General features: G+C 60.7%; 92 protein-coding genes, 1 tRNA gene and 5 pseudogenes (2 of these 98 running past the window's edge). 50 read left to right on the top strand and 48 right to left on the bottom strand.

Translation table 11 applies throughout. The features are described from left to right. Window positions 1-322: the final stretch of a sulfite exporter TauE/SafE family protein gene (locus tag QY76_RS01380; protein WP_034165938.1), read on the top strand. It extends 563 nt beyond the left edge of the window; the window shows 322 of its 885 coding nt (coding positions 564-885); its start codon lies off the left edge, out of view; it ends in the stop codon at window positions 320-322. Window positions 323-929: 607 nt separating this feature from the next. On the opposite strand, the gene QY76_RS19035 is transcribed toward QY76_RS01380, so the two are convergent. Then, entirely contained in the window at window positions 930-1,070 is a 141-nt protein-coding gene (locus QY76_RS19035; protein WP_167549808.1) for a hypothetical protein, read from the bottom strand. A gap of 120 nt (window positions 1,071-1,190) precedes the next feature. Further along, window positions 1,191-3,851, bottom strand: a complete 2,661-nt coding sequence (torS, locus tag QY76_RS01385) for a TMAO reductase system sensor histidine kinase/response regulator TorS (RefSeq protein WP_045425493.1) — start codon at window positions 3,849-3,851, stop codon at window positions 1,191-1,193. Window positions 3,852-3,930: 79 nt separating this feature from the next. On the opposite strand from torS, the gene torT reads away from it, so the two are divergent. After that, window positions 3,931-4,965 (top strand): TMAO reductase system periplasmic protein TorT, encoded by a 1,035-nt coding sequence (gene torT / locus QY76_RS01390; protein WP_034165641.1) that lies wholly within the window; start codon window positions 3,931-3,933, stop codon window positions 4,963-4,965. Window positions 4,966-4,972: 7 nt separating this feature from the next. Here the strand turns inward: torT and torR are convergent, their stop codons facing one another. Further along, window positions 4,973-5,662, bottom strand: a complete 690-nt coding sequence (gene torR, locus QY76_RS01395) for a two-component system response regulator TorR (protein ID WP_015460770.1) — start codon at window positions 5,660-5,662, stop codon at window positions 4,973-4,975. A gap of 137 nt (window positions 5,663-5,799) precedes the next feature. Between torR and torC the strand changes: the two genes are divergently transcribed. Genes torC through torD form a run of 3 tightly spaced genes read left to right on the top strand, consistent with a single transcriptional unit; the run spans window position 5,800 to window position 10,192 of the window. Then, window positions 5,800-6,957 carry a pentaheme c-type cytochrome TorC gene (gene torC / locus QY76_RS01400; RefSeq protein WP_034165640.1) on the top strand — a complete coding sequence of 386 codons (1,158 nt, stop codon included), beginning with the start codon at window positions 5,800-5,802 and terminating at the stop codon, window positions 6,955-6,957. 14 nt (window positions 6,958-6,971) lie between these two features. Beyond that, the gene (gene torA / locus QY76_RS01405) at window positions 6,972-9,512 is read left to right on the top strand and encodes a trimethylamine-N-oxide reductase TorA (RefSeq protein WP_045425499.1); all 2,541 of its coding nucleotides are present in this window, start codon (window positions 6,972-6,974) and stop codon (window positions 9,510-9,512) included. Further along, window positions 9,509-10,192 carry a molecular chaperone TorD gene (gene torD, locus QY76_RS01410; RefSeq protein ID WP_034165637.1) on the top strand — a complete coding sequence of 228 codons (684 nt, stop codon included), beginning with the start codon at window positions 9,509-9,511 and terminating at the stop codon, window positions 10,190-10,192. Before torA ends, torD begins: the two co-directional genes overlap by 4 nt. Window positions 10,193-10,261: 69 nt before the next feature. Here the strand turns inward: torD and QY76_RS01415 are convergent. Beyond that, window positions 10,262-10,998: pseudogene (locus QY76_RS01415) on the bottom strand (bestrophin family protein). A gap of 401 nt (window positions 10,999-11,399) precedes the next feature. Here QY76_RS01415 and QY76_RS01420 point away from each other — a divergent pair. Next, window positions 11,400-11,969: an HdeD family acid-resistance protein gene (locus QY76_RS01420; protein WP_045425504.1), complete on the top strand. Its 570-nt coding sequence runs from the start codon at window positions 11,400-11,402 to the stop codon at window positions 11,967-11,969. Window positions 11,970-12,030: 61 nt separating this feature from the next. Here QY76_RS01420 and fucO read toward each other — a convergent pair whose 3' ends face one another. Further along, on the bottom strand, window positions 12,031-13,179 hold the full coding sequence (fucO, locus tag QY76_RS01425) for a lactaldehyde reductase (RefSeq protein WP_034165634.1): 1,149 nt from the start codon (window positions 13,177-13,179) through the stop codon (window positions 12,031-12,033). A 12-nt stretch (window positions 13,180-13,191) separates the two neighbouring features. Then, window positions 13,192-13,839 (bottom strand): L-fuculose-phosphate aldolase, encoded by a 648-nt coding sequence (gene fucA / locus QY76_RS01430; RefSeq protein ID WP_034165633.1) that lies wholly within the window; start codon window positions 13,837-13,839, stop codon window positions 13,192-13,194. Between the two features lie 579 nt (window positions 13,840-14,418). On the opposite strand from fucA, the gene QY76_RS18940 reads away from it, so the two are divergent. From QY76_RS18940 to QY76_RS01465, 8 genes and pseudogenes are all read left to right on the top strand, one after another. Continuing rightward, window positions 14,419-14,799, top strand: coding sequence for a hypothetical protein (locus QY76_RS18940; protein ID WP_034165632.1), 381 nt, complete (start codon window positions 14,419-14,421; stop codon window positions 14,797-14,799). Window positions 14,800-14,858: 59 nt separating this feature from the next. Continuing rightward, window positions 14,859-16,163: an L-fucose:H+ symporter permease gene (gene fucP / locus QY76_RS01435; RefSeq protein WP_034165631.1), complete on the top strand. Its 1,305-nt coding sequence runs from the start codon at window positions 14,859-14,861 to the stop codon at window positions 16,161-16,163. Between the two features lie 89 nt (window positions 16,164-16,252). Further along, entirely contained in the window at window positions 16,253-18,034 is a 1,782-nt protein-coding gene (locus QY76_RS01440) for an L-fucose isomerase (protein ID WP_034165630.1), read from the top strand. Window positions 18,035-18,082: 48 nt separating this feature from the next. Then, window positions 18,083-19,546, top strand: coding sequence for an L-fuculokinase (fucK, locus tag QY76_RS01445; protein WP_034165628.1), 1,464 nt, complete (start codon window positions 18,083-18,085; stop codon window positions 19,544-19,546). Further along, a complete protein-coding gene (fucU, locus tag QY76_RS01450; RefSeq protein ID WP_034165627.1) occupies window positions 19,540-19,962 on the top strand; it encodes an L-fucose mutarotase in 423 nt (140 codons plus the stop codon). The genes fucK and fucU overlap by 7 nt, the downstream gene beginning before the upstream one ends. 54 nt (window positions 19,963-20,016) lie before the next feature. Continuing rightward, window positions 20,017-20,732 (top strand): annotated as a pseudogene (gene fucR, locus QY76_RS01455) (L-fucose operon activator). 169 nt (window positions 20,733-20,901) lie between these two features. Next, window positions 20,902-21,579 carry a DUF1190 family protein gene (locus QY76_RS01460; RefSeq protein WP_034165625.1) on the top strand — a complete coding sequence of 226 codons (678 nt, stop codon included), beginning with the start codon at window positions 20,902-20,904 and terminating at the stop codon, window positions 21,577-21,579. Window positions 21,580-21,582: 3 nt separating this feature from the next. Further along, window positions 21,583-22,743 carry a glutathionylspermidine synthase family protein gene (locus QY76_RS01465; protein WP_034165624.1) on the top strand — a complete coding sequence of 387 codons (1,161 nt, stop codon included), beginning with the start codon at window positions 21,583-21,585 and terminating at the stop codon, window positions 22,741-22,743. Window positions 22,744-22,816: 73 nt separating this feature from the next. On the opposite strand, the pseudogene QY76_RS01470 reads toward QY76_RS01465, so the two are convergent. Beyond that, window positions 22,817-24,966, bottom strand: a pseudogene (locus tag QY76_RS01470) (lysine decarboxylase CadA). Between the two features lie 72 nt (window positions 24,967-25,038). Then, the gene (cadB, locus tag QY76_RS01475) at window positions 25,039-26,358 is read right to left on the bottom strand and encodes a cadaverine/lysine antiporter (protein WP_034165622.1); all 1,320 of its coding nucleotides are present in this window, start codon (window positions 26,356-26,358) and stop codon (window positions 25,039-25,041) included. A gap of 376 nt (window positions 26,359-26,734) precedes the next feature. Between cadB and QY76_RS01480 the strand changes: the two genes are divergently transcribed. From QY76_RS01480 to hemW, 11 genes are all read left to right on the top strand, one after another. Further along, window positions 26,735-27,244, top strand: coding sequence for a SprT family zinc-dependent metalloprotease (locus QY76_RS01480; protein WP_144418123.1), 510 nt, complete (start codon window positions 26,735-26,737; stop codon window positions 27,242-27,244). A gap of 116 nt (window positions 27,245-27,360) precedes the next feature. Next, window positions 27,361-28,074: a deoxyribonuclease I gene (gene endA, locus QY76_RS01485; protein ID WP_034165619.1), complete on the top strand. Its 714-nt coding sequence runs from the start codon at window positions 27,361-27,363 to the stop codon at window positions 28,072-28,074. A gap of 103 nt (window positions 28,075-28,177) precedes the next feature. Then, the gene (gene rsmE, locus QY76_RS01490; protein WP_045425514.1) at window positions 28,178-28,909 is read left to right on the top strand and encodes a 16S rRNA (uracil(1498)-N(3))-methyltransferase; all 732 of its coding nucleotides are present in this window, start codon (window positions 28,178-28,180) and stop codon (window positions 28,907-28,909) included. A gap of 32 nt (window positions 28,910-28,941) precedes the next feature. Then, window positions 28,942-29,892 (top strand): glutathione synthase, encoded by a 951-nt coding sequence (gshB, locus tag QY76_RS01495; protein ID WP_045425517.1) that lies wholly within the window; start codon window positions 28,942-28,944, stop codon window positions 29,890-29,892. 229 nt (window positions 29,893-30,121) lie between these two features. Further along, window positions 30,122-30,685, top strand: a complete 564-nt coding sequence (locus tag QY76_RS01500) for a YqgE/AlgH family protein (protein WP_034165615.1) — start codon at window positions 30,122-30,124, stop codon at window positions 30,683-30,685. Then, on the top strand, window positions 30,685-31,107 hold the full coding sequence (gene ruvX, locus QY76_RS01505; protein WP_034165614.1) for a Holliday junction resolvase RuvX: 423 nt from the start codon (window positions 30,685-30,687) through the stop codon (window positions 31,105-31,107). The genes QY76_RS01500 and ruvX overlap by 1 nt, the downstream gene beginning before the upstream one ends. Before the next feature lie 170 nt (window positions 31,108-31,277). Then, the gene (locus QY76_RS01510) at window positions 31,278-31,988 is read left to right on the top strand and encodes a YggS family pyridoxal phosphate-dependent enzyme (RefSeq protein ID WP_034165613.1); all 711 of its coding nucleotides are present in this window, start codon (window positions 31,278-31,280) and stop codon (window positions 31,986-31,988) included. 105 nt (window positions 31,989-32,093) lie between these two features. Then, complete coding sequence (locus tag QY76_RS01515) at window positions 32,094-32,648, top strand: YggT family protein (RefSeq protein WP_005296070.1); 555 nt, start codon at window positions 32,094-32,096, stop codon at window positions 32,646-32,648. Next, window positions 32,645-32,935: a DUF167 family protein YggU gene (gene yggU, locus QY76_RS01520; protein WP_012847151.1), complete on the top strand. Its 291-nt coding sequence runs from the start codon at window positions 32,645-32,647 to the stop codon at window positions 32,933-32,935. Before QY76_RS01515 ends, yggU begins: the two co-directional genes overlap by 4 nt. 81 nt (window positions 32,936-33,016) lie before the next feature. Further along, on the top strand, window positions 33,017-33,610 hold the full coding sequence (locus QY76_RS01525) for an XTP/dITP diphosphatase (protein ID WP_034165612.1): 594 nt from the start codon (window positions 33,017-33,019) through the stop codon (window positions 33,608-33,610). Next, entirely contained in the window at window positions 33,603-34,733 is a 1,131-nt protein-coding gene (gene hemW / locus QY76_RS01530) for a radical SAM family heme chaperone HemW (RefSeq protein ID WP_034165611.1), read from the top strand. Before QY76_RS01525 ends, hemW begins: the two co-directional genes overlap by 8 nt. Window positions 34,734-34,786: 53 nt before the next feature. On the opposite strand, the gene QY76_RS01535 is transcribed toward hemW, so the two are convergent. The 5 genes from QY76_RS01535 to trmB form a co-directional block, all read right to left on the bottom strand. Continuing rightward, entirely contained in the window at window positions 34,787-36,400 is a 1,614-nt protein-coding gene (locus QY76_RS01535; RefSeq protein ID WP_081854078.1) for an ABC transporter substrate-binding protein, read from the bottom strand. A gap of 125 nt (window positions 36,401-36,525) precedes the next feature. Beyond that, window positions 36,526-37,254 (bottom strand): DUF2884 domain-containing protein, encoded by a 729-nt coding sequence (locus QY76_RS01540; RefSeq protein ID WP_081854079.1) that lies wholly within the window; start codon window positions 37,252-37,254, stop codon window positions 36,526-36,528. A 10-nt stretch (window positions 37,255-37,264) separates the two neighbouring features. Beyond that, on the bottom strand, window positions 37,265-38,191 hold the full coding sequence (gene glsB, locus QY76_RS01545) for a glutaminase B (protein ID WP_045425525.1): 927 nt from the start codon (window positions 38,189-38,191) through the stop codon (window positions 37,265-37,267). Window positions 38,192-38,389: 198 nt separating this feature from the next. After that, window positions 38,390-38,716 carry a YggL family protein gene (locus tag QY76_RS01550; RefSeq protein WP_034165606.1) on the bottom strand — a complete coding sequence of 109 codons (327 nt, stop codon included), beginning with the start codon at window positions 38,714-38,716 and terminating at the stop codon, window positions 38,390-38,392. Continuing rightward, complete coding sequence (trmB, locus tag QY76_RS01555; protein WP_045425528.1) at window positions 38,716-39,432, bottom strand: tRNA (guanosine(46)-N7)-methyltransferase TrmB; 717 nt, start codon at window positions 39,430-39,432, stop codon at window positions 38,716-38,718. Before trmB ends, QY76_RS01550 begins: the two co-directional genes overlap by 1 nt. A gap of 278 nt (window positions 39,433-39,710) precedes the next feature. Here trmB and mutY point away from each other — a divergent pair, with 278 nt between their 5' ends. Genes mutY through mltC form a run of 3 tightly spaced genes read left to right on the top strand, consistent with a single transcriptional unit; the run spans window position 39,711 to window position 42,201 of the window. After that, complete coding sequence (mutY, locus tag QY76_RS01560; RefSeq protein WP_034165605.1) at window positions 39,711-40,799, top strand: A/G-specific adenine glycosylase; 1,089 nt, start codon at window positions 39,711-39,713, stop codon at window positions 40,797-40,799. Between the two features lie 2 nt (window positions 40,800-40,801). After that, on the top strand, window positions 40,802-41,074 hold the full coding sequence (locus QY76_RS01565; protein WP_034165603.1) for an oxidative damage protection protein: 273 nt from the start codon (window positions 40,802-40,804) through the stop codon (window positions 41,072-41,074). Between the two features lie 47 nt (window positions 41,075-41,121). Then, window positions 41,122-42,201 carry a membrane-bound lytic murein transglycosylase MltC gene (mltC, locus tag QY76_RS01570; RefSeq protein ID WP_034165601.1) on the top strand — a complete coding sequence of 360 codons (1,080 nt, stop codon included), beginning with the start codon at window positions 41,122-41,124 and terminating at the stop codon, window positions 42,199-42,201. Window positions 42,202-42,216: 15 nt separating this feature from the next. On the opposite strand, the gene nikR is transcribed toward mltC, so the two are convergent. The 4 genes from nikR to speFL all read right to left on the bottom strand — a co-directional run bounded on the left by nikR (window position 42,217) and on the right by speFL (window position 46,777). After that, a complete protein-coding gene (gene nikR, locus QY76_RS01575; RefSeq protein ID WP_174434946.1) occupies window positions 42,217-42,660 on the bottom strand; it encodes a nickel-responsive transcriptional regulator NikR in 444 nt (147 codons plus the stop codon). A 123-nt stretch (window positions 42,661-42,783) separates the two neighbouring features. Then, a complete protein-coding gene (gene potE, locus QY76_RS01580; protein WP_038631392.1) occupies window positions 42,784-44,103 on the bottom strand; it encodes a putrescine-ornithine antiporter in 1,320 nt (439 codons plus the stop codon). Between the two features lie 100 nt (window positions 44,104-44,203). Then, the gene (speF, locus tag QY76_RS01585; RefSeq protein ID WP_049648745.1) at window positions 44,204-46,366 is read right to left on the bottom strand and encodes an ornithine decarboxylase SpeF; all 2,163 of its coding nucleotides are present in this window, start codon (window positions 46,364-46,366) and stop codon (window positions 44,204-44,206) included. Between the two features lie 306 nt (window positions 46,367-46,672). Continuing rightward, window positions 46,673-46,777, bottom strand: a complete 105-nt coding sequence (gene speFL, locus QY76_RS18570) for a leader peptide SpeFL (protein WP_117026381.1) — start codon at window positions 46,775-46,777, stop codon at window positions 46,673-46,675. A gap of 523 nt (window positions 46,778-47,300) precedes the next feature. On the opposite strand from speFL, the gene QY76_RS01590 reads away from it, so the two are divergent. Next, a tRNA-Phe gene (locus QY76_RS01590) sits at window positions 47,301-47,376 on the top strand. Between the two features lie 1,000 nt (window positions 47,377-48,376). Here QY76_RS01590 and QY76_RS01595 read toward each other — a convergent pair. Then, entirely contained in the window at window positions 48,377-49,831 is a 1,455-nt protein-coding gene (locus QY76_RS01595; RefSeq protein WP_034162991.1) for an anion permease, read from the bottom strand. Between the two features lie 1,015 nt (window positions 49,832-50,846). On the opposite strand from QY76_RS01595, the gene QY76_RS01600 reads away from it, so the two are divergent. Genes QY76_RS01600 through narI form a run of 5 tightly spaced genes read left to right on the top strand, consistent with a single transcriptional unit; the run spans window position 50,847 to window position 58,817 of the window. Beyond that, the gene (locus tag QY76_RS01600) at window positions 50,847-52,229 is read left to right on the top strand and encodes a NarK family nitrate/nitrite MFS transporter (protein WP_034162993.1); all 1,383 of its coding nucleotides are present in this window, start codon (window positions 50,847-50,849) and stop codon (window positions 52,227-52,229) included. Between the two features lie 18 nt (window positions 52,230-52,247). Next, window positions 52,248-55,919 carry a nitrate reductase subunit alpha gene (locus QY76_RS01605; RefSeq protein WP_045427760.1) on the top strand — a complete coding sequence of 1,224 codons (3,672 nt, stop codon included), beginning with the start codon at window positions 52,248-52,250 and terminating at the stop codon, window positions 55,917-55,919. Window positions 55,920-55,945: 26 nt separating this feature from the next. Beyond that, window positions 55,946-57,466: a nitrate reductase subunit beta gene (narH, locus tag QY76_RS01610; protein WP_034162995.1), complete on the top strand. Its 1,521-nt coding sequence runs from the start codon at window positions 55,946-55,948 to the stop codon at window positions 57,464-57,466. A 3-nt stretch (window positions 57,467-57,469) separates the two neighbouring features. Then, window positions 57,470-58,126, top strand: a complete 657-nt coding sequence (gene narJ, locus QY76_RS01615) for a nitrate reductase molybdenum cofactor assembly chaperone (RefSeq protein ID WP_034162997.1) — start codon at window positions 57,470-57,472, stop codon at window positions 58,124-58,126. Between the two features lie 10 nt (window positions 58,127-58,136). Further along, window positions 58,137-58,817, top strand: coding sequence for a respiratory nitrate reductase subunit gamma (gene narI, locus QY76_RS01620; protein ID WP_034162999.1), 681 nt, complete (start codon window positions 58,137-58,139; stop codon window positions 58,815-58,817). A 59-nt stretch (window positions 58,818-58,876) separates the two neighbouring features. Here the strand turns inward: narI and sodC are convergent, their stop codons facing one another. Next, window positions 58,877-59,404, bottom strand: coding sequence for a superoxide dismutase family protein (gene sodC / locus QY76_RS01625; protein ID WP_034163000.1), 528 nt, complete (start codon window positions 59,402-59,404; stop codon window positions 58,877-58,879). Window positions 59,405-60,339: 935 nt separating this feature from the next. On the opposite strand from sodC, the gene QY76_RS01630 reads away from it, so the two are divergent. After that, on the top strand, window positions 60,340-60,972 hold the full coding sequence (locus tag QY76_RS01630; protein ID WP_034163002.1) for an outer membrane protein: 633 nt from the start codon (window positions 60,340-60,342) through the stop codon (window positions 60,970-60,972). 46 nt (window positions 60,973-61,018) lie between these two features. Here the strand turns inward: QY76_RS01630 and QY76_RS01635 are convergent, their stop codons facing one another. Beyond that, window positions 61,019-62,308, bottom strand: a complete 1,290-nt coding sequence (locus tag QY76_RS01635) for an alpha/beta fold hydrolase (RefSeq protein WP_045427763.1) — start codon at window positions 62,306-62,308, stop codon at window positions 61,019-61,021. Window positions 62,309-62,366: 58 nt separating this feature from the next. Further along, entirely contained in the window at window positions 62,367-63,278 is a 912-nt protein-coding gene (locus tag QY76_RS01640) for an AraC family transcriptional regulator (RefSeq protein ID WP_034163005.1), read from the bottom strand. A gap of 209 nt (window positions 63,279-63,487) precedes the next feature. Between QY76_RS01640 and yqhD the strand changes: the two genes are divergently transcribed. Continuing rightward, window positions 63,488-64,645, top strand: coding sequence for an alcohol dehydrogenase (gene yqhD / locus QY76_RS01645; RefSeq protein ID WP_045427766.1), 1,158 nt, complete (start codon window positions 63,488-63,490; stop codon window positions 64,643-64,645). Between the two features lie 70 nt (window positions 64,646-64,715). Here the strand turns inward: yqhD and alr are convergent, their stop codons facing one another. The 5 genes from alr to QY76_RS01670 form a co-directional block, all read right to left on the bottom strand. Continuing rightward, window positions 64,716-65,807: an alanine racemase gene (alr, locus tag QY76_RS01650; RefSeq protein WP_045427769.1), complete on the bottom strand. Its 1,092-nt coding sequence runs from the start codon at window positions 65,805-65,807 to the stop codon at window positions 64,716-64,718. 108 nt (window positions 65,808-65,915) lie between these two features. Then, window positions 65,916-67,328: a replicative DNA helicase gene (dnaB, locus tag QY76_RS01655; protein WP_034163009.1), complete on the bottom strand. Its 1,413-nt coding sequence runs from the start codon at window positions 67,326-67,328 to the stop codon at window positions 65,916-65,918. A gap of 166 nt (window positions 67,329-67,494) precedes the next feature. Then, complete coding sequence (gene pspG, locus QY76_RS01660) at window positions 67,495-67,713, bottom strand: envelope stress response protein PspG (protein ID WP_034163010.1); 219 nt, start codon at window positions 67,711-67,713, stop codon at window positions 67,495-67,497. 163 nt (window positions 67,714-67,876) lie between these two features. Further along, entirely contained in the window at window positions 67,877-68,914 is a 1,038-nt protein-coding gene (gene dusA, locus QY76_RS01665; RefSeq protein ID WP_045427772.1) for a tRNA dihydrouridine(20/20a) synthase DusA, read from the bottom strand. Window positions 68,915-69,053: 139 nt separating this feature from the next. After that, window positions 69,054-69,725: a hypothetical protein gene (locus QY76_RS01670; RefSeq protein WP_034163013.1), complete on the bottom strand. Its 672-nt coding sequence runs from the start codon at window positions 69,723-69,725 to the stop codon at window positions 69,054-69,056. Between the two features lie 443 nt (window positions 69,726-70,168). Between QY76_RS01670 and zur the strand changes: the two genes are divergently transcribed. Then, window positions 70,169-70,642 carry a zinc uptake transcriptional repressor Zur gene (zur, locus tag QY76_RS01675; RefSeq protein WP_034163014.1) on the top strand — a complete coding sequence of 158 codons (474 nt, stop codon included), beginning with the start codon at window positions 70,169-70,171 and terminating at the stop codon, window positions 70,640-70,642. Between the two features lie 18 nt (window positions 70,643-70,660). Here zur and dinF read toward each other — a convergent pair whose 3' ends face one another. The 4 genes from dinF to dpiB form a co-directional block, all read right to left on the bottom strand. After that, a complete protein-coding gene (gene dinF, locus QY76_RS01680) occupies window positions 70,661-71,992 on the bottom strand; it encodes an MATE family efflux transporter DinF (RefSeq protein ID WP_045427775.1) in 1,332 nt (443 codons plus the stop codon). A gap of 153 nt (window positions 71,993-72,145) precedes the next feature. Further along, window positions 72,146-72,754: a transcriptional repressor LexA gene (lexA, locus tag QY76_RS01685; protein WP_012847108.1), complete on the bottom strand. Its 609-nt coding sequence runs from the start codon at window positions 72,752-72,754 to the stop codon at window positions 72,146-72,148. Window positions 72,755-72,874: 120 nt separating this feature from the next. Next, on the bottom strand, window positions 72,875-73,561 hold the full coding sequence (dpiA, locus tag QY76_RS01690) for a two-component response regulator DpiA (protein WP_034163017.1): 687 nt from the start codon (window positions 73,559-73,561) through the stop codon (window positions 72,875-72,877). Continuing rightward, window positions 73,554-75,197: a sensor histidine kinase DpiB gene (dpiB, locus tag QY76_RS01695; protein ID WP_045427778.1), complete on the bottom strand. Its 1,644-nt coding sequence runs from the start codon at window positions 75,195-75,197 to the stop codon at window positions 73,554-73,556. The genes dpiA and dpiB overlap by 8 nt, the downstream gene beginning before the upstream one ends. Before the next feature lie 387 nt (window positions 75,198-75,584). Between dpiB and citC the strand changes: the two genes are divergently transcribed. The 7 genes from citC to QY76_RS01730 are packed head-to-tail and all read left to right on the top strand — an operon-like array spanning window position 75,585 to window position 82,312. Continuing rightward, window positions 75,585-76,661 (top strand): [citrate (pro-3S)-lyase] ligase, encoded by a 1,077-nt coding sequence (gene citC, locus QY76_RS01700; protein WP_034163019.1) that lies wholly within the window; start codon window positions 75,585-75,587, stop codon window positions 76,659-76,661. Next, on the top strand, window positions 76,658-76,957 hold the full coding sequence (gene citD, locus QY76_RS01705) for a citrate lyase acyl carrier protein (protein WP_034163020.1): 300 nt from the start codon (window positions 76,658-76,660) through the stop codon (window positions 76,955-76,957). The genes citC and citD overlap by 4 nt, the downstream gene beginning before the upstream one ends. Beyond that, window positions 76,954-77,850: a citrate (pro-3S)-lyase subunit beta gene (citE, locus tag QY76_RS01710; protein WP_045427781.1), complete on the top strand. Its 897-nt coding sequence runs from the start codon at window positions 76,954-76,956 to the stop codon at window positions 77,848-77,850. Before citD ends, citE begins: the two co-directional genes overlap by 4 nt. Window positions 77,851-77,860: 10 nt before the next feature. Next, the gene (citF, locus tag QY76_RS01715) at window positions 77,861-79,381 is read left to right on the top strand and encodes a citrate lyase subunit alpha (protein ID WP_034163022.1); all 1,521 of its coding nucleotides are present in this window, start codon (window positions 77,861-77,863) and stop codon (window positions 79,379-79,381) included. Window positions 79,382-79,387: 6 nt separating this feature from the next. Then, window positions 79,388-79,936, top strand: coding sequence for a citrate lyase holo-[acyl-carrier protein] synthase (gene citX, locus QY76_RS01720; protein WP_225865190.1), 549 nt, complete (start codon window positions 79,388-79,390; stop codon window positions 79,934-79,936). Continuing rightward, on the top strand, window positions 79,914-80,825 hold the full coding sequence (gene citG, locus QY76_RS01725; protein ID WP_052365613.1) for a triphosphoribosyl-dephospho-CoA synthase CitG: 912 nt from the start codon (window positions 79,914-79,916) through the stop codon (window positions 80,823-80,825). Before citX ends, citG begins: the two co-directional genes overlap by 23 nt. Window positions 80,826-80,854: 29 nt before the next feature. After that, a complete protein-coding gene (locus QY76_RS01730) occupies window positions 80,855-82,312 on the top strand; it encodes an anion permease (RefSeq protein ID WP_045427784.1) in 1,458 nt (485 codons plus the stop codon). Between the two features lie 123 nt (window positions 82,313-82,435). Here QY76_RS01730 and QY76_RS01735 read toward each other — a convergent pair whose 3' ends face one another. Next, on the bottom strand, window positions 82,436-82,798 hold the full coding sequence (locus QY76_RS01735; protein ID WP_034163026.1) for a diacylglycerol kinase: 363 nt from the start codon (window positions 82,796-82,798) through the stop codon (window positions 82,436-82,438). Window positions 82,799-82,923: 125 nt separating this feature from the next. Between QY76_RS01735 and plsB the strand changes: the two genes are divergently transcribed. Then, window positions 82,924-85,380 (top strand): glycerol-3-phosphate 1-O-acyltransferase PlsB, encoded by a 2,457-nt coding sequence (plsB, locus tag QY76_RS01740; RefSeq protein WP_034163027.1) that lies wholly within the window; start codon window positions 82,924-82,926, stop codon window positions 85,378-85,380. Window positions 85,381-85,434: 54 nt separating this feature from the next. Here the strand turns inward: plsB and QY76_RS01745 are convergent, their stop codons facing one another. The 6 genes and pseudogenes from QY76_RS01745 to malK form a co-directional block, all read right to left on the bottom strand. Next, a complete protein-coding gene (locus QY76_RS01745; RefSeq protein ID WP_045427787.1) occupies window positions 85,435-87,111 on the bottom strand; it encodes an OFA family MFS transporter in 1,677 nt (558 codons plus the stop codon). 287 nt (window positions 87,112-87,398) lie between these two features. Beyond that, complete coding sequence (gene ubiA, locus QY76_RS01750; protein ID WP_176564284.1) at window positions 87,399-88,298, bottom strand: 4-hydroxybenzoate octaprenyltransferase; 900 nt, start codon at window positions 88,296-88,298, stop codon at window positions 87,399-87,401. Further along, window positions 88,288-88,794, bottom strand: a complete 507-nt coding sequence (ubiC, locus tag QY76_RS01755) for a chorismate lyase (protein WP_045427790.1) — start codon at window positions 88,792-88,794, stop codon at window positions 88,288-88,290. The genes ubiA and ubiC overlap by 11 nt, the downstream gene beginning before the upstream one ends. A gap of 263 nt (window positions 88,795-89,057) precedes the next feature. After that, complete coding sequence (malM, locus tag QY76_RS19130; RefSeq protein WP_309545121.1) at window positions 89,058-89,990, bottom strand: maltose operon protein MalM; 933 nt, start codon at window positions 89,988-89,990, stop codon at window positions 89,058-89,060. A 60-nt stretch (window positions 89,991-90,050) separates the two neighbouring features. Then, window positions 90,051-91,268, bottom strand: a pseudogene (locus QY76_RS19135) (maltoporin); the annotation flags it as partial. A gap of 65 nt (window positions 91,269-91,333) precedes the next feature. Further along, entirely contained in the window at window positions 91,334-92,443 is a 1,110-nt protein-coding gene (gene malK, locus QY76_RS01765) for a maltose/maltodextrin ABC transporter ATP-binding protein MalK (protein WP_012847091.1), read from the bottom strand. A gap of 484 nt (window positions 92,444-92,927) precedes the next feature. Between malK and malE the strand changes: the two genes are divergently transcribed. The 3 genes from malE to malG all read left to right on the top strand — a co-directional run bounded on the left by malE (window position 92,928) and on the right by malG (window position 96,735). Then, window positions 92,928-94,121 (top strand): maltose/maltodextrin ABC transporter substrate-binding protein MalE, encoded by a 1,194-nt coding sequence (gene malE / locus QY76_RS01770; RefSeq protein WP_045427793.1) that lies wholly within the window; start codon window positions 92,928-92,930, stop codon window positions 94,119-94,121. Between the two features lie 137 nt (window positions 94,122-94,258). Continuing rightward, entirely contained in the window at window positions 94,259-95,830 is a 1,572-nt protein-coding gene (gene malF / locus QY76_RS01775) for a maltose ABC transporter permease MalF (protein ID WP_045427797.1), read from the top strand. 14 nt (window positions 95,831-95,844) lie between these two features. After that, window positions 95,845-96,735: a maltose ABC transporter permease MalG gene (malG, locus tag QY76_RS01780; protein WP_045427799.1), complete on the top strand. Its 891-nt coding sequence runs from the start codon at window positions 95,845-95,847 to the stop codon at window positions 96,733-96,735. An 88-nt stretch (window positions 96,736-96,823) separates the two neighbouring features. On the opposite strand, the gene psiE is transcribed toward malG, so the two are convergent. Next, on the bottom strand, window positions 96,824-97,231 hold the full coding sequence (gene psiE, locus QY76_RS01785) for a phosphate-starvation-inducible protein PsiE (protein ID WP_012847085.1): 408 nt from the start codon (window positions 97,229-97,231) through the stop codon (window positions 96,824-96,826). Between the two features lie 234 nt (window positions 97,232-97,465). Here psiE and QY76_RS01790 point away from each other — a divergent pair, with 234 nt between their 5' ends. Then, window positions 97,466-98,713 (top strand): dicarboxylate/amino acid:cation symporter, encoded by a 1,248-nt coding sequence (locus tag QY76_RS01790; protein WP_034163036.1) that lies wholly within the window; start codon window positions 97,466-97,468, stop codon window positions 98,711-98,713. A gap of 60 nt (window positions 98,714-98,773) precedes the next feature. Here the strand turns inward: QY76_RS01790 and pgi are convergent, their stop codons facing one another. Further along, the gene (gene pgi, locus QY76_RS01795) at window positions 98,774-100,423 is read right to left on the bottom strand and encodes a glucose-6-phosphate isomerase (protein ID WP_045427802.1); all 1,650 of its coding nucleotides are present in this window, start codon (window positions 100,421-100,423) and stop codon (window positions 98,774-98,776) included. Window positions 100,424-101,239: 816 nt separating this feature from the next. Here pgi and lysC point away from each other — a divergent pair. Continuing rightward, window positions 101,240-102,589: a lysine-sensitive aspartokinase 3 gene (lysC, locus tag QY76_RS01800; protein ID WP_045427805.1), complete on the top strand. Its 1,350-nt coding sequence runs from the start codon at window positions 101,240-101,242 to the stop codon at window positions 102,587-102,589. Between the two features lie 47 nt (window positions 102,590-102,636). On the opposite strand, the gene metH is transcribed toward lysC, so the two are convergent. The 9 genes and pseudogenes from metH to nudF all read right to left on the bottom strand — a co-directional run. Next, window positions 102,637-106,341, bottom strand: a complete 3,705-nt coding sequence (metH, locus tag QY76_RS01805) for a methionine synthase (protein WP_045427807.1) — start codon at window positions 106,339-106,341, stop codon at window positions 102,637-102,639. A gap of 262 nt (window positions 106,342-106,603) precedes the next feature. After that, complete coding sequence (ftsP, locus tag QY76_RS01810) at window positions 106,604-108,022, bottom strand: cell division protein FtsP (protein WP_045427810.1); 1,419 nt, start codon at window positions 108,020-108,022, stop codon at window positions 106,604-106,606. Window positions 108,023-108,070: 48 nt separating this feature from the next. After that, window positions 108,071-108,814 (bottom strand): 1-acylglycerol-3-phosphate O-acyltransferase, encoded by a 744-nt coding sequence (locus QY76_RS01815; protein WP_034163041.1) that lies wholly within the window; start codon window positions 108,812-108,814, stop codon window positions 108,071-108,073. A gap of 92 nt (window positions 108,815-108,906) precedes the next feature. Further along, the gene (gene parC / locus QY76_RS01820; protein WP_045427814.1) at window positions 108,907-111,183 is read right to left on the bottom strand and encodes a DNA topoisomerase IV subunit A; all 2,277 of its coding nucleotides are present in this window, start codon (window positions 111,181-111,183) and stop codon (window positions 108,907-108,909) included. A gap of 185 nt (window positions 111,184-111,368) precedes the next feature. Continuing rightward, window positions 111,369-113,264 carry a DNA topoisomerase IV subunit B gene (gene parE / locus QY76_RS01825; RefSeq protein ID WP_034163043.1) on the bottom strand — a complete coding sequence of 632 codons (1,896 nt, stop codon included), beginning with the start codon at window positions 113,262-113,264 and terminating at the stop codon, window positions 111,369-111,371. Window positions 113,265-113,370: 106 nt separating this feature from the next. Beyond that, window positions 113,371-113,952, bottom strand: a complete 582-nt coding sequence (yqiA, locus tag QY76_RS01830; RefSeq protein WP_045427817.1) for an esterase YqiA — start codon at window positions 113,950-113,952, stop codon at window positions 113,371-113,373. A gap of 2 nt (window positions 113,953-113,954) precedes the next feature. Further along, window positions 113,955-114,782: a 3',5'-cyclic-AMP phosphodiesterase gene (gene cpdA / locus QY76_RS01835; protein ID WP_034163045.1), complete on the bottom strand. Its 828-nt coding sequence runs from the start codon at window positions 114,780-114,782 to the stop codon at window positions 113,955-113,957. A 156-nt stretch (window positions 114,783-114,938) separates the two neighbouring features. Further along, window positions 114,939-115,052: pseudogene (locus QY76_RS19140) on the bottom strand (DUF1249 domain-containing protein); the annotation flags it as partial. Between the two features lie 111 nt (window positions 115,053-115,163). Next, window positions 115,164-115,343, bottom strand: partial view of an ADP-ribose diphosphatase gene (nudF, locus tag QY76_RS01840; RefSeq protein WP_034163046.1) — the 3' portion only. The gene runs 450 nt beyond the window's last position; 180 of the gene's 630 nt are visible here — the last part of the coding sequence; the start codon falls outside the window, past its right edge; the stop codon is at window positions 115,164-115,166.

Genomic DNA, 115,343 nt, shown 5'->3' on the forward strand with positions numbered 1-115,343 from the left:
CATCGCGATTATTGGCGGCCTGGCCACCAGCGGCATTTTGACAATATCGACCATTAAGTTAGTAATTTTCTGCATTCCAACCATGCTGCTGGGCTCGCTTGTCGGCCAGTATGTCCACAAGCGGATCTCGGTAAAAACGTTCCGCATTATGGTCTTCCTGCTGCTGATCGCATCTGGCGCAATGCTAATTAAAGGCGCGACCGGTATCTCCGCTATCAGTGCGCTGCTGCCGGCGTTTGGTTTATTGGCTGTTCTGCAACTCGCCTTTGGTAAGAAAGTGGCGGCGATTCGCGCCTCCGATGAAGCGCAAAAAGCACAGTAAAAACAAGGCAAAAAAAGCTGCTGAACTTCTGAAGTGCCCCCGAAAGTTGGACATCCAACGATTAGGGGTGGGGTCAGTCCATCAACGGCTCAGAAGTGTCTAGATTATCCGAGGCGATTCAAACTTAGATCTTCGATGAAGTTGTTCATGGTACAAAATAGTGGTACGTTCGAAATCGAAGTGTTAAGGTAACTTACTGTTATTCGGTGATTTCATTGATATAAAAACAAATCCTTGGTTCGATTCCGAGTCCGGCACCACTTCTTCTGAAAACCCTGCCTTATGGCGGGGTTTTTGCTTTTTGAATCAGCAAATTGTTGGCTCCTCTGTCGTTGGCATCCTTATCCTTCCCCAGCGCCGCTTCCCGGTGCTAAAGAATAAGCATCATGATGCAGCCCGGCAAAGACCGAAACGATACCGATTATATCCGTAGCGGTTCTCCAAGAGCGGCGCGCCGCTATCGGCAAAGGCGAGCTTAAACGCGCCAATGGAACAGAACACCTTGAGGATACAAAATCCTGGAGGCTCGTCCGTCGTGAAGAGCACGATCGTCTCCTGTTGTGGGCCAATGCCCCGACCTCGTGGTAGGGACATTGGCCCGCAGACGCTATAGCGCGCTGATAATCAGGTAGATCACGGCGGCTAGCGCCATGCAGCCCCCCAACAGCAGCAGGGCTATCGCCCAGCCAAGATTTACCCGCCGCGTTTTTTTATGCAGCGCCGGGGCCTGCCACTTTAACTGCCACATCCTTTGCTCCTTATCCCGTAGACGCTTCGCCATCGCTCCGTGATGGCACTTCGGCGCCGGGCACCAATCCCGCGATATCTCTTCTAATCATACTGGTAATCACGCCATATTGCCGTCATCCTATTCCGAGACTTTCGCCAGCCATGCCTCCAGCGCCACCAGCCCCTCCCGGATCGGTCCGTCAACCGCCGCCGCCGTCAGCGGGGCTCGCTCCAGCGCCAGGCAGGCATCCGCCGCGCCGCGCATTCCCAGGCTGGCGCAGCTGCTTTTCAGGCGGTGCGCAAGCCCCTGCACCAGGTCGGCGTCTCCCGCGGCGCGGGCCGCTGCCATCTCAGCCAGCAGCGGTAGCGAGTGCTGACGAAACAGCGCCAGCCACTCCGTCAGGCGCGGCTGGCCAAAGGCCGCCAAATCCTCCGCCAGCTGTCCGTCATCCAGCGGCGTTGCGATCTGCTGCGCCACGCGGGACGGCTGCGCCGCGCTCCGCTCACCGTCGGTTAGCGCATGGGCAATCAGGCGGCACAGCTCTGCCCGTGGCACCGGCTTTTGGATCATGCCGCAAAACAGTGGACGGATCCGACGGTGCTGAGCCTCATCCAGCACATGCGCGCTAAAACCGATGCGCTTCAGCTGCGGGTAGGCCTCTGCCATCTGGCGCGCCAGCGTAGGACCGTCGCTGTCCGGCAGGTCAAAATCCACCAGCGCCGCATCGAACGCCGTATCCCGCGCCAGCAGGGCCAGCGCCTCCGCGGCGCTGCCGGCGATACGAACCTGAACGCCAGCGCTCTGCAGCATCTCTGCGCTGATACGCTGGCTAAGCGGATTATCCTCGATCAGCAGCAGGCGACGCCCGGCCAGCAACCATGCCTGCGCAGGCGCCTCCGGCGGCGGCAGCGCCGCCCGTCGCAGCGGTAAGCTCAGGCAGAAGCGGCTCCCCTTGCCCGGGGCGCTGCTCACCGCCAGGCTTCCTGTCATGGCCTGCGCCAGACCGCGGCAGATGGCCAACCCCAGCCCCGTGCCGCCGCGTCGGGCGCTCAGCTGCACAAATGGCTGAAATATAGCCGCCTGCTGCGCCGGATCGATGCCGCAGCCGCTGTCCTGAACCGCTATCCACCAGCGTATCTCATCGCAGCCGCAGCTCACGCGAATCACCCCGCGCTCGGTAAAACGCAGGGCGTTGTTCAGCAGGTTCATGACGATCTGGCGAATCCGGCGCGGATCGCCCTGCAGCCATGTCGGTAACGCATCAGCGTAGTCATGCGCCAGGCGAAGCGGACGCTCGCGCAGCCGCCCCTCCGCCAGCCGCAGCAGGCTATCCAGCAGCTGGCGCGGTGAAAACGGCTCATCGTTTAGCACCACGCTACTGCTGCCGGCTTCGATCGCCGAATAGTCCAGCACATCGTTCAACACCGCCAGCAGCGACTCACCGGAGTCGTTGATCGCCTGGACATAGCCACGGCTCTGGGGAGAGATCGACTGCTCCGCCAGCAGCTGGGCGGTGCCCAGAATACCGTGCAGCGGCGTGCGGATCTCGTGGCTCATCGCCGCCAGAAACGCCGACTTGGCCCGATCGGCGTTTTCCGCCTCCGCGCGGGCCTGACGGTGCTCAACCACCAGCGCCTGCAGCTCGGCGGTGCGCATCTGTACCAGATCGGCCAGATGCTGACGCTGGTGACGCAGGGCGCGTACGCTGGTGCGGAACGCCTCCATAAGACGTCCGATGGTATCCAGCTCGCACACTCCAGCGCGATCGGGAAAGGGGGAGTCGAAGTCGCCGTCCAGCAGGCGCTGCAGCGCGGCCGTCTGATGGGCCAACGGCTGAGAGAGCGAGCGGTAAACCACGCGCCACAGGATCAGACACAGCGCCAGCAGCCCGGCGCCCCCCAGCTGCGTCAGCCAGGTCAGCCCCAGACGACGCGCCTGCTGCAGCTGCTCTAGCGCGGCGGCATTGCGCCGCTCAATATCGCTCACTTGGCGACTTATCTCCGCGCTAAAGCGGGTAAAGAGATCCAGGTTGTTCTGTGACAACGCCTGTAGACGGGCGTAAATATCATTATCCTGGCGATACAGGTCAACCAGCGTACGGTACTGCGCAACCTGCCCCAGCGCCTGGGCTATCTGGGCGCGAATGCGCGGATCCTCAACCCGCTGCTGGCGGCGCTGCAGGATGCGCAGCGCCTGCGCCAGGCGCTCCTCCTGTTCGCTCAGCGCCAAACGGCCGCTGTCGCTCTCCAGCGCCATGATCATCTGCTGGACCCGCAGCGCGCTCAGGCGTAGCTCGCTCATCTGATTCAGGTACTCCAGATCGATATCGATCAGCCGGTCCAGCGCCTGCTCCGCCGCCGCCGCCACCTGCGCGCTAAGCGCCCGCGCGCGCAGACGCAGCTGCAGGCGCTGTCCCACTAGCGCCCCCTGCTCTCCCAGCGAGCGGGTGATCTCCGTCTCCTGCCGGGCGATGGTCTCGATATCGAATCCCTGGCGACGCAGCTCATCCAGCAGACGGCTGATCTTCAGGCTCTGCGCCGTCAGCATCCGCCCCTGGGCCAACCACTCCCGTTCGCTGTCCGCACTGCTCAGACTCTGGGCCGAAAACAGCTCATAGGCACCGGCCTCGCTCAGCTGGCGCGCCATGTTCATGGTCGGCAGCAGGGCCTGCGTATTGGCCTGCTCCACCCGGCCAACGTAGTGCAGGCTAAACCACCCCACCAGCACGCTGCCCAGGGTTAACGCCGCCATCAGCGCAAAAGCCAGCCACAGCCGGCGAGTCAGAGAAGGCGTCCCCATAGCGCTCCCGCGTCGTAAAAACGTTGAGTTAATCCGTGATAAGGCACTAGCATAAAGGCTTACCCATCACGAGGCTATTATGTCCCGACGGCGCACCCTATTTCTCTGTCTGCTTTGGCTGTCCACCGCGACGGCGCACGCCGATGCCCCGCTGCTGCGCTGGCCGTCGGATCGTCACTCCGTTCAGCTGCGCCAACCCCCGCTGCACGCCATTAAGCGCTGGAAGCTGTGCGCCCTCTATCCCAGCCTGAAGGATGCCTACTGGCTCTCGATCAACGATGGGATGATCCAGGCCGCCGGCCGACTGGGCGTGACGCTGAAGGTATTCGAGGCCGGCGGCTATCGTCAGCAAGCGACCCAGCGCGAGCAGATGGCCCTATGCCGCGACTGGGGAGCCGACGCCATACTGATCGGCAGCAGCACGGCCCACCTCCCGGCGCTGGCGACGCTGACCGCGGGGATCCCGCTGATCGAGGTCGTCAACGCCCTGCACGATCCCGCCATCCGCACCCGGGTCGGCGTTCCCTGGTTCCAGATGGGCTATCAGCCGGGACGCTACCTGGCGCAGCGCCTCGGCCAGCGCCCGCTCAAGGTTCTGCTGATGCCCGGCCCGCGCGACGCCGGCGGCAGCCGAGAGATGAGCGATGGCTTTAAGGCGGCGCTGGACGGCAGCCGCCTGCAGATCGTGGAGGTCGCCTACGGCGACAATGACATCGAGGTGCAGCGCAATCTGCTACAGGACATGCTGGAGCGCCACCCGGATATCGATGTGGTGGCCGGTACCGCCATCGCCGCCGAAGTCGCCATGGGCGAAGGGCGTAACCGTGCCACACCGCTGACCATCGTCTCATTCTATCTCTCGCACCAGGTTTACCGCGGCCTGAAGCGCGGCCGCATTCTGGCCGCCGCCAGCGACCAGATGGTGTGGCAGGGCGAGCTGGCCGTCGAACAGGCCCTGCGCACGCTACAGGGAGAGCGCGTGCCGGACAACGTCAGCCCGCCGATCCTGGTGCTCACCCAGCGCAACGTCAGCAGCGCACAGGTTCACCGCTCGCTCTCCCCCCTGGGCTTTCGCCCGGTCTATCTCTATCAGCCCGCGCCAAAGCCAGGGTAAGGCGCAGTCAGGCGACCTCGGCCGCCAGAAAATAGCCCTCGCCGTGCTGGGTCACGAACAGATCGGGGCGCAGCTTGGCGCGCAGGCGGCGGATTAGGACATCCACCGTGCGCACATCGGGGCTGTCGACCCGATGCGATGAAAGCATACGCAGCAGCCGCTCTCGGCTTAAAATTGCGCCGGGATTAGTCACAAAGGCCAGCAGCATCTCATACTCGGCGCGCGTCAGCCGGATCGGCTCGTCGTCCAGCGTCAGCGTATGGCGCGACACGTTCAGACAGTAGCCGGCGAACAGATAGCAGTTATCCGCCGCAGGCTGCGCCTGGCGCGCCAGATCGATGCGCCACAGCAGGTTCTTCACTCGCACCACCAGCTCGCGCAGCTCCAGCGGCTTGGTGACGTAATCGTCCGCCCCCATCTCCAGGCCGACGATACGGTCGATGCGATCGCAGCGGCCGGTGACCAGGATGATCCCCACCGTCGAGCGCTCGCGCAGCGCGCGCGTCAGCATCAGTCCATTCTCGTCAGGCAGATTGATATCCAGCAGGATCACATCGACCGGCTGCAACAGCATCAGCTCGCGCAGCCCGGCGCCGCTGGCGGTCACGGAAACCTGGTATCCCTCTTGGACAAAGTAGTCACGCAAACGCGCCTGCGTCACCGGCTCATCTTCCACAATCACAATGTGGTGCGTCATGGCCACGGCCCACCGTTATCTGTTCATATCTGTTCATATTCTGACGTATCGTGTTCACGCTGACCAGTGACCCTGTTCATATTTAAACAATAAGATCGCGTATAACCTCCATTCCCTCATCATGACAGGATCTTGCGATGAAAAATCTATGGAACAGGCTGAACCGCCCCAGCGCGCGCTGGTCGGTACTAGCGCTGTTGGCGCTGGGCATCGTCATCGGCCTGACGCTGATCGTTCTGCCGCACGTCGGCATCAAGCTGACCAGCAGCACCGAGTTCTGCGTCAGCTGCCACAGCATGCAGCCGGTCTACCAGGAGTATAAGCAGTCGGTGCATTTCAAAAACGCCTCCGGCGTGCGCGCCGAGTGCCATGACTGCCACATTCCCCCCGACGTGCCGGGCATGGTGAAACGTAAACTGGAAGCCAGTAACGATATCTACCAGACCTTCATCGCCCATTCGATCGACACGCCGGAGAAGTTCGAGGCCAAGCGCGCCGAGCTGGCCGAGCGGGAGTGGAAGCGGATGAAAGAGAATAACTCGGCGACCTGCCGCTCCTGCCATAACTATGATGCGATGGATCACGCCAAGCAGCATCCGGAGGCCGCCAAGCAGATGGCCATCGCCGCTAAGGATAATCAGTCCTGTATCGACTGCCATAAGGGCATTGCGCATCAACTGCCGGACATGAGCAGTGGCTTCCGCAAGCAGTTTGCCGAGCTGCGTCAGACGGCCAGCGATGATGGCAACACCCTGTATACCCTGGATATGAAGCCGATCTACGCCGCCAAAGGCGACAAAGAACCGGCCGGATCCCTGCTGCCCGCCTCCGAAGTCACCGTGCAAAAGCGCGACGGCGACTGGCTGCAGGTGCAGATCGAAGGCTGGACGGAAACCAATGGCCGCCAGCGCGTGCTGTCCCTGCTGCCGGGCAAGCGTATCTTCGTCTCCTCAATCCGTGACCAGGTACAGCAGAACGCCAAGACGCTGGAGAAAACCACCGTCGCCGCCACCGGCGTGGAGTGGAGCAAGCTGCAGACCACCGCCTGGGTACAAAAGGGCGACCTGGTCAATAACATCAAGCCGATCTGGGCCTACGCCGATGCGCTGTATAACGGCACCTGCAACCAGTGCCACGGCGCGCCGGAGAAGGCGCACTTTGACGCCAACGGCTGGATTGGCACCCTCAACGGTATGATCGGCTTCACCAGCCTGGACAAGCGGGAAGAGCGCACCCTGCTCAAATATCTGCAAATGAACGCCTCAGACACCGGCGGCGCCGATCAGAAACACTAAGGGAGAGACCATCGATGAACCATAACGAAAGTGTCCACATATCACGCCGCCGTTTTCTGTCGCAGCTCGGCGGTCTGACCGCCCTGGGCATGTTTGGCCCCTCCCTGCTGGTCAGCCGTGGCGCGCAGGCGCAGGCCGCCGCAGGCGGCGTACAGGAAGGGATCCTGACCGGCTCACACTGGGGCGCCATCCGCGCCACGGTGGTGGATGGCCGCTTTGTCGCCGCCAAACCCTTTGAGAAGGACAGCTACCCCTCCAAGATGGTGGCCGGCCTGCCGGATCATGTACACAATACGGCCCGTATCCGCTACCCGATGGTACGCATTGACTGGATGCGCAAGCGCCACCTCAGCGATACGCGCCAGCGCGGTGATAACCGCTTCGTCCGCGTAAGCTGGGACGAGGCGCTGGATCTGTTCTATCAGGAGCTGGAGCGCATCCAGACCACCTATGGCCCCAGCGCCCTGCTGAGCGGCAGCGGCTGGCAGTCGACCGGCATGTTCCACAACGCCGCTGGCATGATGGGACGGGCGCTGGCGCTGCACGGCAACAGCGTGGGTACCGGCGGTGACTACTCAACCGGCGCCGCGCAGGTGATCCTGCCGCGGGTCGTCGGCTCCATGGAGGTCTATGAGCAGCAGACCTCCTGGCCGCTGGTGTTGAAAAACAGCAAGACCGTTATTCTGTGGGGATCCGATCTGCTGAAGAACCAGCAGGCCAACTGGTGGTGCCCGGATCACGATGTCTATCAGTACTATGCCCAGCTGAAAGAAAAAGTCGCCAACGGTGAGATCCGCGTCGTCAGCATCGATACCGTGGTCTCCTCCACCCATGAGTACCTAGGGCGCGACAGGGTTCAGCATATCGCCGTCAATCCCCAGACCGATGTGCCGCTACAGCTGGCGCTGGCCCATACCCTGTACAGCGAGAAGCTGTACGACGTCCACTTCCTGGACAACTACACCGTCGGCTTCGACCAGTTCCTGCCCTATCTGCTGGGAACCCAGGACGGCCAGCCGAAGGATGCCGAGTGGGCCGCCGAGCTGACCGGCATCGACGCCGAAACCATCCGCGCCCTGGCGCGCCAGATGGCCGCCGGACGGACCCAGATCATCGCCGGCTGGTGTGTACAGCGTATGCAGCACGGCGAGCAGTGGTCGTGGATGATCGTAGTGCTGGCCGCCATGCTGGGGCAAATCGGCCTGCCGGGCGGCGGCTTTGGCTTTGGCTGGCACTACAACGGCGCGGGCACCCCGAGCCGCAAAGGGATCATCCTCAGCGGCTTCTCCGGCGCCACCGCCGTCCCACCGCTGCACAACAGCAGCGACTACCGCGGAGCCAGCAGCACCATCCCCATCGCCCGCTTTATCGATGCCATGCTCGAACCGGGCAAAAAAATCGACTGGAACGGCAAACAGGTGACCCTGCCGGCGCTGAAGATGTGCGTCTTCGCCGGTACCAACCCGTTCCACCGTCACCAGCAGATCAACCGCATGATCGCCGGCTGGCAGATGCTGGAGACCGTCGTCGCCATCGACAACCAGTGGACCTCCACCTGCCGCTTCGCCGACATCGTCCTACCGGCCACCACCCAGTTTGAGCGCAACGATCTGGATCAGTACGGCAACCACTCCAACCGCGGCATTCTGGCGATGAAGCAGCTGGTGCCGCCCCAGTTTGAGGCGCGTAACGACTTCGATATCTTCCGCGAGCTGTGCCGACGCTTTAACCGCGAACAGGCCTTCAGCGAAGGGCTGGACGAAATGGGCTGGATCAAGCGGATCTATCAGGAGGGCGCTCAGCAGGGCAAAGGTCGCGGGCTCCACCTGCCGACCTTTGACGCCTTCTGGAACGGCAACGGCTATATCGAGTTTGGCGATCCGCAGCTGTTCGTGCGTCATCAGGCCTTCCGCGACGATCCGGATCTGGAGCCGCTGGGCACCCCGAGCGGCCTGATCGAGATCTACTCCAAGAGCATCGCCGATATGCACTACGGCGACTGCCATGGCCACCCGATGTGGTTCGAAAAGGCCGAACGCTCCCACGGCGGCCCCGGCTCGGTGCGCTTTCCGCTGCATCTGCAGTCGGTGCACCCTGACTTCCGCCTGCACTCGCAGCTGTGCGAATCGCCGACGCTGCGGGCGCACTACAGCGTCGGCGGACGCGAACCGGTCTTTATCAGCCCGCAGGACGCCGACGCGCGCGGGATCCGCAACGGCGATATCGTCCGGGTATTCAACGATCGCGGCCAGGTTCTGGCCGGGGCCGTGGTCTCTGATCGCTATGTGCCCGGGGTGATCCGCATCCACGAAGGCGCATGGTACGACCCGGATCGCGGCGGCGTGGCGGGGGCCCTGTGTAAATACGGCAACCCCAATGTCCTGACTCTGGATATCGGCTCTTCGCGGCTGGCCCAGGCCACCAGCGCCCATACCGCCATCGTCGAGGTGGAGAGGTACCGCGGCCCTCAGGCTCCGGTCACCGCCTTCAATGGCCCGCAGGAGATGGTAGCGCAGTGTCAGTACGTACCGCTGCAGACGGAGGACAAGTCATGAACGCAGTCAGTCCATTGACGACGCAGCACTATACCTGTCTGTACGCCTGGCTAGCCGGGCTGTTCGCCCACGAACTGGACGAGGCGCAGCTGGCCCGCCTGCGTTCGACCGACACGCAGGCCTGGCTCGATCTGCTCTGCCAACAGACGCCCCTGCGCCCGGCGCTGCAGCACCTGCAGGCGGCGCTCGCCGCGCTGGAGGTGCGTCCGGACGCCCGTCTGGAGCTGGCGGCAGACTTTGCCGGTCTATTTTTGCTGTCGCAGAAGCGGGCGGCGCTGCCCTATGCCTCCTGCTATCAAGGAGAGACGCCGCGCTTTCACCAGGCGATCTGCGTGGAGATGCAGTCCCTGCTGCGCCAGGCCGGCATGCAGCTGAACGCCAACTTTCACGAGCCCGAGGATCACCTGTCCATCTTCCTGGAGCTGCTCAGCCTCCTGAGCTTCGCCAGCGCAGAGCAGCCGGAGCACCAGGAGAGCAAACGGATGCAGCTACGCCGCAGCACCCTGAGCCTGCTGCTCGGCTGGCTGCCGGCGTTCAGCGCCAGCTGCGTCCGCTACGATCCGTTTGGCTTCTATGGCGCCCTGAGCCAGCTGCTGCTGGCGCTGGTTCAGCAGGATGCCGACCTCAGCGCCGTCGAACGCGCATCACCGGCCGCCACACCAGGGCTCGTTGCCGGATAACCATAAACACAGAAGAAAATCGATTTCGGGCGGAATTATCCGCCCGTTTTTTTTTTGCGCGGGAGAGGCTCAGTCCAGCCGACAGTGGCTGTCGGGGCAGATACGCGCCAGGTGGGTATGATCGTTGATCATGTCGCGCAGGTTCGACTCTATCGTATGAGCCATCGCGTTAAGGGGCAGATCGTTGGCCTCGATGCCAAACGGATCCTCCAGCTCCTCCGCCAGGGCATCCAGGGCGATGAAGGTATACGAGATAAATACCGATACCAGCGGCGTCATATAGTGCAGATCGGAGACCAGGGCAAAGGGCAGTAGCGCGCAGAACACGTACACCGTGCGGTGAACTATCAGGCTATAGGCGAACGGGATCGGCGTATTGGAGATCCGCTCACAGCCCCCTAGGATCACCGACAGCTGATTCAGATTGGTGTCGATGGTCTGGAAGTCGATATCGCTCAGGTAGCCGCGCCGCCGGTGCTCGCCGCCCGGGTGCGGCATCAGGCTGATGGCCTGACGCATCAGAGAGCGGGTGGTGATCAGCAGCGATCCCCACAGCACCCGAGCCTCAATAAAGCGGGCATAGCTGGCGTTATTGCGAAAGCCGAGGAAGATGGCGATGGCCACCCCCAGCAGGCTGAAAGGGCCCAGCATCAGGTTAACGTTAAAGTCCTCATGCCAGAGGTAGCACATCACTGCCAGGCAAGAGACCATGAAATTAAGGCTGAGACGAAAAAGGATATTCGGCAACACCGAACCGTGCCAGACGAACAGGCGCCGGAACCAGTGCTGGGGGGTCTAACGATCATTCTGAATTACTCGGAAAAACGACACCGCGCACATGACTGGGGGAACTTCCCTACGACGGCCGTCCCTGCGCGGTACGGGGCGGCGGCGCGCCAGTGTACGCCTGTGTCACGCGCAGCGGCAACAGGCAGATCCTTTCGCGGCGAACGGGTGAGGAAAAAAACGCCATACTGCCTATACTCCCGGCAGAAAATACTGTCGCTTCACGGTTACGCGCTGGACGTCACCGTTGCCAGGGTCATTATCCTGCACCTGCACTCTTTTTTTGCAGCCTGACCGATCATGGATTATTAATAGCAAACATACCGTTAACGTATGTGACGGTGTGATGCACCATCTAACGGGACTGCGGGGCACCGGGTCCCCTGTCAGGAACGCCCGTTTGGCGGGTTAGGGAGTCACCATGATTTACTTCGATCACAACCGTCTGCTGCAGCTGGATCCGCGCTTCCTTAAGCAACAGCGCGTCTCGCTGCTGATCCTATCGCTGCTGCTGCTGCTCGGCGGCCTGTTCTGCCTGTTCCGTCCGCTGGCCTCCGGCAACGCTCTGAGCGCCGTGGTCGGCATTCTGCTGCTGCTCAGCGGCGTAGGGCTTATCATCGGCATGATTGCCAATCGGGCCAACAACCTCTGGCCGATGATCGGTGGGATATTAATGGGCGCCGCCTATCTAGTGATGGGCTTTATCTTCATTCGCAGCCCAGAGGTCGGCCTGTTCACCGTCGCGGTCCTGGTCGCGACCCTGTTTGCCCTAGGGGGGATCGCCCGCCTGATGGCCGGCGTTAAGCTCAAGGGCGCCCACGGCGGCTGGCTGCAGGTCATCATCGGCCTGCTGGATCTCCTGATCGCCTGGATGCTGATAAGCGCCGGGCCACAGGGATCCATACTGCTGGTCACCATGATCGTCGGTATCGAAATGCTGTTCAGCTCTTTCAGCCTGTTTCAGGTCGCCCAGCTGCTGAAGCAACGCTAAGCGCCCTCCCTCATAACCAACGGGGCGCCAGAGGGCGCCCCGCTGCGTTAAACGCGCCGGTTCAGTAAGCCTGACGGTAAAGCAGCTCGATATCCCGCAGCGTCGCGCTACGCGGGTTACCGCCGGTGCAGACGTCCGCCAGCGCGGCCTCCGCCAGACGCGCGATATCCTCTTCGCATACCCCGACCTCACGCAGGCTCGGCGGGATCCCTACGTCCCGGTTTAACGCCTCGACCGCGGCGATCGCCGCCGCCGCAGCCTGATCCAGGCTCAGATCGTCGCAAGCGACCCCCAGCGCTCGGGCGATATCGCGAAACTTCTCGCCGCAGGCGCCGGCGTTATAGCGCATTACGTGGGGCAGCAAAATGGCATTGGCCACGCCGTGCGGCGTGTTATAAAACGCGCCCAGCGGATGTGCCATGCCGTGTACCAGCCCCAGCCCCACGTTGGAAAAGCCCATACCGGCGACGTACTGCCCCAGCGCCATCGTCGCGCCCGCCTCGGCATCGCCGTTCACCGATGCGCGCAACGCACCGCCGATCATCTCGATAGCCTTCAGGTGCAGCGCGTCGGTCAGCGCCCAGGCGCCGCGGGTGATATAGCCCTCTATCGCATGGGTCAGCGCATCGACGCCGGTGGCCGCCTTCAGCGCCGGCGGCATACCGTCCATCATATCGGCATCGATAAAGGCCGCCTGGGGAATGTCATGCGGATCGACGCAGACAAACTTACGCCGCTGCTCCTCATCGGTGATCACATAGTTAATGGTCACTTCCGCCGCGGTTCCCGCGGTGGTCGGCACCGCCAGAATCGGCACGCTCGGACGCGTGGTCGGCGACAGTCCTTCCAGGCTGCGTACATCCTCGAACGCCGGATTATTACTGATGATCCCGATCGCCTTGCAGGTATCCTGCGGCGAGCCGCCGCCGATAGCGATCAGGTAGTCGGCCCCGCTGTCGCGAAATACCGCCAGCCCCTGCTGTACCACCCGGATCGTCGGATTGGGCACCACCCCGTCGAACAGGGCGTAGGCCAGTCCGGCGCTATCCAGGTGCTTTGTCACCCGGGCGACGGCGCCGCAGGCGACCAGCGTGGCATCGGTGACGATCAGCGCCTTGCGGTAGCCACGTCGCTGGATCTCCGCAGGCAGTTCAGCGATGGCGCCGCGGCCAAACCAGGCCGTTTCGTTCAGGATCATGCGATGTGCCATGGTCACTCCCCCTCACTCTTCAATACGCAGGCCATAGGTTTTAAATTTCTCCAGCACCACCGCGATCTCCTCATCGGAGAGCACCGGCACCGGATCGACGATCGCCAGGGTGGTGAGATACAGCTGGGCCAGCACCTCGACCTCATGCGCCAGCCACAGCGCCTTCTGCAGGTTTTCCCCACAGGCGATCAGGCCGTGGTGCTGCAGCAGCGTCGCTCTGCGGTATTTCAGCGCCTCGGTAACGTAATCCGACAGGGTACGGGTACCAAACGTCGCGTAGGGGGCGCAGGGGATCGTGTTGCCGCCGGCGGCGGCGATCATGTAGTGGATCGCCGGGATCGGTCGATTCAGGATCGACACGGCAGTGCAGTGAATCGCGTGGTTATGGACCACCGCATTGGCATCGGGGCGAGCCTGATAGGCGGCCAGATGAAAACGCCACTCGCTGGAGGGCAGCTTACCCTCTTCATGCTGCCCCTCGCCATCCACATAGACGATGTGATCGCAGCGCAGCTGCTCATAGGGAATACCGGTCGGGGTAATCAGCATGCCCTCGCGGTAACGCACGCTGACGTTGCCTGCCGTGCCCTGATTCAGCCCAAGACGCGTCATCTCCAGGCAGGTATCAATAATGGCGCGCGCCAGTGTTTCTCTTTCCATGGTTAACCTCTCTCAGGGTGATACCGGACACATCCGCCTGCCTGCGCCTGCGCTGGACGCAGGAGGATCGGCAGAGGCCTATCGCGGTAAGTTCGCTATTTGTCTGTGCACATATTTCGCCTGAATAACGGAAGAGGAAACTACGGCGCATTATTTTGTGACCGTCATCAAGACTATTTGCCGCCTTAATTAAAAACAGGCCAATTCCAGCCACAAAAAAATGTCCGTTTAAGTCAAAGCATGACTAAACGGGCAATTATTCGCGCGTTCTTAACAATTGACCGTTTAAAATAAAAAATGCCTATTCGGTCATTCGATATGTGTATTTAAATTAAATATCGGCGCAAACGGTCATCTATTTAAACGACATACAGTGACTCCCTTCACACTTCCCCGACCGAGGGGTTCAAATGTGATTTGATTCATATTTTCGAACCTTTTTTATTTTGAAAATAGCTCTGTGTTACGGCAACAGGGCATGATGTAGGCGCATTTATCAGCGAATCAATGCCGCATACCCATAAACGGTGCAGGCCAAAGAAACCTTGTGTTTTTCAGGCCACAATAGATGAGGGAAGAATGAGAGCAAGCGCATTATCATCAATATGTTATGCGGATAGTTCCGTCATCAGCGACGGCGAAAATGCGCCGCGGGCGATGCCGGGCATAGCGCTGATAAGCCTGCTCATTATTCTACGTCGTATCGACCAAAGCGCCGCCATCGCGGCGTTGGCACGCCTCAGACTATACGTCAGGGTATCGCGTATTAATTTATTAAATACATTCTCTTTTTTATCGAATGTATTTTGCGCAAAAACCGCTTCATCGCTTATTTATGTCAAAGAGAACGGCATGCTGACATCGAACAGGCGAAAAATAGGTAAGCCCAGCTTAACAAACGTCGCACCTGTTGGCCAAATCATTAGCAGCCATATCGATTATACTGAAGCGGATGATTAATCCTATCTCCGCAAAATAATTAGACCCACCCTACCCGATACAAATGTGGAGTGTTAGTCATGTCCGATATAACGAGCAAGAGTACTAGCGCAGGAAACATTGCATCGGCGGCACAGCGAATCGCCGTCGTTCCTAAAAATATTTTAATCCCCTTTGTCTTATTAACCAGCTGCTTTGCCCTGTGGGGCCTGGCCAATAATATGACGGATGTGCTGATTGCCCAGTTCCGTAAGGTCTTCACCCTGACGGACATGCAGTCAGGCCTGGTACAGACCGCATTCTATGGCGCCTATTTTTGCCTGGCGCTGCCGGCGGCGCTGTTCATCAAACGCTTCAGCTACAAGGCCGGCGTTCTGCTGGGGCTAGGGCTGTTTTGCAGCGGCGCCCTGCTGTTTTACCCGGCCAGCCAGATCATGGCCTATGGCCCCTTCCTGCTGGCCCTGTTTATCCTGGCCGGCGGTCTATCCATTCTGGAGACCAGCGCCAACCCCTACATCATCGCGATGGGCCCCCAGGAGACGGCCACCCGTCGCCTCAATCTGGCGCAGTCCTTTAACCCCATCGGCTCGATCACCGGCGTACTGATCGGCAAATTCTATATTTTGGCGCAGCTGAACCCGGCTACCGATGCCGAACGCACCGTCATGGATCCCGATACGCTGGCCTCTATCCAGTCCGCCGAGCTCTCCGCGGTGATGGGGCCTTACGTTGTCGTCGCCCTGGTGATCATCATGGTCTGGCTGGCCATCGCCTTTACCCGTATGCCGGCCGCCCACGACAGCAGCAGCGCAGAGAGTACGCTTAAGCAAAGCTTTAGCCGCCTGCTCAGCAAGGGTTACTTCGTTCGCGGCGTCGTGGGGCAGTTCTTCTACGTCGGCGCCCAGATCGGCTGCTGGTCCTATACCATCCGCTACGTTATGGCGGAAATGGGCGGCAACGAGGCGGAGGCCTCCACCTACCTGCTGCTCTCCATCGTACTGTTCTCGGCCTTCCGCTTCGTCTGTACAGCCCTGATGAAATTCGTCTCGCCGGCCATCCTGCTGGGCCTACTGGCCAGTCTGGCCTCCGCCAGTCTGCTGCTGGTGATGTTCGTCGGCGGCATCGCCGGGGTCTATGGCCTGGTCGCCGTATCGGCCTGCATGTCACTGATGTTCCCGACCATCTTTGGCCTGTCGGTACACGGGCTGGGTAAAGACACCCAGTTCGGCGGCAGCTGCCTGATCATGGCGATCCTCGGCGGCGCGGTGCTGACCGCCCTGATGGGCCAGATCTCCGACATGGCCGGGATCCGCATGGCTTTCCTTATCCCGCTGCTGGGATTTATCTACCTGATTCACTTTGGCTTTAAAGGCCACCGGGCATAGCGCTCCTGACTCCAACTCTGCCGGCATCCCCGCCCCGCGCCGCGATGCCGACCCTGATTAGCACTCACCGATTACGACGAGGTAACAGTATGAACCAGCAACACAGCCTGCCGAAAGTAGGTATCCGTCCGGCCATCGATGGCCGCCGTATGGGCGTCCGCGAATCGCTGGAGGCACAGACCATGGAGATGGCGCAGGCGACCGCCCGCCTGATCAGCGAACAGCTGCGCCACCCCTGCGGCACCCCCGTCGAATGCGTGATCGCCGATACCTGCATCGCCGGCATGGCCGAAGCCGCCGCCTGCGAAGAAAAATTCAGCCGCAGCAACGTGGGTCTGACCATTACCGTGACCCCCTGCTGGTGCTACGGCAGCGAAACCATCGACATGGATCCGCTGCGTCCGAAGGCGATCTGGGGCTTCAACGGCACCGAACGCCCCGGCGCTGTCTATCTGGCCGCGGCGCTGGCCGCCCACAGCCAGAAAGGGATCCCGGCCTTCTCCATCTATGGCCATGATGTGCAGGACTCCGGTGATGACAGCATCCCGGCCGACGTGCAGCAGAAGCTGCTGCGCTTTACCCGCGCCGGGCTGGCGGTGGCCGGAATCAAAGGGAAAAGCTACCTGTCGCTGGGCGGCGTGTCGATGGGCATCGCCGGCTCCATCGTCGATCACGACTTCTTTGAGTCCTGGCTGGGCATGAAGGTGCAGGCCGTCGATATGACCGAGCTACGCCGCCGCATCGATAATCACATCTATGACCAGGATGAGCTGGCCCTGGCCCTTGAGTGGGCTGACGCGCACTTCCGCTACGGACCGGATCTCAACGCCGAGCAGTATCGCCGCTCGCCGGAGGAGAACCGCCGGGTGCTGCGCGAAAGCCTGCTGATGGCTATCTGTATCCGCGACATGATGCAGGGCAACCCGAAGCTGGCCGAACAGGGCTGGGAGGAGGAGGCGCTGGGCTATAACGCCGTGGCCGCCGGGTTCCAGGGGCAGCGCCACTGGACCGATCAATACCCCAACGGCGACACCGCCGAGGCGCTGCTCAACAGCGCCTTTGACTGGAACGGCGTACGTCGTCCGCTGGTGGTGGCGACCGAAAATGACAGCCTCAACGGCGTCGCCATGCTGTTCGGCCACATGCTCACCGGCACCGCCCAGATTTTTGCCGACGTCCGCACCTACTGGTCGCCGCAGGCGGTCGAGCGCGTCACTGGTCAACCGCTGCAGGGGCTGGCCGAGCACGGCATCATCCACCTGATCAACTCCGGCTCCGCCGCGCTGGACGGCACCTGCCGTCAGCAGGACGCCGCAGGACAGCCGACCATCAAACCGCACTGGCAGATCAGCCCGCGGGAGGCCGACGCCTGTCTGGCCGCCACGGAGTGGTGCCCGGCTATCCACGAATATTTCCGAGGCGGTGGCTTCTCCTCGCGCTTCCTGACCCGCGGCGGCGTCCCCTTCACCATGAGCCGCGTCAACCTGATCAAGGGCGTCGGGCCGGTGCTGCAGATCGCCGAAGGCTGGAGCGTCGAGCTGCCGGAGGAGATGCACGATATCCTCGACAACCGCACCAACGCCACCTGGCCGACCACCTGGTTCGTGCCGCGCCTGACCGGCAATGGCCCGTTCAAGGATGTCTATTCGGTGATGGCCAACTGGGGCGCCAACCACGGAGTGCTGACCATCGGCCACGTCGGCGCCGACCTGATTACCCTGGCCTCCATGCTGCGCATTCCGGTATGTATGCACAACGTCACCGACGACGCCATCTACCGCCCCTCCGCCTGGGCCGCCCACGGGATGGACAGCGAGGGTCAGGACTATCGCGCCTGCCAGAACTACGGCCCGCTGTACAAGCGCGCCTGATGCTGCCGGGCGGCGCCATGCCGCCCGCTTTTTTGCCAAGGAGGCGGTATGACTCATGATGTTGTTTTGGTTCTGGACTGCGGCGCAACCAACGTACGCGCCATCGCCGTCGATGCGCACGGCAACGTCGTCGCCCAGGCCGCGCAGGCCAACGCCAGCCAGGCTGGAGCCGAAGACGCCCGCTGGCATGTCTGGTCGCTGGAGGCCATTCTGCAGCGCTTCGCCGACTGCTGCCGCCAGATTGCACCGCAGCTCGCCCACGCGCGCATACATGCGCTGACGGTCACCACCTTTGGCGTCGACGGCGCCCTGGTGGATCGCCACGGCGAGCTGCTTTACCCGGTCATCAGCTGGAAATGCCCGCGCACCACCGCCGAAATGGAGGGGATCGAACGCTATATCTCCGCCGAAACGCTGCAAACCCTGTCCGGGATCGGGCAGTTCAGCTTTAATACCCTGTACAAGCTGCTGTGGTTCAAACACCACCACCCGGAGCTGCTGGAGAAAGCGCACGCCTGGCTATTCATCTCCTCGCTGCTCAACCAGCGCCTGACCGGCGAGTTCACCACCGACCGCACCATGGCCGGCACCAGTCAGCTGCTGGACGTGCGCAACGAGCTCTTTAGCGACACCATTCTGCGCAGCACCGGCCTGCGCAGCGACCTGTTCCCGCGCATGGTCGCTGCCGGAGAGCCCATCGGCCACCTGCTGCCGACGATGGCGCAGTTCCTCGGCCTGCCGGCGGGGATCCCGGTGATCGCCGCCGGCCACGACACCCAGTTCGCCCTGTTCGGCTCCGGCGCCGGGCTGGAGCAGCCGGTGCTCTCCTCCGGGACCTGGGAGATCCTGATGGTACGCACCCCGCAGGTCAACACCGCCCTGCTGCCGCAGCACCGCGGCTCCACCTGCGAGCTGGACAGCTGCCAAGGGCTGTTTAACCCCGGACTACAGTGGCTGGCCTCCGGCGTCCTAGAGTGGATCCGCCAGCTCTACTGGCATGACGTGCCACGCCAAGACGCCTATACCCGGATGATTGCCGAGGCCGCCGCCGTCGCCCCCGGCTGCGACGGGCTACGCATGAACAGCCAACTACTCCAAGCCGACGGTCAAGCCGGCTGGCAGGGGGTGAGTCTGCATAGCGGGCGCGGCCACTTCTACCGCTCCGCGCTGGAAAGTCTGGGCTGGCAGCTGCGCCACAACCTGCACACCCTACAGACCCTGGGGGGCTTTCAGGCCCAGAGCCTGCTGCTGGTGGGCGGCGGCAGCCGCAACGCCCTATGGAACCAGATTAAGGCCGATATTCTCGGCATTCCGGTGCGCGTGCTGGCCAACGCGGAAACCACCGTACTGGGCGCGGCGCTGTTCGCCTGGAGCGGCGCCGGCTATTACGCCTCGGCCGATCGGGCGCGCGAGGCCGTCACCTTTACCTATCACGACTATATCCCGGGTGAACAGCGGGCGCAGTATCAGGCGCTGCAGCCCACGGCGCCCATCAGGAGCCACACATGCTGAAAAATATCTCCCCGCTGATCTCCCCTCAGCTACTGAAAACCCTGGCCGAGATGGGCCACGGCGATGAGATCATCTTCGCCGACGCCCACTTCCCGGCCCACGCCATGGGGCCGCAGGTGATCCGCGCCGACGGCCTGAGCGTCAGCGATCTGCTGGCGGCGATCATCCCGCTGTTCGAGCTGGACAGCTATGCGCCGCCGCTGGTGATGATGGCGGCGGTCGAGGGCGACGCGCTCGATCCGGCCGTCGAGGCGCGCTACCTCACTGCCCTGTTTGGCGATGCGCCGGCGCAGCCGGTGACCCGCATCGACCGCTTCGCCTTCTACCAGCGCGCGCAGCAGGCCTTTGCGATCGTTATCACAGGAGAGCGTGCCAAGTATGGCAATATCCTGTTAAAAAAAGGCGTGACCCCGTAATCTCTCCCCGTCGCCGCCCGCCATGACGCGGGCGGCCTCTCCCGGGAGCAGAAGATGAAACACGATCGTCATCAGGCCATCGTCCAACTGGTGGCCGAGCACGGAACGCTAAGCACCGAGGCGCTGGCGCAGCGCCTGGACGTCAGCCGTGAAACCATTCGCCGCGATCTGAATACCCTGCAAAAGCAGGGGAAAATCGTGCGTCGTCACGGGCGCGCCACGGGCCTCGGGGGGAAACCCAGGACAGCGGCGACCCGTTCAACGCCCGGCTCAAGAGCCACCTCTCCGGCAAGGCGGAGATCGCTCGTCAGGCGCTGGAGTGGATAGACAGCGGCATGACCCTCGCCCTCGATGCCAGCTCCACCTGCTACTACCTGGCCAAACAGCTCCCCGACGTGGAGATCACCGTGTTCACCAACAGCCTGCGTATCTGTCAGGAACTCGCCAAACGCCAGCGTATTCAGCTGATCAGCTCCGGCGGCCTGCTGCAGCGCAAATACGCCTGCTACGTCAACCCGGCGATCCTCTCCCAGCTCAAGGCGCTGGAGATCGATCTGTTCATCTTCTCCTGTGAGGGGATCGACGGACGCGGCGGGCTGTGGGAGTCCAATGCCTATAACGCCGACTTCAAGGCGCTGCTGATCAAGCGCGCCGCGCAGTCCCTGCTGCTGATCGACAAGAGCAAGTTCAACCGCGCCGGCGAAATCCAAATCGGCACGCTGGACGACGTCGCGCAGGTGATCTCCGATATGCACGACGGCGGCGTCTAACGGCGACGGGGCGAAAGAGAGAGCTGTGGCACATTCCCGCTTCAGCGTATGTAAATCCCGCCGCCGCCGCCCCGGCGCGCTTTAAATGTAACCAGCTTTCCCCTATGCTATCGGCAATCTGGGAAAGACGGGCACGGCTTTTGCTTGACCCGCAACGGGGAACCTCATCATGAAACGGACCAAACACATTAATCGCAGCGCATTTCGCAAGCGCTGGCAGATGGCACCGCTAGCGCTGGCCGTCAGCGCAGTATTCCTGCTGGCCGGCTGTGAAAAGAGCGATGAAACGGTATCGCTGTATCAAAACGCCGACGACTGCAGCAAGGCGAACCCCTCCATGAGCGCGCAGTGCAAGGCCTCTTACGACGACGCGCTGAAAGAGGCGGCGAAAACCGCACCCAAGTACGCCACGCGCGAGGACTGCATCGCTGAGTTCGGCGAGGGCCAGTGTACTCAGACACCGGCGCAGGCGGGCATGGCGCCGACAACGGGCACGACCAACGCCGAAGCCGCCCAGAGCGGCGGCAGCTTCTGGATGCCGCTGATGGCCGGCTACATGATGGGGCGTCTGATGGGTGGCGGCTTTAACCAACAGCCGCTGTTTACCCCGCGCGGCGCCGCCAGCCCGGCCAACGGCCAGTTCGTCGACGCCAGCGGCAAGAGCTACGGCCCGGCCACCGCCGGCGGCCGCACCATGAACGTACCTAAAACAGCGATGGCGCCCAAGCCGGCGACCACCACCACGGTCACCCGCGGCGGCTTTGGCGAAACGGTCGCCAAGCAGAACAGCCTGCAGCGCAGCAGCGCGTCCGGTACGGGCACCGGCTCACGCAGCATGGGCGGCTAAGCCATGAAACGTATTGCCATCAGCGAGCGCCCGGACTGGCGCGCCAAAGCCAGCGAGTTCGGCTTCCAGTTTCATACCATGTACGGCGAGCCCTACTGGTGTGAGGATGCCTACTATCAGTTTTCCATGGCGCAGGTAGAAGCCCTGGAGGAGACCACCGCCGAGCTGCACCAGATGTGTCTGCAGGTGGTCGAGAAGGTCGTCAACAGCGAAGCGCTGCTGAGCCGCTTCCAGATCCCCAAACATACCTGGGACTTTGTGCGCGCCTCCTGGCGCTCCGGCCAGCCGTCGCTCTATTCGCGCCTCGATCTGGCCTACGACGGTCAGGGGCCGGCCAAGCTGCTGGAGAATAACGCCGATACGCCGACCTCGCTGTATGAGTCCGCGTTTTTCCAGTGGATCTGGCTGGAGGATCAGGTGCGCGCCGGCAAGCTGCCCGCGGCGGCGGATCAGTTCAACAGCCTGCAGGAGCAGCTGATCGCCCGCTTCGCCGAGCTGAAGGCTAACCACGGCTTCCAGCTGCTGCACATGGCCTGCTGCCAGGACAGCGACGAAGATCGCGGTACGGTACAGTACCTGCAGGACTGCGCCGCAGAGGCCGGGCTGGCCACGGAGTTCCTGTACATGGACGAGATCGGCCTGGGCGAGAAGGGGCAGTTTACCGATCCCCAGGATCAGGTGATCAGCAACCTGTTCAAGCTCTATCCCTGGGAATTTATGCTGCGCGAGATCTTCTCCACCAAGCTGGAGGACGCCGGAGTACGTTGGCTGGAGCCGGCCTGGAAGAGCATTCTATCCAACAAGGCCCTGCTGCCGATGCTGTGGGAGATGTTCCCCAATCACCCCAACCTGCTGCCGGCCTACTTTGCCGACGGCAGCCAGCCGCCGCTGGATCGCTATGTAGTGAAACCGCTGTTTTCCCGCGAGGGCGCCAACATCCGCATCGTCGAAAACGGTCAAGAGATCGAGCGGGTCGACGGCCCCTACGGCGAAGAGGGCATGATTGTGCAGCAGTACCACCCGCTGCCCAGGTTTGGCGACAGCTACACCCTGATCGGCAGCTGGCTGGTCAACGACAGCCCGGCCGGGATCGGCCTGCGCGAGGATCGCAGCCGCATCACCCAGGATCTGTCGCGCTACTACCCGCACATCATTCTGGACTAGCGCCGCGAACCGCGGCCGATCAAAAAGGCACCGCCCTAACAGGCGGTGCCTTTTTCGCTACGGCGACGTCGGATTATCCCTGCGCGCCGTGATTCTTCAGCACCACCACCTCATATTCTCCCTTACCGTTACACTGCACCCCGTGAATATCGGTTTCAAAGCCCGGATAGTGGGCGCCGATGTCGCACAGCAGCTGCAGAAAGTCCAGCACCGGCTTACTGGCCTCGGTGATCATCTCGCCCGGCATGATCAGCGGCACGCCCGGAGGATAGGGCAGGATCATATTGGCGCTGACCCGGCCGATCATCTGCTGTAGCGGACAGCTTTCAATATTGCCGCGCACCTCCTCCTGGAAGGCGTCGTGCGGCGTCAATACCAGCGTCGGCAGCACGTCGAAGGCGCTGTACATCAGATCCGGCAGACGAGACTCGCTGGTCAGCGTATGGATCCCCTGCGCCAGCTCCTGAATGCGCATGTTCTCATAGAACTCCGGCGCCTCCTGATACAGCGACGGCAGCACATTCTTCACCCGCAGGTTGAGATCGTACACCCGTTTAAAGTCCGTCAGGGCGCGCAGCAGGCTGAGCGCCTTGGTCTTATCGATCCCGATACTGAACAGGAACAGCAGGTTATACGGCCCGGTCTTCTCTACGATGATCCCGTGCTCATCCAGATACTTGGAAACGATCGATGCCGGGATCCCCCAGCTGTCCATGGTGCCGTCGGCCTTCATCCCCGGCGTCAGCAGCGTCACCTTGATCGGGTCCAGGTACATATGATCGTCATCGATGTTCTTAAAGCCGTGCCAGTCGTTGCGCGAATTCAGCGGCCAGCAGGCCACCTCATCGATGTTATCCGGCTGCCAGACATCAAAGAACCATCCCTCCGATTCGGTACGCAGACGCTTGATCTCTTTACGAAAGCGGATCGCACGTTCGATCGAGTTCGCGATCAGTCGCTTACCCGTATTGCCCTTCATCATCGCCGCCGACATCTCGGCCGACGCCACAATGCCATAGTGAGGCGAGGTGGAGGTATGCATCATATAGGCTTCGTTAAAGGTCTCCTCATTGATGATCCCTTTCACATGAATCATGGATGCCTGTGAGAATGCCGCTAAAAGCTTATGGGTCGACTGGGTTTCATAGATCACTTTACCCGGCACCCGCTCACCGCTCATCCCCGCCTTCCCCTGATAGATGGGGTGGAAGTTGGTATAGGGAACCCAGGCGGAGTCGAAGTGGATCGACTTCACGTCCAGGGTCTGCTTGATATAGTCGGTGTTATAGAACAGCCCGTCATAGGTCGAGTTGGTGACGACCGCATGCACCGGCCAGCTGGCGTTCGGGGTATTACGCACCTTCTCCTCAATGGCCTCACGGGTAAACTCCTGGCGCGGGATCCCGCCCAGAATGCCGTAGGCGTTACGGGTCGGGCGCAGATACAGCGGCACCACGCTACTCATCATCATCAGATGGGTCAGCGACTTATGGCAGTTACGATCGATGAGGATCGAGGCGCCCGCCGGCGACGAATACATCCCGACGATCTTGTTGGCCGTCGAGGTCCCGTTGGTGACGATATAGCTGCGATCGGCGTTAAAGGTGCGGGCGATATACTCTTCCGCCTCGCGGTGTGGGCCGCTGTGATCCAGCAGCGATCCCAGCTCGGCGACCGAGATAGAGATGTCGGATCGCAGGGTATTCTCGCCGTAGAAATCATAAAACAGGGTGCCGACCGGGCTTTTCTCAAAGGCGGTCCCCCCATATGCCCCGGGGTACAGAAGGTGTACTTCTCCTCATGAACATACTTAAACAGCGCCTTGGTCAGGGGCGGCATTATCGCATCGATATACTGATCGGTGCTCTGGCGGATCTTCAGGGCGATGTCCTGCGCGCTGCCTAAGGTGTACTCAAAGAAGCGCACGTTCAGACGCAGATCGCTCATGCTCACGTCCAGCGTGGAGTAGGTATTGGCGAAGGCGTAGATCGGCAGCATCTTGTTCAGGGCGCTGATCTCCTCACACAGCGCCAGGTTGTACTTGTCCCAGTCGAAAATCACCCCGCACAGGCGAGCGTTGTTCTCTATCAGCTTGAGCAGGTCGTTGCGATCGTGCGGATAGGCGATGCGAAAGCCCGCCTTCTCCAGCTCCTGTTGCAGCTCGCGCAGCGGCTCTTCCTTAAAATACGCGCTCATGTCATTCATTATGGCAATGATATTCATGCGAACTCTCCAGACCAATTCACTGGCTTCACCGGCGGCGCCAGGCCGCCGGTGGGTTAACCACGGTTGAGGTTAGGTACGCGGGGCACTGCCTTTATCCTGTGCGGAGCCCAGCTTACGTGAGTAGAACATCAGAATGATCAGGCTGACGATAAAGGTACCGGACAGCTCGATCGAGTTGGCCCCCATCAAAGCGATAAAGCAGAACACACAGCCGAGAATGGACGCCAGCAGACTCAGTACGTTCTTGATGTTGGCGCCATCAAAGCGGATCAGGTCAATACAGGAGTAGAAGTAAGGTAGCATGGTCAACAGCACCGCGATGCCGGTCAGCTCGCCGAACAGGTCAGAGGCCTTACCGCCGCTGGCATTCATCACGGTGATCAGCACCATCAGGACGGTCATCTTGATCGCAGCCAGGAACAGCCCTTTCTTCGGCAGGCCATTCTTGTCCAGCTCACCGTAGATTTTCGGGAAGTTGCCGTCATGGGCCGCACGCGCGCCGGCCTGACCGACCAGCATCATCCAGGAACCCAGCGACGTCAGACAAGCGAAGGCGGTGAAGGCGGACACCACAGGCCCGGCCCAGCTACCCACCATGGTCGAGGCGCTGATGGCGAACGGTGCACCGGAGGCGGCCATCTGATGGGCCGGATACATCCCGGCAATAGCCTGAGTCGCCGCAATATAGACGATACCGGCCAGGAAAGTCCCCATCATGGTTGCCAGCGGGACGTTACGCTGCGGATCCTTCACCATCCCGGTACTGACGGACGCTGACTCCACCCCGATAAACGCCCACAGGCAGAGCAGAATACTTTTAATAACGGCGTGATAATCCGTGCCGCCGGAGGTGTTCCAGTTCGCCATATAGGTGGTTGGCTCAAACCAGAACCAGCCGGCGATCCCGGTCCCGATAACCGGGATCAGTACCAACACCAGCCCCAGGGTGGTCAGGCGGCTGACCCAGGCGCCCCCCAGCATGTTAACGAAGGTGAAAATCCACACGATAGCGATACAGGCGATACCCGCCGGTACCGGGCTGTTAAGCACCGGAAAGAAGGTCGATAAATAAGAGACGGCGGTAATACCGATAGCCAGGTTACCGATCCAGTTGGCATGGTAGTACAGCACCCCGGTCTGGAACCCGAAGGCGGCACCGACCTCACCGGCGTAGGCAACCGGGCCCCCCTCCTGGGGGTTTTTGGTGGCCAGTCGGGCATACACATAGGCCAGAGAAACGGCGCCCACCAGCGCGATCAGCCAGCCCCATACGGCAATTGACCCCAGGCTTGCCAGGTTGGCGGGCAGCAGCGCGATACCGCTGCCCATCATGTTGCCGGCAACCACCCCGGTACAGGCGATAAGCCCGATTTTTTTTACAGAAGCCATAGTCTGCGCTCCCCTGTGATGATGACTGGCCATAACGCAGGCCCACTGGAGCGCATGTCAGTAAACGGGCAGGCTCCGCAGATAATTATAGAAAAGAAAGTCATCTTTTCCCGTGATAAACAATATTTTTACAATCATTTTTTACTTTTAAATTCAATGTGTTGCATGGACACATTTCCACGTAAAATAAATGAAAATAAATATACAATATAATCATCAAGATAATTATTTCCCCCCGCAGGCGCTTTCCCGGCGACGCGTCCTGTTTCCCGTCAATACGTGAAGACACGCTGAACGATGTACATTAATTAATCGATTTTTTTGACGGCGCGCCTCCCCCTTGAACATCCTCCCCGTCATCGCTATGCTGGCCGCCATGAACACGCCACGACTCCCCATCGCCCTACAGCAGGCCGTCATGCACACCCTGCGCCATTGCCTTAGCCAGGCCGAACAGCGCCTGAATCACCCCCTCCCGCTGCCCCAGATTGATTACCGCCAGCGCGGCACCGTCGCGGGCACCGCCTGGCCACAGCAGTGGCAAATCCGGCTGAACCCGGTGCTGCTGCTGGAAAACGGGCAGGCGTTTATCGACAGCGTCATCCCCCATGAGCTGGCGCATCTGCTGGTCTACCGCCGCTTTGGCCGCGTCGCGCCCCACGGCAGAGAGTGGCGCTGGATGATGGCGGAGATACTGGGCGTGGAGCCGCAGCGAACCCACCGCTTCAGCGTCGATTCGGTGCGCGGGCGCACCTTCACCTACCGCTGCGCCTGCCAGCAGCACCAGCTGACCCTGCGCCGCCATAACCGCGTTCAGCGCGGCGAGTCCAGCTACCGCTGCCGCCAGTGCGGCGCCGCGCTGAGCTTCACCCCCGACGCGGCGTAGGCGCGCGACGCTTTCCCACACTTTCTAAAAATTAAACGCGCCGGGCGCAAAAGGTTGCCCGCAAACCGCGTATTGTCTACTCTGCTGACTTTCTCATTCCAACACCGTTTTAGAATATGTCGCCCAAATCCTTCATCGCTCTCTCCGCCCTGCTGGGCAGCCTGCTGCTGACGTCAGGCGCCCAGGCAGAAACTATCCATAACTTCTCCCAGGCCAAGGCCGCCGCGGTCAAAATCAACCGCGACGCCCCCGGCACCTTTTACTGCGGCTGCCGCATCGACTGGCGGGGGAAAAAAGGCACTCCCGACCTGGCCAGCTGCGGCTACCAGGTGCGTAAAAACGCCCACCGCGCCGGACGCATCGAGTGGGAGCACGTCATGCCGGCCTGGCAATTTGGCCACCAGCTGCAGTGCTGGCAGGAGGGTGGACGAAAAAACTGCGCCAAGAACCCCGACTATGTGCGTATCGAGACCGATCTGCACAACCTGCAGCCGGCCATCGGCGAGGTCAACGGCGATCGCAATAACTTCGCCTTCAGCCAGTGGCGCGGCGGCGAGGGGCAGTATGGCCAGTGCACCATGAAGGTCGATTTCAAAAACAAGCAGGCCGAACCGCCGGAGCGCGCACGCGGCGCTATCGCTCGTACTTACTTCTACATGCGCGATCGCTACCATATCCGCCTCTCCCCGCAGCAGACCCGCCTGTTTGAGGTCTGGGATCGCCAGTATCCGGTCACCGCCTGGGAGTGCCAGCGCGAAGCGCGCGTCGCCGCGGTGCAGGGAAACCATAACCCCTACGTACAGCAAGCCTGCGCAGCGCGTAAACCGTAGCCCGATCCCGCCTCTGCCACTCGGCGCAGGGCGGGTATATAATCGCACCCTGTATCTATCGGCGTACCGGCGTACGCCTTTCACCCTGCCTGAGGATCCCCCCATGCGAATTCCCCGTATTTACCACCCACAGCCCCTGAGCATTCCCGGCGAAGTCAGCCTGTGCGACGATGCCGCCAACCACGTTGGCCGGGTACTGCGCATGGGGCCCGCTCAGGCCCTGCAGCTGTTCGATGGCAGCAACCGGGTCTTCGACGCCGAGATCATCAGCGCAGACAAAAAAAGCGTGCGCGTACGTCTTACTCACGCGCAGGAGGAGGATCGCGAGTCCCCTCTTCACCTGCATCTAGGCCAGGTGATGTCGCGCGGTGAAAAAATGGAGTTCACTATTCAGAAGTCGATCGAGCTGGGCGTCAGCGTCATTACGCCGCTGATCTCCGAGCGCTGTGGGGTGCGTCTGGACGCCGAGCGGATGGCCAAAAAACAGCAGCAGTGGCAGAAAATCGCCATCGCCGCCTGCGAACAGTGCGGGCGCAACCGCATTCCCCAGATCCGTCCGGCAATGGATCTGGAGGCCTGGTGCGCTGAAGAGGACGCCTGCCTGCGTCTTAACCTGCATCCGCGCGCCAGCGCCAGCATCAATACCCTGCCGCAGCCCCTGACCCGCGTTCGGCTATTGATCGGCCCCGAAGGCGGCCTGTCGGCGGCAGAGATTGCCATGACCGCCGACTACCACTTTACTGATATCCTATTGGGGCCGCGCGTACTGCGCACCGAGACGACGGCGCTCACCGCCATCACCGCACTTCAGGTCCGCTTTGGCGATTTGGGCTGAGGCAGAATCCGCGAAAGAGACAGGAGAATAGTATGATTAAGCTCGGTATTGTAATGGATCCCATCGCATCCATTAACATCAAGAAAGACACCAGTTTTGCCATGCTGCTGGAGGCCCAGCGCCGGGGCTACCAGCTGCACTATATGGAGATGGACTCACTCTATCTGCGGCAGGGAGAGGCGCGCGCGCAAACCCGTCTGCTCAGCGTCAGCGATGACAAGGCCAGCTGGTACCGCTTCGACGGCGAACAGGATATTGCCCTGGCCGATCTCGACGTGATCCTGATGCGTAAGGATCCGCCGTTCGACACCGAGTTTATCTACGCCACCTACATTCTGGAGCGCGCGGAGGCCCGCGGCACACTGATCGTCAACAAGCCGCAAAGCCTGCGCGACTGCAATGAAAAGCTGTTTACCGCCTGGTTCGCCGACCTGACGCCGGATACCCTGGTCAGCCGCAGCGCCGCGCACCTGCGTGACTTTCACGCCCGCCACGGCGACGTGATCCTCAAGCCGCTGGACGGCATGGGCGGCGCCTCCATCTTCCGCATCAAGCAGGATGACCCCAACCTGTCGGTGATCATCGAAACCCTCACCGAGCACGGTAAACGCTTCTGCATGGCGCAAAACTACCTGCCGGCGATCGTCGACGGCGATAAGCGCGTTCTGGTGGTCGACGGCGAACCGGTACCCTACTGCCTGGCGCGCATTCCCAAAAGCGGCGAAACCCGCGGCAACCTGGCGGCCGGCGGCCGCGGCGAGGCACGCCCCCTGAGCGAGAGCGACTGGGCCATCGCACGTAAGGTTGCCCCGGTGCTCAAAGAGAAGGGGCTGATCTTCGTCGGCCTCGATATCATTGGCGACCGCCTGACTGAGATCAACGTCACCAGCCCGACCTGCGCCCGCGAGATCGAAGCGGCCTTCCCGGTCTCCATCACCGGTATGCTGATGGACGCCATTGAGGCGCGTCTGGCCGCCCGCTGATCCCCTCGGCATTCACCGACCGGCGGGGCGCGTATCCGCGTGCCCCGCATCATCGTCCCCCCGCTTTTCCGGCGCACCGCCGTCTATCGCGTTATCAGCGTCGCTACCGCCGGGACGATCCGGCGGCCAAGACATGCGCAAGGTCGAATAGCCGCCGCGCCCCCCGTGACTTGAGCGGGAAAAATTCGCATACTGACACCGACAAAAACAGCGAGTTGAAAATATCACCATGAAACTAGCGCACCATTTTCTGATTGCCATGCCCGCCATGCAGGACAGTCGCTTCAAACGCACCGTCATCTATGTGTGCGAACACAATGAGGATGGCGCCATGGGCATGATCATCAATAAACCCCTGGAGCAGCTCACGCTGTCCAGCCTGCTGGAAAAGCTCGACATTACCCCCTCCCCGCGCGATGTCGCCATCCGCCTGGACAAGCCGGTGCTAGCCGGCGGCCCGCTGGCGGAGGATCGCGGTTTTGTCCTGCACAGCCCGACGGATACCTTTGGCTCCAGCGCCGACATTGGTCCGGGCTGTATGCTGACCACCTCACGCGACGTGCTGGAGACTCTGGGCACCGACCGCCAGCCGCAGGAGATTCTGGTCACCCTGGGCTACTGCAGCTGGAGCAAGGGACAGCTGGAGCAGGAGCTGCTGGACAATGCCTGGCTCACGGTAGAGGCCGACAGTCAGATCCTATTTCGCACCCCGCTGGCCGACCGCTGGATTTGCGCGGCGAAAAAGCTGGGGGTCGATATCCGTAATATGCCTTGTAACGCAGGACACGCCTGATGAATCCCCGTACTATTCTCGCCTTCGACTTCGGCACCCGCAGCATCGGCTGCGCCATCGGACAGGAGCTCACCGGCAGCGCCCGCCCGCTGCAATCCTTCAAGGCCAACGACGGCGTTCCGGACTGGCAGCAGATTGAGAAGGTGCTGCGCGAATGGCAGCCGAATCTGGTGGTGGTCGGCCTGCCGCTGAACATGGACGGCAGCGAGCAGCCGCTGACGCAGATGGCGCGAAAGTTCGCCAATCGCCTGCACGGCCGCTTTGGCGTACAGGTCGCCCTGCAGGATGAGCGCCTGAGCACCGTGGAGGCCCGCGCCCACCTGTTTGCCGGCGGCGGCTACCGCGCACTGGAGAAAGGCCGCGTCGACGCCGCCTCTGCCGCGCTGATCCTGGAGAGCTGGTTCGAGCACCAGGCATACTGATGCGCGCCGGGCACGGATTGACTCTGCCATAATTGCCCCCATGTACACTGCACAGGGCGGCGCCGGCGGCAAAGGTGCAGCGCGACGCCGTTTTGCTTTACACTACACGGCACGGTTCGCGGTCACGACGCTGGCCGCGACGTTTTTCCCACTCCCCGGGACGAGGCACCATGAATACCACCATTAAACACAATCTCGACGCGGTCCGGCAGCGCATTGTCCGCGCGGCCGAACAGTGCGGACGCAACCCGCGGGACATCACCCTGCTGGCCGTCAGCAAGACTAAACCCATTGAGGACATCGACGCCGCCATCGCCGCTGGGCAGCGCGCCTTTGGCGAAAACTATGTTCAGGAGGGCGTCAGTAAAATCCAGCACTACCGCCAGCAGCCGCAGGGCGACGCGTTGGAATGGCACTTTATCGGGCCGCTGCAGTCCAATAAAAGCCGCCCGGTGGCCGAGCATTTTGATTGGATCCACACCGTCGATCGTGTGAAAATCGCTCAGCGTTTAAACGAACAGCGCCCGGCACAGCTTGAGCCGCTTAACGTATTGATTCAAGTGAATATCAGCGATGAGCAGAGCAAGTCCGGCATCGCGCTGGAGCAGATCGACGCGCTGGCCGACGCCATCAGTCAGCTGCCCCGCCTGCGTCTGCGCGGTCTGATGGCCATTCCGGCACCGGAGGACGATCCGGCCCGCCAGCTGGCGGTCTGTACCCGTATGGCGCAGGCGCTGTCTGCCCTGCAGCGGCGCTACCCCCAGCTGGATACCCTGTCGCTGGGGATGACCCATGATATGGAGGCCGCCATTACGGCCGGCAGTACCCTGGTACGCATCGGTACCGCCATTTTCGGCGCCCGCGACTACGGCACGGCCTAAACGCGGCGCGACTACCCACGGCTGCCGCTGGCAGCGCTTTTTACTTACCCCCGGCGCCAGATCGCGGGCGGGTAAGCTTTACTACCGACGGAAAAAGGGCTTTTCATGCTAACACTGACGTTTTTGGTCAAAACGCTGCTCGATCTGTATGTCATGGTGCTGCTGTTGCGCATCTGGATGCAGTGGGCGCGCAGCGATTTCTACAACCCGCTTTCGCAGTTTATCGTGAAGCTAACCCAGCCGGTGGTGGCGCCGCTGCGCCGTATTCTGCCGCCTTTGGGGCCTATCGACTCCGCCTCGCTGCTGCTGGCGTTCATCCTGATGACCGTCAAATACCCGCTGCTACTGCTGATCCAGAGCGGTTCCCTCTCCCTCAGCCCCTATAACCTGCTGTTTGGCCTGATCTCGGTGGTCAAGTCTGCCGGCTACCTGGTGTTCTGGGTGATCATCATCCGTTCGATCATGAGCTGGATTAGCCAGGGGCGCAGCCCGATGGACTACGTGCTCTACCAACTGACCGAGCCGATGATGGCGCCGATCCGGCGCATCATCCCGGCGATGGGCGGACTGGATTTCTCCGCCATGGTGGTGATCCTGGTGCTGTACCTGCTCAACTACCTGGGTATCGATCTATTCGGCCAGCTGTGGTTCCTGCTGTGAGCGCAGTCAGCCGGGAGGGCGACGACTGGATCCTGCGACTGTATATTCAGCCGAAGGCCAGCCGGGACCTCATCATCGGGCTGCACGGCGATGAGCTAAAGGTCGCCATCACCGCGCCGCCGGTCGATGGTCAGGCTAACGCCCACCTGCTAAAATTCATCGCCAAGCAGTTTCGCGTCGCCAAAAGCCGCATCACGCTGGAAAAGGGTGAGCTGGGACGCCATAAACAACTGCGCATCAGCCAGCCGCAGCAGATCCCCGACGCGGTGGCGGCGGCGCTCGAATAAGCGGGACACCGACGCCGCACTCTGACACGACACAGCGGCAGGCCACTACGGCCTGCCGCTGTCCTCAATAGGATCCGAATCATGCAACACGTGGTACTCGCCACCGGTAACGCCGGTAAAGTTCGGGAGCTCGCCTCCCTGCTGACCGATTTTGGCCTGGATATCGTCGCCCAGAGCACGCTGGGCATCGAGGGCGCCGAAGAGACCGGGCTGACCTTTATCGAAAACGCTATCCTCAAAGCCCGCCACGCCGCGCGCCTCAGCGGACTGCCGGCGATCGCCGACGACTCGGGCCTGGCGGTGGATGCCCTGGGCGGGGCACCGGGGATCTACTCCGCACGCTACGCCGGGGAAGACGCCAGCGATCGCGCCAATCTAGAAAAGCTGCTGCACGCGCTGCGCGATGTTCCGGCCGGCCAGCGCCAGGCGCGCTTCCACTGCGTACTGGTCTACCTGCGTCATGCCGACGACCCGACCCCGCTGGTCTGCCACGGCGTCTGGGAGGGCGAGATAGCAGCGGCACCCAGCGGCGACGGCGGCTTTGGCTATGATCCCATCTTCTTCGTCCCGGCGCAGGGCTGCACCGCGGCGCAGCTGAGCCGAGAGCAAAAGCGCGCCATTTCCCACCGTGGCCAGGCCCTACAGCAGCTGCTGGATCGGATGCGCCATGCTTAAGCTGCCGCCGCTGAGCCTGTATATCCACATCCCGTGGTGCGTGCAGAAATGCCCCTACTGCGACTTTAACTCCCATGCGCAGAAGGGCGAAATCCCCCAGCAGGCCTATGTCGATCATCTGCTGGCCGATCTGGATCAGGAGCTGCCGCGGGCCGCCGGGCGGCCGCTGAGCACCCTGTTCATCGGGGGCGGAACGCCCAGCCTACTCAGCGGCGAAGCGCTGCAGCGCCTGCTGGACGGCGTACGCGCCCGCCTGCCGCTGGCCGCCGATGCCGAGATCACCCTGGAGGCCAACCCGGGCACCGTCGAGGCCGAGCGCTTCGACGCCTATCAGCGCGCCGGGGTCAACCGTATCTCCATCGGGGTGCAAAGCTTCAGCGCCGATAAACTGCAGCGCCTGGGACGCATTCACGGGCCGCAGGAGGCCGTCGCCGCCGCCCGGCTGGCCGAGGCGTTAGGGCTGCGCAGCTTTAATCTGGACTTAATGCACGGCCTGCCGCAGCAGAGCCGGGAAGAGGCGTTGGACGATCTGCGTCAGGCCATCGCCCTGAACCCACCGCACCTGTCGTGGTATCAGCTCACCATCGAGCCCAACACCCTGTTCGGATCGCGCCCGCCGCGCCTGCCGGACGACGACGCGCTGTGGGAGATCTTTGAGCAGGGCGACCGCCTGCTGCGCGAGTCAGGCTACCAGCAGTATGAAACCTCCGCCTATGCCCTGCCGGGACGCCAGTGTCAGCACAACCTCAACTACTGGCGCTTCGGTGACTATCTGGGGATCGGCTGCGGCGCACACGGCAAGCTGACCTTCGCCGACGGACGCATCGAGCGACGCGCCAAAACCCGCCACCCGCGCGGCTATATGCAGGGCAACTACCTGGATCAGCAACAGCAGGTGGCCATGGCGGAGAGGCCGTTTGAGTTCTTCATGAACCGTTTCCGCCTACTGGAGCCAGCGCCGCGCGCCGATTTCAGCGCCTATACCGGCGTGGACCAGGCCACGATTCGCCCACAGCTGGAGGCGGCGCTGGCGCAGGGCTACATCAGCGAGACCCCCAGCCACTGGCAGGTCACCCCCCACGGCAAGCTGTTCCTCAACTCGCTGCTGGAGCTGTTCCTCTAAACCCGCGCCCTCCCCGGCGCCCTCGTCACTGTGGCGGGGCGCCGCGCGCGGACTCAATGGGCACGGATATACATATCCCGCGTGTAGATATAGTCCATATTGCCGGGATTAAACCCACCGACATAGGGCTTCACCAGCCGCACGCTGACGTAGTGATAGAGTGGAATCGTAGGTACATCCCCGGCGAGGATGGCCTCCGCCTGCTGGAACAGCCGCTGACGCGCCGTCGGATCCTGATTGGCCGACGCCTGTGCCAGCACGGCATCGAAGCGGGGATTGCTGTACTGCGGGGTGTTGTTGCTGTCGCCGCGGCGAAAGGCGTTCAGCATCGCCGCCGGATCGTCATAGTCGGCAATCCAAGAGGTCCGTACCAGCTCGAAGTCGCCATTGCGCATGGTATCCAGCAGGGATTTCCACTCCTGATTATTCAACTTAGCCTCGACACCCAGGTTCTTCTTCCACATGGAGGCGGCGGCGATGGCGATACGCTGATGTCCCTCGGAGGTGTTATACAGCAGCGTAAAACGCAGTGGGTTTCCGGGCCCAAACCCGGCCTCAGCCAGCAGCGCCTTGGCTCGCGCAAAGCGCGTCTCACGCGGCCAACTGGCGTAATCCGGGCCATGGAGCGTCATGCCGCCGATATGCTCGGCGCTGAGTAGCCAAGCCGGACGCTGTCCCTGGCCGAGCACCTTCTCAGCAATGACATCCTTGTCCAGCCCCAGATTGAGGGCCAGGCGTACCCGCGTGTCATCGAAGGGCGCCTTGCGAGTATTGAAGTGGTAATAGTAAGTGCCGAGCTTGGGGAAGATTTGAATCTCATCGCCCAGCGCCTGGCGCAGGGCGGCGAACTGCGGGCTCGGGATGCTGCTAATGTCGAGCTCCCCGGCGCGGTAGCGGTTAAAACTCGCCGCCTCCGAGGCGATCGGCAGGTAAGTGACCCGATCGATAACCGTGTGGGCGTCATCCCAGTAGCGCGGGTTGCGTACTCCGCTCACCCGCTCGTTCACAATCCAATCGCCGAGGGTGTAGGCGCCGTTGCCCACAAAATTGCCCGGTTGGGTCCATTTGTCACCATAGCGAGCGATCGCCCGTGAGTTGACCGGCACTAGCGCCGGATGCACCATCATCGATAGGAAGGTGGACAGCGGCTGTGCCAGCGTGATACGCAGCGTGCGCTCATCCGGCGCCGCGATACCCAACGCGCTGGGCGGCAGCTTACCCTCCTGGATCGCAGCGGCGCTCTCCACCCCCATGTTGACCAGATAGGTCCCGTAAGGTGAGGCGGTAGCCGGGTCGATCAGTCGCCGCCAGCTCAGCACCAGATCCTGCGCCGTCAGCGCCTCGCCGTTAGACCAGTGCAGATCGGGACGCAGCGAAAAGGTCCATATCCGCCCCTCATCACTCTGCCAGCGCTCGGCCAGCCCCGGGCGCAGTTGCCCCTCGCCGTCGAGCGTTAGTAAACCCTCGAAGAAGTCACGAAGGATATTGAATTCGACATCGCTTTCCGACCGGTGCGGATCGAGAGAGGCCGGCTCGCTGCCGTTATTGCGCGTCAGCGTCTGGATCGGGGCCAGCGATACCCCCGGCGGCACCACGGCGGCGTGCAGCGCGCCGAGCGAAAGAATAAAAACCCCGAACCCAAACAATAAATTATATTTATTTTTCATATAATTACCCTCCTTGGCTGACATGGCAAATATTAAAGCAGCAAAGCCAGGCGTACGGCAGGGCAAAAAATGGCACAAAAAACCCGGCGCGCGGGCCGGGTCATATTCTGAAGTACCGATCACGCTCAGGAGGCGGGCAGCGCCTTCAGCAAGGCCTTACGCTGGCTGTCCAACGCCTGCACTCGCTCACAGGCCTGCTGGCCGAAGGCGCGCAGATCATTATCCTGCTTATCCCATTCCGTGCGGATAGACTGCTGCAGACCACCGAGGTTGCCCAGCACCGCCTGCAGCGGATTATCCGACTTGCCAGCTTGCAGCAGCCCCTTGGCCCCCATCTCGTTGATGCTGTCCTGCAGTACGCCGCCCAGCGTCTGATTCACCAATGTCTGCCCCTCTTTCTCGACCTGGGCGATCGCCTGATGGTGGAAGGCGTAACCGTCGCTGCGTTTCTCCAGCACCCGGTTCATCTGCGCCTTAAGCTGGGTATCCAGCGTACTTAGACGATTGCGTACGTTGCTGTCACGGCCCAGCTGCTCGACGATGATATTGTCCAGCGCGCCGCGCGCGCGATCCAGGCGCGTCTGCACCCCTTGGTCGATCCACGGCACATCGCGCCGCAGATCCCGCTGCAGCGTCTCGGCCTGACGGCGAGCATCGGCGCTCAGCGCCAACGGATGGCCGTCCCGCGTCACCGCGCCGTCGCGGGATATCTGCAGATTACCGCTGGCACCGACGATCTGTACCTGCTGCGCGCTGATAATGATATCGTCCTGCGGTTTAACCTGGCACTGCCAGGCGGCCTGCGCCTGCGCGGCGGTCAGCAGCAACAGCAGGGAGCATCCCCATTTACCCATCATGACCTCGTTAAAATATTGAGCGGCCAATGCGCTGGGCCAACAGCTCCAGCGCCGCGATTCCGGCCAGTGAATTGCCGCAGCTATCCAGCTGCGGGCTCCAGACGGCAATGATCATCTCCTGAGGCACCACGGCCACCACGCCGCCGCCGACGCCGGACTTCCCCGGCATCCCGACGCGATAGGCAAATTCGCCCGCGCCGTCATACAGGCCGCTGGTCACCATCAACGCATTGATCTGGCGCGCCTGACGCTCGCCGATCACCGGCTCATCCAGCACCAACGCCCGCCCCCGATTGGCAAGATAAACAAAAGTGCGCGCCAGTTCCATACAGTTCATTCTTAAAGCACAGTAGTGGAAATAGTTATGCAGGACGGTAATCACGTCGTTATCAAAGTTACCAAACGACTTCATCAGATAGGCGATCGCCGCATTGCGGTCCGAATGCTCAAACTCGGAGCGCGCCACCCGGGTATCATAGCAGATGTCCGTGCTACCGCTCAGCGCCCACACCACCTCCAGCATACGCTGACGCGGCGCGCTCAGGCGCGACTGCAGCATATCGCACACCACCAGCGCGCCGGCGTTGATAAAGGGGTTGCGCGGCTTGCCCTGCTCCAGCTCCAGCTGCACCAGCGAGTTAAATGGCTGTCCCGAGGGCTCCTTGCCGACCCGCTGCCAGATCTCTGCCTCGCTGTAGCGGTGCATCGCCAGCGTCAGGCTCAGCACCTTGGAGATCGACTGGATGGAGAAACGTTCGCCGGCGTCGCCGGCGCTGAACATCTGTCCGTCTACGGTGCAGACCGCGATACCCAGCCTGCCCGGCGCAACCTCGGCCAGCGCCGGAATATAGTTGGCGACCCGCCCCTGCCCGAGCAGCGGACGAACCTGATCCAAGATCTCGTCTAACAGTTGATCGCTTAATTCAGTTTGCATGGCAAGGCCATTGACTCCACGCGGCGCCTTGGGCGCCATCACGCTAGGGTTACGACCAACGCCGTCCGGCGGACGCTCCCTATTTTCCCGATGCGGCGCCTCCCGACGCAGAGCGCCAGACGCAGGAGAGACAATGAGGGAGAACGGAACAGCGAAGGGGAAACTGCGCCGCCGGTGCGGCGGCGCCAAAGGCGGAGGTTACTCCCACCACACATCAAACAGGTCGCTGACCACAACGTCCAGCATACCCTGGCTTTCCAGCCAGCCTTTCACCAGCTGACGCTGTTCATCGGTGCAGCGGCCAATCTGCTGCAGACAGATCAGCCCTTCCCAGCGCAGGTAGCCGCTGCCGTCAAACGCCAAGCCATTCGGCTCGATCACTTCATCGATCAGACGATCGAGCAGCGTATCCACCGTCTCTACCGGCGTACCCTCGGCAAAACGCCAGCTGGCACTGAAGCCCACTTCCTGAAACTCGTCAATATGCAGCTTTTTGCGCAGACGACGACTACGATTTTTCGCCATTACTCTACCCTCTCAAACATCAGGTCCCAGTTGCCATGCCCCAGACGCTGACCGCGCAGCTCAAACTTGGTGACCGGACGCGAGTCAGGGCGCGGGACATAGGTATTATCGTCGGACAGATTTCTGTAGCCCGGCGCATGATTCATTACTTCCAGCATATGCTCGGCGTAGTTTTCCCAGTCAGTCGCCATATGGAAGACGCCGCCGATCTTCAGCTTACCGCGGATCCGCTCGGCAAACGCCGGCTGCACGATACGACGCTTATGGTGACGCGCCTTATGCCAGGGATCGGGGAAAAACAGCTGCACCATATTCAGCGACGCGTCCGGGATCATTCGCTCCAACACCTCTACCGCGTCGTGACACATCACGCGCAGGTTGTTTACTCCGGCCTCATGGGCAGAGGAGAGGCAGGCGCCCACGCCCGGCGAATGCACTTCGATCCCCAGGAAATCACGCTCGGGGTGCTGCTGTGCCATGGCGACCAGCGAGGCCCCCATGCCGAAGCCGATCTCCAGCACCACCGGCGCCTGGCGCCCAAACAGCGCCGGCAGATCCAGCGCCTCGGGCGTAAACTCGACACCCATCAGCGGCCAGTGCTGCTCCAGCGCCAGCTGCTGCCCTTTGGTCAGGCGCCCCTGACGGCGTACAAAGCTGCGAATACGGCGAATCGCCCGGCCGTTTTCATCAAATTCCGCTGTGATCACATCATTCATGTCGCGTTTTCATCTGTCTGGATAATCAAGGTCAGGGCATTATGCAAAGTTACCCCGTTTACACAAGCGCTGATTTTACCAGCAACGCTAACCCAGCGGGGAAAATCCATGCCATCGCCCCCATATTTTGTGCCACGGCGCCCCCGCTGAACGTGGAAACCCGCCCCTCTCCGTGCCGCCGGCGCCTCGCACTGGCAAGATCCGGTTTACAGGCCGGACAGGCTGTGCTGCAATCCTGTCCCGTTTTCGGCGCTACACACTGAGGATATGACGGATTTATGATGCAGGCGCAACAGTTCGCCCACGCCGTGCTGGCCTGGTACGCGCGCTTCGGGCGCAAAACGCTGCCGTGGCAACACCCCAAGACCCCCTATCGGGTATGGCTCTCCGAGGTGATGCTGCAACAGACCCAGGTCGCCACGGTGCTGCCCTATTTCCAGCGTTTTACCCAACGCTTTCCCGATGTGCAGGCGCTGGCGGCGGCGCCCCTGGATGAAGTGCTGCACCTGTGGACCGGACTGGGCTACTACGCCCGGGCGCGCAACCTGCATAAGGCGGCCCAGCTCATCGTCTCGCTGCATCACGGCGAGTTTCCGCACCACTTCGAACAAGTTGCGGCGCTGCCGGGCATTGGCCGCTCGACGGCCGGCGCCATTCTCTCACTGTCGCTGGGGCAGCATCACCCCATCCTGGACGGCAACGTCAAACGGGTTTTGGCCCGCTGCTACGCCGTCCCCGGCTGGCCGGGGCGTAAAGAGGTGGAAACGCGTCTGTGGCAGCTGAGCGACGAGGTGACTCCTGCCGACGGCGTCAGCCAGTTTAACCAGGCGATGATGGATCTCGGCGCGCTGGTGTGCACCCGCAGCCGCCCCAAGTGCGAGCTATGTCCGCTCAACCCAGGCTGCCTCGCCTATGCCGACGGCAGTTGGGCTGACTTCCCAGGCAAAAAACCTAAGCAGACATTGCCCGAGCGCCAGGCCTACCTGCTGCTGCTGCAGAACGGTGAGACGGTATGGCTACAGCAGCGACCCGCCAGCGGCCTGTGGGGCGGTCTGTTCTGCTTTCCACAATATGACAGCGAGGCGGCGCTGCGCGCTCAGCTGCGCCGCCTGGGGCAGGATTCCGCCGCGGCCCAGACCCTGACGGCGTTCCGCCACACGTTTAGCCATTTTCATTTGGATATCATCCCGGTATGGTCAGCCTACACGACGGCGTCGGCCTGCATGGATGAAGGGGACGGACTCTGGTATAACTTAGCGCAGCCGCCCTCCGTAGGGCTGGCGGCGCCAACCGAGCGTCTTTTACAGCAGCTGCGCAAGCAGCCGCCGGCCAGCGCGACGACCGGCGATGCGACAGAGAAGGAGTAAGCATGAGCAGAACCGTGTTTTGTACGTTCCTCAACCGCGAGGCCGAGGGGCTGGACTTTCAAAGCTATCCCGGCGATCTGGGCAAGCGCATCTATGACCACATATCCAAAGAGGCCTGGGGTCAGTGGATGACCAAGCAAACCATGCTGATCAACGAAAAGAAACTGAATATGATGAACCCTGATGACCGTAGCCTGCTGGCCCAGGAGATGGAGAAGTTTCTGTTCGAAGGCCACGATGTCCACATCGAAGGCTATACGCCGCCGAGTCAGTAAAAGCGGGCGCAGCCGCGCCCTGATGTCATTCAGATATGGCTGTTACAATGAAGAAAGTCCTTGCGCTGGCATTAATCGCCCCGTTGTTGATCTCCTGCTCCGGCAAGAAGCCCGATAGCAACGGTGAAGAATATATAAAAGATACCAACGGGTTCGATATTCTCATGGGGCAGTTTGCCCACAATATTGAGAATATCTGGGGGATTAACGAGGTTCTGATCGCCGGGCCCAAGGACTATGTAAAATACAGCGATCGCTATCTGACCCGTAGCCATATCAACTTTGAGACCGGGCAGATCACCATCGAGACCATCGCCACCCTTGACCCGGCGGAAAGCCTGCGTCAGGCCATCGTCACCACGCTGCTGATGGGCGACGATCCCGGCTCGATCGACCTCTACTCCGACGCCAACGACATCAAGCCCAGCCGGGAGCCCTTCCTCTACGGTCAGGTCCTGGACAACACCGGCCAGCCGATCCGCTGGTCTGGCCGCGCCAACAGCTTCGCCAGCTACCTTTTGCAAAACAAGCTGATGAAACGCACCTCCGGGCTGCATGTCATCTACTCCGTCACCATTCAGCTAGTGCCCAACCATCTGGATAAGCGGGCGCACAAATATCTGGGGATGGTACGGCGCGCCTCGGAGCGCTATGGCGTCGACGAGTCGCTGATCCTGGCCATTATGCAGACGGAGTCCAGCTTTAACCCTTACGCCGTCAGCCGCTCCGACGCGCTGGGGCTGATGCAGGTGATGCAGCACACCGCCGGCAAGGATGTGTTCGTCTCCAAAGGCAAGTGGGGCACTCCTAGCCGCAGCTATCTGTTTGACCCGGAGAAAAACATCGATACCGGCACCGCCTATCTGGCTATCCTGCAGAACACCTATCTGGGCGGGATCCAGAACGCCACCTCACGCCGCTACGCGGTGATCACCGCCTACAACGGCGGCGCCGGCAGCGTGCTGCGCGTCTTCTCCAGCGATAAAGGGCAGGCGGTCAACATCATCAACCAGATGTCGCCCGGCGATGTGTATGAGGCGCTGACCCAGCGTCACCCGTCCGCCGAATCGCGACGCTATCTGTACAAGGTCAACAGCACCCAGAAAAACTACCGCCGCATCCGCTAAGGGCGCGGCGGCGCCTCAGTCGTGCGCGTGGGGATGGGGATGCGCATGCGCCTCCCCGTCGTCCCCCGGCACCACCACCAGCTTACCGTGACGCACCCCGCGTTCGGCGATCACCTGCTCGGCAAAGCGCGTCACCTCGCCCCCGGCCCCCTTCAGCAGCGAAACCTCCAGGCAGCGGCCGTGATCCAGGTGCACATGCAGGCTGGCCAGCGAAAGATCGTGATGATCGTGAAAGGTGCGCGTCAGGCGCTTGGAGAGTTCGCGCGATTCATGATCGTAAACATAGAACAGCGCCGCCACGCAGTGGCCGCTCTGGGACGGCGTCTCCGTCATGCTCTGTAGCCCGGCCCGCGCCAGATCGCGGATGGCCTCGGAGCGGTTCTGGTAGTTGCGCGCCTTGATGATGGCATCGATTTCCGCCATCAGATCGTCATCGAGAGAAAGGGTTACGCGTTGCATCATTCGGCTCCTGTCGCGGTTTGATGGCTGCAGTATGACAAAGATCCGCGCGCGAAAAAACCAGCGTGCGCTAGCGCGCGACGCCGGCCGGAAAGAACGAGTTCACGACATGCCCGCCGCGGTTCAGGCCTGCCTGTCACGCATCTCAAAGCGCGGAGAGACAAAACCGTACAGCGTCCAACCGAGGAAGGTGGCGATCGCCCCCCACATCATCGCCTGTTCGCCGGAGGAGTAGAGCGCATAGAAGCTGTACATTGCGCCGACAAAGGCCAGGATATTGGGCAGACGCGCCCTGGCCGGATCGATCCCCGCGACGCGCTGGATGATCAGCACCGCCGCCATGGAGAGGATATAGGGGATCAGGTTGGTGACCACCGCCAGATTAACCAGCACGTTAAACTGTGCATTGAGCGACGGGCTGATGGTCATCAGCGACAGCACGCTCTGGATCGCGACGATGGCCAACATCCCTTTCACCGGCGCGCCGGACTGAGTTACCCTGCGGAAGATCGCCGGGAAATAGCCCTCATCGGCGGAGGACTTAAACACCTGCGCGATGGTGAACTGCCAGCCCAGCAGAGAGCCGCAGCAGGACATCACCATCAGTGCCATGATGATCTTACCCACCGTCGGATCAAACATCTGGGCAAACGCCATGCCGAACGGCGCGGTCGAGTTGGCCAGATCCATATTCGGTACGATACCGGCGATCACGTTGGTGGAGACAATGTAGATCACCGCCGCGCCCAGGGTGCCGCCGAGTACGGCGATCGGGACGTTGCGCTCCGGATTCTCTACCACGTCGGTATTGGCACAGGCGGACTCCAGCCCCAGAAACGCCCACAGGGTCATGGCAATAGAGGAGCCGATGGCCTCAAAGGTCGGTAGGTGATGTGGGTTCCAGGAGTCGACGTACAGCGTGGGGCTGAACCAGAACCACCCGATCACCGAGATACCGACCACCGGGATGATCACCCCCCAGACCGTCACGCTGCTGATGCGCCCGGTAATCCGCGCCCCGCCGAAGTTGGCCGCGGTACACAGCCACAGTACTCCGATGGTCGCCAGGCAGATCCCCAGCGGGCTCAGCGAGGCACCGATAAGCTCCGTGCCGTAGCCGACGGCGGAGATGGCGATGGCCACGTTGGCGATCAGAAGCGAAACGCCGTAGGTATAGTTGGCCATAAAGTTGCCGGACTTGCCGAAAGCATACTCGGCGTAGCCACCCATCCCGCCGGACTTGCGGCTATACATCCCGCACTTGGCGAAGGCGTAGGCCAGCGCCATCGAACCCACGGCGGTCACCAGCCAGGAGACGATGGAGATGGTACCCACCTCCGCTAGCTTGGTCGGCAGCATGATGATGCCGGACCCCATCATGTTCACCGCCGTCAGTATGGTTAACTGCACGACGCCCATCTTATTGCCGCTAGACGTACTCATAGTTTCTCTCTCTCAAAATGCGGGGAGCCGGGCAGGAGCAACCCAGGAGCCGCGGCCCCCCGCCAACCTTGTTTTATTGGTAATGTCGATGTAAAGGCTGTTACTGCTTGATCACATAGCCATAGGCGCGCTTGCGGCCATCCTCATCCTGCTGGATGTAGACCCCCTGCAGCTCCGGCGCGAAGCCCGGCAGCAGGTTGATGCCCTCTTCCAGCGCCAGGAAGTAGCGCTGCACCGAGCCGCCCCAGATCTCGCCCGGCACCACGCACAGCACCCCCGGCGGGTACGGCAGCGCCCCTTCCGCCGCGATGCGGCCTTCGGCCTGCGCCAGGGAGACCAGCTCGACGTTGCCGCGCACGAACGCGATGTTGGCCTGCTGCGGGTTCATCGCCACCCGTGGGAAGTGCGCCTTGCGGAACATCTCCTTCTGCAGCTGCTTCACGTCGTGGCTGACGTACAGGTCGTGCATCTCCTGGCACAGCTGACGCAGGGTGTAGCCGCGGTAGCGCGCCTCGTTGGCGCGGTAGAGGGACGGCAGCACCTCGGCCAGCGGGGCGTCCTGCTCCAGCAGGCGCTCGAAGCGGGCGATCTGGGCCACCAAATGCTGCATCTTGGCCATGTCCTCCGCCGGGGTCAGCAGGAACAGGATCGAGTTCAGGTCGCATTTCTCCGGCACGATGCCGTTTTCGCGCAGGAAGTTGGCCAGAATGGTCGCCGGCACCCCAAAGGCCTGGTATTCGCCGCTCTTGGCGTCGATGCCCGGAGTGGTCAGCATCAGCTTGCACGGGTCGACAAAGTACTGATGCTCGGCATAGCCCTCAAAGGCGTGCCAGCGATCGCCGGGGATGAAGTTAAAGAAGCGCAGATCGTTGGCCATCTCCTCGGTGTCGAAGGCGTCCCACGGGCGGCCGTCCACGGTCTCCGGGATGAAGGGGCGGATGTGCTGGCAGGTCTTCAGCAGCAGCTTACGGGTTTCAATGCCCACCCGGACGCACTCCATCCACATGCGCTTGCCGCTGTCGCCGGCGTGCATGCGGGCGTTGACGTCCAGGGCGGCGAACAGCGGGTAGAACGGGCTGGTGGAGGCGTGCATCATAAAGGCGTTGTTCAGCCGTTTATGGTTGACATAGCGCGCCTGCCCCTTGATATGCCGGTCTTTCTTGTGGATCTGCGAGGTCTGGGAGAAGCCGGCCTGCTGTTTGTGCACCGACTGGGTCACCAGGATCCCCGGATCGTTCTCGTTCAGCTCCAGCAGCAGCGGCGAGCACTCTTTCATCATCGGGATGAACTGCTCATAGCCGACCCAGGCGGAGTCGAACAGGATGTAGTCGCACAGGTGACCTATCTTGTCCACCACCTGGCGGGCATTGTAAATAGTGCCGTCGTAGGTACCGAGCTGGATAACCGCCAGGCGGAACGGCCGCTGTTCCCCGGCGCGCGCCGGGGCGACCTCACGCACCAGGTCACGCAGGTATTTCTCTTCAAAGCAGTGTGCGTCGATGCCCCCGATGAAACCGAACGGGTTGCGTGCGGTTTCCAGGTAGACCGGCGTAGCGCCGGCCTGAATCAATGCGCCGTGGTGGTTAGATTTATGGTTATTACGGTCAAAGAGGACCAGATCACCGGGCGCCAGCAGCGCGTTGAGCACCACTTTATTGGAGGAGGAGGTGCCGTTGAGCACAAAGTAGGTCTTGTCGGCGTTGAACACCTTGGCCGCATGCTGCTGGGCGGCGCAGGGGGCGCCTTCGTGGATCAGCAGGTCGCCCATGGAGACGTCGGCGTTGCACAGATCGGAGCGGAACAGGGCCTCGCCGAAGTAGTCGAAGAACCGGCGGCCGGTGGGATGGCGGCGGAAGAACTGCCCGCCCTGATGCCCCGGGCAGTCAAAGGCAGCGTTGCCCTGCTGGACATAGGCCTGCAGGCTGCCGAAAAACGGCGGCAGCAGCTCGGCCTCATATTTCTGCGCCGCGCTTTCCAGCTGCTTGCCATAAAAGTCCTGATTGCCATCGCCGCAGGCAAATACGCCGGTCAGGCGCGGCAGATATTCGGCCGGCAGACGCTGATCGCACGCCTCGGCGACAAAGACGGGCAGGCCAAAGGCGCTCTGCTCGACCTTCTCCAGCGCGCCGCCCAGCGCATCCTGTACCGACAGCACCACGGCGGCAACGTCGGTCAGATCGCTATCATTAATATCTACCGTCATACGTGAGGTATTAAAATATGCAATGACATTTAGACTTACTGCAATTTTTAAACTATTCATATCACTCACTCTCATGTATTTATTTTGAGCAAAACAATCCCGTGGATTTAAATGTAATTAAATCCATCATCCACAGCATTTTCTCACGGCAAGACTTTCCCGCAACGATTTATATAATTAAATCATTGTTATTAATGGAAATATGCCATGCCAAGCAGCACGAGGCTACCGTGACGACAAACGCTTATCGTGGTGTGTCAATAGAGATCTGTCCGCATGAATACCCTGCGGCTAACGCGCAGAAATACGCAAACGGAAGAAGAGACATGACACTCCGCGACAACGGATGTCATGACATGAAGAGAATTATCTTGCGTTGAACAGATGAAAATCAAAACAGCGACGGTGCGCCATCATCATGATATGGGTCACCCGCCGGATATGTGGCCAAAATCGATTGTTATTTTCCATTTTAATTTCCCCTTTTACCTGGAAACTGGTTCTATTGTAATCAATTACCGGCGGACTGCTGTGATACATATCACTAACAGACAGCCACCATGGCGATACATAGATCTAAAAAGCAATCGACATAGCATATTAATTCACTCAAAAATGGCAATGCACCAGAGAATAGATCTATTTTACAACATAAATATGCGCCATTTTAGCCGCACACGTACCTTGCACATAACGGCCAAATCCTGTCACACCTCACCATACAACAACAAAAGCAGAACAAAAAACAAACACGATCACCATTGACAATCAAACCATTTTTAATGAATAAATATTCATGCTTATTATTTTATACGCAATCCAATTCTGTGATAAAGATCGTAGAAATCGCCGTTATGACATCGATGCACCGTGCGCCGCTGGCAAACGCAGCCGCCACGCACCGCGAGCGCCAGTGCAATAAATAGGCACTCGCACGGCGCGGCGGGAAATAACGTTGACGCCGAGGCCAGAATCAGGTTTAATGCGCCTCGTTGCCCGGATAGCTCAGTCGGTAGAGCAGGGGATTGAAAATCCCCGTGTCCTTGGTTCGATTCCGAGTCCGGGCACCACTTCTTCTGAAAACCCTGCCTTATGGCGGGGTTTTTGCTTTTTGGCCACCCTCATCGCCCATATCCCTGTGGCCGATCGTCTTCGCTCGCTCATATTATTTCCCCAGGCCCCTCGGGTTGCCTTCATCATACGCTGTAGCCTCCTCTTGGGACCGGCGCGGATTGAACGCCTATGTGGCCAGCGGTATAACAGGCGTACTCATTGGCCATTGAGGCAACTGCCCTCGGCAAGACCAGGCGTTCAGCGCGCTATCGAGAAATCCCGGGCTGCCTGTTGCGAATTACATCACGATATTTTATAAAAGCGAATGCCAATATTCGCATAGCCGATTGCGTTATATCTATCTCCGCCACAGCACGCGCCATCCCCAAAACAGAGTATAATTTGATATACATTCATATGTCGCAATGTATTTTCACTAAGCCGCGATAGATATTACAAAATACAATCGTTAATTTTAATCCATAGGCGTTAAATATAAGCCATCGCTTATATAAACAAACCGAGATAGATACCTGGTATGCTTTATAAAAACATGCCGTACTATATCAAGATTGGCAGCGATGTACAGGAGTCGATATTCCATTACTGATAACACCCTATTTAAACATTCCCATTCAACCCGCAAGGCGAATTATATGAAGCGTTCTATCTTTTCTATTCTGGCCGGCATGGCTCTCATATCACTGGCAAGATGCGCCGCATCCCCCCATCGCCTCCCATCAAAACGGCTGTACCATAGCCGGAATAAACATGAAAAATTATGCAGTAACGTGCCATTCTTCACAGAAAGATCCCGTAGACTGGGCCCCCTGGAGCTAATGGTAATACACAAGCCAATGGCGCCAGCGAGTATGGCTAGCTGATTTAAAATCCTCATTATGATGGCTTGTTTTTTGCTTTTATCATTACCAGAAATTAGCCTCAACAGACCAAATAAGCCACCCTCAAGGGCGGCCTATTTATATCTATCCTATCTTTTTAACCAAGGGACATAAATTAACGATAAAGGTAGTTAATCCAAGGTAAACAGATAAATAGATATGCCAACAGATTGACCAGACCGAAGATGGCCCCCAGCCGCCAGAAGTCTTTAGAGGGCAGATAACCGCTGCCAAAATAGATTGGGCTTGGCCCCGTTCCATAGGGTGTGATAATCCCCATGATCCCCAATGACAGAGAGATAGCCAGAGAGAACTCCATCATATTAATCCCATGAATATCCATAGCGGCTGCGATCATCACCGGGATCAGCGCCGTGGCATGAGCCGTCGTGCTAGCAAAGAAGTAGTGCAACAGATAAAAACACAGGAGCAGCGATACGCTGGCAACCACCACTGACATCCCATTGAGATAATGAGAGATAACGAGCCCAAACCAATGTACAAAGCCGACGGTGGACAGCCCTGAGGCCAGAGAGACCAGCGTGCCGAACCAGAATAGCGTATTCCACGCCGCTTTATTGCCGATGACATCATCCCAGCTAATCACATTGGTTATCAGCATCAGCGCAATAACCAATAGCGCCGCGATGGCTGAGTTGATTAATCCTCCGCCGAATACCCACAGCAGCAGCGCAAGCGCGACGAACAGGAGCAGTAGCTTCTCTCGGCGTGACAGCCCCCCTAAATTCGTCAGCTCCTGTTTGGCCCATTTAGGCACCTCATCATTGATTTTCACCTCCGGTGTATACAGCCAGTAACCCAGCAGCGGCGTCAGCAGCCACAGAACAATCCCGCACGGTAAAAAGGCAATAAACCAGCTGCCCCAGGAAATCTGTAGCCCCGTCATCTGGTTAATCAGCGCGCTGGACAGCAGATTGGGTGCCAGGGCGGAAAGAAACATGGAGCTGGTAACGCAGGTGATCGAAATGGAAACCCACATCAGATAGGAGCCGATCCGCCGGGCGCTGGGATCGTTGGGTTTCGAGTCATACAGCGGCGGCAGGTTACTGATCACCGGGTAGATGGTTCCGGCGCTACGCGCCGTATTCGACGGAGTAAAGGGCGCCAGTACCAAATCGGCAATGGCGATGGCATACCCCAGGGTCAGCGAGCGCCGTCCCAGGGATTTGACCAGCAGCAGTGAAATACGCCGACCCAGCCCGGTTTTTTCATATCCCAATGCAAACATAAAGGCGCTGAAGATCAGCCATACCGTTGAATTGGAGAAACCGGAGACCGCCCACCTAAACGCCGCCGACGCAGCATGAAAATGCGGCAGCGCCAGCTGCTCCGGAGAGAACAGCACCCAGCGCCCCAGCCCCGCAATAATAACGATCGCGATCAGACCAATAACCGCGCCCGGTAAGGGTTCTATAATCAAACCGACAATTGAGCCGATAAAAATAGAAAAATAGAGCCATGCGTGGTGGCTGAGCCCCGCCGGAGCGGGTAGACAGGCCAATGCGCCGCCCACGATAAAAGGTATCAGGATAGAATAACCCTTTTTCATACTAATCCTCAGAAAATATAATTTAATAACCCCACTTGCCAATTACCTCCCTAACCTCCCTGACGGACCACGGTTCCTGTCGTCCCCGTTCAATACCAGAGCTATTTACTCAAGTATTAATCAATATATATTCACCCTATTCGTTGAGACCAATAAAGGACAGCGCGATATGGTGCCGCGGAATAGACATTGCGACAGAGGACATCCGCCCTCTCCGACTGTGGCTCTGCTGAAATAAATAAAGGCGTATTTCCATACGTGCAGACAATAAAATGCGGATTAAACGCACCTCGACTGCATAGTTATTTATTAACCCTACTCTTGGCGACAGTGACAATCCGAAACTATTTGTAAACTAATCACGGTATCTGTATCTAATTCATCATGACAGCGCGATGCGCCCATTCAGCGGGAAGCCTGTGAATGGGGTCACAGCGATTACGGAACGAGGGCGTTAGCGTGGGGAGCGCAATAAAATATCGGTGCCCCCCGCTGATCGCCCAGGTTCATTTGATATCGATGATAACGCCACACCCATTCATGGAAAAGAATAATAATTCTTATTTTCATTAATATCTTTTTTCTTCAACGTCGCTGCGCAGTTCTGATCAATCTGTGCGGAAAGAAAAACTGCCATGTCGCGGCGTACTCTATCGATATCAGCCACTAAATAACCAAGCATTTGCTTTGCTTATTCGGCGGCAATGATTTTACCCTAATATAATCACTCAGTTAGCCCATGGTTATTATAGGCCGAAACAGAAACCAATTATCCTCAATCAACATACTGAAATTATAACTGTTTTTCTCACTGGCTAATTCCGCTATCTATGCTATTTCATAAATGGGTGTCACTTTGTAATCATCGGTATAACGCGATACTGTGAAACGGATAAGTCGGGGAAACATAAATGGGCGGCGCTGAATGCGGGCAGGTCTGCTCGTAGCTAAACAGGTTGTTACGCGGCTTCACAGACTAAAAGCATCATCGATATGCAAAAAAAAAGGTGTCGATATGAGTAATCAACCGTTAGAGAGCCAAAACGCGCGCGTATTAAAAAATTGGGATCCTGAAGACGAAAACTTTTGGAAAGCAACGGGAAACAGTATTGCAAAAAGGAACCTATGGGTCTCCGTATTCTGTCTCGTACTGGCGTTCTGTATTTGGATGGTATTCAGTTCTGTCGTTATCAAGCTTAATCACATCGGATTTAATTTTACGACCAATCAACTCTTCTGGCTGGCGGCCTTACCCTCGATCTCCGGCGCCATTCTGCGTATTCCATTCTCTTTCGTCGTCCCCATTTTTGGCGGACGCCGCTGGACCACGATCAGCACCGCGCTGCTGCTAATCCCCAGCGTTTGGCTGGGCTGCGCGATTCAGGACCCGCAGACGTCGTTCTATTCGTTTGCCTGTATCGCCATCCTGTGCGGTATCGGGGGCGGCAACTTTGCCTCGAGCATGGCGAATATCAGCTTCTTTTTCCCTAAACGCCTGCAGGGGTATGGCCTGGGGATCAACGGCGGGCTGGGCGATGGCGGGATCGGCGTCGTACAGCTGTGCGTCCCGCTGGTGATCGGCATCGGACTGTTCGGCAGCCTGGGCGGAGCACCGCAGCATGTTGATCATAATACGATGATTTGGCTACAAAATGCGGCCTTCCTCTGGGTTCCCTTTATCATTATCGCCTGCCTGCTCTCCTGGTTCATGATGAACGACATTGCGGGTATGCAGTCATCGCTCTCTTCCCAGTTCGTCATTTTGGGTAAGAAAGATACCTGGATAACCAGCCTGATTTACTTGGCCACCTTCGGTTCTTTCGTCGGTTTCTCCGCGGGATTTGCGCTGCTGACCAAGACCCAGTTTCCGGATATCGACATCATCGACTACGCGTTTGTCGGTCCGCTGCTGGGCGCTATCGCCCGTCCCATCGGCGGACGCCTCTCTGATAAATTCAGCGGCTATCGCATCACGCAGGTGGCTTTCTTCTTCATGATTATCTTTAGCCTGCTGATCGTGCCGACCCTGCCGAGCGAGCGCAGCAGCGGCTCCTTTATTCTGTTCTACATCGTCTTCATGGGGCTGTTTATCTTTACCAACCTTGGCAGCGGCTCCAGCTTCCAGCTTATTTCACAGATTTTCCACCAAAAATCCGCGCAGGAAGCGCAGCAGCAGGGGATGCAGGGTAAACATGTCGAGCAGTATGCCGATGTGATGAGCTCGGCGGCGCTCGGCTTTACCTCCGCCATCGGCGCCTTCGGCGGCTTTATCATTCCCAAAACCTTCGGCAGCGCCATTACTCTGACCCACTCCGTGCTGTTGCCGCTGGTTTGCTTCAGCGTCTTTTACCTGCTGTGCATGGGCGTCACCTGGCTGTCCTATGGAAGGCACCATTAATCGTCGGGAGAAACGGACATGAGTACCTTTCTAAAAAAGATCCGCTACTTCACCGCAGGCAAACCCATGGCCGCCAATGCCCATGAGCTGTACCTGCAGGACAGCTCCGACTGGGAGCAGAGCTACCGCAGCCGCTGGCAGTACGATAAGGTGGTGCGATCCACCCATGGGGTGAACTGTACCGGCTCCTGCAGCTGGAAAATCTATGTCAAAAGCGGGCTGATTACCTGGGAGACACAGTATACCGACTACCCAGAAACGCCCATCGATCTGCCCAATCACGAGCCGCGCGGCTGCCCGCGCGGCGCCAGCTACTCCTGGTATATCTATAGCGCCAACCGGATTAAATACCCGCTAATGCGCAGGGCGCTGCGGGATCTGTGGCGTGAGCAGAAAGCGCAGCACCCCGACGCCGTCGACGCCTGGCAGGCCATTCTGGACAACCCCGAGCTGAGCCAGCGCTATAAGCGCGAGCGCGGTATGGGCGGCCTGGTCCGCGTCTCATGGCAAGAGGCCAACGAACTGATCGCGGCGTCCAATATCGCTACCGTCAAACGCTTTGGCCCCGATCGCGTCGCCGGATTTTCGCCGATCCCGGCTCACGCCATGCTCTCGTTCGCCTCCGGCTCCCGCTACCTGTCGCTGATCGGCGGCACCTGCCTGAGCTTCTACGACTGGTACTGCGATCTGCCGCCCTCCTCTCCGCAAACCTGGGGCGAACAGACCGACGTGCCGGAGTCCGCCGACTGGTATAACGCACAGTATTTGGTGATGTGGGGATCCAACGTGCCGCAGACCCGTACGCCGGACGCCCACTTTATGACCGAGGCGCGCTACAACGGCACCAAGGTGGTGGCCATCAGCGCCGACTATGCGGAAAACTGTAAGTTCGCCGATGAGTGGCTGGCACCGCGGGCCGGCACCGATTCCGCGCTGGCACTGGCATTGGGGCAGGTTATTCTGCAGCAGTTTTACCTACGGCAGCCCTGCGACTACTTTGTCCGCTATGCCAAACGCTTTACCGATTTTCCGATGCTGGTGATGCTAACGCCCTGCTCCGGCCAAGAGAACACCTATCAGTCCGGACGCTACCTGCGTGCCGCCGATCTGGCGGCATGGCGAGACCAGCCGTTGGCCCAGTGGAAAACGCTGGCATTCGACCAGGACTCACGGCAGATCGTCATTCCCCGCGGCTCGGCGGGATTTCGCTGGGATCAAGGGGGACAGTGGAACACCGTACAGCAGGATGCCCTCAGCGGCGCCGCGATCGATCCGCTACTGAGCCTACAGACGCTGGATGAAGGCGAACTCTGCGTCGTTCAGCCTGACTTCAGCCATGACAACGCCAACGACCGCTATACCCATGGTCAGGTGCCGGTGCACTGGATCACCACGGTCAGCGGCGAGCGCATCGCCGTCGCCACCGTCTTCGATCTGATGCTGGCCCACTACGGCCTGCGCCCGCGCACAGGGGAGAGCCCCGCAGAAGATGCCCCCTGCTCTCCGGCCTGGGCCGAGGCCATTACCGGCGTGCCGCGCCAGCAGATCATCCGTCTGGCGCAGGAGTTTGCCAACAACGCCCGCTTAACCCATGGCCGCTCGCTGATCATCGTCGGCGCTGGGATCAACCACTGGTTCCATAGCGATATGACCTATCGCAGCATCATCAACGTGCTGATGATGTGCGGAACCATCGGCGTCAACGGTGGCGGCTGGGCGCACTACGTCGGTCAGGAAAAGCTACGGCCGCTGGCCGGGTGGGCGCCGGTCGCCCTGGCGGGAGACTGGCAAAGCCCGGCGCGGCTGATGAACGGCACCTCATTCTTCTACAATCACACCAGCCAGTGGCGCTATGAAAACGTGGATGCCCATACGCTGCTGTCACCGCTGGCCGAACGTGACCGGTTCCCCCATAGCCTGATCGACTTCAACGTCATCGCCGAACGCCTGGGCTGGCTGCCCTCCTCTCCCCAGTTGGATCGTAACCCGCTCACGCTGGCCGCCGGGTCGGCGGAGGGCGATGTCAAGGCCGGAGTCGCGCAGGCGCTGAAACAGGGCTCCCTACGCATCGCCAGCGAAGATCCCGACGCGCCGGGAAACTATCCGCGCGTACTGTTTGTCTGGCGGGCCAACCTGCTCGGCTCCTCCAGTAAAGGACATGAATACTTTCTGAAACATCTGTTGGGCACCCGCCACGGCGTCATGGAGCAGGATCTGCAGCAAAAGGGGCTACCGCTGCCGCAGCAGGTCGCCTGGCGCGACAGCGTAGAGGGCAAGCTGGACCTGCTGGTGACGCTCGACTTCAGAATGTCCACCACCTGCCTCTATTCAGACGTGATCCTGCCGTCCGCCACCTGGTATGAGAAGGAAGATCTCAGCAGTACCGACATGCATCCCTACGTTCATCCCTTTACCCGCGCCATCGATCTCATGTGGGAGGCGCGCTCGGACTGGGAGATATTCAAAGGGATCGCCCGGCAGTTCTCCGCGCTGTGCGAGGGGCATCTGGGCAAAGAGCGCGACGTCATGCTCACGCCGCTGCTGCATGACTCGCCGGCAGAGCTGGGCCAGGCCTGCGGCGTCAGCGACTGGAAAAACGATCCGCAGACCTTTGTCGCCGGAAAAACCGCGCCCGCCATCGCCGTCGTGGAGCGCGACTATCCGCAGACCTATTTTAAATATACCCACCTCGGCCCGGCGCTGGCGGTCCACGGCAACGGCGGCAAGGGCGTACACTGGGACACCCGACCAGAGATCGACAGCCTGTGCGCGCGTCACGGCAGCGAGACGCTGGACGGCGTCGGCCCCTGTGCCAACATGCAGGATGCCACCCAGGCGCTGGAGACCATTCTCACTCTGGCGCCGGAAACCAACGGCCAGGTCGCCGATCGCGCCTGGCGCGATCTGGCCGCCAAAACCGGCCAGCAAGAGATAGCCGGACTGGCCGCCGACAAGAAAGGCGTGCACTACCGTTTCGCCGATATTCAGCGCCAGCCGGGACGGGTGATCGCCAGCCCGCTGTGGTCGGGTATTGACAGCGATCGGCACGCCTACACCGCCGGCAGCCTGAATATCACCCACGCCGTCCCCTGGCGCACCCTGACCGGCCGTCAGCAGGCCTATCAGGATCACGCCTGGATGCAGGCCTTCGGCGAAGGCTTCGCCTGCTATAAACCCCCGCTGGATACCCAAAGCTGCCGCAGCGTACGCGAACATACGGCCAACGGGCAGCCGGAGCTGGTGCTGAACTTTGGCACCGCCCATCAGAAATGGGGGATCCATTCCACCTATACCGACAACCAGATCATGCAGACCCTGTCGCGCGGCGGCCCGCTGATCTGGATCAGCGAGCACGATGCACAGCGCGGCGCCATCGCCGACAACGACTGGGTAGATCTGTTTAACGGTAACGGCGCCATGGTGGCGCGTGCGGTGGTCAGCCAGCGCATTCCCGCCGGGCTGGCGCTGATGTACCACGCCCAGGAGCGTACGCTGAACATGCCCCTGTCGGAGGTCACCGGGGAACGCGGTGGGATCCACAACTCCATTACCCGGATTTGTCCCAACCCGATCCACATGATCGGCGGCTATGCCCACCTGTCATGGGGCTACAACTATTACGGCACCATCGGCTCCAACCGGGATGAGACTGTGATTATCCGCAGACTGAACCGGGTGGAGTGGGACTGAAACCGATCGGGAAGAGGGAGAAAAAAATGAAAATTCGTGCACAGGTTTCCATGGTGCTAAACCTCGATAAGTGCATCGGTTGCCACACCTGCTCGGTGGTGTGCAAAAACGTTTGGACCAGCCGTGAGGGCATTGAATACGGCTGGTTCAACAACGTAGAAACCAAGCCGGGGCGCGGCTTTCCCCGCGACTGGGAGGATCAGGATAAGTGGCACGGCGGCTGGCAGCGAGTCAACGGCCAACTGACGCCGCGCATGGGCGGCAAACTCAGCCTGCTGGCCAAAATCTTCGCCAATCCGCATATGCCGGCGATAGGGGACTACTATGAACCTTACTCCTTCGACTACGCGCATTTGCACAACGCCCCCGCCGGCGCACGCCACCAGCCGACGGCGCGCCCCTATTCGCTGCTCACCGGCAAGACGCTGGAGAAAATTGAGGGCAGCGCCAACTGGGAGGATGACCTGGGCGGCGAAGCCCGCGTCCGTCAGGGCGATCGCAATCTGGATGGGCTGGACAAGCAGCGGTATGCCCAGTTTGAACAGACCTTCATGATGTACCTGCCGCGCTTGTGCGAACACTGCCTTAACCCGGCCTGCGTCGCCTCTTGCCCCAGCGGCGCCATCTATAAACGGGCCGAAGACGGCGTGGTGCTGATCAATCAGGATCAGTGCCGCGGCTGGCGCATGTGCGTCAGCGCCTGCCCCTACAAGAAGATCTACTACAACTGGAAAAGCGGGAAATCGGAGAAGTGTATTTTCTGCTACCCGCGCATCGAGGCCGGACTGCCGACCCTGTGCTCCGAGAGCTGCGTCGGACGTATCCGCTATATCGGCGTCATGCTGTACGATGCCGAGGCGATCCCCGCCGCGGCGGCAGAGGCGGATCCGCAGGCGCTGTATGAGGCGCAGATGAAGATCTTCCTCGATCCCGGCGATCCGGACGTCATTGCGCAGGCCCGCCGCGACGGCATCAGCGATGAGATCCTGGAGCATGCCCAACGTTCGCCGGTCTACCGTCTGATTAAGGAGTGGCGCCTGGCGCTGCCGCTGCATCCGGAGTTCCGTACGCTGCCGATGGTGTGGTACGTGCCGCCCCTGTCGCCGATCCGCTTCGATGACGCCGGCCTGGCCGAACCCCACGATATCCACCTGGCGGAGCTGGCGCAGATGCGTATTCCGATCGACTATCTGGCCAACCTGCTGTGCGCCGGTAACCGTAAGCCGGTAGAGGCGGCGTTGACCCGCCTGATCGCACTGCGTCACTACCGCCGCAGCCTGCTCAGCCCACAGGCGCCGCAGTGGCTGCAGCAGGCCGATCTCAGCGCTCCGCAGGCCGAGGCCATGTACCGCCTTCTGGCGCTGGCGCCGTACCATGAACGCTTCGTGATCCCCACCGGGATGCATCGCCCGGGAGGCGATCGCGAATATATTGAGCACGGCAGCTGTGGCTTCAGCTTCAATGCGCCCCACGATACCGACGGCGCCAACCTCACCGGCTATCGCCCCGACGATCGCCTGGTGATCAACACCCATAGCAAGGAGTAAGCCATGCTGAGCCTGTTAATATTGGCCCGCCTACTGGACTACCCCGATGAGGCGCTGTGGCAGGCGCGCGGTGAGCTGGAGGCGGCGCTGCCGCAGTGTCGCGAAATGACGGCGCAGCAGCAGGGGCGCCTGCAGGCGTTTATCGCCCATTACTGGGAGGCCCCGCTGGCAACCCGTCAAAGCGATTACATCACGCAGTTCGATCACACCCGCCGCTGCGCCCTGTATCTGTGCGAACACCAGCTAGCCGAGTCCAAAAACCGCGGGCAGGCGATGGTCAATATCCTGAGCCACTATCGCCAGGCCGCGCTGGAGCCCGCGCCGCGAGAGCTGCCCGACTATCTGCCGATGGTGCTGGAGTTTGCCTACCTGCAGTCACAGCGCCAGCCTGAGGAGGGCCGGCGTATCCTGACGCAAATTGCCGGTGTGGCGGAGATTCTATACCGCCGCACCCACGACGGTATCTATAGCATACTGTTCCAGCTACTGCTGCAGCTGGCCGGCAGAGAGACCGATGGCCTGACGCCGGAGGCCGACGGTGCGCCGACGATGGCGATCGATGCGGAGTGGGATCGCGCGCACGCCCCGGCCCGCGTTGAGCTCCCCGACATGCCCCAGGGCCGTTCGGCGCCGGTTCACTACCTGGATCTTGAGCGATAAGGAGGATTGAATGTCCGCACTGTCCTATTTTTTATTCAACATCTACCCCTATATCGCCATCACGGTGCTGTTGCTGGGGTGTCTCTATCGGTTCGACTATGGTCAATACACGTGGAAAAGCGGCTCTTCGCTGCTGATGGCCAACGGGCGCTATAGCCGCTATGCGCTTAACCTGTTTCACGTCGGCATGCTGGGAGTTTTCTTCGGCCACGTGGCCGGACTGCTGACGCCACGCTCTTGGTATGATGCCTATATCTCCAGCCAGACGCATCAGATCCTGGAGCTGATCGCCGGCAGCGTCTTCGGCACCCTGCTACTGATCGGCGCGCTGATGCTCTTGGCCCGCCGCCTCTTCTGCGCCCGGGTCGCCGCCACCTCGCCGTTTTCCGACAAGCTGATCCTGATCCTGCTGACGATCCAGATCTGCCTGGGCATGCTGACGATCCCGGTCGATCTGCTGCACCCCTCCGGCGCCACGCTGCAAAACCTGATCAGCTGGAGCCAGGGGATCGTGACCTTCCGTCCCGATCCTGCCCAGTATCTGCAAGAGGTCAACTGGCTGTTCAAGGTGCATATGGTGCTGGGGCTGACCATTTTCCTGATCTTCCCCTTTACCCGTCTGGTGCATATCTGCAGCCTGCCGCTGGGCTATCTCCTACGGCGACGCCAGGTCGTTAAAACCCTGCGCTAAACGCGCTTTTCCGCCTCGACGCGGCGCCAGCCCTAAACCCGCTGACGCCGCCGTCCACGTTACTGAATAACGCCGCAGGCCATACGCGCACCGCCGCCGCCCAGCGCGTGCGGATGATCGTCATAGTTATCGCCGCCGACGTGCACCATCAGCGCATGCCCCTTCAGCTGGGCGAGCGATTTCAGACGCGGTGCCAGCACGGCATAGTTCGCCGTACCGTCCGCATTGACCACCAGTCCCGGCAGATCGCCCAGATGCCCGGCATCGCTGTAGGGCCCCATATGCTTACCGCGCTTCTCGGGATCCCAGTGACCACCGGCCATCAGGGCCGGCACCGGTTTACCCTCTTTGACACCCGGCAGGCAGCTGGCGTTTTCATGGACATGAAAACCGTGGATCCCCTGCGGGAGACCGCGCAGGCTGGGCGTAAACAGCAGGCCATAGGGCGTTTCGCTGACCGTCACCTCACCGATCGTCGGTCCCGCCCCCTGCGGCCCCGCTTCATACAGCGTTATCGACTCAGAGGCGCTGTAGGCAGCCCCGCTCATCAACGCGGTGGCCAGTACCAATATTTTCATTTTTTTCATATCGTTATCTCCATATTGTTTCTTGTAATCTCTGCACTCCATTTTCATGCTAACAAAAAAAAAACCGTTTACTAACAAAAAAAAGGCCGTATTGACGTAAGGGTGACAAAAGTCACTCTGCCCGCACCCACCCCCACGCGCCACCGCTCGGTGTGACGCGATGAAATGACAGATAAAAAAGAGCCGCGCCGTTATTTTTTCGACTCAGCGCAAAGAATACTCCGAATATGCGTTGCTTTGCTCGGCACGTGCCCATACCGCCGTCCTGTGCTATCAGCGCGAGAAAAAATGGAATAGGTACCCACCCGGCGAGGCGCAATAAATTATTTTTCTATACCAGCTCAAAACAAAAAGAAATAAGTATTGGACAAAGCAAAAATAGACGTATAGCTACCCATGCTTACCGACGACAATAGACCTGCCGCACAAAGCGTAGCTATCCCATCAACAAACCGTGCGTCCGCCAAGGTCAGCACCAGCCCTCTTCGCGGGGATGCTGGAGCGCTCTGCCGCTGTGTTCTTGACGCCGCACCGGCAGAGGAAATAACAGAAATACGCCCCGTTATGTCCAAAAATAAACGCCGGCCTGGCGATAAGATGGGCTAATTCAGCTTTATAAGTTATATCGGAGTTTATTTTAATTCTCTAAAAAGCTAACCGGATCATATTTCTATGTCTCGCCAACACACTCTTCAGGATAAATAGTGAGCGCTCGTAAACCGTTTTTGTCGCATTCATCCCCGCTCGTCGCTTGTTATTTTCAACGAATGGAAAACATTCGATACAATTTTATTTTTCCCGTTGATTTTATTCATATTAAATAAATTCAAATTTTCTTCATTGCTGGCTATCATTATGCCGCGTGTTCTTTTTTTGTGACACAGGTCACCCGATAGGTCCTCTGTCACGCGATAGTTGATAATCAGGAATCCATCATGAAAGCATTCACTAAACTGGCCCTGTTCGTAGGTCTGGTCTCTGGCGCAACTCTGGTCAACGCCGCCGGCATCAACAACACCGGTTACTATGCCGGTGCCAAAATGGGTATCAGCGCCGAGCATCTGTTCGATCAGAAAGATGTTAACGGCAACGGCATGAGCAACGATAACAAAGGCGTCGGTAACGCCGGCCTGGTTTTCGGCTATAACTTCGAAAACCAGTTCAGCCTGCCGGTTCGCGCCGAGCTGGACTACACCTTCCGCGCTAACGCCACCTCCAGCCATACCAACGATGCCGCAGAGACCAACGACAGCCGTCTGGGTCTGCAGACGCTGATGGTTAACGGTTACTATGACATCAAAACCGGTACACCTTTCACCCCGTACGTCGGCGCCGGCATCGGTTATGCTAACGTCAGCCTGAAAAACGACATGAACGGCGACAACGTACAGAGCAACAGCAACAACTTTGCCTGGAGCGTCGGCACCGGTGTGATCTACAACGTTAACGAACGTCTGGATCTGGATCTGGGCTACAAATACCTGGACGCAGGCAAAGCCAGCGCCGGTAACTCCCAGGCCAAAGTGACCACCCATGACGTTACGCTGGGTGTGAACTACTACTTCTAAGTGGTTCGGTGACGAAAACCAACGGCTCCCTATGGGAGCCGTTTTGCTATTCGGCCGCGACGCCGCGCTCGGCCATCATTTCCCGCAGCCGCCGAAACACCGGCGTCACACGCAGACCGTTGTGATCGTACTCGCTGGTGATCCAGGTCTGGAGATTACCGATCTGCGCCGCGCTCTCCAGCGACAGGTCGGCGTCGACATACATGTCGTGGTAATACACCGCCGCCATCACCGGTATGTCGTTGTCGCGCAGACGCACGGTATCGTAAAGCACCGGCCACGTCTCACGCCGGGCCAACAGCTCCGCCGCCGCGCGAAACGGACGCAGTGACTGCATCTGATCAAACATCCACGGGTAGATCATCTCACCGGTCAGCAGGGGCGAACTCCGCTCCAAAGAGAACGCCGGCAGGCCATCGCGCACCCGCTGAGCGGCCCAGCGGGTCGCACCGCTGGCGTCATCGGCATAGATACTCTCATGCAGCACCGCATACAGCGGATTGTCGGCAAAACCGCTGCGCTGCATCACCTGGTTCAGGAAGGTATCGCTCAGCTCGCCCTCCGGGTTGAAGGCCTCATCCAGCAGCCACAGCAGGCGTTCATAGCCCTCGCTCATGCCCATATCCAGCCCCAGCGTCAGCAGACGCTCTACGCTGAGCAGATCGCCGTCGGGAAGGTATACCGCCTGTTCGCGCAGCAGGGCGACGATACGATCGAGCTGCTCGCGCGCCTGCGGGTAACGGGTGAAAAAGTGCTGATTGCGCTGCGCCACCCGGCGATAGGTCGCTTCATACAGCTGGGTGGCATCCGGCGCTATCGCCGGCAGGCCGCCGGTGATATAGCAGGCATGCAACCCCTGCGGCGCCTGGGATAGGTAGGTCAGCGTAATAAAACCGCCGTAGCTTTGGCCCAGCGTCGTCCAGCGCCGTCCGCCAAAGTGGCGCAGCCGCAGATGCTCCGCATCGCGCACCATAGCATCGGCGCGGAAGTGGCTCAGGTAGTCCGCCGCCTGCTGCGGGGTCATATCGCGCAGGACGCTGGCCTCAATCCGGCTGCTGTTGCCGGTGCCGCGCTGATCCATCAGGATCACCCGATAATCGCGCAGCGCCTCCGCCAGCCAGCCGCTGCAGGAGGTCGGCCGCGGGCATTTCCCGCCGGGGCCTCCCTGCAGGAACAGCAGACAGGGCATCTCATCCGCCTCGCGGCCCGGAGCGCACAGCTCACGGGCAAACAGCGTCAGCCGACGCCCATCGCTGGGGTCGCGCCAGTTCAACGGCACCTCAGTGCGGAACTCCCGCACCGCCATCCCCGGTACTAAAAACGCTCGTTCAATCATCTGTCGACACTCCTTGGCATGCAGACCACCCTCCCTACGGGCATCAGTCTGTCCAGACTCACAGTTCCGCGATGCGCAGTCCGCCGCTGCGGTAGCGGCTGGCCTGATCGCTGGGGGTATTGCCAAAAAACCGTTTGTATTCACGGCTAAACTGCGACGGGCTCTCATAACCGACCCGGCTCGCCGCCGTGCTGGCCTTCAGCCCATCGTGCAAGATCATCATGCGCGCCTTGTGTAGCCGATACGATTTAATGTACTGCAGCGGCGAGGTCGCCGTCACTGCCTTAAAGTTGTGGTGAAACGACGAGATGCTCATATTGACCGACTGCGCCAGCCTGTCGACGTTCAGACTGCTGGCGTAGTTCTGCTCAATCAGACGCAGCGCCTTGGCAATCTGACTAAAGTGGCTATGACGGCTGGCCAGCGCCAGCAGGGCGTCGCCGCCCGCCCCGCACAGGGCATGGAATAGCATCTCACGCACGATCTGCGGGCCGAGCACCCGGGCATGCAGGGGATCCTCCATCACCTCCACCAGGCGTTCGCAGGCGCACAGCATGGCATCGTCCAGCGCAACCGAGCGTACCCCCTCAGCGTGCGGGCGCACCGCCGTACGCATCCCATCGCCGATATCCATCAGCAGATCCTGCAGCATCTGCACGTCAACCCGCAGCGCCAGGCCGATCAACGGCTCCTGCGGCGAGGCAAAGGTCTCACATTCGCAGGGCAACGGCAGCGTCATCAGCAAATAATTGCTCGGATCATAGTGAAACACCCGCTCTCCCAGATACCCGACTTTGCGCCCCTGCAATATAATGATCAGACTGGGTTGGTACATGACCGGCGTGCGGGGTTGATGTGCGTTGACATAGATGAGGTTAACATGCTCGACCGGCGAGGGCTTGACCCCCGGCTGTTGATGCAGGCGCTGAACCTGTGCGGCCAACTGTTTCCATCTATCGTCGATAACCATGTAGCGGTCTCCATCCAACCAACTTAATTGGCAATTAATCTGCCTGTTTGACATGTTTTTCTACATTTTTTTGTAGGAATAGGCAAACAACCTACAGAAATGTGCATTGAGCCGATGGCGCAATACGCCCACAATAGCACTCAAATTTCATACCGGCGCTGACGCCGGACATATTCATGCTTTTTAGGTATATGAGTGAGGGTTGCATCATGGAAAACTTTGTTCTTCACACCCCGACCAAAATTCTGTTTGGCCGAGATCAGATTGCCAACCTGCGCGATGAGATCCCGCCACAGGCGCGCGTCCTGATCACCTACGGCGGCGGCAGCATTAAACGCAACGGCGTACTGGATCAGGTACACGCCGCCCTACACGGCCGTCATGTTTTTGAGTTTGGCGGTATTGAGCCGAATCCCCACTATGAAACCCTGATGCAGGCGGTGGAGATGGTGCATAACGAGAAGATCGACTACCTGCTCGCCGTCGGCGGCGGCTCGGTCATTGACGGAACCAAGTTTATCGCCGCCGCCGCAGACTACGTCGGCGATCCCTGGCATATCATGGAAACCGTCGGCAGCGACGTCACCCGTGCCATTCCGATGGGGGTGGTTCTCACCCTGCCGGCCACCGGCTCTGAAATGAATATGGGAGCCGTGATCACCCGCAGCGCAACCGGTGATAAGCTGCACTTTATGTCCCCCTTTGTCATGCCGCGCTTTGCCGTGCTGGATCCACAAGTCACCTACACCCTGCCGCCGCGTCAGATCGCCAACGGGGTCGTGGATGCCTTTGTACACATCGTGGAACAGTATCTGACCTATCCGGTCGATGCCCGCGTGCAGGATCGCTTCGCGGAAGGGCTGCTGCAGACCCTGATCGAAGAGGGTCCGCGAGCGCTGCAGGAGCCGGAAAACTATGGGGTGCGCGCCAATATCATGTGGTGTGCCACCATGGCGCTCAACGGGCTGATCGGCGCCGGGGTTCCGCAGGATTGGTCTACCCATATGCTTGGCCATGAGCTGACTGCCATGCACGGGCTGGATCATGCCCAGACCCTGGCCATCGTGCTGCCCAACGTGCTGCAGCTGAAGCGTGATAAAAAACACGCCAAGCTGCTGCAGTACGCCGAGCGGGTCTGGAATATCCACAGCGGCAGCGACGAGCAGCGCATTGACGCCGCCATCGCCGCGACGCGAGCCTTCTTTGAGCAGATGGGGGTAAAAACTCGCCTGAGCGACTACGGCCTGGACGGCAGCACCATTCCGGCGCTGCTCGATAAGCTGCAGGAGCACCGTATGACCGCCCTGGGCGAGCACGGCGACATCACGCTGGAGCAGAGCCGCCAGATCTATCAGGCGGCCCGCTGATCCTGGCCGCGAAAAACAGCGCGGGCCGGCATTTGCCGGCCCGCGCTATCGATGGTGCGTCAACGGTGCGCTACGCCTCTTCACCGATATATTCCATCGCAACGCGTGAGGTTAGCTTGGTGATCAGCTCATAGGCGCTGATACCGGTACAGGCGGCCACTTTTTCAACCGGCAGCCCTGGTCCCCACATGATCACGTTATCACCCACGCGATCCGCCGCCTGCGGCCCCAGATCGACCGAGATCATATCCATAGAGACCCGCCCCACAATCGGCACCTCTCGACCATTGATCAGCACCGGCGTGCCCGACGGTGCGCTGCGCGGATAGCCGTCGCCATAGCCGATCGCCACCACCCCGAGACGAGTATCACGTTGCGCCACCCAGGCGCCGCCGTAGCCCACCGGTTCGCCGACCTTATGCTCGCGCACCGCGATCAGGCTAGACTGCAGGGTCATCGCCGGCTGCAGTCCGTAGTGATCGGCCGCCAGCGACAAATCCGCCTGCGGCGAGACGCCGTACATAATAATCCCCGGCCGTACCATGTCACGGTGCGACTGCGGCCACAGCAGGATCCCGCCCGAGGCAGCGATAGACTGCTCGCCCGCTTTCCCCTGCACAAAGTCGTCGAAACAGGCCAGCTGCTGCTCGGTACGCCCGCTCTCTGGCTCATCAGCCCGGCTGAAGTGGCTCATAAAGTTTACCGGCTGAGCCACGTTAGGGCAGACGCACAGACGGCGATAAAACGCCTCGGCCTGCTCCGGGCGCACCCCAAGGCGATGCATGCCGGTGTCCAGCTTCATCCATACCTTAATCGGGCGCTCCAGACGGGCATTCTCCAACGCCTGCAGCTGTTCTTCGCTGTGTACCGCCGTTTCGATGTTATTGGCCACCAGCACCGGCAGATCGCTGGCGGAGAAAAAGCCCTCCAGCAGCAGGATCGGTTTAACGATCCCGCCGGAGCGCAGCATCAGCGCTTCGCCGATGCGCGCCACGCCGTAGCAATCGGCCTGGTTGAGGATTTTGGCGGTCTCCAGCAGGCCGTGCCCGTAGGCGTTGGCCTTCACCACGGCGATAAGGCGACTGTGCGGCGCAAACTTACGGATCTGCTGAAAGTTATGTCGCAGAGCGCGGCGATCAATGATGGCGGTTGCCGCTTTCATGTTGCTTCCTTGGTTCCATTAATGAGCTTGGTTGGATATCGGGTCGGGCGCGCGGCGCCCGGCTCATGAAATTGTCCCACAGGCAGAGACGCGATCCGCATCGGGCGCTTAGTCTTCATCGTTATAGGCCGGGCCCGCGTAGTTATCAAAGCGCGACCACTGGCCGTTAAAGGTCAGGCGCACCGTCCCGATGGGGCCGTTACGCTGCTTGCCAAGGATGATCTCGGCGATGCCCTTCAGATCGCTGTTTTCGTGATAGACCTCATCACGATAGATGAACATGATCAGGTCGGCGTCCTGTTCGATCGAGCCGGACTCGCGCAGGTCAGAGTTGACCGGGCGCTTATCGGCGCGCTGCTCCAATGAACGGTTCAGCTGCGACAGAGCCACCACCGGCACCTGCAGTTCTTTGGCCAACGCCTTGAGCGAACGGGAGATCTCGGCGATCTCCAGCGTGCGGTTATCCGACAACGACGGCACCCGCATCAGCTGCAGGTAGTCGATCATGATCAGGCTTAAGCCATCATGTTCGCGGAAGATGCGCCGCGCACGCGAGCGCACCTCCGTCGGGGTCAGGCCAGAGGAGTCGTCAATATACATATTGCGCTTCTCCAGCAGCAGCCCCATGGTGCTGGAGATCCGCGCCCAGTCCTCATCGTCCAGCTGTCCGGTACGGATACGGGTCTGATCGACGCGGGAGAGCGACGCCAGCATACGCATCATAATCTGTTCACCGGGCATCTCCAGGCTGAAGATCAGCACCGGCTTTTCCTGGGTCATCGCCGCATTTTCACACAGGTTCATCGCGAAGGTGGTCTTACCCATCGACGGGCGCGCCGCCACGATGATTAAATCAGACTTCTGCAGCCCGGCGGTCTTTTTGTCCAGATCCTGATAGCCGGTCGATACCCCTGTCACCCCGTCGTGGGGCCGCTGGTACAGCTGCTCAATGCGCGACACCGTATCTTCCAGGATCCGGTCGATGCTCTTCGGCCCCTCATCTTTGCTGGCGCGGTTTTCTGCGATCTGAAACACTCGGGACTCCGCCAGATCCAGCAGGTCTTCGCTGCTGCGCCCCTGCGGATCGTAGCCGGCGTCGGCGATCTCATTGGCGACCGCGATCATCTCCCGCACCACCGCGCGCTCGCGTACGATATCAGCGTAGGCGTTAATGTTGGCGGCACTGGGGGTATTCTTGGACAACTCGGCCAGATAGGCGAAGCCGCCGACGTTATCCAGGTGTCCCTGCTGCTCCAACGACTCCGATAGGGTGATCAGATCGATTGGGCGACCCTGCTCCAGCAGGCGCTGCATCTCGCCGAAGATCAGACGATGGGGGCGACTGTAAAAGTCATTGGAGACCACCCGTTCAGCCACATGATCCCAGCGTTCGTTATCCAGCATCAGACCGCCGAGAACGGACTGTTCAGCCTCCAGAGAGTGCGGGGGCAGCTTAAGCCCCTCCATCTGGCGATCGCGGGGTGCCTCGCGGGATTTACTGCCGGGATTGTTTCCTGCCATAGTGGAAATGCTTTACCTGTTGTGAGCCTGTGACGCGCGACAGTATAACCAATGCCGGCGCCCGGCGCATGGATAAGTCATAGGCGTTCACGGTAAGCGGGGGGAAAGGCGCGCGGCCCTCTCCATGCGTGCCGCAGCGCCGCGGCAGCACGGGGGAGCGCCTCGCCTAATAGCGGTGCGGCTGGGGTTTTCGCAGCGCGCGGTACAGCCAGACCACCACGATCGCCAAGGCCAGCCACGGCAGCAGCTTGATGACCAGCACAAACAGCCCGCCAAATACCAACAGCAGCGCCGCGACGGCCAGCGCGGCGATCACCCCCAGCAGCGATATGCCGGTCAGCAGCAGCGCCATAAAAAAAGCCAAGACAAACATCACTTCCAGCATCGACTTCTCTCCATTCCGTCACGACGACGGTCTCTCCGAGAATATCCAAAATCCATGCCAATGTTTAAAACAGCACTAACCCATTGATTCAATAAAAATGCCAGCGACACTGCGCTGGCAGAGGGGGATAGAGTGTAATGAAAATAACCAACTGTTGGTCAAATTACTCAGCGCGGCGCTCCACGAAGCGCAGCGCCTGCTCCACGACGTCAACACCGGCGCCCGGACGATGGGCGTTCTCACTCAGGTGGCGGCGCCACTGGCGCGCGCCGGGGATCCCCTGAAAGAGCCCCAGAATATGGCGTGTGATATGGCCCAGGTAGGTCCCCTGCGCCAGCTCCCGCTCGATATAGGGGTAGAGCGCCCGCACCACCGCCACGCTGTGCGGCACCGCCGCGTCGGTATCGAACAGCTGACGATCGACCAGGGCCAGGATGCCCGGATTATGGTAGGCCTCGCGCCCCATCATTACCCCGTCGACATGCTGTAGATGCGTCTGTGCCTCATCCAGACACTTTACGCCGCCGTTAAGGGCGATAGTCAACTGCGGAAAATCCTGCTTGAGGCGATACACCCGCGGATAGTCCAGCGGCGGCACCTCACGATTCTCCTTGGGACTCAGCCCCGACAGCCACGCCTTGCGCGCATGGACGATAAAGGTGTCACACTCCCCCTGTCCGGCAACGGTACCGATAAAGTCGCACAGAAACGGGTAGCTATCCTGCTCATCGATACCGATGCGGGTCTTCACGGTCACCGGGATTGAAACGACATCGCGCATCGCCTTCACACAGTCGGCCACCAGCTGCGCCTCACCCATCAGGCAGGCGCCAAAGCGGCCGTTTTGCACCCGATCCGACGGACAGCCCACGTTCAGATTGATCTCATCGTAGCCGCGCGCTTCGGCAAGCCGGGCGCAGTGGGCCAGATCGACCGGGTTGCTGCCGCCCAGCTGCAGCGCCAGCGGGTGCTCCTCTTCGCTGTAGGCCAGATAATCACCCTTACCGTGGATAATCGCGCCGGTGGTCACCATTTCGGTATACAGCAGGGCTTGACGGCTCAGCAAGCGGTGAAAATAGCGGCAATGGCGATCGGTCCAATCCAGCATCGGGGCGATGGAGAACCGCTGTGAGGGAAATGCGCCCGCCTGATCCCGCCCGCGGGCACCCGTCGCTTGTTCAATATGTGCTGCCTGAGTCATTGCTTGTTCGCCGTATCCCATATGATAGATGTGCCTCATTTACCCACCGGCGCGCCGGGTAGCGCGCGGGGCGGCGATTCTAGCATACCAGCCCTGCGTGCAAAAAGCGCACATCGGGCCCGCGCCCCTGCGCCACACCCTACTCCATCTCACACGGCCCCGACCGCACGCCCGAAGAGAGGAAAATGTGGCTGATAAAATCGGGCCGGTTATGGTCCAGCCCCAGCTTATTTCCTAGCATCCGCTTGCAGTGTACCACCGCCTGCTCATGGATCCCCAGTAGGCGAGCGGTCATGGCCGTACTGTTATGGAAAGAGAGACTGACCAGCACCGCGGCTTCGCGCAGGGTCACCCCGCGCTGATAGAGCGTCATCAGGCCAAAGGCATTTAGCCGAGCGTACACCGTCTCGCCCGCGCCCCAGCAAGCGTCCGGCGCGCCACGCGAATAGGGCAGAAAATAGAGATCCAACGGATGAAACGTCCGCCGCTGAATATGGTGGTAAAACGCGTCATAGCTCAGCGCGTGAGCACCGTTAAAAAAACGGGCAATCAGCTGAGTCAGGTAGCTCTCCCGCCGATTAATGATGATCACCGGAATCAGACTATGACGGCGCACCCTCTCCACGGTCTGCAGCAAATGATTACGCTGCCGATCCGTGACCAGCAGGCTGCCGGTTCGATGCAGCGCGCTGAGTGTGCGGGGCGAAAACGGAACCGCGTCCGGCAGCGAAATAATGGTGAACTGCCGCCGGTACAGCGCCACTATCGCCTGACGCAGCGGCCAGTGTTCGATCGCTAAAATAAGATCCATGTCTACTTTACCCTTCCCTGAGTCCGATATCGCGCGCGCTCAGTTTTACGCAGTGTCACTGCGACGGCGTTGATATAAAAGTTTTTTTTATAAAAACGCGGCATGATATATTTTTTGTTGTTTATGTTTTTTATTTCTACGGTCCGGAGAATTATTATTACTTTTAAATATTAATTGCTTTTATTATCTCAGCTAGAGATATATCACCAGTGTAATTACCGAATGGACGCGTCCGCGTCGCTGCCCGATCCATCGCCAACGGTGAGCGGCGCAGGGCTAAATTACCCGCTCCGTACGTCAGCGTCTGCCGTCGATATGTATTTCAGATGATAAAACAACAAGGTTTAAACAACGGAGCAACGCCGAAGCGGCCGCGATGCGCTTCGGGGCATCGTGCTAACTGTGGTAAAATGGCATCACACTATTGGCAGGGAACCGCGACCATGACCACCCCCACTTTGCAGCGACTGCTGGCCCAGGCAGAACAGATCTGTCGGCAGCGCAATGTCCGCCTGACGCCCCAGAGGATGGAGGTGCTGCGCCTGATGGCCGCTCAGCAGGGCGCCATCAGCGCCTACGATCTGCTGGATTTACTACGGGTATCCGAACCCCAGGCCAAGCCCCCGACCATCTATCGGGCGCTTGATTTCCTGCTGGAGCAGGGGTTTATCCACAAGGTCGAATCGACCAACAGCTATGTGATGTGCCACCACCTCGATGAGCCGTGTCACACCTCCGCGCTGTTTATCTGCCACCGCTGCGGCCAGGTTCATGAGCGTTCGGCCGACCTCCTGCAGCAGCAGCTGGAGACGCTGGCGCAGCAGGCCGGTTTTACCCTGCAGCACAGCGTCATCGAGGCCCATGGCCTGTGCCACGCCTGCGCCCAGGCGCCCGGCGGCGAAACGCCGGCCCGCTAGCGCCATCGCGGCGGCGGACTACGCCGCCCCTGCGGGGAACCAGCGCTGCGTGCGCCAGCGGCGGCGCCAGATCAGCCACAGGGACAGGCCGCGCAGCGTCAAAAATACCGCCAGCGCCAGCCACAGACCATGGTTACCCAGCCACGGTATGCTCAGCAGCGTTATGCCGTATCCCAGGGCCGCTACCGCCATACTGTTACGCATATCGGCCCCGCGCGTCGCACCGATAAACATGCCGTCCAACAGGTAGCACCATACCCCCAGCAGCGGCAGCACGGTCTGCCAAGGCAGATAGTCGAGCGCCAGGGTCTGTACCTGCGGCAACGAGGTCAACAGATTGACAATAGCGCGCCCAAACAAGCCGTAGGCCAGCGCAAACAGCAGCGCTACCGCCCCCGCCTGACGGCAGGCGGCGTGCCATACCCGGCGCAGCGCCGAGCCATCGCGGGCGCCAAAGGCCTGGCCGGAGTAAGCCTCGACGGCATAGGCGAAGCCATCCAGCGCATAGGCGGTAAAGGTCAGCAGATTCATCAGCACCGCATTGACGGCCACGACGTCGGCCCCCAGCCGCGCGCCGATCACCGTCAGCGAGGCAAAGCACAGCTGCAGCAGCAGGGAGCGCAGCATGATATCGCGGTTCAGTGCCAACAGGCGGTGCAGGTTACCGCGCCAGGCGTGTCGGAAATGCGCCCGGCGCAGCCCGCGCAGACGCATCACATGCAGCAGCAGCGCCCCCCCCATCAGCAGCGTGACATAGTCGGCGATCACCGTAGCCCAGGCGGCGCCGGCCACCTTCCAGCCCAGTCCCACCACCAGCCACAGATCCAGCGCGATATTCACCGCGTTGCCGACGATCAGCAGCAGCACCGGCGCCCGAGCGTACTGCACCCCCAGCAGCCAGCCCAGAATCACCAGGTTGGTCAGGGTCGCCGGCGCGCTCAGCCAGCGGATATGCATAAACAGCTGCGCCTGCGTCTGTATCGCGGCCTCGGCGCCGACGATCTGCAGCATCAGCGCGCTCAGCGGCTGGCGCAGCAGGATGATGCCCACCCCGGCCAGCAGGGCCATGATCAGCGGCTGCACCAACGCCCGCGCCAGCGCCGGGCGATCGGCGGCGCCGAACGCCTGGGCACACAGCCCGGTGGTACTCATGCGCAAAAACAGCAGCAGCATAAACAAAAAGGTGGTGGCCATGCTGCCCACCGCCACGCCGCCCAGATAAACCGGCGAGTCCAAATGACCGATCACCGCCGTGTCGACCACGCCCAGCAAGGGAACGGAAACATTCGACAGAATCATCGGCAGCGCCAGGCGCCACAGCGCCTTGTCTTCCTGGAAAACGCCTCGCATCACATCGTTCCCTCGTTTGGTCGGATCGCGCCGGTGCGGCGCACGAAGGCCGCAAAAAAAAGACCCCGCGAGCCGAAGGATCGCGGGGTGGGGGCCGGGGTAACGCGCGGGCCTGGCGGCGCAGAGGCGCTACGCCCCGGAGCGGGATACAGCCTAGATCCAGTCACCGTTGCGGATCACGCCGACGGCCAGCCCCTCGATGGTGAAGTTCTGCTCGCGCAGATCGACCACGATAGGCTGGAAGTCGCTGTTTTCTGGCAGAAGCTGTACCATATTCCCTTGTTTTTTAAGTCGTTTAACGGTCACTTCATCTTCAATGCGCGCAACGACTACCTGACCGTTGCGGACATCCTGGGTCTTGTGCACCGCCAGCAGGTCGCCGTCCAGAATACCGATATCGCGCATCGACATGCCGTTGACCCGCAGCAGGAAGTCGGCGCTGGGCTTAAACAGCGATGGATCGACCTGGTAAAACCCTTCGATATGCTGCTGCGCCAGCAGCGGCTCACCGGCGGCCACCTGGCCAATCAGCGGCAGCCCCGTCTCATCTTCCATCAACAGGCGGATACCGCGCGACGCACCGGAGACAATCTCGATCACCCCCTTGCGCTGCAGCGCCTTCAGGTGCTCCTCGGCGGCGTTGGGTGAACGGAAACCGAGGCGCTGGGCAATCTCGGCACGCGTCGGCGGCATGCCGGTTTGTTCGATATGATCGCGAATCAGATCGTAGACCTGCTGCTGCCTGGCCGTAAGTGCTTTCATTCCGCCCCCTGTTCGTTTATACAGTTTTGCTGTGAGTATATACAGGTAGCGGATAATTTAAAACCGTGAAATACACAAAACACCGGCCGCGGCGTGCTTTCCGTCGCGGTCAGACGGTGCTCAGCTTTTCCCCTGCGCCCGGTAAATACGCTGCGGGCGCCCCACCTTGCCATAGACAATTTCGGCGACGATCTGCTGACGCGCCGCACAGAACTCCAGATAGCGCCGCGCCGTCGTACGGCTCAGCAGCAGGCTCTGCGCCACGCTTTCGGCGGTATGGCGTACCGTATCGTCCACAAACAGCCCCTGCACCTTCTCCAGCGTCAGGGCATCAATGCCGACCGGCAGATCCTCTTTGCTATCCCCGCGCGCATAGGCGTTATACATGCTGTCTATCTGACGCTGGCTGGCATTCTGATGTCCGCTGAGCATGCTATTGCGCTGCTGATAGCGATCCAGCGTCTGCCCCAGACGCTCGTAGGCGATGGGTTTGATCAGGTAGTCAAAGGCGCCGCTGCGAACCGCCTCTGAGACGGTGTCCATATCGCTGGCGGCGGTGGTCAGCACTACGCCGCCCGGATAGCGCTGCTGGGTCAGTTCATGCAGCAGATGTACTCCGACGCCGTCCGGCAAATAGTTATCCAACAGCACCAAATCCGGGTGAAAACTTTTAATCATCGCCCGGGCCTGAGCCAGATTGCCGGCCAACCACAGCTGACCACAGCAGGGATGATTGCGGATAAACTCCGCGTGCATCTCAGCCAGCGGCGTTTCATCCTCGACGATTAATATATTAATTTTATTCATGTTCACACTTCACCTTCGGGATAAAAACAGAAAATAGAGTGCCATAGGGCTGGTTGTCCTCCAGCGTAATGGTGCCTCCGCAACGCCCGACATAGCGGGCAATAAGGTACAGGCCAATGCCGTGCTCCCCAGGATCTTCCGCCTTGGTACTCACGCCCTGCTCAAAAATGTTATCTTTCAGCGCATCCGGGACACCGCAGCCCTGATCGGCCACTTCAATGATGACCTCGCTGCCCTCATCCGACAGATAGACCTCAACGCCGCCGCCCCCCTGCGGGTTCTTCAGGCTGGCGTCGAAGGCATTATCCAATAGATTGCCCAATACCGCCGCAAACTCCGTGCTGTCCAACCCCGCCGGCAGCGCATGCAGCTGGCTGCCGTCGACGATGGTCAGCGTCAGCCCCAGCTCGCGTGCCCGGTGCACTTTACCAAACAGCAGCCCGGCGACCACCTTGTCACTGAACGCATCGCGCAGGCGGTCGATCAGCTGCTGCTGCGCCTGCGATGCCCCGCGCACCATCTCCAGCGCCCGATCGTACTCCTTCATCTGTAGCAGCCCGCTGAGCGTCGACATCCAGTTGAGGTGTTCATGGCGTACGGTACGCAGGCTGTCAACATATTGGCGGATCTGGGTCAGCTGGGCGTTAAGCGCATTGATATCATCCTTGCTACGGAAGCTGATAATCGCGCCGAGCAGCGTATCGCCGTCGCCGGAGCGGATGGTCGCCCGGTTGGCTATAACGCTCAGCCCGTTAAAGGTGAGAATGGCATCACGCCGATCTTCATTGATGCGATCGGTGAAAAAGTCCGACGGTGAGACCACCTGGCTTATCGGCTGCCCCAGCCACTGACGACCCGGCGCGCTTAGCCCCAGCATTTTGCGGGCATTACGATTTATTGCCGTGATCTGTCCGTCAGGATCGACCGCAATCAGTCCCTCAAAAACGGCGCCGAACAGGGCCTCCATCTGACGCACCACCCGGGCTATCTGGCGCGGCTCCATCCCCATCATCTGTCGTCGGATATGTGCGGCAAATAGCCAGGAGAGCAGCATCATCAGCAGCAGCACGCACACGAAGACCCCGGCCATGGGCAGCAGGAAGTCCAGACGCCAGCTATCGATCTTGCTGACCAAATAGCCCAGGGATACGACCCCGATCACCTGCCCCTGATGATCGAAAATGGGCGTTTTCGCGCGCAGCGCCTGGCCCAGAGAGCCTTTTCCTGAGATAAAGTAGCTCTCTCCCTTCTCAATGGCGCCCGGCTTATTGAACTGCATCTTATGGCCGATTTTGGCCGGATTGGGGTGATACAGGCGAACAGAGTTCCGATCGCCGATGACCACATAGTCAAAGTCAGTCCCGGTTCCCAGACGATCGGCAATCAGCGCCAGGCGGTGGATGTCGCGATCCTTCACCCCATCCACGATACTGTCCATCGATGCGATGATCTTGGCCTGGTTCATCGCCATGTCGCGCACCTGCCTCATCATGTAGTCTTCAAAGCTGGCTGACAGGTACTTCCCCAGCGCGGCAAACAGGCAGCAGGAAACCAGCAGTAACAGTAAAAAAATACGCAGGGGGAACGCCATGCGGCGAAAGAAATTCACCGCACTGTTATTCGGCATTCTTACCATCGTTACCTCACCTTTTAATACGTTTCGATTACCTTTGAACGCTTCAAATGTAATCGTTTTGTTTCCTGACACTCTGGCCATAATGCTTTTCTACTTTTGCAGATTATCGCTATTAAACTAATTAAGCAAATAAAAACCAGTCTATAAAAATCTTTATTTTAAATTACGAAGATAAAAACTATTAAGGCGATTTAAAACTGCTTTCCGTTTGTGAATCAGGTCAAAAATCCCCACCCAATTCCTATTTAGGATTAATTTAACAACAGCCAAGGGGAATAAAAATAGGCAGCAAAGTTTTATTACCTTTGATTGAAAATGAAAAGTTATTGAGTTGATAAAAGATACATTTATTTAACGTAACCATCGCGACGCAGAGCAGGAATCCTTATGTTCAGCAATACTGTTTTCACCCAGATTAAGCGTTCTGAGCAAAAGAGGATTGCCGACATCACTCATTTTCTGCGTGAAAATGGCCTCAACATTGATACATCAGTAGAAATATTTATTTGTGCACAGCGGGATAACAAAATCATCGCCTGCGGCGGTATCGCCGGCGATATCATAAAGTGTGTCGCCATCAGCGCCACCGCCCGCGGCGAAGGATTGGCCCTGACGCTGGCCACTGAATTGGTCAACCTGGCCTATGAATTAGGGCGGAATAATCTTTTCATCTATACAAAAGAAGAAAACGAAGAGATGTTCCACCAGTGCGGTTTCTCTACCATTACCCGGGTTCCCGGGATCATGGTACTGATGGAGAACAGTAAAGTCCGTCTTCAACGCTATGCCGAAACATTAGCGACGCTGCGCCACCCAGGGAAAAAAATCGGTGCCATCGTGATGAACGCTAACCCGTTCACCAACGGACACCGCTACCTCGTCCGGCAGGCCGCCAGTCAATGCGACTGGCTACACCTGTTTTTAGTCCGTGAGGATACCTCACGCTTTTCTTATGAAGATCGGCTGGCGCTGGTGCGTTCCGGTGTGAGTGATATCGCCAATCTGACGCTACACCCGGGCTCCGAATACATCATCTCCCGCGCCACCTTTCCCTGCTACTTCATTAAAGAGCAGGGGGTGGCTGACAACTGCTACACCGAAATCGATATCAAGATATTCCGGCAGTATCTGGCGCCGGCACTGGGCATTACCCACCGCTTCGTCGGGACGGAGCCCTTCTGCCCGGTCACCGCCAAATACAATCAGGATATGCGTTACTGGCTGGAAACCCCGGCGCTGCCCTATCCGCCGATCCATCTGGTTGAAGTGGCCAGGCTGACCTATCACAACACCCCCATTTCAGCCTCATGGGTACGCAAGCTGCTGGTACGCAAAGATCTTCCGGCAATCACCCCACTGGTACCCGACGCGACGCGGGCCTATCTGGCCCGGCTGATCGCATCAATGCCGGCGGGCGCAGAGCGCCGGCCCCAGGAATCCGTCTTAGTTACAGGTGACAAATGAAAATAAACCACGCAGCCGTCGCTGGCACCCTTGAGTCGAGCGACGTGATGGTGCGCATCGCGCCCATTGAAGACGACCAAGCTCTCGATCTGCAAATTAGCAGCAGCGTCGAAAAACAGTTTGGCGACGCCATCCGCGCCACCGTGCTGGACGTCCTCAACCGCTATCAGATTCGCGGCGTACAGCTGATCGTTGACGATAAAGGCGCGCTCGACTGTGTCCTGCGCGCACGTCTGGAAACCCTGCTGGCGCGCGCCGCCGATCTGGTCAGCCTGCCTTGGGAGGATCGCGCATGACACCGCAACAGAAAACCCGCACCCGTCGCAGCATGCTGTTTGTTCCCGGCTCCAACGCCGCCATGCTGAGCAACGCCTTTATCTATAAAGCCGATTCGCTGATGTTTGACCTGGAAGACTCCGTGGTGCTGCGTGAAAAAGACGCTGCCCGCCGTCTGGTCTACCACGCGCTGCAGCACCCCCTGTACAATGACATTGAGACCATCGTGCGCGTCAACGCGTTGGACTCCGCGTACGGCGTCGCCGATCTGGAAGCCGTCGTGCGCGCTGGAGTCGATGTGGTACGTCTGCCGAAAACCGACTCCGCCGATGACGTCATCGCTATCGAAAACGAAATTGCCCGCATCGAACGCACCTGCGGACGTGAGGTGGGCAGCACCGGCCTGCTGGCCGCCATCGAGTCAGCCCAGGGGATCACCCAGGCCGTGGCCATCGCCCACGCCTCCCCGCGTCTGATCGGGATTGCGCTCGGCGCCGAAGACTATGTGCGCAATCTGCGCACGGAGCGCTCGGCGGAGGGCATCGAACTGCTGTTCGCCCGCTGCAGCATCCTGCAGGCGGCCCGCGCCGCCGGTATCCAGGCCTTTGACACCGTCTATTCCGACGCCAACAACGATGAGGGCTTCCTGCGCGAAGCTTCCCATATCAAACAGCTGGGCTTTGACGGTAAATCGCTGATCAACCCGCGTCAGATCGAGCTGCTGCACAACCTGTACGCGCCGACGCAGAAAGAGGTCGATCACGCCCGTCTGGTGGTCGACGCCGCCGAGGCCTCCGCCCGCGAAGGACGCGGTGTGGTTTCCCTGAACGGCAAGATGGTTGACAGCCCGGTTATCGAGCGCGCGCGTCTGGTGCTTTCCCGCGCGGCCCTGTCCGGCATCCGTGAAGAATAAGGCGATAAAGATGACACAAGATACCCAACGAAACGCCCGCGTAGCCGCCTTTAGCCAACGGGATGGCGCGCTGCCGGCCTTCAATGACGTCAGCAAGGCCCAGTACCATGACGATCACGCGCGCGATCGCAAACTGTGCGCCTCTCTGGAGGAGGCCATCCGCCGCAGCGGCCTGCGTGACGGCATGACCATCTCCTTCCACCACGCCTTCCGCGGCGGCGATCTGACCCTGAATCAGGTGATGGATGTCATCGCCGCCATGGGCTTCAAGGATCTGACCCTGGCCTCCAGCTCCCTGAGCGACTGCCATGCGCCGCTGGTCGGCCATATCCGCAGTGGCGTGGTACGCAAGATCTACACCTCTGGCCTACGCGGCCCTCTGGCCGATGCCATCTCCCATGGCCTGCTCGACGAGCCGGTGCAGATCCACTCCCACGGAGGCCGGGTACACCTGATCGACAGCGGTGAACTGAACATCGACGTCGCCTTTCTCGGGGTACCGGCCTGCGACGCCTTCGGTAACGCCAACGGCTATACCGGCAACGCCTGCTGCGGCTCGCTGGGCTACGCCCGCGCCGATGCCGAGGCGGCCAACCGCGTCGTTCTGCTGACCGAGGAGATTCTGCCTTACCCGCACAACCCGGCCAGCCTGACCCAGGATCAGGTCGACCTGATCGTCCAGATCGATCAGGTCGGCGACGCCAGTAAGATCGGCGCGGATGCCACCCGCATGACCTCTAACCCACGTGAGCTTTTAATCGCCCGCAGCGCGGCAGAAGTGATCGCTCACTCCGGTTACTTTAACGAAGGCTTCTCGCTGCAGACCGGCACCGGCGGCGCCTCGCTGGCCGTGACCCGCTTCCTGGAAGACAAGATGCGTCGCGCCGATATCCGCGCCGACTTTGCCCTGGGCGGCATTACCTCTACCATCGTCGATCTGCACGAGAAGGGATACATCCGTAAGCTGCTCGATGTGCAGAGCTTCGACCGCGCCGCCGCCGGCTCCCTGGCGCGCAACCCGAACCACATCGAAATCAGCGCCAACCAATACGCCAACTGGAGCTCCAAGGGTGCATCGGTCGACCGTCTTGACGTGGTGGTGCTGAGTGCGCTGGAAGTGGACACTCACTTCAACGTCAACGTGCTGACCGGCTCCGACGGCGTTCTACGCGGCGCCTCTGGCGGTCACTGCGATACCGCCATCGGCTCTGCGCTCTCCATCATCGTGGCGCCGCTGGTGCGCGGACGTATCCCAACCATCGTCGATAGCGTGCTGACCTGCGTCACCCCCGGCTCCAGCATTGACATCCTGGTCACCGACCACGGTATCGCCGTCAACCCGGCGCGTCCGGAGCTGGCGCAGCGTCTGCGCGACGCCGGCCTACCGCTGGTCAGCATTGAGTGGCTGCGCGATCGCGCGCTCTCCCTGACCGGCGAGCCGAAGCCGATCGCCTTTACCGACAAGGTCGTGGCCGTGGTGCGCTACCGCGATGGCTCCGTCATCGACGTGGTTCGCCAGGTCAAGGAATAAGCGATGATGACCCTGCTCCCCCATTTGGCGGCCAGCCATACCGTCACCCTACCGGAACTGCTCCTCAGCCGTGAATGCAGGCAGTCCCGGCAGGCGGCATGGCTGACCCGCCATACCTGTACGCTGCTCTCCTTTACCGTGGTCGCCCCCGGCCCGGTTAAGGATAGCCCGCTGACGCGCCGCATCTTCAATGCGGGCATCGCGGCGCTGAGCCAGCTGGCGCAGCGTCAGGAATGGCGCATCAGGGAGCAGCGTTCGCTGGAGTTAGCCACCGGCCCGGAAGGGCTGATGGCCATCGATGCGCCGGCCGAACAGGTCAAACAGGCGGCCATCGCACTGGAGCAGACCCATCCCCTGGGTCGGCTCTGGGACATGGATGTCTTGGCAAGCGACGGACAGATCCTGTCGCGCGGCGATTATCAGCTGCCGGCCCGCCGCTGCTTGATTTGCCAACGCCCCGCCGTGCTGTGCGCCCGCGAGCGCCGCCACGACGTGGCCCAACTTCTCGCCCATATGGAGGCACTGGTTCACGATGCACAACCCGACAACGCATAGCCCGCATCGCCTTTCCCTGAGCCAGGCCTGTCACCACTGTGCCACGCTGGGCTGGCGCGCCATGCTGGCCGAGGTCAATCTGACGCCCAAGCCGGGCCTGGTCGATCGCCACAACAGCGGCGCCCACCGCGACATGGCCCACAGCGACTTTGTGCGCAGCGCCGATGCCATCGCCCCCTGGCTGGCCCGCTTTGTCGAGTACGGGGCCGACAGCGCCGCGCTGGACGGCGGCAGCGTATTGCCAGGCCTGCGCGCGCTCGGCGTCGCCTGCGAGACGGACATGTTCCGCGCGACCACCGGCGTCAATACCCATAAGGGCAGTATCTTTTCTCTCGGCCTGCTGTGCGCCGCCGCCGGGCGCAGCCACCAGCGCGGCCAACCGCTCACCCCCGCGCGGCTGTGCGGCTATGCGGCTCAGTTTTGCCGCGGGCTGGTCGCGCGCGAGCTGACCTCCCTGCGCCCGGCGCAGGCGTCCACGGCCGGACAGCGTCTGTTTATCACGCTGGGCATTACCGGCGCCCGCGGCGAGGCGGAGGCCGGCTACCCGCTGGTGCTGAATCTGGCGCTTCCCCATTACCAGAGGGCGCTGGCCGCCGGACGCGATCCGGAGCTGGCGCTGCTCGATACCCTGGTGCAACTGATGGCGCATAACCAGGATACCAATGTCGCGGCGCGCGGCGGCGAGAGCGGGCTGCGCTGGATGCAGCAGCGCGCCGCCGCGCTACTGGCAACCGGCGGCATCCGCACCCCGGCCGATCTGCAGGCGCTACGCCGCTTTGACGCCGAGTGTATTGACCGTCACCTGAGCCCGGGCGGCAGCGCGGATCTGCTGATCCTCACCTGGTTTCTGGCTCACCTCTGTTACCCGATTTTGCAAGCTGAACATTAAAAATATCATCCTTACCGGAGTCATCAGTTATGTCCAAAGAGAAAATAGGGAAACTACTCGCGCCCCTCGTGGTGATGGGGATTATGTTTATGATCCCAGTCCCCGAAGGCATGCCGCCGCAGGCCTGGCACTATTTTGCCGTGTTTGTCGCCATGATCGTCGGGATGATCCTTGAGCCCATCCCGGCCACCGCCATCAGCTTTATCGCCGTGACCATCGTCGTTATCGGTAACCAGTTCCTGCTGTTTGACGCCAAAGAGCTGGCCGATCCCGCCTTCGACGCCAGTAAACAGGCGCTGAAGTGGGGGCTGGCCGGCTTCTCCAGCACCACCGTGTGGTTGGTGTTCGGCGCCTTTATTTTTGCCCTGGGCTATGAGGTCAGTGGGCTGGGTCGGCGTATCGCCCTGCTGCTGGTCAAGTTCATGGGTAAGCGAACGCTCACTCTCGGCTACGCCATCGTCATCATCGATATTCTGCTGGCGCCCTTTACGCCGTCTAACACCGCGCGTACCGGCGGCACCGTCTTTCCGGTGATCAAAAACCTGCCGCCGCTGTTCGATTCCCATCCCAACGATCCCTCTTCACGCCGCATCGGTAGCTATCTGATGTGGATGATGGTGATCAGTACCAGCATCAGCTCCTCCATGTTCGTCACCGGTGCCGCGCCGAACGTACTGGGCCTGGAGTTTGTCAGTAAAATTGCCGGTATCCAGATCTCCTGGATGCAGTGGTTCCTCGGCTTTCTGCCGGTGGGTCTGCTGCTGTTAATCGTCGCCCCGTGGCTCTCCTACGTACTGTACAAGCCGACCGTGACCCACAGCGAGCAGGTCGCTACCTGGGCCGGTAGCGCGCTGAAAGAGATGGGCGCCCTGACCCGCCGTGAAATCACCCTGATCTGCCTGGTGCTGCTGAGCCTGGCGCTGTGGGTCTTTGGCGATGATTTCATCAACGCCACCGCCGTCGCCCTGCTGGCGGTCGCCCTGATGCTGGCGCTGCACGTGGTGCCGTGGAAGGATGTTACCAAGTACAGCGGCGCCTGGAATACCCTGGTCAACCTGTCTACCTTGGTGGTCATGGCCAACGGTCTGACCCGCTCCGGCTTTATCGAATGGTTCGCCAAAACCATGAGCACCCACCTGGCCGGTTTCTCACCGACCGCGACGGTCATCGCCCTGGTGCTGGTGTTCTACTTTGCCCACTACCTGTTCGCCAGCCTGACCGCCCACACCGCCACCATGCTGCCGGTGATCCTGGCCGTCGCCCAGAGCATTCCAGGGGTTCCGATGGACCAACTGTGCCTGCTGCTGGTGCTCTCTATCGGCCTGATGGGCTGTCTGACCCCGTACGCCACTGGCCCGGGGATCATCATCTACGGCTGTGGCTATGTAAAATCTCAGGATTACTGGCGACTTGGCGCCATCTTTGGGGTTATCTACATCGCCGCGCTGCTAGGCATCGGTTGGCCTATCATGGCCATGTGGAACTAACCTCTCGCCTAACGCCCATGTTGTTATGCCATCACCCCCTGCGCATCCGCGCAGGGGGTGATGTTTTCCGGCGCGGGCAACTGAGCATAAATCCATGAGAGCCGCCGCCAAACGACACATCGGTTACCAATGCGTCCACAGAATGCTGACCCAGACAAACAGCGCCAGCCACAGCGCCACGAATACCGCCGCCGATCCCATATCTTTGGCGCGGCCGGACAGCTCATGGCGTTCGCTGCCAATCCGGTCCACTACCGCCTCGATAGCGCTGTTGAGGATTTCCAGGATCACCACCAGCGTCACGCTGCCGATCAGTAAAATGCGCTCGACCGCCGTGACGTCAAGCCAACAGGCCAGCGCCGCCGCGACAGCCAGCAGCAGACTCTCCTGACGGAACGCCGCCTCATGGCGCCATGCCGCCTGCAGTCCTTTGATCGAGTAACCGGCCGCTTTAATGATTCGAGTCAAACCTGTAGTACTATTCATAGATAATCCATAACGATGAGCATTGGCGGGCATTTTAGCCGCTTCCCGGGATCCCGGCACCACAGATCTCAGGGCTACTTTCTGGTATCCTTGCCGCGCATTGCTAACAAGAGGCTGATACTTTTATGTCTGGATGGCGTAAAATATATTATAAGCTGTTGAATTTACCGCTTAAATTACTTGTAAAAAGTAAAGTTATCCCCACCGATCCGGTGGCCGAACTGCGTTTGGACACCACCCGGCCGGTCTTCTATGTTCTGCCCTATAACTCTAAGGCGGATCTACTGACCCTACGCGATCGCTGTCTGGCGCTGGATCTGCCCGACCCGCTGGATGACAATGAAATCGACGGCGTCATCCTGCCACGCTATGTGTTTATAGACGATGGCCCGCGAGTCTTCCGCTACTACGCGCCCAAGCAGGCGTCGGTCAAACTGTTCCTCGACTATCTGGATCTGCACCGCGGCAACCCGTCGCTGGATATTCAGATGATACCGGTCTCCGTGATGTTTGGCCGCGCACCGGGCCGCGAGGATCATAAAGGCGCCCCGCAGCTGCGCCTGCTCAACGGTATTCAGAAATTCTTCGCCGTGCTGTGGCTGGGACGCGACAGCTTTGTGCGCTTCTCCAATACCGTCTCGCTGCGCTATATGGCCGATGAGCACGGCACCGACAAAACCATCGCCCAGAAGCTGGCGCGCGTAGCGCGTATGCACTTCTCCCGCCTGCGCCTGGCCGCCGTCGGCCCGCGCCTGCCGGACAGACAGGCGCTGTTCAATAAGCTGCTCGGATCCAAGGCCATTGAAAAGGCCGTTGAAGACGAAGCCCGCAGCAAGAAGATCTCCCGCGAGAAGGCCCAGCAGAATGCGGTCGCGCTGATGGAAGAGATCGCGGCTGACTTTACCTATGAGGCGGTGCGTCTCTCCGACCGCGTACTCAGCTGGACCTGGAACCGCCTGTACCAGGGGATTAACGTCCATAACGCCGAGCGCGTGCGTCAGCTGGCCCAGGATGGTCACGAGATAGTCTATGTTCCCTGCCACCGCAGCCACATGGACTATCTGCTGCTCTCCTATGTGCTCTACCACCAGGGGTTGGTGCCGCCGCATATCGCCGCCGGCATCAACCTTAACTTTTGGCCGGCCGGGCCGATCTTCCGTCGGCTGGGCGCCTTCTTCATCCGCCGGACGTTTAAGGGCAACAAGCTCTACTCCACGGTGTTCCGTGAATACCTCGGCGAGCTGTTCAGCCGCGGCTACTCCGTCGAATACTTTATGGAGGGTGGGCGCTCACGTACCGGCCGCCTGCTGGAGCCGAAAACCGGCACCCTGGCCATGACGCTGCAGGCCATGCTGCGCGGCGGTAAGCGTCCGATCACCCTGGTGCCGGTCTATATCGGCTACGAGCACGTGATGGAGGTCGCCACCTACGCCAAAGAGCTACGCGGGGCGACGAAAGAAAAAGAGAGCCTGCTGCAGATGGTGCGCGGGCTACGTAAGCTGCGTAACCTGGGCCAGGGCTACGTCAACTTTGGCGAGCCTATCTCCCTTAACGTCTGGCTCAACCAGCACGTACCGGAGTGGCGCGAGGCTATCGATCCTATTGAGGCCCAACGTCCGCACTGGCTCACCCCCAGCGTCAACAGCATCGCCGGCGAAGTGATGGTCAACATCAATAAGGCCGCTGCCGCTAACGCCATGAACCTGTGCGCCACGGCGCTGCTGGCCTCGCGCCAGCGTGCGCTGACCCGCGAGCAGCTGCTGGAGCAGCTGGAGTGCTACCTGCAGCTGCTGCAAAACGTGCCCTACGCGTCGGATGCGACGCTGCCACAGCGCACGCCGCAGGAGCTGCTGGACCACGCCCTGCAGATGAACAAGTTTGAGGTTGAGAAGGATAACATCGGTGATCTGATCATTCTGCCGCGCGAGCAGGCGGTGCTGATGACCTACTACCGCAATAACATTCAGCATATGCTGGTGCTGCCGGCGCTGGTTGCCAGCATGGTTATCCACCATCGCCAGATCTCACGCGGCGAGCTGCTGCGCCAGGCGGCGGTGATCTACCCGATGCTGAAGCAGGAGCTGTTCATGCACTATGCGCCGGAAACGCTGCCGCAGGTGCTGGGCCCGATCATCGATGAACTGTGTCGCCAGCAGCTGATCAGCCTGCAGGATGATACCCTGAGCATTAACCCGCCGCGTATCCGCGCCCTGCAGCTGCTGGCCTCCGGGGTGCGTGAAACCCTGCAGCGCTATGCCATCACCTTCTCGCTGCTGAGCGCCAACCCCAGCATCAGCCGCGGCGCCCTGGAGAAAGAGAGCCGGATCCTGGCCCAGCGTCTGTCGGTGCTGCACGGCATCAATGCGCCGGAGTTCTTCGACAAGGCGGTCTTCGCCACCCTGGTGGCGACGCTGCGCGCAGAGGGCTATATCAACGACGTCGGCGATGCGGTGCGCGAGCAGACGCTGGAAATCTATAACCTGCTGGCCGATCTGCTGACCCCGGAGATTCGCCTGACCATCGAAAGCGTCAGCATCGCTGCGCTGGAAGATACCGGCGCCGCGAACGACGGCGCCGCGTAACGCCCGCGGCAATCCCCCTAAAACGCCCGGCCTACGCCGGGCGTTTTTCTTCGCCTATCCAAACAGCTGCCCGGCCTGCTGCAGCGTAATCCAGCATCCCCACAGCAGCGGCAGCCCCACGGCCAGCCAGGAGAGCGCGACCCACGGCCGGCTGCCGGCGTCCGCCACCCAGCTAAGCTGGGCATTCGGGTTCACCTTATACAGGGAGCGCGCCTGCGTCAGCTGAGCCTCGCTCATCGTATAGCGTCGATCGACCGGACGGATCAACAGATTACACACCAGACCGGCCAGCAGCAGACCCGCCAGGATATACAGCGTCTCGGAATAGGCCTGCGCGCGGGCGACGCCGCGACTGAGCTGATACTCCCGCAGATAGTTGACCAGCACCGGCCCCAGGATCCCCGCCGCCGACCAGGCGGTCAGCAGGCGGCCATGGATCGCCCCCACCATCTGGGTACCAAAAAGATCCGCCAGATAGGCCGGCACCGTCGCAAAGCCCCCGCCGTACATCGACACGATCAGGCAAAATGCCAGAACAAACAGCGTTACGCTGCCCAGCGTGCCCAGCGTCGGCAGCAGGCTGTACAGCGCCACGCCGAGGGTAAAAAAGAGAAAGAACGTTCTCTTACGCCCGATGCGATCGGAGAGCGAGGCCCAGAAAAAACGCCCGCCGATATTAAACAGGCTCAGCAGGCCGGTGAACCCGGCGGCGATGGCGGCGATCTGCGCCAGTTGGGCGCTGGACAGCTCGGCAAAGGTCTGCGTGCCTCCCAGCAATCGCCCGGCAAAGACCTCCTGCAGCAGCGGGGAGGCCATGCCGATAATGCCGATACCGGCGGAGACGTTGAGACACAGCACCGCCCACACCAGCCAAAACTGCGGCGTGCGGCAGGCCACGCTGACGTGCACCTCCATGTGGGTGAAGCCCTGCGCCGCGGGCGTCTCCGTCGTCGTCGCCATCCCCTGGGGACGCCAGCCGATGGGCGGAATGCGATAGGCCAACGCGCCGGACAGCATGAAGACCCAGTAGATCAGCGCCAGCGTCAGAAAGGTCTGCCATACGCCGACGCCCCCGGCCGCGGCGTAGAAGTGCATCAGGCTATTCGCCAGCGGCGCCCCCACCATCGCGCCGCCGCCAAATCCCATTATCGCCAGCCCCGTCGCCATCCCGCGCCGATCGGGAAACCAGCGGATCAGCGTCGATACCGGTGAGATATAGCCGAGCCCCAGGCCGATGCCACCGATAACCCCGGATCCCAGCCACAGCATCCACAGCTGATGCAGGTAGACCCCCAGCGCGGAAAACATCAGTCCGCCGCACCAGCAGCAGGCTGCGACGACCCCGACCTTACGCGGCCCCGCCTTCTCGAGCCAGCTTCCCCACAGCGCCGCCGAGCAGCCCAGAAAGATAAAAAAGAGGGTATAGATCCAGCCCAGCATGGAGATGCGCCAGTCGCACTGGGTGGTAAAGAGCTCTTGCCAAGCGGACATCTGCGCCGGACAGGCGCGTGCCGCGCCGCCTCCCAGCGCCTGCGACAGCGGCAGCCAAAAGACGGAAAAGCCATAGGCCATGCCAATGCACAGGTGGATCGCCAGCGCCGCCGGCGGAACCAGCCAACGGTTAAACCCCGGACGGGCAATGATACGCGCCTTACTGAAAAAACCGGGTCGGTCGTCGGCCGCCCGCCGCTCGCCGCCCCGCGGCGCCGGCACAGAATTATCGACACTCATTATGCTTCTCCTGATCCTGAATGCGTTGCCGCCATGGCAAGCGGCGCATCCTGACATAGCAGAAGACGTACCATTCCTGTTCAAAATTTGTTCGACGGCGAAATTCATCCAGGCTTTGTGACAGGTAACAAAGAAAGGTGAAATGTTAAATTACAGTTTCATTTTAGCGTTCGGCTTTAGCGGCGCGCGCCAGAGAAGCGACTATCAATGTGGGTTAAAATGGATGGAAAAATGATAATTGCGTGGCGATTATGAGAAAAACGGCGGGCATTACACCCACCGCGCCATCACAGCGCCAGCAAGATCCCCAAAAACAGGATCAGCCCGACGTAGTTATTGTTCATAAATGCCCGAAAACAGGAGGTACGCGCCCGTCGGGCAATCAGCCGCTGCTGATACACGAACAGCGCCGCGGCCAGCAGCACGCCCCAGTAATAGGCGCCCTGCAGCTGATTCAGCTCGCCGACCCACAGCAGCAGCAGCAGCGTAGCGAGCTGCAGCAGGCCGATCATCAGACGATCGTAACGGCCAAACAGGATCGCCGTCGACCTGATGCCGATCCGCAGATCGTCGTCGCGATCCACCATGGCGTACTGGGTATCGTAGGCGACCGTCCAACAGATATTGGCCGCAAACAGCAGCCAGCAGCTGAGCGGCAGACTCTCGCCGACGGCCGCATAGGCCATCGGTATCGACCAGCCGAAGGCCATCCCCAGGATCACCTGCGGAAAATGGGAGAACCGCTTGATAAAGGGATAGAGCCAGGCCAGCGTCAGCGCCGCCACCGACAGCCAGATCGTCATCGCATTCAGCGTCAGCACCAGGGTAAAAGAGAGCGCCACCAGCAGCACGAACAGCGTCTTGGCTTCGCGCTCGGACAGCGCGCCACAGGGCAACGGACGCTGACAGGTGCGTTTGACATGACCGTCGAAGTGACGATCGGCAAAATCATTGATCACGCAGCCTGCGGCGCGCATAAAAAACACCCCGCAGGTAAAAACCAGCAGCAGCTTTCCCCCCGGCGCCGCGCCGCCTGCCAGCCACAGTGCCCAGTAGGTCGGCCACAGCAACAGCAGCGAACCGATGGGCTTGTCGATCCGCATTAGGCGGCAATACGCCAGCCATTTGCTTTGGGTCACACATCCCTCCACGCCTTGCTCTCTCCGCTTACGTGCGTTATCCACCATAGATAGGGGCATCGGCCAAGAACAGCTCCGTCAGCAGCAGCGGCTGACCGGCGACGCGTAGCCGGCTGCGACGGGCCCAGAGCGAGCCCAGGCAGCCAACTCGCAGCAACTCGCGCTCCAGGGCGACCCCGCTGAACAGGTAGCGCCCCAGCGGGGTGCTCCCCAGCTGACTCAGCGCCTGACCTGCGCCCTCCAGCGTGCTGGCAGGCGTTAGGGTTCGGCCAAACAGCCAGGGGATACCATCGCCGAGCAGGATCACCTCCCGCAGCCAATACTGCGCGCAGGGCGACAGCTGCCCGCGCTCATCGTCGCTCAGCTGCGCGGCGTCCACCAGCCCTTCGCGCAGTACCGTCACCTGTAGCCTGTCGCACCGCTGCTCTAGGCGGCGGGTCATCGACCCCTGCTCCGCCAGCCAGCTGCCGTAGTCCGCCGGCGCCGCCGCGTCAGCCAACGGCTGCCAGTCGATATTCGCCAGCGCAGCAGAATGTTCTGCCATGCCATACACCCCATCGTCTCAACCCCTGCATCGCTGCGCTATCCGCGGCGCGCCTTATTACGTTTCAGTGTACCGCAGATTCGCCGTCTGGGGCACTCTCGCAGCAATCCATGAGCATTTGACTAACAAAAGAAAGTGGAAACCACAACAAGCGCGCAAACGCCTGCGCGGGCGGGAATCAATAAAAAAGGTGCGCCGCAGCGCACCAGTCATCAAGCCACATCCGTAACGCAGTACGGCGGGGCGCCTTTGCGCCCCGCCGCTTAACCCTTGCCTTTTACGCTGCGGATAAAGGTTTCCCGGGCCGTCGCCGACCCCAGTCGCTCCGCCTCATTCATCAGACGCAGCGCTTTATCGATATCGCCTTGGCGTACCGCGCTGCGGATGCTGCGATCGAAATAGGCGGCGGTGTCATCCAGCATCGGCGCCGCAGGCGCAGCGACGGAGCTCGCCGGGTTACCGACCGCCACGTCGGCCGGCGTATCGCCGCCCGGCAGCAGTCCGCCGATCATCACATTGCCGCTTTGCCGCTCAACCCTGGCCTGAATGCTCAGCACCCCCTGTGACGCATGCGCCGCCTGTGGGTCGGGGATATCCGGCACCGCGTTACCTACGCCGGCGGCATAGGCCTTGGCGGGGTTTACCATACGGGTCGTCGTGGCCAGATCCTGACGGGTGGTATAAATCAGCAGATAAATCTGCTGTTGACCCAGCACCGGCGTCAGCTTCAGCGTTCCCTCCAGCCGATCGCCGCTCATCACGCCGGGCTGGCGGTAGGTAAAGTAGCTGCCGGGGTAGTAGGCCGCCGGGCGCAGATGCTGATCGAGCACCAGCACATTGGGGACATACAACCGTTTATTGTGCAGCCGGCTGCTTAAGGTTATCTCTAGCGAGCCCCGATTCGCCGGCAAAGCCAGCGCGGCGACGGCGCCCTGGATATCTCCCTGCGCCAGCGTCTGGCTGTCGGGGCCCAGGGTGAGGGTGGTATCCATCGGCGGCGTCAGCGGCTGCCAGCGTAGCGCCTGCAGAGCGGCATGGCTCAGCTCTGGCGCAGCGGCCACATCCGTCGGAAGCAGGGTATCGGCGAACGCCTGCGGCGCGCTGCAGAGCGCACAGGCCAGCAGTACGCCGCGGGAGAGACGGTTTAAGGCGGTTTTCATCATTATTATCCTTCTTTCGTACGGCACAGCCGGCATCAGGCAAGGGACGCCGGCGTGCAATCCGGGCGGTGCGGGCACCCCCTCAGCGCGGATATCGCCCGGCTGGGTATTAACCTGGATACCGTCTTTATCGGTGTTCCAGTTGTTCTTCCCGTTCGCATAGGTGGTGAAGATGCGGATGGCGGGGCGCGACCACACGCTGTCACCCGCCTGCCACTGCTGCGCCAGCGTCAGCTTGTATAGCTCGTTGCGGGCACCGGTTTTCTGCGATTTCACATTGTCATAGCCCGCCTCAAACAGGGTGCTCATCGTCGGCGTCCACTTGTACATCGGACGTACGCCGGCGGTATACCAGGTCGAGCCGTTCTGAACATCGTGGTCGACATCCTGATACATGGCGACATACATCAGGCCCCACTTATCGTTGAAGTCCATAGCACCGTGGTCGAGCACGCGGATCAGGTGACCATCGTTGTTAACGTCAGAGCCGCTGGAGTGGCCCGCATTGTTGGTATTGCTCATCGCGTCGGTCGCATACTGCACGACAAACTTGTTAAAGCCGCCCCACAGAGACTGGGTATGCTCGGCGGTGAACATATAGCCGTCCTTGGTCGCGCCCGGTGCCAGGTGGTAACCGTCGTCCAGATTGGCGCGACCATAGTCAAAGCCCAGCTCCAGCGAGCCGCCCGGGTTGGTCTGCAGTCCGGCCAGGCGGATGTCATACACATCGTTGGCCGTATTGCGGATATATTTCTCGTTGCTTTGATTCACGAAGTAGGAGTAGGAGCCGCCGGATTCGGTGTTACGGGTCACCGCCAGAGAGAGCTTACCGAAGCCGAGGTCGATATTTTCCAGACCGGCACCCGGACCGGAGATATCCCAGTAGTAGAAGTCGATCATATGAACGTCGTGACGCTGGTAGTAGCGCTTACCGGCCCACAGGGTCGAGTCGGGCAGCCAGGTAATCACGTTCTTACCCTGCACATTGATCTCACGGAACGCCGGAGAGGTTGACTCCCAGTCGTTGGCCTGATCGATACCGTAGGCCACGTTGGTATCCAGGTAGAAGCTCTGATCGCCGCTCTTCCACAGCTCTTGGCCCAGCTTCAGTTCGGCGTAGGTATCGCACTCGTTGCCAAGGCGGTATTTAGAGCCGGCGCCATCAGCCTGAAAGCACTTCTGATCGCCGCCCTTGGAGCTCCAGCCGATGCCGGAACGGGCGTAGCCGTGAAAGTCGACTGCCATGGCCTGAGCCGACAGCACGACGCTGGCTACAGCCAGCGCCAGCGGAAGTTTGCGCATATTCATCATCATTCTCCTGTTAGGGGTGCCTAACGGCGTTATTATTGCTTTTTAATGCGTTGTCACAGGGTGGGGAGCTACACTCCCGGCTCCTGATACAACCGCTGACAGGCGCTGCCGTCCTCTCGAAACAGGTGGCAACGTTCCGCAGGCAGGCCGATGGCTAGCGTGGCGCCTTCATCGACCAACACCACGTCGTTCTGGCGATACACCAGGTTTTGACGCAGGGCCGGGATTTGGATATGGATCTGGGTTTCGTTCCCCAGCTGCTCGACAACCTGAACCTCGCCCGACAGCGTCACATCGGCCGCGGCGCTGGGCACCAGATGTTCGGGGCGGATCCCCAGCGACAGGTTGCTGCCGGGACGCAGCCCCTCTCCCGCCACCGGCAGCCAGATATGCTGGCCGTTGGGGAGCTCAACCCGTACACGCTGCGGCTGCGCCTCGCTCACTTTGACCGGCAGGAAGTTCATTTTGGGCGAGCCGATAAAGCCGGCGACAAACCGATCGGCGGGATAGTGGTACAGCGCCAGCGGCTTACCGACCTGGGCAATCCGGCCGGCGTCCAGCACCACAATCTTGTCTGCCAGGGTCATCGCCTCAACCTGATCGTGGGTGACGTAAATCATGGTGCGCTGCAGACGCTTGTGCAGACGGGAGATCTCGATGCGCATCTGTACCCGCAGCGCGGCATCCAGATTAGAGAGCGGCTCATCCAGCAGAAAAACGTCCGGCTCCGCCACCAGAGTGCGGCCAATGGCCACCCGCTGACGCTGACCGCCGGAAAGCGCCTTGGGGCGCCTGTCCAGCAGGTGCGCCAGCTGCAGGATCTCCGCCACCTGATTCACCCGCCGCTGGATCTCCGCCTTGTTGACACCGGCCAGCTTGAGGCCAAACGACATGTTGTCCGCGACCGACAGGTGCGGATACAGGGCATAGGACTGAAACACCATGCCGATGCCGCGCTTCGCCGGCGGTACATCGTTCATCCGCACCCCGGCGATCTGCAGCTCGCCGGAGGTGATGTCCTCCAGGCCGGCGATCATGCGCAGCAGCGTCGATTTACCGCAGCCCGAGGGCCCAACGAACACCACAAACTCGCCATCCTCAATGTCCAGGTTAATATCCCGGGAGATCACGGCCTCACCGTACGCCTTATACACATTACGCAGTGATACGTTCGCCATGCGCCGCTCCTGTCCGTTGCCAAGGGATGGCCGCAGCGCGCCGCAGACGGCGGGGGAAAAGGGCGCTGCGCCTCAATGAATGGACACGATAGTGCGCGAAAAACCCGCGCCCAGGGATCATCCATCGGCGCTTTTTTGCTGGCGGAGGAGATGGGAGGATAGCGCCTGCCGGATCGGGGCGAAGGGCGCCGCGGCGGCGGAAGAATCGTGATCGTGACTGCAAAATCGACCCAGAGATTTCGTGCCATTCACCACATATTGCCAAGTTGTGTTAAGCAGATCACAAGAAAGCCCCGCAGGGCGTAGAGTGGGGGAGGATGAGAATCCGGCGGGTCTCGCGGACTATGACACAACATCGGCGCTCCTGCCCCCGGCGAACGGCCGGAACACGGCGATAGCCCCATGAGCGCAGCGTACGAGACGCGACCATCGACCCCCGGCCCGCGTTCGTGAACTCCCCCGACAGGACTACAAGGACTGCACTATGACAAAGACATCCGCTATAAAAACCATCGCTCTTAGCGCACTGGCCGCACTGGTCATCTCTGCGCCGGCGCTGGCCAAGATCGAAGAGGGTAAACTGGTCATCTGGATCAACGGTGACAAGGGGTATAACGGTCTGGCGGACGTGGGCAAGAAGTTCGAGCAGGAGACCGGTATCAAGGTCACCGTGGAGCACCCGGACAAGCTGGAGGAGAAATTCCCCCAGGTTGCGGCCACCGGTGACGGGCCAGACATCATCTTCTGGGCCCATGACCGCTTTGGCGGCTATGCCCAATCCGGCCTGTTGGCCGAAATCCATCCGTCCAAAGCGTTTCAGGAGAAGCTCTACCCCTTTACCTGGGACGCGGTGCGCTACAACGGCAAGCTGATCGCCTACCCCATCGCCGTCGAGGCGCTGTCGCTGATTTATAACAAAGATCTGCTGCCCACCCCGCCCAAGAGCTGGGAGGAGATCCCGGCGCTGGACGGCAAGCTGCGCGCCCAGGGCAAGAGCGCTATCATGTGGAACCTGCAGGAGCCCTACTTCACCTGGCCGCTGATCGCCGCCGACGGCGGCTATGCCTTCAAGTATGCCAACGGCCGCTACGAGACCCATAACGTCGGCGTCGACAACGCCGGATCGCGCGCCGGCCTGCAGTTCCTGGTCGACATGGTGAAAAACAAGCATATCAACGCCGATACCGACTACTCCATCGCCGAGGCGGCCTTTAACAAAGGGCAGACCGCCATGACCATCAACGGCCCCTGGGCCTGGTCCAATATCGACAAGAGCGGCATCAACTACGGCATCACCCTGCTGCCGACCTTCAAGGGGAACCCCTCCAAGCCCTTCGTCGGCGTGCTGAGCGCCGGGATCAACGCGGCCAGCCCGAACAAAGAGCTGGCGACCGAGTTCATTGAGAACTACCTGCTGACCGACAGCGGCCTGGCAATGGTCAACCAAGACAAGCCGCTGGGCGCCGTGGCGCTGAAGTCATATCAGGAGATCCTGGAGAAGGATCCGCGCATCGCCGCCACCATGCAGAACTCGCAAAACGGTGAGATCATGCCGAATATCCCGCAGATGAGCGCCTTCTGGTACGCCGAGCGCGCCGCGATCATCAACGCGATCAACGGCCGTCAGAGCGTGGCTCAGGCGCTGGAAAGCGCCAAGGAGCGGATCCTCAAAAAATAATCTCCGGCTGACCCGCCGCCTGCCCGCCGGTTCCCCCGCTGACGGGCGCGGCGGGCTCATCACCGCATTAACCTGATGCCAACCGCGCCCGAACGGCGCGCCGTCACCGGTGTGGCAAGTAAAACGAGGGCGTGTCCATGTCACTATCCCAAACTGAATATCCGGCCAGCGAGCCGCGCCGGCTCTGCCCGCGCACCGGGCTAAAATGGCTGGCGGTCGGCCTACTGACGCTGCTGACCGGCTATCTGACTATCGTCATGTATGCCCAAGGCGAATACCTGTTCGCCATGCTAACCCTGATCCTGCTGGGGGGCGGACTGTATATCTTCGCCAACCGGCGCGCCTACGCCTGGCGCTATGTCTATCCGGGGCTAGCCGGCATGGGGCTGTTCGTCCTGTTCCCGCTGATCTGCACCATCGCCATCGCCTTTACCAACTACAGCAGCACCAACCAACTCAGCCAGGAGCGCGCCCAGTCGGTCCTGCTGCAGCGCCTGTTCACCAGCGGTCAGAGCTACGCGTTCAGCCTGTATCCGGACGGCGGCCAATGGCGCCTGCAGCTCACCGACGCCCAGAGCGGTCAACGCTACCTTTCCGACCCCTTTGATCTGGGCCAGCCCGACCTACAGATTTCGATGGCGGCGGCAGACGGCGCGCCGCAGGGCAGCGCCGCCACGCTGCGCACCGTGACCCAGCACCGTCAGACGCTGAACAGCCTGATCGCCCTGCTGCCCGACGGCACCGCGCTGCGCATGAGTTCACTGCGTCAGTTCGCCGCCAGCCGCCCGCTCTACACCCTGGGCGACGATGGCCGCACCCTGACGGACAACCAAAGCGGCATCGCCTACCGCCCCAATATGCAAAGCGGCTTTTATCAGGCGGTCAACGCCGACGGCAACTGGCGCAGCGAGCGCCTAAGCCCGGGGTTTACCGTGACCACCGGCTGGAAAAACTTTCTGCGGGTGCTCAACGATGAGGGGATCCGCCAGCCCTTTATCAGCATCTTTATCTGGACCCTGGTCTTCTCGGTGCTGACCGTCATCTTTACCGTGGCCGTCGGGATGGTGCTGGCCTGCGTGGTGCAGTGGGAGGCGCTGCGCGGACGCGCCGCCTATCGGGTGCTACTGATCTTGCCCTATGCGGTGCCGGCGTTTATCTCCATCCTGATCTTCAAGGGACTGTTCAACCAAAGCTTCGGCGAGATCAACATGATGCTCAGCCAGCTGTTCGGCATCCGACCGGCCTGGTTCAGCGATCCGCTCACCGCCAAGGGCATGATCCTGATCGTCAACACCTGGCTCGGCTATCCCTACATGATGATCCTGTGCATGGGGCTGCTGAAGGCGATCCCCGAGGATCTGTATGAGGCCTCGGCCATGGACGGCGCCGGGCCGCTGCAAAACTTCTTCCGGATTACGCTGCCGATGCTGATCAAGCCGCTGACGCCGCTGATGATCGCCAGCTTCGCCTTCAACTTTAATAACTTTGTGCTGATCCAGCTGTTAACCAACGGGGGGCCGGATATGCTGGGAACCTCGACACCGGCCGGCTATACCGACCTGCTGGTCAGCTATACCTACCGCATCGCCTTTGAGGGCGGCGGCGGACAAGACTTTGGCCTGGCTGCCGCCATCGCGACCCTGATCTTCCTGCTGGTCGGGGCGCTGGCGATCCTCAATCTGAAAGCCAGCAAAATGAATTTTGACTAAGGAGATGCCTGACTATGGCCATGGTTCAACCCCAATCCCTGCGCTATCGCCTGTGGCTCACCCATTTGCTGATGATTCTGTTTATCGCGCTGATCATGTTCCCTCTGCTGATGGTGATCGCCATTTCGCTGCGCGCCGGCAACTTTGCCACCGGCAGCCTGATCCCGGACCAGATCTCCTGGGAGCACTGGAAGCTGGCGCTGGGTATCAGCGTGACGGCGCCGGACGGCCGCGTGACCCCGCCGCCGTTCCCCGTGCTGCTGTGGCTGTGGAACTCGATCAAGGTCGCGGTCACCACCGCGCTGGGCATCCTGGCGCTCTCCACCACCTGCGCCTATGCCTTCGCTCGCATGCGGTTCCGCGGCAAATCCTCGCTGCTGAAAGGGATGCTGATTTTCCAGATGTTCCCGGCGGTACTGTCGCTGGTCGCGCTGTATGCCCTGTTCGATCGGATCGGCCAGTACGTGCCGTTCCTCGGCCTAAATACCCTGGGGGGCGTCATCTTTGCCTATATGGGCGGCATCGCCCTGCACGTCTGGACCATCAAGGGCTACTTTGAAACCATCGACGGCTCGCAGGAGGAGGCGGCGGCGCTGGATGGCGCCACGCCGTGGCAGGCGTTCCGTCTGGTGCTGCTGCCGCTTTCCGTACCGATACTGGCGGTGGTGTTCATCCTCTCCTTTATCGCCGCCATCACCGAGGTGCCGGTCGCCTCGCTGCTGCTGCGCGACGTCAATACCTATACGCTGGCGGTCGGCATGCAGCAGTATCTCAATCCGCAAAACTACCTGTGGGGGGATTTTGCCGCGGCGGCGGTGCTGTCGGCGATGCCGATAACCGCCGTCTTCCTGCTGGCGCAGCGTTGGCTGGTGGGCGGTCTGACCGCCGGCGGCGTGAAAGGCTAGTTTATGCGTTACCCTTAAAAAAGCAGTAACCTGTGTGCGTAACTGGCGGCCTGCGGGCCGCCCTTTTTATACCCCTATCCTACGGCGTCTATTCGCGCTTCAGACGATCGGTGTTAGCTAGATACAGCGCGATCACCAGCACCAAAATGGCGAACGAATAGATCAGCGTATCGTTGGGGCTCTCGTGATCGACGATGATCAATCGGATGATCGCCGTGATGCCGATGTAGATAAAATAGCGCAGCGGAAAGTGATAGCCTGATTGAAAATATTTAACAATCAATGCAATAAACTCGAAGTACAGAAAATAGATCACGATCCCTTCCACCAGCATATAGGTCGACGCGTTCTGGTTGGCGTCAAACAGCACCCCGGCCAGCGTGAACGTCTCCTTCGCCAGAAAGATCACCAGAATCGCCGCCAGCGCCATCAGGCCGATATTCAGTATCCACTGCAATACCGTGGCGACACGGTTTGCGCGCTCGGTTCCCGGCATAAAGTAACTCCTTGCGTAATAGCTGTATAATGTGAGCTAGTTAACAATATTGCCGTTTTGCCGTCTATCCCCCTGCGCCAAAAAACCCGTCGGCGTCGCGTGCGGCGCGGCGAGCGCCACACAAATTTGGCGCCGGCGGCGACAAGGGCTGATAATGAGCATAATCCGTCAGGATCAACACACCCTCCGCCGCCGCGCGGTAGCAAGAAAAGGCTCGACTGAGATTCCCACACAATGCATATACTCCGACACTATACGTTTACCCTCTGCCTGCTGCTGGGCATTATCCTCGGCGGGCTGGCCGGCGTCCTGTTTGGCGAACGGGCGACCCTGGTTCAACCCATCGGCGAACTGTTCCTAAACCTGATGTTCGTGGTGATCGTTCCGCTGGTATTCCTCAGCATCGCCTCCTCTATCGCCGACATGCGGCAGATGTCGCGCCTGGGCAAAATAATGGGAACGGTCTTCTCGGTTTTCATCGCCACCGCCCTGTTCGCCGCGCTGATCGGCTTTGTCGCCACCCATCTGTTTAACCCGTTCCACAACGTGGATACTCAGTCGCTGATCGCCCACCTGCCTCCGGCGCCGCAGGAACAGAGCAAGGGGCTGGGCGAGGTGATCGTCTCCACCTTCACCGTACCCGATTTTCTACAGCTGTTTACTAAGTCCAATCTGCTACCGCTCATCGTCTTCTCTATCCTGTTCGGCCTGGCTACGGCCTTCAGCGGCGAGCAGGGCCGTCCCGTCGCCCAGTTTCTCAGCGCCGGCACCACGGTGATCCTGAGAATGGTCAAGATCATTATGTACGCAGCGCCGCTGGGGCTGGGCTGCTACTTCGCCGCCACGGTCGGCGCGCTGGGGCCGCAAATCATCCACGGCTATCTGAATGCCTTCTTGCTGTACGTGGTGCTGACGGTGATCTACTTCTTCGGCGCCAATACGCTGTACGCCTTTATCGCCGGAGGGCGCCCCGCCGTTCGCCTGTTCTGGGGCAACGTATTTACACCGGCCATCACCGCCATCGCCACCGCTTCCAGCGCCGCCTGCATTCCGGTCAACCTGGTGGCCAGCAAGAAGATGGGCGTACCGGCGGATATCGCCGAGACGGTGATCCCGCTGGGTGCCAACACCCATAAGGACGGCTCGGTTATCGGCGGCATCATCAAGATCGTCTTTCTGTTCACGCTGTTCGGCCGCGACATGAGCGATCCGATGAGCATCGCGGCCATCATCAGCGTGGCGTTCCTAGTCGGCGCCGTCATGGGGGCTATTCCCAGCGGCGGCATGACCGGCGAACTGATGATCTGCGCCGTGTTCGGCTTTTCGCCGGAGTTGGTCGGCACCATCATGATCATCAGCACCATCATCGATATTCCGGCCACCCTACTGAACTCCACCGGCAATACGGTCTGCGCCATGCTGGTCACCCGCTTTGTTGAGGGTAAGGCGTGGCTACAGCGCCGATGGGAAACGGCGGAGTAACGCCGGCGCCAGACGTAAAAAAACCCGGACAAGTCCGGGTTTTTCTTTGGCTGCGCGGCGTTATGCCCGCCAGGCCTTGAAACGGTTGATCAGGGCATTGGTCGAACTATCGTGGCTGCGTACCGGCTGCGCATCCTCCAGCTCCGGCAGGATACGGTTGGCCAGCTGTTTACCTAGCTCAACCCCCCACTGATCGAAGGAGAAGATGTTCAGTATGGCGCCCTGGGTGAAGATCTTGTGCTCATACAGCGCAATCAGCATCCCCAGGCTGTACGGCGTGATTTCACGCAGCAGGATGGAGTTGGTCGGGCGGTTCCCCTCAAACACCTTAAACGGCACGATATGCTGTACCTCTGCTGCGCTCTTGCCCGCCTTGGCAAACTCCTCTTCTACCGCTTCACGGGATTTACCGAACGCCAGCGCCTCGGTCTGGGCAAAGAAGTTGGACAGCAGCTTGCTGTGATGATCGCCCAGCGGGTTATGGCTGATGGCCGGCGCGATAAAGTCGCAGGGAATCAGCTTGGTACCCTGGTGGATCAGCTGATAGAACGCGTGCTGGCCGTTGGTACCCGGCTCGCCCCAGATGATGGGGCCGGTCTGGTAATCCACGGCCTGACCGTCGCGATCGACATATTTCCCGTTCGACTCCATGTTGCCCTGCTGGAAATAGGCCGGGAAGCGGTGCATATACTGATCATAGGGCAGAATGGCTTCGGTTTCGGCGCCGAAGAAGTTGTTATACCAGATGCCGATCAGCGCCAGCAGTACCGGCAGATTCTGCTGCAGCGGCGCGCTGGCAAAGTGGCGGTCCATGGCATGGGCGCCGGCCAGCAGCAGCTCGAAGTTATCGTAGCCGATGCTCAGAGCGATAGAGAGTCCGATGGCTGACCACAGGCTGTAGCGGCCACCGACCCAGTCCCAGAACTCAAACATGTTGGCGGTATCGATACCGAACGCCGCCACCGCCTGCGCGTTGGTGGACAGCGCGGCAAAATGCTTGGCCACATGACGCTCATCGCCGGCCGCCTGCAGGAACCAGTCGCGGGCGCTGTGGGCATTGGTCATGGTCTCCTGGGTGGTGAAGGTCTTTGAGGCCACCAGGAACAGGGTCGTCTCCGGGTTCAACCGCTGCAGCGTCTCAGCGATGTGCGTACCGTCGACGTTGGAGACAAAATGCATGGTCAGGTGATTTTTGTAAGGGCGCAGCGCCTCGGTCACCATGTAAGGGCCGAGATCGGAACCACCGATACCGATATTCACCACGTCGGTAATCGCCTTACCGGTGTAGCCCCGCCACTCGCTGTCGATCACCCGGGCACAGAACTGCTTCATCTTGGCCAGTACGGCGTTAACCTCCGGCATCACGTCTTTACCGTCAACGCAGATCGGCGTGTTGCTCCGGTTGCGCAGCGCGATGTGCAGCACGGCGCGGTCCTCGGTACGGTTGATTTTCTCACCGGCGAACATGGCGGCGATGGCGCCCTGCAGATCGGTTTCACGGGCCAGCGCCTGCAGCTTTTCCAGGGTCTCTGCGTTAATCCGGTTCTTGGAGTAATCGACCAGCATCTGATCGTCGAAGGTAGCAGAGAACTTAGAGAAACGGTCGGCATCCGCGGCGAACAGATCGCGCATCTGCACGGACTTCATCTGCTCGAAATGCTGCTGCAGCGCTTGCCAGGCAGCAGTACGGGTCGGGTTGATATTTTTCATAGCGACGCCTTATGCTTGAGTAACGGTCGGTGGTTTCCGAGGCGCCGTTCAGCGGCTGAACGCGCCCCGCACATTCCGGATAATCGCCGCTCCCGGGAACGACAGGGATGACGGCATAGGGTACCGGTTCATCTTTTCCTACGTGCGTTAAATTGTATCCATTTCACGCCGTGTTGCGATCCCTTTTATTGCGATCGACTAAAACTCTCACCCCTGATACTGCCTGATACTGACTCCATTCAGCAACCATTGTTTCCCACGTGGAAAATCACGGCGTCATCCGCGGGAGTCCACGGGGGTGAACGGCCGGGACGCCAAGAGACAGCGGCGATTTTTTAGGCATCAAGATTAGCGGATACGATGTCTATACGCCGTTGACTCGCGAGACCTAATGATCAAGCAATTGATTTTATTTCATATATTTCAATATGATAAAAACAATAATCAGTAACGGTAATACTGCGCAGGTCAAATTGAAAATCACTCATCCCAATGCCATTGACACACCCGGCATAAGCCGTTATTTCTAAAAATGCCCTGTACATCCCGTGTACAGGCCTGTCTGCGCCTATCGTGGCGGTACGCCGGCCCCGGCATCGCCAGCTGACCCGGCTCGCCGGGCAACCGCGCAGCGGCCATCTGGGCACCCCCTTGGGCTGTCACCTCGTACCCCTGCCACGGTGAAAGGCGCGGTAAGGTGGAGTACCTGCGGAGCGCGCGTATGCCGCCCCGTACCGTTTAGCGCGCGCCCGGCGCCGGGCTAATGGAATGACCCGCCGGACAACACGGACACCGGCCCCTGACACGAGGCATCACATGCAACAGACAATCATTGCAAAGTTTGGCGGCACCAGCGTAGCCGACGCCGACGCCATGCTGCGCTGCGCTGACATCATTCTCTCCAATCCCGCCGTACGCGTGGTGGTGCTTTCGGCCGCCGCGGGCGTCACCAACCACCTCATTGCGCTGGCCGAGGGTCAGGAGAACGCAGAACGGCTGCGCCTGATAGGCGAGATCCGCCGAATTCACGACGCGATCCTGGCTGCGCTCCCCGACGGCGCCGTGGTACGCAGTGAAATTGAGCGCATGCTGGAAAATATCGCCATGCTGGCCGAAGCCGCGGCGCTGGCCACCTCCGCGGCGCTGACGGATGAGCTGGTCAGCCACGGTGAACTGATGTCGACGCTGTTGTTCAGCGAGCTGCTGCGCGTTCGTGGCGTCAGCGTTGAGTGGTTTGATATCCGCAGGATCATGCGCACCGATGACCGCTTTGGCAAAGCCGAGCCGGATCGGGAACAGCTGCAGGCGCTGGCGCAGCAGTCTCTGGCGCCGCGCCTGACCAAGCACCTGATCATTACCCAAGGGTTTATCGGCAGCGAGTGCAAAGGACGCACCACGACCCTGGGACGGGGCGGCAGCGACTATACCGCCGCCTTGCTGGCCGAGGCGCTGGACGCGGCGCGCGTCGATATCTGGACCGATGTGCCGGGGATCTATACCACCGATCCACGCATCGTTCCCGCCGCTCGGCGCATCGATGAGATCGCCTTTTCCGAGGCGGCCGAAATGGCGACCTTCGGTGCGAAGGTACTGCACCCGGCCACCCTACTGCCGGCGGTGCGCAGCGATATCCCGGTCTTCGTCGGCTCCAGCCGCGATCCCGGCGCCGGCGGCACCCTAGTATGCAATAAAAGCGCGCAGCCTCCGCTGTTCCGCGCGCTGGCGCTGCGGCGCAGCCAGACGCTGCTGACGCTGCACAGTCTGAATATGCTGCACGCCCGCGGCTTTCTGGCCGAGGTGTTCGGTATTCTGGCCCGCCACCGCCTCTCCGTGGATCTGATCACTACCTCAGAGGTTAGTATCGCGCTGACGCTGGATACCACCGGCTCTTGTACCGGCGGCGCCAGCCTGTTGACCAGCGCCCTGCTGACCGAACTTTCCGCCCTGTGCCGGGTCGAGGTTGAGGAGGATTTAGCGCTGGTAGCGCTGATCGGTAACCAGCTCAGCAGTGCCTGCGGCGTTGGCCGCCGGGTATTCGGCGCGATGGAGCCGTTCAATATCCGCATGATCTGCTACGGCGCCAGCAGCCATAACCTGTGCTTCCTGGTGCCGGGCAGCGATGCCGATGCGGTAGTGCGCACCCTGCACGCACGCCTGTTCGAATAGCCCGGTGGGACGCTTATCCGGCCCCACGGGGCCGGATAAGCGGGGGCTTACTCCACCTCATAGCCCAGATTGGGCGCCAGCCAACGCTCGGCCTCCGCCAGCGGGATCCCTTTGCGCGCGGCATAGTCCGCCACCTGATCGCGCTGCACGCGCGCAACGGCAAAGTACTTACTGTGGGGATGGCTGAAGTACCAGCCAGACACCGAGGCGCCCGGCCACATCGCGTAAGACTCCGTCAACCGCATGCCGGTATGGCGTTCGACGTCTAAAAGACGCCACAGCGTGGCCTTTTCACTGTGCTCCGGACAGGCCGGATAGCCCGGCGCCGGACGAATGCCGCGATAGTTTTCGCGGATCAGCTGCTCGTTGTCCAGCGCCTCATCGGCGGCATAGCCCCAGTGCACTTTGCGCACCTGCTGATGCAGGTATTCGGCAAAGGCCTCCGCCAGACGGTCGGCTAACGCCTTCACCATGATTTTATGATAATCATCGTGCTGCGCATCAAAGGTCTGCGCCAGCGCCTCCTCCTCCAGCCCGCCGGTCACGGCAAAGGCACCGATATAGTCAGCGATACCGTCATCCGCCGCGGCGATAAAGTCGGCCAGGCAGTAGTTGGGCCCCGTGCTTTTATCGCTCTGCTGACGCAGATGGTGGCTGATGGCCAGCACCTCGCGGCGGCTCTCGTCGCGGTAAATCAGCACATCGTCCCCCCGCCGGTTTGCCGCGAACAGGCCAAACACCCCGCGCGGCGTCAGGCTGCCGGACGCCTCCAGCGTATCCAGTAACCCATTGGCATCCGCAAGCAGGCGCCGCGCCTCCTCGCCGACCACCTCATCCTGCAGGATACGCGGGTATTTCCCGGCCAATGACCAGGTGAGGAAAAACGGCGTCCAGTCGATATAGTCGCGCAGACGCCCAATCCCCGGCTGCACCGTCTGCACGCCTAAGCGCCGCGGCACCGGGGGCGGACAGGCGGACCAGTCGGTGACGACGCCATTGGCGCGCGCCTGTGCCAGCGTCACCGGCGGCGTGCGCGGCGTCTGGCGACCATGCTGGGCACGCGCCGCATCGTACTCCCGGCGCGTCCGCTCGATAAACGGACCTCGCTGCGCCTCCGACAGGAGGGCTGCCACTACGCCGACGGTGCGCGACGCATTCTGCACATAGACCGTCGGCCCGCCGTAGGCGGGGGCAATCTTTACTGCCGTATGCGCCTTGGAGGTCGTCGCCCCGCCGATCAGCAGCGGCAGCGTGAACCCCTGCCGCTCCATTTCGCTGGCCACGTTGACCATTTCATCCAGGGAGGGGGTGATCAGCCCCGACAGCCCGATGATATCGACCCGCTCCTCGCGCGCCACCCGCAGGATACGTTCGGCGGGCACCATCACCCCCAGATCGATAATTTCATAGTTATTGCACTGCAGCACTACGCCGACGATGTTCTTGCCGATGTCGTGTACGTCGCCTTTCACCGTCGCCAGCAGCACCTTACCGGCGCTGCTGCCGCGCTGCTTGCTGGCCTCGATAAACGGCGACAGATAAGCCACCGCCTGTTTCATCACACGCGCCGATTTCACCACCTGCGGCAGAAACATCTTACCGTCGCCAAACAGATCGCCGACCCGATTCATCCCCGCCATCAGCGGCCCCTCGATCACCGCAATCGGCCTATCGGCCTCCAGACGCGCCGCCTCGGTATCCTGCGCAATGAACTCGCCGATGCCCTTGACCAAGGCATACTCCAGGCGCTGAGCCACCGGCCAGCTGCGCCACTCAGCCTGCGGCCCCTCCGCCTGCGCGCTGCCCTGCGTGTCGCGGTAGCGCTCCGCCAGCGCCAGCAGGCGATCGGTGGCATCGGGTCCCCGGTTCAGGATCACCGCCTCGGCCGCCGTACGCAGATCGTCCGGCAGGTCGTCATAGATAGCCAACTGTCCGGCGTTAACGATCCCCATGTCCATGCCGTGGCGAATCGCGTGATACAGAAAGACCGCGTGGATCGCCTCACGCACCGCCTCGTTACCGCGGAAAGAAAAAGAGACGTTCGACACCCCACCAGAGATCAGGGCGTGAGGTAATAGCGCCTTAATCTCCGCACAGGCTGCGATAAAATCGACGGCATAGTTACTGTGCTCTTCAATGCCGGTGGCCACGGCAAAAATATTGGGGTCGAAGATGATGTCTTCGGGCGGGAAACCGATACGCTCGGTCAGCAGCTGATAGGCGCGACGGCAGATGGCCACCTTACGCTCCCGGGTATCCGCCTGCCCCTGCTCATCGAAGGCCATCACCACCAGCGCGGCGCCAAAGCGGCGCACCTGACGGGCGTGCTGCAGAAAGTTCGCCTCTCCCTCTTTGAGGGAGAGCGAGTTGACAATGCCTTTCCCCTGGATGCACTTCAGCCCCACCTCGATCACCGACCAGCGAGAGGAGTCGATCATCAGGGGCACCCGGGCGATATCCGGCTCGCCGGCGATCAGGTTGAGGAAGCGAACCATCGCCGCCTCGGCATCCAGCATACCCTCATCCATATTGATATCGATGATCTGCGCGCCGTTCGCCACCTGCTGACGCGCCACGTCCAGCGCCTCATCATATTTATTCTCTTTAATCAGTCGCTTAAACTTAGCTGAGCCGGTCACGTTGGTACGTTCGCCCACGTTGACGAACAGACTCGTTTCATCGATCGTCAGCGGCTCCAGGCCAGACAGACGGCAGGCCACCGGCAGCGCGGGAAGGACGCGCGGCGCGATGCCCTGCACCGCCCGGCTGATGGCGGCAATGTGCTCCGGCGTGGTGCCGCAGCAGCCGCCGACGATATTCAGGTAGCCCGCGCGGGCCCATTCGGCAATCTGCTGCGCCATCGCCTGCGGCGACAGATCATACTCCCCAAAGGCATTGGGCAGCCCGGCGTTGGGATGGGCGCTGACATGGCACTCGGCAACCCGGGACAGCTCCGCCACGTACTGGCGCAGATCCTCCGGCCCCAGAGCACAGTTCAGACCGAAAGAGAGCGGACGGGCGTGGCGCAAGGCGTTATAAAATGCCTCGGTCGTCTGCCCCGACAGGGTGCGCCCGGAGGCATCGGTAATGGTGCCGGAGATCATCACCGGCAGCGTAACGCCCAGCGCGGCAAACTCGCACTCCAGCGCATAGACCGCCGCCTTAGCATTCAGGGTATCAAAGACGGTTTCGATCATCAGCAGATCGACGCCCCCCTCAATCAGCGCCCGCGCCGACTCGCGATAGGCCGCCACCAGCTGATCGAAGGTAATATTGCGACAGGCGGGATCGTTAACCTCCGGCGAGATCGACGCCGTACGGTTGGTCGGCCCCAGCACACCCGCCACAAAGCGCGGCTGGTGCGGCGTGCGCGCCGTCCACTCATCGGCACAGGCCCGCGCAAGGCAGGCCGCCCGGTAGTTTATCTCTGGCGCTAGCTCCTCCATGCGGTAATCCGCCATGGCGATGCGCGTTGCGTTGAAGGTGTTGGTCTCCAGAATGTCGGCGCCCGCCTCCAGGTAGGCATAATGAATCGCGCTGATGATATCGGGACGGGTCAGCGCCAGCAGATCGTTGTTTCCCTTCAGATCGCAGGGCCACTCGGCAAAGCGTTCGGCGCGGAAATCCTGTTCGCTCAGCCCGTAGCGCTGGATCATGGTTCCCATACCGCCATCCAATACTAAAATCCGTTTCTCCAGCCGGCGGCGCAACCGTTCATGCGTCGTATTCACACTCACTCCTTGTCCCGTCATGTCGGCAGCACGCTGCCCGATAAGCCCGCTGACGGTTTTACCCGCAAAACCGCCGTTTTTTCCATCCTAGCACAGCTGAAGTGGATAGCGACGGCGCGGCAGTTGAGGCTTTTTCATGTAGCGGAGGACAGGGTGAATGGCAGAGGGATCGTCAACGGTGCACGATGGCGCAGGGGGCAGATCCGGCGCACAGGCGGCAAGCGCGCGCCGTCGATGGGCGCCCCCGCGGACGGCGCACCGCGTCCGCGGGGGAGATCGACCGCTATTGGGCCGGCTGAACCACCATCTGGCCGACGCTACCGCGATCGGCCAGCTCCAGGGTTCCGCTGTAGAACAGAAACGGAAAGTGTTCGGATGAGGGCTGCGGGAAATAGACCAGCAGCGAGACGTCGCCGTCAACCCAGACGCTGTCTTTCCAGCCGCGATCCTCCACCAGCGGCGGCGCGTTGTTGACGCTTTTCACCAGGAACTGGGCCCCCTGAATGTAGAAAGACTGCGGCGTATCGGCACGCACCGTCCAGCGTTCCCAGGTGCCTTGGCGCGCCTGGACATCGATCCGTCCCGGATCCCACAGCGCCCCGTTAATCCCCGGGCTGGAGGCGCTGCCCAGCATGATGCTGCGGTTATTGACGACGTCCCCCTCCGGCAGCGGATCGGCGGCCAGACGCGCTGGCAGAGTATCGGTCATCAGCGGCAGCAGACCGGTAGGACGCAGGGTCAACACCCGGGTAGACACCAGCATCGACGACGGTTCAAACAGCCCGCGCAGGCGATCCATTATCCCGGCGGCCTCGCCGGCCGTGATAGCGACCTCCTCGCCTTTGCTCATGTCGATCAGCACCTCCCGGCGCTCGCCCGGTGCCAGCGGCAGGGTATCGGCCTGCAGCGGCGCCGGCAGCAGCCCCTGATCGCTGGCGATCACGAAGAAGGGACGCCCATCGGAGAGCTGCAGCAGGTAGCGTCGCGCGTTGGAGGCGTTGAGCAGGCGCAAACGTACCCATCCGCGCGATACCTCAACATAGGGGTCCTGCACGCCATTGACCAGCAGGGTATCGCCCAGAAAGCCGCCGGAGGAGGGGGGATCGTATTCGGGAACCCCAAAGTTATCCAGGCGCTTGTCCTGCAGGATCAGCGGAAAATCATCCACCCCATAGTGATTCGGCAGCGGTGCATTCTTGCTGTATTGATCCTCCACCAACCAGAGGCCGGCCAGGCCACTATAGACCTGGGGCGCCATATGGCGTGGGGTATCCGCGTGATACCACAGCGTCGCCGCTGCCTGGCGAATGGGCAGAACCGGAGACCAGTCGACCCCGGGCGACATCTGGCGCGCAGGTCCCCCGGCCAGAGGACCGGGCACCAGCAGGCCGGCGACCTCCATCGCCACGGACTCGCTCAACCGATTGCTGTAGATCAGCTTCACATCGTCACCGCTGTGCACTCTGACCGTCGGCCCCAGATACACGCCGTTCACGCCCCAGGTGCCCACTTTGCGCCCCCCCATGAAGGCCCAGTGCGTGCGCTCCAGCGACAGAAACAGCGGCTGACCGCGGCGTGATTCCAACAACGGCGGCACCGGCAGCACGGCCTGTACCCCACTCGCCCGAGCCTGTAGCGGCAGTCCGCCGGCGCACAGCGCCAGCCCGGAGGCCTGAATAAACCGACGTCGACTGAGTGACATAACTTCTCCCGTAAATCAAAAATAGCGTCCGGCCAGACCGCGCCGACGTCAGTCGCGTTTAGCCGCCTGCGCCTCGCGCACCGCGACTTCGTCGTCCAGCTGCTCTATCTTTTCGGCCATCAGGGTGCGACAGTGCTCCGCCAGCTCTCGTACCTGATCTTTACCCCAGCGACTGGTATCGATCGGCGGCAGCATTTCCACGATCACCACGCCATTATTCCAGCGATTTAGCTTCACCTTATCGTGGGTGCTGGAAACGCAGATCGGTATGATAGGCACCCCGGCGGCCAACGCCGCGTGGAATGCCCCGGTCTTAAACGGCATCAGGCCACGCCCGCGGCTACGGGTCCCCTCGGGGAACATCCAGAATGAGATGCGGCGGGTACGGAACTGCTCCACCACGGCGGCGATGGTATTGTGCGCCTTGGTACGGTTCTTACGGTCGATCAGCAGGTTACCGGTCAGCCAGTACAGCTGCCCAAAGAAGGGGATCCAGACCAGACTCTTTTTACCGACGGTCACCGTGTTCGGCTGCACCGCATTCGAGGCGGTCACCATGTCGTAGTTGTTCTGATGGTTGGCGATATAGATGGCGTTGCCATAGGTTGCGGCATCCGGCGGCAGGCGCGTTTCAACCTTCAGGCCAAACAGCGGCGATAAGCGGCCAAACCAGTGGCCAAAGCGCGCGACGTGGCGCGGGTTGCGCGGGCTGAACAGGCAGTACAGCGAACCGACAATACAGATAACGAGGCACAGCAGCGTGATCAGTATGACCCGGAAAATGAATAGCATAACAACCTCATAAACAGAATACCGGGCCAGGCGCCCGGGGCACGGTAGCCGCGGCGCTGGCCCTCTCCGGCCGCCGCTGGGCGGCCTTGGAATTACGCGTCGCCGTCGGCGTCCAGACGCAGCGACTGCGGCGCGTCCACATCCACCCGCTCAATGCGCTGCAGCCCCCGCGGCAGCAGGGTTCCCTTACGCCCGCGTTCGGCGCGGAACTTCTGCAAATCCTGCGGCTTCATCACCAGCTTACGCTTACCGACATGCAGCGTCAGCGATGTCTGCGGCGCCAGCACCAGCAGCCATTTCAGCGTATCCTCACCGGCGGCGGCCTGCGCCGCGGGGATGGAGACGATCTTATTCCCCTTGCCCTTGGAGAGCTGCGGCAGATCGTGCACCGGGAACATCAGCATCCGGCCGGCCTCGGTAATGGCCAGCAGCATGTCATCGTCACCGTTAATCTCCAGCGGCGCCAGCACCTTGGCATTTTCCGGCAGCGTCAGCATGGCCTTGCCTGCGCGGTTACGCGCGACCAGATCGCTAAAGGTGCAGACAAAGCCATAGCCTGCGTCGGAGGCCATCAGCAGCTTCTGATCGTCCGCAGCCATCAGCACGTGTTCGACGGTCGCCCCCGGCGGCGGCGCCAGCTTGCCGGTCAGCGGCTCACCCTGCCCGCGCGCCGACGGCAGCGTCAGCGGATCGAGGGCATAGCTGCGTCCGCTGGAGTCGATAAAGACCACCGGCTGGTTGCTTTTGCCACGCGCGGCGGCGCGGAAAGCATCGCCCGCCTTATAGTTCAGTCCGCTCGGATCAATATCATGTCCCTTGGCGCTGCGTACCCAGCCCCCTTCGGACAGGACGATGGTCACCGGCTCGCTCGGGACAAAGTCGTGCTCGCTCATCGCCCGTGCTTCAGAACGCTCTTGCAGCGGTGAACGCCGCGCGTCGCCGTACGTGTCGGCATCCGCCATGATCTCTTTCTTGATCAGCGTGCCCAGCTTACGCTCGGAGGCCAGCAGCGTTTGCAGACGATCCCGCTCCTGCGCCAGCTCGTCCTGTTCGCCCCGGATCTTCACCTCTTCCAGGCGGGCCAGGTGACGCAGCTTGAGATCCAGAATCGCTTCAGCCTGGGTATCGCTGAGGCCAAAACGCGCCACCAGCACCGGCTTGGGCTCATCCTCGCTGCGGATGATGTGGATCACCTCGTCGATATTCAAAAACGCGCACAGCAGGCCATCCAGAATATGCAGGCGCTTCAGCACCTTCTCCAGACGGTAGTTCAGACGGCGACGCACCGTCTCACGGCGGTAGCTCAGCCATTCGCTGAGGATCTCGCGCAGATCTTTCACCGCCGGACGCCGATCCAGACCGATCATATTCATGTTGATACGGTAGCTTTTTTCCAGATCGGTGGTGGCGAACAGGTGATTCATCAACTGATCGAGATCGACCCGGTTAGAGCGCGGTACGATCACCAGACGGGTCGGATTCTCATGGTCCGACTCATCGCGCAGATCGTCGACCATCGGCAGCTTCTTAGCGCGCATCTGGCTGGCGATCTGTTCCAGCACCTTGGCGCCGGAGGTCTGATGCGGTAGGGCGCTGATCACTATCTCGCTCTCTTCTTTGCGCCATACCGCCCGCATGCGTACCGATCCGCGACCGGTGCGGTAGATCTTGCGGATCTCGTCACGCGGCGTGATGATTTCTGCCTCGGTCGGGAAATCCGGTCCCTGAATGTGCGTCAGCAGATCGTCCAGCGAGCTCTGCGGATTGTCCAGCAGGGCCACCAGCGCCGCCGCGACCTCGCGCGCGTTGTGCGGCGGAATATCCGTCGCCATGCCGACAGCAATGCCGGTCGTGCCGTTCAGCAGGATATTGGGCAACCGCGCCGGCAGGAATTTAGGCTCCTGCAGCGTGCCATCGAAGTTGGCGACATAGTCCACCGTGCCCTGGCCCAGCTCGCTGAGCAAAATCTCCGCGTAGCGCGACAGACGTGATTCGGTATAACGCATCGCCGCGAACGATTTCGGATCGTCCGGCGCCCCCCAGTTCCCCTGCCCATCCACCAGCGGATAGCGATAGGAGAAGGGCTGCGCCATCAGCACCATCGCCTCATAGCAGGCGCTGTCGCCGTGGGGATGATACTTGCCCAGCACGTCGCCGACGGTGCGCGCCGATTTTTTAAATTTTGCGCTGGCGGAAAGTCCCAGCTCAGACATCGCATACACGATGCGGCGCTGAACCGGCTTCAGCCCGTCGCCGATAAAGGGCAACGCGCGATCCATGATGACGTACATGGAGTATTGCAGATAGGCGTCTTCAGTAAACGCATGGAGCGCTACACGCTCACTGTTGTCATGAGTCAGATCGCTCATTGGTCATCCTCTGGACGCGGCCACTGTCCCGCAGGACAGACGATCGCAGTAAAATCATGCAATGGCCGCGATAGTAACGTATTTTTTGCCCGACTGTCACAGCGCGTCACCCAGGGCGGCGCCGTTTCAGGAGAAAACAGAACAGGCCACCCGCGGGCAGCCTGTCGGATGTATGGCGGGGCGCGTCACACGTCCAGCTCAGCCAGATTGCCGTTTTCCTGCAGCCAGTTGCGGCGATCTTCGGCGCGCTTTTTGGCCAGCAGCATATCCATGACGGCAACGGTACGCTCCATATCCTCATCCTCAATGGCCAGCTGTACCAAACGGCGGGTATTGGGATCCAGCGTGGTTTCACGCAGCTGCAGCGGGTTCATCTCGCCCAGCCCTTTAAAGCGCTGCACATTGGGCTTGCCTTTCTTGCGTTTCAGCTGCTCCAGTACTCCGGCCTTTTCCTCCTCGCTCAGGGCATAGAACACCTCTTTGCCGAGATCGATACGGTACAGCGGCGGCATCGCGACATAGACGTGGCCCGCCTGCACCAACGGACGGAAGTGGCGGACGAACAGCGCGCACAGCAGCGTGGCGATATGCAGTCCGTCCGAGTCCGCATCCGCCAGGATACAGATTTTGCCGTAGCGCAGCTGGCTGAGGTCATCGCTGTCCGGATCGATGCCGATAGCGACCGAAATATCGTGCACCTCCTGCGACGCCAGCACCTCGTCGGAGGAGACCTCCCAGGTATTCAGGATCTTTCCCTTCAGCGGCATGATCGCCTGGTATTCACGATCGCGCGCCTGCTTGGCCGAACCGCCCGCAGAATCCCCTTCCACCAGGAATAGCTCGGTGCGGTTCAGATCCTGGGCGCTACAGTCCGCCAGCTTACCCGGCAGTGCGGGTCCGCTGGTTAGCTTCTTACGCACCACCTTCTTTGCCGCACGCATGCGGCGCTGGGCGCTGTTAATCGCCAGCTCGGCCAGCAGTTCGGCCGACTGAACGTTTTGGTTCAGCCACAGACTAAAGGCATCTTTGACCACCCCGGAGACGAAGGCGGCGCACTGGCGTGAGGAGAGGCGCTCTTTGGTCTGCCCGGCAAACTGCGGATCCTGCATCTTGACCGACAGCACATAGGCGCAGCGCTCCCAGATGTCGTCGGCGGTCAGCTTGACGCCGCGCGGCAGCAGGTTACGGAACTCGCAGAATTCACGCATCGCATCCAGCAGCCCCTGACGCAGGCCGTTAACGTGGGTTCCGCCCTGTGGGGTCGGTATCAGGTTAACGTAGCTCTCCGTCAGCAGCTCCCCGCCCTCGGGCAGCCACAGCAGCGCCCAGTCGACCGCCTCGGTATCGGAGGCAAAGGCGCCGGTAAACGGCTGCTCCGGCAGCGTCACCAGGCCATTAACCGACTCCATCAAATAGTCGGTCAGGCCATCCTGATAGCACCAGCGCTGTTCGCTGCCGTTGACCTCATCGCGGAACAGGATCTCCACGCCGGGGCACAGCACCGCTTTCGCCTTCAGCAAATGGGTCAGACGCGAAACCGAGAAGCGAGCGGAGTCAAAGAACTGCGCATCGGGCCAGAAGTGTACGCTGGTGCCGGTATTACGCCGCCCCACCGTACCGCTGACGTGCAGATCCTCCACCTTTTCACCGTTCTCAAACGCCATCTGATAGATCTGACCATCGCGGCGTACACCCACCTCGACCCGGCGGGACAGAGCGTTGACCACTGAAATCCCCACGCCGTGCAGGCCGCCGGAAAACTGGTAGTTCTTGTTGGAGAATTTTCCCCCGGCGTGCAGGCGGCACAGGATCAGCTCAATGGCCGGAACGCCCTCCTCTGGGTGAATGTCGACCGGCATTCCGCGCCCGTTATCGATCACCTCCAGCGACTGATCGGGGTGCAGGATCACCTCAATACGCGTCGCGTGACCGGCCAGCGCCTCATCAACGCTGTTATCGATCACTTCCTGACCCAAATGGTTGGGGCGGGTGGTATCGGTATACATTCCCGGACGGCGGCGCACGGGTTCAAGACCGCTGAGCACCTCAATGGCGTCAGCGTTATAGCTGGATTGCGTCATCTTATGATTCGTAAAAGTAGATATTTGTCAATCAGATGGGAAAAGCAGGGGATACCGTTAGCGCGTCCCCTGCTTTACCCACCCGTCGGTATAGGGCGACGGCGCGCTATTCCGCGTTCAGCCCCAAAAAGTCTATGATTTGCGGGAAAAAGCGCTCAATCCCGACGAAGGCGTGACTCCCCCCCTCTTCAATGGTCTGGCGGCATGGCGTGTAGTAGGTCACGGCCTGACGGTAATCCAGAACTTCGTCGCCGGTCTGCTGCAGCAGCCAGATCAGATCCGGTGACTCCAGAGGGTCCACCTGCATCACCTTCAAATCAAAGACGTGGCGAGACTCTAGCACATATTGCTGCCCGGTGTAGGGGTTCTCATTCTGTCCCAAAAAGTCCAGCAGCAGCTCAAAGGGCTTTACCGCCGGGTTAATCACCACCGCCGGCAGGGTGAAACACTGGGAAAGCCAGGTAGCATAGTACCCCCCTAGAGAGGAGCCCACCAGCCCCAGGGTGCGCCCCGCGCGCTCCATCACCAGTTCCTCCAGCATCTGCGCCGCATCGGCAGGGTACGGCGGCAGCTGCGGGATCAGCATGGTTATCTGCGGGTGGTGCTCGGCCAGCCAGCGCTGTAGCGCCGTCGCTTTGGCTGAGCGGGGAGAACTGTTAAAACCGTGAAGATAGAGAAGAGTAGGCATTATCAATAGCCGTCTGCGTCCAAATCCGGCCTGAACTCACTGCTGGCCAGGCGATGCACCGCCGTGGTCACGCGCCCGTCAGGATACAGGGTCAGATAGCGCCAGCCCGGAGAAATGGTATCGATGGTAAAATTAGTGCACAGCGGTTTGAACTGAACGCAGGTCGACGGCGTCGCCAGCAGGCGGCAGCCGTTCCAGTCCAGATCCAGCTCCTGATGAATGTGGCCGCACACCAGCGTGTTGACCTGGGGATAGCGCCGCAGGATCTCATCCAACGCGTGCGCATTGCGCAGACTGTGCTGATCCAGCCAGGTACAGCCTGAGGGCAGCGGATGATGGTGCAGCAGAAGCATCGTGTGACGCTGCGGTTCGCTGGCCAGCGTCTGCTCCAGCCACTCGAGCTGATAATCGCTCAGCTCGCCGTGTGGCACGCCAACGACCTGGCTGTCCAGCAAGACGATCTGCCAGCGGTCCCCCAGCAGAGCCCGCTTGTTCGCATGTACACCGGCCTGCGCCAACGTGTCGACCATCGCTGGCTGAAAATCATGATTCCCCGGCAGCCACAGGCAAGGCCTGTGCAGCGCGGCAACACCTGCGGCAAAATGCTGATAGGCGGCAGCGGAGTGATCCTGCGCGAGGTCTCCCGTCGCGACGATAAGATCGAACGGATGCGCCTCGGCGCGGATCGCCGCCAGCACGGCCTGATAGCTGCGGTAGGTATTGACCCCCAGCAGGGTCTCTTGCTGCCCTGCAAATAGGTGGGTATCAGTAATTTGCAATAATCTGACCGGCGCCCCACTCGCTACGGCCAGATGAAACAGGCTTTCCAAATAACGTCCTTTATGACTTTATGACTTGAGTCTGTCAGAACCTGCAAAACGGCGGTTACACGGCTAAATCGAAATGAACAGTTAAAAAAACGCTCGGCATACGCTCCCCCCGGCATCTGCGCCCAACCCTGCGGAGCATTCGCTTGCCGAAATCCAGTTAATTTGATGCATTTCATCGCACTGATGCAACTTTTTATTCGGGTTATCATAACGTGCTTTAAATCGGGAGATCTGCTGTATTGCACACAATTCCATAACACGGTATGCGTGCCGGAACGCTCCCGGGGCAGAGACTGTCGCGTTAATGGTATCGGCTCTCGCGCCGATCCGGCAATCCCCTGAGCGTCTGAATTTTTACAGCTCTGCTCGCTCGCCGTCCGCTCAGGCCCACTGCGCCCGCAAACGCTGATGATGCAGAGCCAGCCACTGCAGGGCGATCACCGACGCCGCGTTGTCGATAATGCCCTGCTCTACCCAGCGATATGCCTGCTCACGGCTGACCACGTGGACACGAATATCCTCATGCTCCTCCGCCAGCCCATGCACCCCGGATGCCGTGGC

Origin of the sequence: Edwardsiella sp. EA181011 (genome assembly GCF_000800725.1) — a bacterium.
Taxonomy (GTDB): domain Bacteria; phylum Pseudomonadota; class Gammaproteobacteria; order Enterobacterales; family Enterobacteriaceae; genus Edwardsiella; species Edwardsiella anguillarum.

Coding starts and splice junctions, on each gene's coding strand:
- yqiA (WP_045427817.1), bottom strand. CDS start 113,952: ATGCCTACTCTTCTCTATCTTCACGGTTTTAACAGTTCTCCCCGCTCA.
- narI (WP_034162999.1), top strand. CDS start 58,137: ATGTCCGCACTGTCCTATTTTTTATTCAACATCTACCCCTATATCGCC.
- QY76_RS01605 (WP_045427760.1), top strand. CDS start 52,248: ATGAGTACCTTTCTAAAAAAGATCCGCTACTTCACCGCAGGCAAACCC.
- plsB (WP_034163027.1), top strand. CDS start 82,924: ATGTCTGGATGGCGTAAAATATATTATAAGCTGTTGAATTTACCGCTT.
- citE (WP_045427781.1), top strand. CDS start 76,954: ATGACACCGCAACAGAAAACCCGCACCCGTCGCAGCATGCTGTTTGTT.
- fucK (WP_034165628.1), top strand. CDS start 18,083: ATGACTCATGATGTTGTTTTGGTTCTGGACTGCGGCGCAACCAACGTA.
- alr (WP_045427769.1), bottom strand. CDS start 65,807: ATGAAAGCGGCAACCGCCATCATTGATCGCCGCGCTCTGCGACATAAC.
- QY76_RS01790 (WP_034163036.1), top strand. CDS start 97,466: ATGCATATACTCCGACACTATACGTTTACCCTCTGCCTGCTGCTGGGC.
- QY76_RS01565 (WP_034165603.1), top strand. CDS start 40,802: ATGAGCAGAACCGTGTTTTGTACGTTCCTCAACCGCGAGGCCGAGGGG.
- zur (WP_034163014.1), top strand. CDS start 70,169: ATGACCACCCCCACTTTGCAGCGACTGCTGGCCCAGGCAGAACAGATC.
- QY76_RS01640 (WP_034163005.1), bottom strand. CDS start 63,278: ATGGTTATCGACGATAGATGGAAACAGTTGGCCGCACAGGTTCAGCGC.
- torC (WP_034165640.1), top strand. CDS start 5,800: ATGAAAAATCTATGGAACAGGCTGAACCGCCCCAGCGCGCGCTGGTCG.
- potE (WP_038631392.1), bottom strand. CDS start 44,103: ATGAGTACGTCTAGCGGCAATAAGATGGGCGTCGTGCAGTTAACCATA.
- sodC (WP_034163000.1), bottom strand. CDS start 59,404: ATGAAAAAAATGAAAATATTGGTACTGGCCACCGCGTTGATGAGCGGG.
- QY76_RS01735 (WP_034163026.1), bottom strand. CDS start 82,798: ATGAATAGTACTACAGGTTTGACTCGAATCATTAAAGCGGCCGGTTAC.
- gshB (WP_045425517.1), top strand. CDS start 28,942: ATGATTAAGCTCGGTATTGTAATGGATCCCATCGCATCCATTAACATC.
- dnaB (WP_034163009.1), bottom strand. CDS start 67,328: ATGGCAGGAAACAATCCCGGCAGTAAATCCCGCGAGGCACCCCGCGAT.
- QY76_RS01730 (WP_045427784.1), top strand. CDS start 80,855: ATGTCCAAAGAGAAAATAGGGAAACTACTCGCGCCCCTCGTGGTGATG.
- QY76_RS01670 (WP_034163013.1), bottom strand. CDS start 69,725: ATGGATCTTATTTTAGCGATCGAACACTGGCCGCTGCGTCAGGCGATA.
- ubiC (WP_045427790.1), bottom strand. CDS start 88,794: ATGGCAGAACATTCTGCTGCGCTGGCGAATATCGACTGGCAGCCGTTG.
- mltC (WP_034165601.1), top strand. CDS start 41,122: ATGAAGAAAGTCCTTGCGCTGGCATTAATCGCCCCGTTGTTGATCTCC.
- speF (WP_049648745.1), bottom strand. CDS start 46,366: ATGAATAGTTTAAAAATTGCAGTAAGTCTAAATGTCATTGCATATTTT.
- fucU (WP_034165627.1), top strand. CDS start 19,540: ATGCTGAAAAATATCTCCCCGCTGATCTCCCCTCAGCTACTGAAAACC.
- QY76_RS01420 (WP_045425504.1), top strand. CDS start 11,400: ATGATTTACTTCGATCACAACCGTCTGCTGCAGCTGGATCCGCGCTTC.
- QY76_RS18940 (WP_034165632.1), top strand. CDS start 14,419: ATGAGAGCAAGCGCATTATCATCAATATGTTATGCGGATAGTTCCGTC.
- malK (WP_012847091.1), bottom strand. CDS start 92,443: ATGGCGAACGTATCACTGCGTAATGTGTATAAGGCGTACGGTGAGGCC.
- trmB (WP_045425528.1), bottom strand. CDS start 39,432: ATGAATGATGTGATCACAGCGGAATTTGATGAAAACGGCCGGGCGATT.
- torT (WP_034165641.1), top strand. CDS start 3,931: ATGTCCCGACGGCGCACCCTATTTCTCTGTCTGCTTTGGCTGTCCACC.
- QY76_RS01525 (WP_034165612.1), top strand. CDS start 33,017: ATGCAACACGTGGTACTCGCCACCGGTAACGCCGGTAAAGTTCGGGAG.
- QY76_RS01540 (WP_081854079.1), bottom strand. CDS start 37,254: ATGGGTAAATGGGGATGCTCCCTGCTGTTGCTGCTGACCGCCGCGCAG.
- QY76_RS01600 (WP_034162993.1), top strand. CDS start 50,847: ATGAGTAATCAACCGTTAGAGAGCCAAAACGCGCGCGTATTAAAAAAT.
- pspG (WP_034163010.1), bottom strand. CDS start 67,713: ATGCTGGAAGTGATGTTTGTCTTGGCTTTTTTTATGGCGCTGCTGCTG.
- pgi (WP_045427802.1), bottom strand. CDS start 100,423: ATGAAAAATATCAACCCGACCCGTACTGCTGCCTGGCAAGCGCTGCAG.
- malF (WP_045427797.1), top strand. CDS start 94,259: ATGTCACTATCCCAAACTGAATATCCGGCCAGCGAGCCGCGCCGGCTC.
- citG (WP_052365613.1), top strand. CDS start 79,914: ATGCACAACCCGACAACGCATAGCCCGCATCGCCTTTCCCTGAGCCAG.
- QY76_RS01500 (WP_034165615.1), top strand. CDS start 30,122: ATGAAACTAGCGCACCATTTTCTGATTGCCATGCCCGCCATGCAGGAC.
- yqhD (WP_045427766.1), top strand. CDS start 63,488: ATGGAAAACTTTGTTCTTCACACCCCGACCAAAATTCTGTTTGGCCGA.
- QY76_RS01515 (WP_005296070.1), top strand. CDS start 32,094: ATGCTAACACTGACGTTTTTGGTCAAAACGCTGCTCGATCTGTATGTC.
- torS (WP_045425493.1), bottom strand. CDS start 3,851: ATGGGGACGCCTTCTCTGACTCGCCGGCTGTGGCTGGCTTTTGCGCTG.
- narH (WP_034162995.1), top strand. CDS start 55,946: ATGAAAATTCGTGCACAGGTTTCCATGGTGCTAAACCTCGATAAGTGC.
- torA (WP_045425499.1), top strand. CDS start 6,972: ATGAACCATAACGAAAGTGTCCACATATCACGCCGCCGTTTTCTGTCG.
- citC (WP_034163019.1), top strand. CDS start 75,585: ATGTTCAGCAATACTGTTTTCACCCAGATTAAGCGTTCTGAGCAAAAG.
- dpiB (WP_045427778.1), bottom strand. CDS start 75,197: ATGGTAAGAATGCCGAATAACAGTGCGGTGAATTTCTTTCGCCGCATG.
- citX (WP_225865190.1), top strand. CDS start 79,388: ATGACCCTGCTCCCCCATTTGGCGGCCAGCCATACCGTCACCCTACCG.
- QY76_RS19035 (WP_167549808.1), bottom strand. CDS start 1,070: ATGTGGCAGTTAAAGTGGCAGGCCCCGGCGCTGCATAAAAAAACGCGG.
- fucA (WP_034165633.1), bottom strand. CDS start 13,839: ATGGAAAGAGAAACACTGGCGCGCGCCATTATTGATACCTGCCTGGAG.
- QY76_RS01535 (WP_081854078.1), bottom strand. CDS start 36,400: ATGAAAAATAAATATAATTTATTGTTTGGGTTCGGGGTTTTTATTCTT.
- QY76_RS01550 (WP_034165606.1), bottom strand. CDS start 38,716: ATGGCGAAAAATCGTAGTCGTCGTCTGCGCAAAAAGCTGCATATTGAC.
- torR (WP_015460770.1), bottom strand. CDS start 5,662: ATGACGCACCACATTGTGATTGTGGAAGATGAGCCGGTGACGCAGGCG.
- QY76_RS01595 (WP_034162991.1), bottom strand. CDS start 49,831: ATGAAAAAGGGTTATTCTATCCTGATACCTTTTATCGTGGGCGGCGCA.
- rsmE (WP_045425514.1), top strand. CDS start 28,178: ATGCGAATTCCCCGTATTTACCACCCACAGCCCCTGAGCATTCCCGGC.
- dinF (WP_045427775.1), bottom strand. CDS start 71,992: ATGCGAGGCGTTTTCCAGGAAGACAAGGCGCTGTGGCGCCTGGCGCTG.
- citF (WP_034163022.1), top strand. CDS start 77,861: ATGACACAAGATACCCAACGAAACGCCCGCGTAGCCGCCTTTAGCCAA.
- QY76_RS01480 (WP_144418123.1), top strand. CDS start 26,735: ATGAACACGCCACGACTCCCCATCGCCCTACAGCAGGCCGTCATGCAC.
- torD (WP_034165637.1), top strand. CDS start 9,509: ATGAACGCAGTCAGTCCATTGACGACGCAGCACTATACCTGTCTGTAC.
- fucO (WP_034165634.1), bottom strand. CDS start 13,179: ATGGCACATCGCATGATCCTGAACGAAACGGCCTGGTTTGGCCGCGGC.
- parE (WP_034163043.1), bottom strand. CDS start 113,264: ATGACGCAATCCAGCTATAACGCTGACGCCATTGAGGTGCTCAGCGGT.
- QY76_RS01440 (WP_034165630.1), top strand. CDS start 16,253: ATGAACCAGCAACACAGCCTGCCGAAAGTAGGTATCCGTCCGGCCATC.
- QY76_RS01465 (WP_034165624.1), top strand. CDS start 21,583: ATGAAACGTATTGCCATCAGCGAGCGCCCGGACTGGCGCGCCAAAGCC.
- glsB (WP_045425525.1), bottom strand. CDS start 38,191: ATGCAAACTGAATTAAGCGATCAACTGTTAGACGAGATCTTGGATCAG.
- QY76_RS01815 (WP_034163041.1), bottom strand. CDS start 108,814: ATGCTATTCATTTTCCGGGTCATACTGATCACGCTGCTGTGCCTCGTT.
- dpiA (WP_034163017.1), bottom strand. CDS start 73,561: ATGAATAAAATTAATATATTAATCGTCGAGGATGAAACGCCGCTGGCT.
- speFL (WP_117026381.1), bottom strand. CDS start 46,777: ATGGAAAATAACAATCGATTTTGGCCACATATCCGGCGGGTGACCCAT.
- fucP (WP_034165631.1), top strand. CDS start 14,859: ATGTCCGATATAACGAGCAAGAGTACTAGCGCAGGAAACATTGCATCG.
- dusA (WP_045427772.1), bottom strand. CDS start 68,914: ATGACTCAGGCAGCACATATTGAACAAGCGACGGGTGCCCGCGGGCGG.
- parC (WP_045427814.1), bottom strand. CDS start 111,183: ATGAGCGATCTGACTCATGACAACAGTGAGCGTGTAGCGCTCCATGCG.
- hemW (WP_034165611.1), top strand. CDS start 33,603: ATGCTTAAGCTGCCGCCGCTGAGCCTGTATATCCACATCCCGTGGTGC.
- cadB (WP_034165622.1), bottom strand. CDS start 26,358: ATGGCTTCTGTAAAAAAAATCGGGCTTATCGCCTGTACCGGGGTGGTT.
- endA (WP_034165619.1), top strand. CDS start 27,361: ATGTCGCCCAAATCCTTCATCGCTCTCTCCGCCCTGCTGGGCAGCCTG.
- QY76_RS01460 (WP_034165625.1), top strand. CDS start 20,902: ATGAAACGGACCAAACACATTAATCGCAGCGCATTTCGCAAGCGCTGG.
- QY76_RS01630 (WP_034163002.1), top strand. CDS start 60,340: ATGAAAGCATTCACTAAACTGGCCCTGTTCGTAGGTCTGGTCTCTGGC.
- ubiA (WP_176564284.1), bottom strand. CDS start 88,298: ATGGTGGATAACGCACGTAAGCGGAGAGAGCAAGGCGTGGAGGGATGT.
- lexA (WP_012847108.1), bottom strand. CDS start 72,754: ATGAAAGCACTTACGGCCAGGCAGCAGCAGGTCTACGATCTGATTCGC.
- ftsP (WP_045427810.1), bottom strand. CDS start 108,022: ATGTCACTCAGTCGACGTCGGTTTATTCAGGCCTCCGGGCTGGCGCTG.
- metH (WP_045427807.1), bottom strand. CDS start 106,341: ATGACGGGACAAGGAGTGAGTGTGAATACGACGCATGAACGGTTGCGC.
- ruvX (WP_034165614.1), top strand. CDS start 30,685: ATGAATCCCCGTACTATTCTCGCCTTCGACTTCGGCACCCGCAGCATC.
- malM (WP_309545121.1), bottom strand. CDS start 89,990: ATGCCGGCTGTGCCGTACGAAAGAAGGATAATAATGATGAAAACCGCC.
- QY76_RS01510 (WP_034165613.1), top strand. CDS start 31,278: ATGAATACCACCATTAAACACAATCTCGACGCGGTCCGGCAGCGCATT.
- QY76_RS01635 (WP_045427763.1), bottom strand. CDS start 62,308: ATGATTGAACGAGCGTTTTTAGTACCGGGGATGGCGGTGCGGGAGTTC.
- citD (WP_034163020.1), top strand. CDS start 76,658: ATGAAAATAAACCACGCAGCCGTCGCTGGCACCCTTGAGTCGAGCGAC.
- psiE (WP_012847085.1), bottom strand. CDS start 97,231: ATGCCGGGAACCGAGCGCGCAAACCGTGTCGCCACGGTATTGCAGTGG.
- malG (WP_045427799.1), top strand. CDS start 95,845: ATGGCCATGGTTCAACCCCAATCCCTGCGCTATCGCCTGTGGCTCACC.
- narJ (WP_034162997.1), top strand. CDS start 57,470: ATGCTGAGCCTGTTAATATTGGCCCGCCTACTGGACTACCCCGATGAG.
- nikR (WP_174434946.1), bottom strand. CDS start 42,660: ATGCAACGCGTAACCCTTTCTCTCGATGACGATCTGATGGCGGAAATC.
- malE (WP_045427793.1), top strand. CDS start 92,928: ATGACAAAGACATCCGCTATAAAAACCATCGCTCTTAGCGCACTGGCC.
- lysC (WP_045427805.1), top strand. CDS start 101,240: ATGCAACAGACAATCATTGCAAAGTTTGGCGGCACCAGCGTAGCCGAC.
- mutY (WP_034165605.1), top strand. CDS start 39,711: ATGATGCAGGCGCAACAGTTCGCCCACGCCGTGCTGGCCTGGTACGCG.
- QY76_RS01745 (WP_045427787.1), bottom strand. CDS start 87,111: ATGAGTGTCGATAATTCTGTGCCGGCGCCGCGGGGCGGCGAGCGGCGG.